Genomic DNA, 109,934 nt, shown 5'->3' with positions numbered 1-109,934 from the left:
GACGCCGAGGACTTCGTAGTAATCCCTTTTGGACATGGTGCTTCGCTCAGTCTGGTCTCAAGCAAAGGCCGAGCCGGCACCGGAGCAAGGCTCCGGCGGGGCTCGGCCGCGAAGGGTTCGCCAGAGTGACGATTACTTCTTGTCCTTCACTTCGGTGAACTCGGCATCCACCACGTCGGCGTCGTCGGCCTTACCGCCGGACGACTGGCCGCCCGCACCGGCACCGGGCTGGGCGCCGCCTTCGGCCTGGGCCTGGGCATACATCTGCTCGCCGAGCTTTTGCGCCGCCATCGCCAGGGCCTGGCTCTTGGCTTCGATGCTGTCCTTGTCACCGCTCTTGATGGCCTCTTCGGCCTCTTTCATCGCGGCTTCGATCTTGGCCTTCTCCTCGTCGGAGAGCTTGTCGCCGTACTCGGTCAGGGCCTTCTTCGTCGAGTGGATCAGCGCGTCGCACTGGTTGCGGGCGTCGACCAGCTCGTGTGCCTTCTTGTCTTCCTCGGCGTGCGCCTCGGCGTCGCGCACCATGCGCTCGACTTCCGCGTCCGACAGGCCGGAGTTGGCCTGGATCTTGATCTTGTTCTCCTTGCCGGTGGCCTTGTCCTTGGCCGACACGTGCAGGATGCCGTTGGCGTCGATGTCGAAGGTGACCTCGATCTGCGGCATGCCGCGCGGCGCCGGCGGGATGTCGGAGAGGTTGAACTGGCCCAGGCTCTTGTTGCCCGAAGCCATCTCGCGCTCGCCCTGCAGCACGTGGATGGTCACGGCCGACTGGTTGTCGTCGGCGGTCGAGAACACCTGCGAGGCCTTGGTCGGGATCGTGGTGTTCTTCTGGATCAGCTTGGTCATCACGCCGCCCAGGGTCTCGATGCCCAGTGACAGCGGGGTGACGTCGAGCAGCAGCACGTCCTTGACCTCGCCCTGCAGCACGCCGCCCTGGATGGAGGCGCCGACGGCGACGGCCTCGTCCGGGTTCACGTCACGGCGCGGCTCCTTGCCGAAGAACTCCTTCACCTTGTCGATGACCTTGGGCATGCGGGTCTGGCCGCCGACCAGGATCACGTCGTCGATGTCCGCAACCTTGACCCCGGCATCCTTCAACGCGATGCGGCAGGGCTCGATCGAGCGCTCGATCAGGTCCTCGACCAGGGCTTCGAACTTGGCGCGGGTGATCTTGATCGCCAGGTGCTTCGGGCCCGAGGCGTCAGCGGTGATGTAGGGCAGGTTGATCTCGGTCTGCTGGCCGGAGGACAGCTCGATCTTGGCCTTCTCTGCGGCTTCCTTCAGGCGCTGCAGCGCGAGCACGTCGTTCTTGAGATCGACGCCCTGTTCCTTTTTGAACTCGGTGACGATGTAGTCGATGATGCGCTGGTCGAAGTCCTCGCCGCCCAGGAAGGTGTCGCCGTTGGTGGCCAGCACTTCGAACTGGTGCTCGCCATCGAGGTCGGCGATCTCGATGATCGAGATGTCGAAGGTGCCACCGCCGAGGTCATACACGGCGATCTTGGAGTCGCCCGGCTTCTTGTCCATGCCGAAGGCGAGCGCTGCCGCGGTCGGCTCGTTGATGATGCGCTTGACTTCGAGGCCGGCGATGCGGCCGGCGTCCTTGGTGGCCTGGCGCTGGCTGTCGTTGAAGTAGGCCGGCACGGTGATCACCGCCTCGGTCACTTCCTCGCCGAGGTAGTCCTCGGCGGTCTTCTTCATCTTGCGCAGGATTTCGGCGGACACCTGCGGCGGCGCGATCTTCTTGCCGCGCACTTCGACCCAGGCGTCGCCATTGTCGGCCTTGGTGATGGTGAAGGGCATCATGGCGATGTCCTTTTGCACTTCCTTTTCTTCGAAGCGACGGCCGATCAGGCGCTTGATCGCGAACAGGGTGTTCTTGGCGTTGGTGACCGCCTGGCGCTTGGCCGGCGCGCCGACCAGGATCTCGCCGTCTTCGGCATAGGCGACCACCGACGGGGTGGTGCGCGCGCCTTCGGAGTTCTCGATGACCTTCGGCTTGCCGCCCTCCATCACGGAGACGCAGCTATTGGTGGTGCCGAGGTCGATGCCGATGATCTTGCCCATTTGAGTTCCTTTTCAGTCTGAATTCGGTGGTGGAGCGGCCTTGCCGTCCGATCTGGTTCGAATATGGGGTGAGGTGCACCGCTTTCAAGCGGCTGGGTGCAGATTTCTCACTGGCCTTTGGCCTTGGCGACCATCACCAGCGCCGGGCGGATGACGCGCTCGTTGAGGAGGTAGCCCTTCTGCAGCACGGTGACCACCGTGTTGGGTTCGGCGTCGGCTTCGATCGTGCTGATCGCCTGGTGCTTGTTGGGGTCGAACTTCTGGCCGAGTGGGTTCTCTTCTGCCAGGTGGGCGCCATCGAAGGCGGAGACGAGCTGCTTGAGGGTCAGCTCGACGCCTTCGCGCATTTTTTCGACCGACTGGTTCTCGATCGCGAGCGCCGCCTCGAGGCTGTCCTTGACCGGCAGCATCGCGCTGGCAAATTTCTCGGCGGCAAATTTGGCGGCCTTCGCGATGTCATCCTGGGCCCGGCGGCGGACGTTCTCGGTCTCGGCCTTCGCGCGCAGCCAGGCGTCGTGGTGCTCGGCGGCCTTGAGCTCGGCCTGGCGCAGCGCCTCTTCCAGGCTCGGCATGGTGTCGATCGCGGCTGCGGTGGCGGCTTCGGGTTCCGGCGTGGCCGATGGGTCGGCCGGCATCTGTTCAAGCTCGGGCGTGATGTCCGGCGTCGGCTTCTGGTCCTGCATGGGTGACTCTCCGTTTTCTTTCGACGGCTGCAGAAGTTGGGGCGAAAGAGGCCGTTTCAAGAGCGACCCCGGAACTTTTCCGGGGCACGCGGATTTCGCGACCCGGCTCGCGGGGAGGTGGCCGGCGGTGCTTGTGGGGACGCGGTGATAAGTGGTACTGTGAATGCAACTTTAAAAAGGAAGGATCTCCTCATGCTTTCACCCCGCACGATCGAACTGGTCAAGGCGACCGTCCCTGCGCTGCAGGCCCACGGCCTGACGCTCACGACGCATTTCTACAAGCGCATGTTCGAGCACGAGCCCGAGCTGAAGAACATCTTCAACCTCGGCAATCAGGCCGGTGGCAAGCAGCAGCATGCGCTCGCCGCGGCGGTGCTTGCCTACGCGCAGAACATCGACAATCCGGGGGCGCTCGCACCGGTCGCATCGCGCATCGCGCACAAGCACGCCAGCATCGGCATCCGGGCGGATCACTACCCGATCGTTGGCCGACATCTGCTGGCCTCGATCCGCGAGGTCATGGGCGAGGCCGCGACCGACGAGATCATCGACGCCTGGGCGGCGGCCTACCAGGCGCTGGCCGACATCCTGATCGCCGCCGAGGCCGAGCTGTACCGTGCGGCTGCCGCCGCAAAGGGCGGCTGGCAGGGCTGGCGGGAGTTCATCGTCGAGCGCAAGGAGGCGGAGAGCGAGCTCGTCACGTCCTTCTATCTGCGTCCGGCCGATGGCGGTCCGCTGCCACCCTTCGTCCCCGGTCAGTTCGTCAGCGTGGTGCTTTATGTGCCGGAGCTGGGGGTGGAGCAGATTCGCCAGTACAGCCTGTCCGAGGCGCCGAATCCGTCCTACTTCCGCATCTCGGTCAAGCGCGAGGGCAGGGATCCGGCGGGCATCGTCTCCAGCCGGCTGCACGACAATGTCGGGGTGGGCGACAGCGTGCGCCTGGCGCCGCCCTTTGGCGACTTCTACCTGCACGAGGACCGCGATACGCCGGTGGTGCTGGTCAGCGGCGGTGTCGGCCTGACGCCGATGGTGAGCATGCTCAACGCGCTGCAGGACACCACGCGCCGCGTCGTCTTCGTGCACGGTGCGCGCGACGGCCGTGTCCATGCACTGAAGGGGCATGTGGAAGAGCTCGCCGCCTCGCGCGCCCATGTCGACAGTATCGTGTTCTATGACGCGCCGGCGGCGGGCGACGTGCAGGGGCGCGACTACGAATTCGAGGGCATGGTCGACCTCGAGCGCATCCGCGCACGGGTCGAGCTGCCCGATGCCGACTACTACCTGTGCGGCCCCTTGCCCTTCATGCTCAAGCAGCGCGACATCCTGCTCGGCTGGGGGGTGGCGCGCGACCGCATCCACTACGAGGTCTTCGGCCCCGATCAGCAGCAGGTTGGCAGCTGAGGTGCAGCTGACGCGCTTTGCCGATCTCGGCCTGCGAATGCTGATGTATCTGGCCAGCGCGCGGCCCGAGCATGACCAGCCCGTGACGATCGCCGAGGTCGGTGAGCGCTTCGAGGTGTCGCATCACCATCTGGTGAAGGTCGCCAGTCTCCTCGCCCAGACCGGCTGGGTGAAGGCCACGCGCGGTCGCGGCGGAGGCCTGCGTCTGGTGCGCCCGCCGGAGCAGATCCGCATGGGCGAGGTCGTGCGCGTGCTGGAGGGCGAGGGCGGGCTGGTCGATTGTGACCGGCCGATGTGTTCGCTGCGCGGCGTGTGCCGCCTCCGGGGTGTGCTCGACGAGGCGCAGCAGGCCTTCTTCGCTGCGCTCGATCGTCACACCCTGGCCGACGTGGTGGCGGGCACCTCGGCCGCGGGGCTGGCGCGGCTGCATCTTCATCGTGCGGAGCCTGTGGCGCGCTGAGTCGGTGGCGGGCGTGTGAAAGGTGAGCGTGGTAACATTGCCCGTTTTTCTTACTCGCGCGGGTTCCGCCACATTCGAGCATGACTCAGTTCGCCAAGGAAACACTGCCGATCAGCCTCGAAGAGGAGATGCGCCACTCCTACCTCGACTACGCGATGAGCGTGATCGTGGGGCGCGCCCTCCCCGATGCGCGCGATGGCCTCAAGCCGGTGCATCGGCGCGTGCTGTTCGCCATGCACGAACTGTCCAACGACTGGAACCGCGCCTACAAGAAGTCGGCACGTATCGTCGGCGACGTCATCGGTAAGTACCACCCGCACGGCGACACGGCGGTGTATGACACCATTGTCCGCATGGCGCAGGACTTCTCGCTGCGCTACATGCTGGTCGATGGTCAGGGCAACTTCGGCTCGGTCGACGGCGACAACGCCGCGGCGATGCGTTACACCGAAATCCGCATGGCGCGCATCGGTCACGAGCTTCTGGCCGACATCGACAAGGAAACGGTCGACTTCGGGCCGAACTACGACGGCTCCGAGAAGGAGCCGTTGGTCATGCCGGCGCGCATCCCCAACCTGCTGATCAACGGCTCATCGGGCATTGCGGTCGGCATGGCGACCAACATCCCGCCGCACAACCTGGGCGAGATCGTCGATGCCTGCCTGAAGCTGCTCGAAGACCCCGACACCGACATCGAGGCGCTGATCGACATCGTCAAGGCGCCGGACTTTCCGACCGCCGGCCTGATCTACGGCCTGCACGGCGTGCACGAGGGCTACCGCACCGGCCGCGGCCGCGTGATCATGCGCGCGCGCACCCATTTCGAGCCGATCGGCAAGACCGACCGCCAGGCCATCATTGTCGACGAGCTGCCTTACCAGGTGAACAAGCGCACCCTGCAGGAGCGCATGGCCGAGCTGGTCAACGAGAAGAAGATCGAGGGCATCAGCGAGATTCGCGACGAGTCCGACAAGTCCGGCATGCGTCTGGTCATCGAGCTCAAGCGCGGCGAGATGCCCGAGGTGGTGCTCAACAAGCTCTTCAAGCACACCCAACTGCAGGACAGCTTCGGCATGAACATGGTGGCGCTGGTCGACGGCAAGCCGCGCCTCTTGAACCTCAAGCAGATGCTGGTTTGCTTCCTCGAGCACCGCCGCGAGGTCGTTACCCGCCGCACCATCTTCGAGCTGAGGAAGGCGCGCGACCGTGGCCACATCCTCGAAGGCCTGGCGGTGGCACTGTCCAACGTCGACGAGATCATCGCGCTCATCAAGGCGGCGCCCACGCCTGCCGACGCCAAGCGCGAGCTGATGGCGCGCGAATGGCGCTCGGCGCTGGTCGAAGAAATGCTATCGCGCGCCATGGCCGACAGCTACCGGCCGGAAGGGCTGGACCCGCAATACGGCTTGTCCGCCCAGGGCTATCGCCTGTCCGAAGCCCAGGCTCAGGCCATCCTCGAGCTGCGCCTGCAGCGCCTCACTGGCCTCGAGCAGGACAAGATCGTCGGCGAGTACCGCGAGGTGATGGACGTCATCACCGACCTGCTCGACATCCTGGCGCGCCCCGAGCGCATCACCGCGATCATCGTCGAGGAGCTCAGCGCCATCCGCAACCAGTTCGGCGACCCGCGTCGCTCCGAGCTGGTGATGAACACCGCCGAGATCAACATCGAGGACCTGATCACGCCGGAAGACATGGTCGTGACGCTGTCGCACACCGGCTACTTCAAGCGCCAGCCGCTGGCCGACTATCGCGCCCAGCGCCGTGGCGGCCGTGGCAAGCAGGCGACCTCGATGAAGGACGAGGACTTCATCGACCGCCTCTTTGTGGCCAACACCCACGACACCGTGCTGTGCTTCTCCAGCCGCGGCCGCTGCTACTGGCTGAAGGTGTACGAGGTGCCCGAAGGTACGCGCAACTCGCGCGGCAAACCGATCGTGAACCTCTTCCCGTTGGTCGAGGGCGAAAAGATCACCGCGGTGCTGCCGATCAAGGAGTTCGACGAGGAGCACTTCGTGTTCATGGCGACCTCGGAAGGCACGGTCAAGAAGACCGCGCTCACCGCCTTCTCCAACCCGCGCAAGGCCGGCATCATCGCGGTCAACCTCGACGACGGCGACCACCTGATCGGCGTCGCCATCACCGATGGCCAGTCCGACGTGATGCTGTTCTCCGACGCCGGCAAGGCGGTGCGCTTTGCCGAGACCGACGTACGCCCGATGGGCCGCGAGGCGCGCGGCGTGCGCGGCATGATGCTGGAGGACGGCCAGGCGGTGATCGCGATGCTGGTGGCGAAGGACGAGTCGCAGTCGGTGCTGACCGCCACCGAGAACGGCTACGGCAAGCGCACCCCGGTGGCCGAATACACCCGCCATGGCCGCGGCACCAAGGGCATGATCGCGATCCAGACCTCCGATCGCAACGGCAAGCTGGTGGCCGCGGTGCTGGTTGAGCCGAGCGACGAGATCATGCTGATCTCGACCGGCGGCGTGCTGATCCGCACCAGCGTTGACAGTATCCGCGAGATGGGGCGCTCGACCCAGGGCGTGACCCTGATCAGCCTCGACGAAGGTACTTTCCTCGCCAGCGTCGAGAAGGTGGCGGATTCGGGTGCCGACGAGAGCATGCGCCTCGTGGCGGAAGACGACGCTGCGGACGAAGGCCCGGTCCCGGCCGCCGATGCCGAGGGTCCGGCCACGGGCGAGGAGGGAGAAGCCTGATGAGTCGCGTGTGGAACTTCAGCGCCGGCCCCGCGGCGCTGCCCGAGGCGGTGCTGCGCCAGGCCGCCGAGGAGATGCTCGACTGGCAGGGCGCAGGCATGGGCGTGATGGAGATGAGCCATCGCGGCAAGGAGTTCACCGCCATCGCCGCCCAGGCCGAAGCCGACCTGCGCGAACTGCTCGCGGTGCCGGCCAACTACCGCATCCTCTTCATGCAGGGCGGCGCGATCGCCGAGAACGCGATCATCCCGATGAACCTGATCGGCGACAAGCGGGTGGCCGACTACGTGGTCACCGGTTCGTGGTCGCAGAAGTCGCAGAAGGAAGCGCGCAAGTACGCCGCGGTGAACATCGCTGCCACGTCCGAGGCCATCGGCTTCACCAGCGTGCCGCCGATGGCCGACTGGCAGCTGTCGGCCGATCCGGCCTATGTGTTTACCTGCACCAACGAGACCATCGATGGCGTCGAGTACCCCTTCGAGCCCGATCTGGCGCAGATCGGCCGCGGTGAGCTGCCGCTGGTGGCCGACATGTCCTCGCACATCCTGTCGCGCGCGATCGACGTGTCCAGGTACGGGCTGATTTTCGGTGGCGCGCAGAAGAACATCGGGCCGGCGGGGCTGACCATCGTCATCGTGCGCGAGGACCTGCTCGGGCGCGCGATGCCGCACTGCCCGAGCGCCTTCGACTACAAGACCGTGGCCGACAACGCGTCGATGTACAACACGCCGCCCACCTACGCGATCTACATCGCCGGCCTGGTCTTCCAGTGGCTCAAGCGCCTGGGCGGCGTGGCCGCGATCGAGGCGCAGAATGTGGCCAAGGCGAAGCTGTTGTATGACTTCCTCGACGGCAGCGATTTCTACGAGAATCGTGTCGATCCGGCCTGCCGTTCGCGCATGAACGTACCCTTCTTCCTCAAGGACGACGCACTCAATGAGGCCTTTCTGGCCGAATCGAAGGCCGCAGGCCTGGTGCAACTGAAGGGGCACAAGTCGGTCGGCGGCATGCGGGCGTCGATCTACAACGCGATGCCGCTGGCGGGCGTGCAGGCACTGGTGGATTTCATGCGCGACTTTGCAGCGCGCAGGGCTTGAGTGGACAGAGCGAGCATGAGCGACGAACTGCTGAAACTTCGCAACGAGATCGACCGCCTCGACGAGGAGATCCTGGCCCGGCTGTCCGAGCGCGCGCGCTGCGCGCAGCGGGTGGGCGAGATCAAGCGCGGCGTCATGTACTACCGCCCCGAGCGTGAGGCCCAGGTGTTGCGCCGGCTGGCCGAGCTCAACCCCGGGCCGCTGTCGGACGACGCGGTGAAGACCATCTTCCGCGAGGTGATGTCGGCCTGCCTCGGGCTGGAGCAGCCTCTGCGCGTCGCCTACCTGGGCCCGGCCGGCACGTTTTCGGAGAGTGCCAGCCGCAAGCACTTCGGCTCGGCGCCCAACTTCGTGGCGATGGCGGCCATCGAAGACGTGTTCCGCGCGGTCGAGGCCGGCAATGCCGACTACGGCGTGGTACCGGTGGAGAATTCCACCGAGGGCGCGGTCGGCGGCACGCTCGACCTGCTGCTCGCCAACCCGCTCAAGGTGTGTGGCGAGGTGCGTCTGCGCATTCACCAGCAGCTGATGTCGCGCGCCGAGGGCATCGGCGCGGCGCGGCGCATCTATTCGCACGCGCAGTCGCTCGCCCAGTGCCACGAATGGCTCAACCGCAACCTGCCCCATCTGCCGCGCATCCCGGTGGCGAGCAATGCCGAGGCCGCCCGCATGGCGTCCGAGGATCCCGAGTCCTGCGCCATCGCCGGCGAGGCGGCGGCCCAGCTCTATGGGCTCAACATCCTGGCGCCGAACATCGAGGACGACCCCAACAACACGACGCGCTTCCTCGTCATCGCCGATCATGACGCCGGGCCCTCGGGGCAGGACCGCACCTCGCTCGTGTTCTCGGCGCCCAACCGACCCGGGGCCATCCATGGCCTGCTCGAGCCCCTTGCTGCGCACGGCGTCGACATGACCAAGCTGCAGTCGCGGCCGGCGCGCTCTGGCCTGTGGGAATACGTGTTCTACGCCGACATCATCGGCCACCGTGAAGACGCAGCGGTCGCCGCCGCGCTGCACGAACTCAACCAGCGCGCAGCCTTCGTCAAGGTCATCGGTTCCTATCCGGTTGCAGCGATCTGACGCCCCGCGGGCGGCGTCATCGAACGAGGAGAAGACAATGAGCATCGCCACGCTCGCACCCGACTACATCCGTTCCATCATGGCCTACCAGCCGGGCAAGCCGATCTCCGAGCTCGCGCGCGAGATGGGCCTGCTGGAATCGAGCATCGTCAAGCTCGCCTCCAACGAGAATCCGCTCGGCATGAGTTCGCATGCGCGCGACGCCGCCCACGCGGCGATCGCCGACATGGCGCGCTACCCCGACGGCGGCGCCTTCGCGCTGAAGGCCGCGCTATGCCGCAAGTTCGGCGTGGCCGCGGACCAGCTCGTGGTCGGTAACGGTTCGAACGACATCCTCGAGCTGGTGTCGCAGGCCTTTCTCGCCCCCGGCCTGTCAGCGGTCTATTCGCAGCACGCCTTTGCCGTGTATCCGCTCGCCACCAATGCGCGCGGCGCGCGCGGCATCGAGGTGCCGGCGAAGAACTTCGGTCACGACCTCGACGCCATGGCGGCGGCGATCGAGCCGCAGACCCGCGTCGTCTTCATCGCCAATCCGAACAATCCGACCGGGACCTTCGTGAGCGGCACGGCGCTCGAAGCCTTCCTCGATGCCGTGCCCCGGCATGTGCTGGTGGTGCTCGACGAGGCCTACACCGAGTATCTCGCGCCCGAGCAGCGCTACGACTCGATCGCCTGGCTGGCCCGCTTCCCCAACCTGCTGGTGTCGCGCACCTTCTCCAAGGCCTATGGGCTGGCCGGCCTGCGGGTCGGCTATGGGGTGACCCATGCGTCGGTCGCCGATCTGATGAATCGCGTGCGACAGCCTTTCAATGTGTCCAGCGTCGGCCTGGCGGCGGCCGAGGCGGCGCTCGGCGACGACGAGTTCATCGCGCGCAGTGCCGAGGTGAACCGGCGTGGCATGGCACAGCTGACGCGGGCCTTCGCCGAGCTCGGCCTCGAGTGGATCCCTTCTGCAGGCAACTTCGTCACCTTCAAGGTCGGCGATGCGGTCGGCGTCAATCAGGCCCTGCTGAGGCAGGGCGTGATCGTGCGCCCGATCGCCGCCTACGGCATGCCGCACTGGCTGCGGGTGTCGGTCGGCCTGCCCGAAGAGAACGCCCGTTTCGTCGCGGCGCTCAAGCAGGCATTGGCCTGAGCGGGAGCCTGCGATGGCCCTGATCGGTAAATTGGTGGTGTGCGGCGTCGGGCTGATCGGCGGCTCCTTCGCCCTGGCCCTGCGGCGGGCGCAGGCCGTGGGCCGCATCGTGGGCGTCGGCCGCCGGCGCGAGCCGCTCGAGCGCGCGCGCGCGCTGGGCGTGATCGACGACATCGCCGACGACTGGGCAAGCGCGCTCGATGGCGCGGACATGGTGCTGCTGGCTGCGCCAGTAGGGCAGATGGACGCGATCATGGCGGCGATGGCGCCGCATCTTCAGCCCGGCACGATCGTCACCGACGCTGGCAGCACCAAGCGCGATGTGGTCGACGCGGTGCACCGGCACTTCGGTGCCGTGCTGCCCGACGTGGTGCCGGCGCACCCGATCGCGGGGGCGGAAAGGAGCGGCGTCGAGGCCGCCTTCGCCGAGCTCTACATGGGGCGCAAGGTGGTGCTGACGCCGCTGCCGGAGAGCCGGCCCGAGGCGGTGCAGCAGGTCCGTGCCGCCTGGGAGGCCTGCGGCGCGGTGGTGGTGGGCATGACGCCGCAGGAGCACGACCGCGTCTTTGCCGCCGTGAGCCACCTGCCGCACCTGCTCGCCTTCGGGCTCGTCGACGATCTGGCCGGGCGCAGTAACGCGCCGTTGCTGTTCTCGCACGCCGCCAGCGGTTTTCGCGACTTCACCCGCATCGCCGGCAGCCATCCCGAGATGTGGCGCGACATCTGCGTGGCCAACCGCGTGGCGCTGCTCGAGGAACTCGACGCCTACCTGGCCGAGCTCGGCCGCCTGCGCACCATGCTGGTCGAGGCCGACGGTGATGCGCTCGAGGCCGTGTTCGAGCGTGCCCGTCGTGCGCGCAACGCCTGGGCCGAGGGCCTGCCGGTGCGCACCGCCGAGTAGTCGACACAACGAGTCGGCACGAATCACCGGGCCTGCGCGACAGGCCCCTATGTCTTGAGGTCATGATGGAATTTCTCGATCTGCCCCCGATGCTGGGCGCCGCCGGCCGTGTCCGGCTCCCCGGCTCGAAGAGCATCTCCAATCGCGTCCTGTTGCTTGCCGCCCTCGCCGAGGGCGAGACCGACATCCGCGACCTGCTGATGTCGGACGACGTCGAGCGCATGCTCGAGGCCTTGCGTGCGCTCGGCGTCGATTGGCGGCGCGAGGGCGACAGCCTGAACTATCACGTGCGCGGTGTGGGCGGGCCCTTCCCCGTGAAGACCGGCGAGCTCTTCCTCGGCAACGCCGGCACTGCCTTTCGCCCGCTCACCGCGGCGCTGGCGCTGTCGGGCGGCGAGTACCGCCTGTCGGGCGTGCCGCGCATGCACGAACGCCCGATCGGTGACCTGGTCGATGCGCTGCGTCAGCTTGGTGCCGACATCAGCTGCACCGCCAACGAGGGCTATCCGCCGCTGCACCTGAAGCCGGCGACGATCCGTCCCGGCGGCGTGGTCCGGGTGCGGGGCGACGTGTCCAGCCAGTTCCTGACTGCGCTGCTGATGGCGCTGCCGCTTACCGGGGTCGAGACCACGGTCGAGGTGGTCGGCGAGCTGATCTCCAAGCCTTACATCCGCATCACGCTCGAACTGATGGCGCGCTTCGGCGTGCAGGTGCAGCAGCAGGGCTGGGAACGCTTCGTCGTGCCGGGTGGCGCGCGCTACCGCAGCCCGGGCACGGTGTTCGTCGAGGGCGATGCCTCGTCGGCGTCCTACTTCCTCGCCGCCGGGGCGATCGGCGGCGGGCCGCTGCGGGTGGAGGGCGTGGGCAGCGCCAGCATCCAGGGTGATGTGCGCTTTGCCGAGGCGCTCGAGCAACTCGGCGCCCGCATCACCATGGGCGACAACTGGATCGAGGCGGCGGCGCCGGCAGGGGGTGTGCTGAAGGCCTTCGACCTCGACCTCAACCATATCCCCGACGCGGCGATGACGCTGGCGGTGGCGGCCCTGTTCGCCGACGGTCCGTGCCGGCTGCGCAACATCGCGAGCTGGCGGGTCAAGGAAACCGACCGCATCGCGGCGATGGCAATCGAACTGCGCAAGGTCGGCGCCGAGGTCGAGGAGGGCGCCGACTATCTGGTCGTCAGCCGGCCGCCACGGCTGCGCCCGGCCGCGATCGACACCTACGACGACCACCGCATGGCGATGTGCTTCTCGCTGATCAGCCTGGGCGGCTGCCGGGTCCGCATCAACGACCCGAAGTGTGTGAACAAGACCTTTCCGGGCTATTTCGACGCTTTCGGGCAGGTCGCTCGTCCGGTGCCAGTGGTGGCGATCGACGGCCCGTCCGCCTCCGGCAAGGGCACCGTGGCCGCGCGCGTCGCCGAGGCGCTGGGCTGGCACTGCCTGGACAGCGGATCGCTCTACCGGCTGGTCGCGCTCGCCGCGATGCAGGCCGGGGTAGCGCTCGACGACGAGGCCGGCGTGGCCGCGCTGGCGGCCAGCCTTCCGGCGCGCTTCGAGGGCGGGCGGGTGCTGCTTGGCGAGCGCGACGTGAGTGACGAGATTCGGTCCGAGGCATGCTCGGTCGGCGCCTCGAAAGTGGCCGTGCTGCCGCGTGTCCGTGAGGCGCTGCTCGATCGCCAGCGCGACTACCGCGAAGCCCCCGGGCTGGTTGCCGAAGGGCGGGACATGGGCTCGGTGATCTTCCCCGACGCGGCGATCAAGGTCTTCCTGACCGCCTCGGCCGAGTCGCGTGCGCAACGGCGTCATAAGCAGTTGATCGAAAAGGGTTTGCCTGCTAGAATTCAAAGTCTTCTGAAGGACCTTCAGGAACGGGACGCGCGTGACGCGGCCCGGCCCGTCGCGCCACTTGTGAAGATGCCGGATGCGGCCTTGCTCGACACCACAGAACGCAACGTCGATGAGGCCGTCGCCTTCGTGCTCGACCTCGTCGAGGCAGGCCGCGAGGTCACCGGTCGATAGCAATCGCGCGGGAGCGTGGGCTCCAGCGCGTTTTTTCTTGAACCAACCTTGTTTGCCGTCCCACGACGGTGCCGGAATTCTTCCATCTATGTCCAACGCCACCCCCTCCTTCGAAGAAAGCTTTGCCGATCTCTTCGAGGAAAGCCTTGCCCTCCAGGAAATGCGCACCGGTGAAGTCATCACCGCAGAAGTCGTGCGCATCGACCAGAACTTCGTCGTCGTCAACGCCGGCCTGAAGTCCGAAAGTTATGTGCCCATCGAGGAGTTCCGCAACGACCGCGGCGAGCTCGAGGCCAATGTGGGCGATTTCGTCCATGTCGCCATCGATGCCCTCGAAGACGGTTACGGCGAAACCCGCCTGTCGCGTGACAAGGCCAAGCGCATCGCCGCCTGGAACGACCTCGAGAAGGCGCTCAACGAAGGCTCCCTGGTCAAGGGGGTGATCACCGGCCGCGTCAAGGGCGGTCTGACCGTCATGACCAACAGCATCCGTGCCTTCCTGCCGGGCTCGCTGGTCGACATGCGTCCGGTCAAGGACACCACGCCGTACGAAGGCAAGGAATACGAGTTCAAGGTCATCAAGCTCGACCGCAAGCGCAATAACGTCGTCGTGTCGCGCCGTGCCGTGCTCGAAGAGTCGATGGGCGAAGAGCGCGAGAAGCTGCTCGCCAACCTCAAGGAAGGCACCGTCATCAAGGGTATCGTCAAGAACATCACCGACTACGGTGCGTTCGTCGACCTGGGCGGCATCGACGGCCTGCTGCACATCACCGACCTGGCCTGGCGCCGTGTCCGTCACCCGTCCGAAGTGCTCAACGTCGGTGACGAGATCGAGGCCAAGGTGCTCAAGTTCGACCAGGAAAAGAACCGCGTCTCGCTGGGCCTCAAGCAGCTCGGCGAAGATCCGTGGGTCGGCATTTCGCGCCGTTACCCGCAGGGCACCCGCCTGTTCGGCAAGGTCACCAACATCACCGACTACGGCGCCTTCGTCGAAGTCGAGCAGGGCATCGAGGGCCTGGTGCACGTGTCCGAGATGGACTGGACCAACAAGAACATCCACCCGACCAAGGTCGTCCAGCTGGGCGACGAAGTCGAAGTGATGATCCTCGAGATCGACGAGGACCGTCGCCGTATTTCGCTGGGCATGAAGCAGTGCATGTCCAATCCGTGGGACGATTTCGCCATCAACCACAAGAAGGGCGACAAGGTCCGCGGCCAGATCAAGTCGATCACCGACTTCGGCGTGTTCATCGGCCTGGAAGGCGGCATCGATGGCCTGGTGCACCTGTCCGACCTGTCCTGGAGCGAGTCCGGCGAAGACGCCGTGCGCAAGTTCAAGAAGGGTGACGAGGTCGAGGCCGTGGTGCTGGCGATCGACGTCGAGCGCGAGCGCATCTCGCTGGGCATCAAGCAGCTCGAGGGCGACCCCTACACCAACTTCATCGCCACCCACGAGAAGAACAGCCTCGTGCGCGGCACCGTGAAGTCGGTCGAGGCCCGCGGCGCGGTGATCTCGCTGGGTGACGAGGTCGAAGGCTACCTGCGTGCTTCGGAAGCGGCACCGCATCGTGTCGACGATCTGACCTCCATGCTCAAGGAAGGCGACGAGATCGAGGCGCTGGTGATCAACGTCGATCGCAAGACGCGTTCGATCAGCCTGTCGATCCGTGCCAAGGATCAGGTCGAGCAGTCCGAAGCCATGAACAAGCTGGCCTCGGAAAGCGCCGCCTCGGCGGGCACGACCAACCTCGGTGCGCTGCTCAAGGCCAAGCTGAACGAGCAGAAGCAGTAACCTGACCGATCATGACCAAATCGGAGCTGATCGCCCAGCTGGCGGAGCGTTTTCCGCAGCTGGTCGCAAAGGACGCCGATTACGCGGTCAAGATGATTCTCGATGCGATGACCGAGGCGCTTGCGCGCGGTGATCGTATCGAGATCCGCGGGTTTGGAAGCTTTGCGCTGAACTATCGTCCGCCTCGTGTGGGGCGCAATCCGAAATCCGGTGACAAGGTGCACGTCCCGGAAAAATACGTTCCGCATTTCAAGGCGGGCAAGGAGTTGCGCGAGCGGGTGGATCTCAGCGGCATTTGACCGCGCGGCGATCGGTTTTACAGGCAATAATGGAAGGCGGCTGCGGCCGCCTTCTTTTTTGTTCATTGCTCGGGGATAATGCCGGCCATGCGCGCAATCATCTGGTTCATCCGCCTGCTGCTGTTCTTCCTGCTCTTCGGGTTCGCCATCAAGAACGATCACCTGGTGACCTTGAGCTTCTTCTTCGGCAGCCAGTGGCAGCTTCCCCTGGTCTTCGTGATCCTGCTCACCTTCGCCGCCGGCGCCCTGCTTGGCGTGACGGCGACGCTCGCCTCGCTCATCGGTCAGCGTCGGGAGATCTCCCGTTTGCGTCGCCAACTCGAGCAGGCCGAGCGGGACAAGGCCCTGGCAACGGCCACACCGGCCGCGGCTGAAGCTCAGCTGCCGATGCCCTGAGCTCCATGGAAATCGAATTCTGGTGGCTGCTGGCGCTGCCGCTGTTCTTCGCGCTCGGCTGGCTTGCCGCGCGCATCGACATCCGTCAGGTCGTACAGGAGTCACGTGCGCTGCCGCGCTCCTACCTCAGCGGGCTCAATTTTCTCCTCAACGAACAGCCTGACAAGGCGATCGACGCCTTTGTCGAGGCGGTCCGGATCGACCCCCAGACGGTCGAGCTGCACTTCGCCCTGGGCAGCCTGTTCCGCCGCCGGGGCGAGACCGACCGTGCCATTCGCATGCACCAGATGCTGGTCGACCGCGAGGACATCAGCGAGGAGCAGCGACTGCAGGCGCTGGGCGAGCTTGGTCAGGATTTCCTCAAGGCCGGCCTGCTCGACCGCGCCGAAGAGGTGTTCGTGCGCCTGCGCAGCACGCGTGCGAACGACGTCGCCCTGCGTTACCTGCTCGAGATCTATCAGCAGGAGAAGGACTGGGCGAAGGCCATCGAGGTGGCGCAGGCGCTGCCGCAGCACGAGAGCCACATGTGGCGCACCGAAGTCGCCAACTTCCACTGCGAACTGGCCGCCAGTGCGCTTGCCAATTCCCGCCCGGACGAAGCCGCACGGCATCTGGAGCAGGCTTTCGCGGTCAATCCGCGCAGTGTGCGCGCGAGCCTGCTGCTTGGCGATGTCCACCTGGCGCGCGGCAATGATGAGGCGGCACTCGAGGCGTGGAAACGTATCGAGAACCAGGATCCGGTCTATCTGGCGCTGGCGGCCGAGCGCATCATGGAAGCCTACGGTCGCCTGGGCAAGGTCGAACAGGGCCACCAGCTGTTGCGTGCCTGGCTCGCATCGCATGCCTCGCTCGACCTTCTTGACGAACTCTTCCACTGGGAGATGGAGCGCGAAGGGCCAAAGGCCGCCTATGAGCTGGTGCGCGAGGAGTTGCGCCGCAACCCGACCCTGCTCGGTCTGGACAAGCTGCTCGAGGCAGCCCTGCTTGCCGCGCCTGCCGAGCAACGCAGCGACATCGAGCTGGTCAAACAGCTGATTCATGGTCACACCCGACGCGTCGCGCGCTATCGCTGCGACGCCTGTGGCTTCAAGGCGCGCCAGTTCCACTGGCGCTGCCCGGCCTGTGGCGGCTGGGAGACCTATCCGCCGCGCCGTACCGAAGAATTCGACCTGATGCCGTGAGCGCCGCGGCGCTGCCGCGGTAATGAACCCGACCCAACGCGAACAAGCACATCCATGGAATTCAGGACGCTCGAAGATTACGTCGGCCGCACCCCGCTGGTGCGACTCAAGCGCATCACGGCCGGCCGCAACAACGTCATCCTCGCCAAGCTTGAGGGCAACAACCCGGCCGGGTCCGTCAAGGACCGTCCGGCATTGTCGATGGTGATGCATGCCGAAGCGCGCGGCGACATCAAGCCCGGCGACACGCTGATCGAGGCGACCAGCGGCAACACCGGCATCGCGCTCGCCATGGCGGCGGCGATGCGCGGCTACCGCATGATCCTGGTGATGCCGGAGAACCAGAGCGTGGAGCGGCGCCAGACCATGCGCGCCTTCGGCGCCGAACTGGTGCTGACGCCCACCTCCGGCGGCATGGAGATGGCGCGCGACATCGCCGAGCGCATGAGGGACGAGGGCAAGGGCCTCATCCTCGACCAGTTCGCCAACCCGGACAACCCGCTCGCCCACTTCGAGGGCACGGGGCCGGAGATCTGGGAGCAGACGGGCGGGAGCGTGACGCATTTCGTCAGCTCCATGGGCACCACCGGCACCATCATGGGAACCTCGCGCTTCCTCAAGGAGAAAAATCCCGCAGTGTGCATCATCGGCTGCGAACCGGAGGAGGGCTCGCAGATCCCGGGCATCCGCAAGTGGCCGGAGGCCTATCTGCCCAAGATCTTCGAGCGCCCGCGGGTCGATAGGGTGGAGCGCGTCAGTCAGGCCGAGGCTGAAGAGATGACGCGCCGCCTGGCGCGCGAGGAAGGCATTTTCGCCGGCATCTCCTCGGGTGGTTCGATGCACGTGGCGCTGCGTATCGCCGCACAGGTGGAGAATGCCGTCATCGTGTCCATCGTCTGCGATCGCGGCGACCGCTACCTGTCCACGGGTGTCTTCCCGGCCTGAGCGCGGGCTCTGCCGGGAGCGCTCCTGGGGTCGGCGGCTCCTGCCGCTGTTGCTGCTGTGCGGGGCCTGGCTGTTGCAGGTGCCCGCCCTTGCACTCGACCGTCTGACCCTAAGCCTGGGCGACGTCGCCAACCCGGCGTTTGGGCTGCAGCAGCTCACACTCGATTACCAGGCGGGACGCGGTACGGCCGTGCTCCGGATCGGTCGGCTGCGTGTCGGCAATCACGACTTGCGGGCGCTCGAGCTGCGTTGCGCACGGGCGGCGCTGGCGCGCGAGGCGGTCACCTGTCGAGATGCGCGCCTGCACCTCGCGGGCAGGGCGCTGCCGTTTGTCGCTGACCTGACGGCGAACCCGACGCGTGGCTCTGCCCATCTGAGCCTGCGCTTCGGCCACAGCAGCCAAATCGCGCTGGCGCTTGAGCCGGATGGGCGGGTGCGGATGCGGGCCGATCGGCTTGCGCTGGCCGACCTGCGACGCGCGCTCCCGAGCCTGGCTGCGGTGTTGGGCTCGCGGGGGCGCGACATCGGAGCCGTTTTCGAGCGCTTCAGCCCGACGGGGACCCTCGAAGCCACGCTGGTGTGGACGCCGGCGACGCAGGTGCCCGCCCGGCTCGCGCTGGAGGCTGCATTACGTGATGGCGGATTCGGCACCAGCGACGGATTGCAGGCGGGCGAGCAGCTGCGGCTGGCGCTGTCGCTCGATGCGCAGGCCGAAGCCCTAGGTTGGAACTGGCAGGCGCGTCTGCAGTGGCAGGGGGGCGCAGCCTATCTGCATCCGCTCTACATCGAGTCCGGACCGACCGTGGAGGCCGAAGGGCGGCTGCAGGGCGGAATCCTGAACGTCGACCGCAGTCGGGCCCGGCTCGAGGGGGTCGGCGAACTCGCCGCCAGTGCGAGTCTCGACCTCAACACCCAGCGCCTGCGCGCCCTCGCGCTGCGCGTCGCGGCGGCCGACCTCGCGCTGGTCGGCCCGCGCTGGCTGGCGCCGCTGATTGCGCCGGCGAGCGCCGAGCGCATGCGCTTCGCCGGCCATTTGAGCGCCAATGTGCTCTTCCGTGACGGCCGAGCGAGTCAGGTCGAGGCCGTACTCGAGAAGGCCGGTTTCAGTTTCGTCGGGGCTGCCGGCGGCGCGGGTGTGGCGCTGGGGCCAGTCGATGGGCGCATCGGGTGGCGCCCTGACGCCCCCAGTGTGAGCAGGCTTAGCGTCGGCGGCGGGCGATGGGAGAAGCTCGCACTGGGGGCATTTGAGCTGTCTGCCATGCTCGAGGGCGATTCGTTACGGCTGGCGCGCACACGGGTGCCGGTGCTCGACGGTGCGCTCGTCGTCGACGGCCTGGCGCTGACGCTCACGCCGGCTGGCTGGCAGGGCAGGGCCAGCGCGGTGATCGAACCGGTATCCATGCCCGAGCTGACGGCGGCACTCGAGCTGCCGCAGATGGCGGGCGTGTTGTCGGCCTCGCTGCCGGGGGTGCGTGTGAGTCCAGGTGAGGTCACGCTTGACGGCGCACTCGTCGTATCGGTCTTCGACGGCTACCTGCAGGCCACCGGGCTGCGCCTGGTCGAGCCCTTTGGCGTCGCCTCGCACCTGAGTGGGGACATCGAGGGGCGTCACCTCGACCTTGCCCAGCTTACCGATACCTTCAGTTTCGGCAGCGTCTCCGGTTTCGTGGACCTCTCGCTGCGTGGGCTTGAGCTGGCGCGCTGGAGGCCCGTTGCCTTCGATGCGCGGATCGCCAGCAGCCCCGGCCACTATCCGCGCCGCATCAGCCAGCGCGCGGTGCAGAACATCAGTGCGCTGGGTGGCGGCGGCGCGTTAGCGGCGATCCAGCGCAGCCTGCTGAGCCTCTTCGACACCTTCGGCTATCGCGAACTCGGACTGGGCTGCCGGCTGCGCGCCGGTGTATGCCTGATGAGTGGCATCGAGGATGGCACGCGTGCCGATGGGGGCTTCGTGATCGTGCGCGGCGGCGGCGTCCCGGCCCTGGATGTCATCGGCTACAATCAGCGCGTGGACTGGAACGAACTCGTGGATCGCCTGCAGCGGGTGATTGCCGAGAACGTGTCGCCCGAACTGCGCTGATTCCCCGACAACCTTCAGGAGATCCCGTGGCGCTGCCATTGCCCTGCCCGAGTTCAATGCGTTCGCGTGCGGCGGGCCGTGTGCTCGCCGCGCTGCTCGCGCTCACTGCCGCGTCCTGCGTCACCATCAACATCTACTTTCCCGCTGCTGCGGCGGAGAAGGCGGCCGATCGCATCATCGAGGAGGTGTGGCAGTTGCGCGACAACGCGCCGGCCGCAGCGCCTGCAAGCGAAGGAGAAGCGCAATGACCTTGCCGATCGCCTTTTCACGCTGGCTGCTGGCGCTGTGCGTCGGGCTGGCCTGCATCAGCGCCGCCCAGGCTCAGGGCAACCTCGAGATCGACACGCCGACCATCTCGGCGCTCAGGCAGTCGATGCAGCAGCGTCATGTGCAGCTTGCACCGCTGTATGCCTCGGGCGCGGTCGGTCTGGCAACCGATGGCAGCGTCGCCCTGCGCGATGCGGGGGCGGTGCCGCTCGCCCAGCGCGCGCAGGCCAACAGCCTGATTGCCGCCGAGAACGCCGACCGTGCCGCCCTCTACCGCGAGATCGCGCGCGCCAACGGCCATCCCGAGTGGGAGGCCGATGTGCGCCGCACCTTCGCGCAGCGCTGGATCGAGCGTGCGCAGCCGGGCTGGTGGGTGCAGCAGGGCGGGAACTGGGCGCGCAAGTAATGCCAGTCCTGGTTTTTGATATCGAGACGATTCCCGACGTGGCCGGCATCCGTCGCCTCGGCGACCTGCCCGAGCAGCTGTCGGATTTCGAGGTGGCCGAGTGGGCCTTCCAGCAGCGTCGCGCGAGTCATGGCCATGACTTCCTGCCGCACCATCTGCAACGCGTGGTGACGATCTCCTGCGCCCTGCGCGATGCTCAGCAGTTTCGTGTGTTCTCACTGTCCGAGCCGGATGCAGGGGAGGGCGAGATCATCCAGCGTTTCTTCGACGGCATCGAGCGTTACACGCCGCAGGTCGTGTCCTGGAACGGCGGCGGTTTCGATCTGCCGGTGCTGCACTACCGCGGCATGCTGCACGGCGTGGCCGCACCCCGCTACTGGGACCAGGGCGAGGGCGATTACCACGACTCGCGCGACTTCAAATGGAACAACTACATTGGCCGCTACCACAGCCGTCATCTCGACCTGATGGACCTGCTGGCCTTGTACCAGGCGCGCGCCAGCGCGCCGCTCGACGACCTCGCCAAGCTGATGGGCTACCCCGGCAAGCTCGGCATGGACGGCTCGGCCGTGTGGCAGGCGTGGCAGGATGGCCGAATTGCCGAGATCCGCGACTACTGTGAAACTGACGTGGTCAACACCTACCTTGTTTTCTTGCGCTTCGAGCGCATGCGCGGGCATCTCGATGCCAAGACCTGGGCGGAAGAGGTGCAGGTCGTACGCGATGCGCTCGGTCGCCTCGACGCGCCGCACTGGGTGCAGTTCCTTCGGGCCTGGCCGGGAAACTGAAGGCAGCCATTTTTTCTGGGAGGGGGTATGGGCATCATCGGAACAATCCTGATCGGTCTGATCGTTGGTCTCGTTGCACGCCTGCTGCATCCGGGCAAGGACGGCCTGGGCCTGATCTTCACCGCCCTGCTCGGCATCGCCGGCTCGATGCTTGCAACCTATGGCGGGCAGTTCCTCGGCATCTACCATGTGGGTGAGACGGCGGGCTTCATCGGCGCCGTGGTGGGCGCCGTGGTGATCCTGTTCGTGGTGAATCGACTGCGCAAATGAGCTGAGCGCGATTCGTCAAAAAATCTTTGACAAGAATCGCTTCTTGTCTATAATGCGGGACTTCAGCAGGCGCGTAGCTCAGTTGGTTAGAGCACCACCTTGACATGGTGGGGGTCGTTGGTTCGAATCCAATCGCGCCTACCAGGATTCAGGAGTCGATTCATGTTCCGAACTACCACTCAGGCGGGAAACTGAACAGGTCGGCTCCGCTTGTCTGCTAGGGAAAAAAGCGCGCCAAGACCGCGCTTTTTTTTCGTCCACAATTTCGGCATCGTGTCGTGTCCCGCGAGACTGCCGGGATCGAACTCAGCTCGAGGCTCAAGTCATGCCCAACATCACGCTCCCTGACGGCTCCGTACGCAGCTTCGACCATCCGGTGACGGTGGCCGAGGTGGCAGCTTCCATTGGTGCCGGGCTTGCGAAGGCTGCGCTTGCAGGCCGGATCGGCGAGCGCCTCGTCGATCTGTCCCATCGGCTGGACAGCGACACCGATCTGGCGATCGTCACCGACCGCTCGGCCGAGGGCCTGGACGTGATCCGTCACTCGACTGCGCATCTGCTCGCCCATGCGGTGAAGGAGCTCTTTCCTGAGGCACAGGTGACGATCGGGCCGGTGATCGAGAACGGTTTCTACTACGATTTTTCGTACAAGCGCCCATTCACGCCCGAGGATATCGCGGCGATCGAGGCACGCATGAACGAGATCGCCAAGCGTGATGTCCCGGTGCACCGGGAGGTCTGGCCGCGCGACAAGGCGGTGGATTTCTTCAAGGGCATCGGTGAGCACTACAAGGCCGAGATCATTGCGTCGATTCCGGCCAATGAGGACGTCTCCCTGTATCGCCAGGGCGACTTCATCGACCTGTGCCGCGGTCCGCACGTGCCCGCGACCGGCAAGCTCAAGGTCTTCAAGCTCACCAAGCTGGCCGGCGCCTATTGGCGCGGCGACTCCAAGAACGAGATGCTGCAGCGGGTCTATGGCACCGCCTGGGCCAAGAAGGACGAGCTTGACGCTTATCTGCACATGATCGAGGAGGCGGAAAAGCGCGACCACCGCAAGCTCGGCCGCCAGCTTGACCTCTTTCATCTGCAGGATGAGGCGCCGGGCATGGTGTTCTGGCATGCCAAGGGCTGGACGCTGTGGCAGCAGGTCGAGCAGTACCTGCGCAAGACGATCGGCGAGCATGGCTACCAGGAGGTCAAGACGCCGCAGATCGTCGACCGGTCGCTATGGGAAAAGTCCGGTCACTGGGGCATGTATTCCGATCTGATGTTCACCACGCAGTCCGAGAAGCGCGATTACGCGGTCAAGCCGATGAACTGCCCCTGCCACATCCAGATCTTCAACCAGGGGTTGAAGAGCTACCGCGATCTGCCCCTGCGCATGGCCGAATTCGGCTCTTGTCACCGCAATGAGCCCTCGGGCTCGCTGCACGGCATCATGCGGGTGCGCAACTTCGTGCAGGACGACGCGCATATCTTCTGCGCCGAGAACCAGGTGCAGTCCGAGTCGGCGGCGTTCATCCGCCTGCTGCAGAAGGTGTATACCGATTTCGGCTTCACCGATGTGCTGGTGAAGCTCTCCACCCGGCCGGAGAAGCGGGTCGGCACGGACGAGCAGTGGGATGCGGCCGAAGCGGCGCTCGCCGCCGCGCTCGACGCCCAGGGGCTGAAGTACGACCTGCAGCCGGGCGAGGGCGCTTTCTACGGCCCGAAGATCGAGTTCTCGCTGAAGGACAGCCTGGGTCGCGTGTGGCAGTGCGGCACGCTGCAGCTCGACTTCAACCTGCCGGTGCGGCTCGGGGCGGAGTATGTCGACGAGGACAACACCAAGAAGGTGCCGGTCATGTTGCACCGCGCCATCCTCGGCTCGCTCGAGCGTTTCATCGGCATCCTGATCGAGAACCACGCCGGGGCGATGCCCTTGTGGCTGGCGCCGGTGCAGGCGGTGGTGATGAACATCTCGGAAGGCCAGGCCGACTACACTGCCGAGGCGGTTGCAAAGTTGAAGAAGGCGGGCTTTCGCGTCGAGGCGGATTTGCGCAACGAGAAGATTAACTATAAAATTCGCGAACATAGCGTGCAGAAGCTGCCTTACCAGATCGTCATCGGCGACAAGGAAAAGGCGGCCGGCCTGGTGGCCGTACGTGCCCGGGGTGGCCAGGATCTTGGTCAAATGTCCCTCGATTCGCTGATCGAACGCTGGCATCGCGAAGTTGAAGCGAAAGCCGGTTCGGTCTGATTTTGGTTTTCGTGGAGAGTTGAACCATCGCTCAAGATAAGAAGCAGCGCGTAAATAGGGAGATCAACGCGCCCGAGGTCCGGCTGGTTGGCGAAGAAGGCGAACAGCTCGGCATCGTGTCCCTGAACACAGCCCTCAGCATGGCCGAAGAGGCCGGGCTGGACCTTGTCGAAATCGCCCCGATGGCCGCGCCGCCGGTGTGCAAGCTGATGGATTTCGGCAAGTTCAAGTATCAGGAACAGAAGAAGGCCCACGAAGCCCGACTCAAGCAGAAGCAGGTGCAGGTGAAGGAAGTCAAGCTTCGCCCAGGTACCGACGAGAACGACTACCAGATCAAGCTGCGCAACCTCAAGCGCTTTCTGGAAGATGGCGACAAGTGCAAGGTGACCCTGCGCTTTCGTGGTCGCGAAATGGCTCACCAGGAGTTCGGTTTGCGCCAGCTCGAGCGGGTGAAGGCCGACCTTGAGGAGCTGGGTCAGGTCGAGCAGATGCCCAAGATGGAAGGGCGTCAGATGATCATGGTCATCGCGCCGAAGAAGAACCGTTGATCGGTTCGTAAGATTTGCCCCCTCAAGGGCGAAAACCGTGGGGCAGGGAGACCTGTCCGGCGGAAAACAAGTGGTGCCGGGTCATGAAATGCGTCGGGGCTCATCGGCGCTACCTGGTGTCATCCAAAAACATGGAGTCTCAGCAATGCCCAAGATGAAGACCAAGAGCGGAGCCGCCAAGCGGTTCAAGGTCCGCTCCAGCGGTGGGATCAAGCGGTCCCAGGCGTTCAAGCGCCACATCCTGACCAAGAAAACGACCAAGGCGAAGCGTCAGCTGCGCGGCATGACCGAAGTTCATGCTGCCGATGAAAAGCTGATCCGCGCCATGCTTCCGTACGCTTGATAGGAGACCGCAATGCCTCGCGTTAAACGTGGTGTTACCGCCCGCGCTCGTCACAAGAAAGTCCTCGTTCAGGCCAAGGGTTATCGCGGCCGTCGCAAGAACGTCTATCGCATCGCCAAGCAGGCGGTGATGAAGGCGGGCCAGTACGCCTACCGCGACCGTCGTCAGCGCAAGCGTCAGTTCCGCACCCTGTGGATCGCTCGTATCAACGCCGCCGCGCGTGAACTGGGCCTGACCTACAGCACCTTCATGAACGGTCTCAAGAAGGCCGCGATCGAGATCGACCGCAAGGTGCTGGCCGACCTAGCCGTGTTCGACAAGCCGGCTTTTGCCGCGATTGCCGACCAAGCCCGGGCCAAACTCGCTGCGTAATCGACCGCAGCCCGAAAAAAGGAGGCCTGGCCTCCTTTTTTTTTCTGAATTCCGGACCACCTTCACCGCACTACCGCATCCGCCAGGGCAGGAACATGGAACAGCTCGATCAACTGGTACAACAGGCTGCAGGCGACTTCGCCGCCGCCACGGACAGCGCGCAACTCGAACAGGCGAAGGCGCGCTACCTGGGCAAGGCCGGCTCCCTCACCGAGCGCCTGAAGTCGCTCGGCAAGCTCGAGCCCGAGGCGCGCCGTGAGGCGGGTGCAGCGATCAACGCGGCCAAGGTCGCCATCGAAGGCGCGCTCGAGGCGCGCCGCAACGCGCTGCGCGAGGCTGCCTTGCTGGCGCAGCTTGCCGAGGAGGCGCTCGATGTCACATTGCCCGGGCGGGGCGGTGTGCAGGGCGGCCTGCATCCGGTCAGTCGCACGCTCGAGCGCGTCGAGCAACTGTTCGCCTCGATCGGCTTCGTAGTGGCCGACGGTCCCGAGATCGAGACCGACTGGCACAACTTCACCGCGCTCAATACGCCCGAGAATCACCCGGCGCGCTCGATGCATGACACCTTCTATCTGGAAGGTCACGACGACGTCCTGCTGCGCACCCACACCAGCCCGGTGCAGATCCGCGCCATGCAGGCTCATGTCGAGCGTCATCGCGACGCCGACGCTATGCCCGACCTGCGCATCATCGCGCCCGGACGTGTGTTCCGCGTCGACTCCGATGCCACCCACTCGCCGATGTTCCATCAGGTCGAGGGCCTGTGGGTCGGGGAGAAGGTGAGCTTTGCCGACCTCAAGGGCGTGATCGCCGACTTCCTGCGCCGCTTCTTCGAGACCGACGATCTGCAGGTGCGCTTCCGCCCCTCCTTCTTCCCCTTCACCGAGCCGTCGGCCGAGATCGATGTGGCTTTCATGAGCGGTGCGCTCGAGGGACGCTGGCTGGAGATCGCCGGCTGCGGCGTGGTGCACCCGAACGTGCTGCGGTTCGGTGGCATCGACCCCGAGCGCTACACCGGCTTCGCCTTCGGCATGGGCCCCGATCGGCTCACCATGCTGCGCTACGGGGTCAATGACCTGCGTCTGTTCTTCGAGGGCGACCTGCGCTTTCTGAGCCAGTTCCGCTGAGCGCGTATCGTCCAACTCCTGCCGACTCCTCGCATTCCGGGTTATCGAATCATGCAATTCTCAGAACAGTGGCTGCGGACCTTTGTCGATCCGCAACTCGACAGCACCCAACTCGGCCATCTGCTGACCATGGCAGGTCTCGAGGTGGAAGAGGCCGACCCCGCCGCACCGGCATTCAGCGGGGTGGTGGTGGCGCAGATCGTCGAGGCGGAAAGGCATCCCAACGCGGACAAGCTCAAGCTCTGCAAGGTCGATGCCGGGAGCGGCGAGCTCTTGCAGATCGTCTGCGGCGCGCCCAATGCAGCGGCCGGCATGAAAGTGCCGTGCGCGCGCGTCGGAGCGGTGCTGCCGGGCGACTTCGCGATCAAGGCGGCCAAGCTGCGCGGGGTGGAATCCTTCGGCATGCTGTGCTCGGCACGCGAACTGGGGTTGTCGGAGGATCACGCCGGCCTCTACGCGCTGCCTGAAGATGCGCCGATCGGCATGGACATTCGCGCCTACCTCGAGCTCGACGACACCCTGTTCACGATCAAGCTCACCCCCAATCGGGCCGATTGCCTGAGTCTCACCGGCGTTGCGCGCGAGGTTGCGGCGATCACCGGTGCGCCGTTGAAGCAGACCGTGGTCGCGGCTGTCGCGCCTGCTTGCGATGCCCGCCGCGCGATCGTGCTCGACGCCCCGCTGGCCTGCCCGCGGTATTGCGGGCGCGTCCTGCGTGGCGTGGATGCGCGGGCGAGTACCCCGGGCTGGATGGTCCGACGCCTTGCCCGCAGCGGCATCCGTTCGATCAGTGCGCTGGTCGACGTCACCAACTACGTGATGCTCGAGCTCGGCCAGCCGCTCCACGCTTTCGACAACACCCGCCTGCAAGGCGCGATCCACGTGCGCCTGCCGCGCCCGGGCGAGCAGGTGCTGCTGCTTAACGAGCAGACCGTCGCGCCCGCAGCGGACACCTTGCTGATTGCCGATGAAGCGCGGGCGCTCGCCCTGGCCGGGATCATGGGCGGCGAGGACAGCGGCGTCACCCTGGAGACCACCGAGGTCTTCCTCGAGAGCGCCTTCTTCGCCCCCGATGCGATCGCCGGCCGCGCGCGTCGCCATGGCTTCGGCTCCGATGCCTCGCACCGCTTCGAGCGCGGGGTGGACTTCGAACTTGCGCGCAGCGCCCTCGAGCGCGCCACGCAGCTGATCCTCGAGATCTGCGGCGGCGAAGCCGGACCGGTGGAGGAGGCGCTCGCCGCCGACGCCCTGCCGGCACGGACGCCGGTCCGCATGCGCCCGGCCCGCGCCCGCCGCGTGCTCGGCATCAGCCTCGACGACGACGCCATGCTGGCGCTGCTGCAGCGGGTTCACCTGGGCGTCGAGCGCATCGGCGAGGATTTCCTCGTCACGCCGCCGTCATGGCGCTTCGACATCGAGATCGAAGAGGATCTGATCGAGGAGCTCGCCCGCCTGCACGGCTATGACAACATTCCTGCGGTCGCGCCGCAGGGCAGCCTGATGATGTTGCCGAGCTCGGAGCACCATCGCCCGGTGTGGGCGCTGCGCCATCTGATGGCGGCGCGCGGTTATCAGGAAGTGGTCAACTTCGCCTTCGTCGAGGAGGCATGGGAGCGCGATCTCTGCGCCAACCAAGAGCCCATCCGGCTCGCTAATCCGATCGCCAGCCAGCTCAGCGTGATGCGCTCGAGCCTCATTGGCGGGCTGACCGCCAACCTGGCGACGAATCGCAAGCGCCAGCTCGATCGCGTGCGGGTGTTCGAGCTCGCGCGGGTGTTCGAACGCAAGGCCGACGGCGAGCCCGTCCCGGGCTTCCACCAGGTCATGATGCTTGCAGCGCTCGCTGCCGGTCCGGCGCTACCCGAGCAGTGGGGCGAGCGTAGCCGCAACGTCGATTTCTACGACATCAAGGGCGATCTCGAAGCAGTCTTTGCGCCGCGCGGCCTGGCGTTCGAGCCTCTGTCGCATCCGGCCCTGCATCCGGGGCGTGCGGCGAGCGTGCGTCTGGATGGACGCATCATCGGGCTTCTCGGTGAGCTGCATCCGGTGTGGGTGCAGCGCTACGAACTGGGGACGGCGCCGGTGGTCTTCGAGGTCGAACTCGATGCCGCGCTGGCAGCGCGCATGCCGGCATATACGGAGATCTCGCGCATGCCCGCGGTGACGCGCGACCTGGCGCTGGTGGTCGGCGCCGAGGTCGGCGTGGCCAAGGTCATCGACGTGCTGCAGGCGGCGGCGCCGGCGATCGTGCGGGAGATCGTGCTGTTCGACGTCTATCAGGGCAAGGGCATCGACCCGGACAAGAAGAGTCTTGCCTTCAGGGTATCGATGCAAGATACTCAGCGCACACTCGAGGACGCCGAGGTCGATGACGCGGTCTCCACGTTGGTCAGGCAGGCTGATACCGTCCTCGGTGCCCGCTTGCGTGGCGCGGGGGGCTGACATGACGCTGACCAAGGCCGAACTGGCCGATCTGCTGTTCGAGCAGGTCGGGCTCAACAAGCGTGAAGCCAAGGACATGGTCGAGGGCTTCTTCGAGGAGATCCGGATGGCGCTCGAGCGGGGCGACAGCGTCAAGCTGTCCGGCTTCGGCAACTTCCAGTTGCGCGACAAGCCTCAGCGCCCCGGGCGAAACCCCAAGACCGGCGAGGAAATTCCGATCACCGCGCGGCGGGTGGTCACCTTCCACGCCAGCCAGAAACTGAAGGCCGCGGTGGAGCAACTCAGCGATGCAAGCAAGCAGCCCTGAAATCGGCGCGGAAGCCCTGCCGCCGATCCCGGCGAAGCGATATTTCACCATTGGCGAGGTCAGCGACCTGTGCTGCGTGAAGCCGCACGTGCTGCGCTACTGGGAGCAGGAGTTCACCCAGCTCAAGCCGGTCAAGCGCGGTGGCAACCGGCGCTACTACCAGCACCACGAGGTGCTGCTGATCCGTCGCATCCGGCAACTGCTCTATCAGGAGGGATTCACCATCTCCGGCGCGCGCAACCGGCTCGGTGAGTCCGCCATCCACGAGCAGGAGAACGAGGTCGAGGTCGAGCGCTACAAGGCGCTGGTGAGCAGTATCCGCAGTGAACTCGACGAGGTGTTGAAAGGGCTGCGAGGCTGAACGGGCTGGCTGCAAAAATTCTGGCAAAGTTCAGAGCGGCTGCTATAATGGCGGCTTGTGTCGGGGCGTAGCGCAGCCTGGTAGCGCACTTGCATGGGGTGCAAGGGGTCGCGAGTTCGAATCCCGCCGCCCCGACCAATCAAATAAACCGGCCTTGGCCGGTTTTTTGTTTTCGGCCTGCCGTCGCCGGCAGCGCCAGCACGCTGTGCTAACATTTCGCTCCCGGCCGCGCTCTGCGGCAACTCGCACGGATTACAGATGCGTATCCTGGTCAGCAACGACGATGGCTATTTTGCTCCGGGGATTGCGGCGCTTGCCGAAGCCTTGAGTACGCTGGGCGACGTCACCGTGGTGGCGCCCGAGCGCGACCGCAGTGGTGCGAGCAACTCGCTCACGCTCGACCGTCCGTTGTCGCTGAAGCGTACCGCCAACGGTTTTTATCACGTCAATGGCACGCCGACCGATTGTGTTCACCTGGCAGTCACCGGCATGCTCGAGCATCTGCCCGACATGGTCGTATCCGGGGTCAATCATGGTGCGAACATGGGCGACGACACGGTCTATTCGGGCACCGTCGCGGCCGCCACCGAAGGCTACCTGCTCGGTGTGCCGTCGATTGCGGTTTCGCTGGTGAGCAAGTCGGCGACCGACTTCACCGCCGCCGCGCGGGTTGCGCGCGACCTCGCCGAGCGCTTCATGAGCAACCCGTTTCCGCATCCGGTGCTGCTCAACGTCAATGTGCCCGACGTCGGCTATGACCGTCTGCAGGGCGTGCGCGTCACGCGTCTGGGCAAGCGGCACAAGGCCGAACCCGTCGTGCGCAGCGTCACGCCGCGCGGCGACACGGTGTACTGGATCGGTGCGGCAGGCGGGGCAGCCGATGCGGGCGAAGGCACCGACTTCCACGCGGTCGCGAACGGGTTCGTCTCGGTGACCCCGCTGCAGATCGATCTCACACACACCGGTCTCATATCGCCGGTCTTCGACTGGTTGAAGCAGTGAACAGCCGGGTCATCGATGCAGGTCAGGCCGGCCGCGCACGCGCGCGCATGGTCGAGCGCCTGCGCACCCAGGGCATACGTGACGAGCGCGTGCTGGCGGCGATGCAGGCCGTGCCCCGTCATGCCTTCGTCGATGAGGGGCTGGCGTTCAGTGCCTACGACGATACCCCATTGCCCATCGGCTTCCAGCAGACGATTTCCCAGCCCTTCGTGGTCGCGCGCATGATCGAGCTCTTGCGTGCAGGGCGCGAGCTGGGGCGTACGCTCGAGGTCGGCGCCGGATGCGGCTACCAGGCTGCGGTGCTGTCGCTGCTGGCCACCGAGGTGTATGCCGTCGAGCGTATCCGTGCGCTGCTCGACCGCGCCCGCGCGAACCTGCGTCCGCTGCGGCTGCCCAACGTACGACTGAAACTTGCAGATGGCAGTCTGGGGCTTCCCGAGGCTGCGCCCTACGACAGCATCATCGTTGCGGCGGGGGCGATTGGCTTGCCGCCTGCGCTAAAGGAACAACTGGCGCCCGGTGGGCGTCTCATCGTGCCGGTGGGCGGTGGCGAGCAGCGTCTGCTCCTCGTCGAGCGCCAAGGCAACGTTTTCCGGGAAAGCTGGCACGAGGCCGTGCGCTTCGTCCCGCTTCTCGGTGGTACAGAATGAGAGACGGTATTTTCCGATGCACACACCTTTAAGATCGATTGCACTTGCGCTGGCGGTAGGCCTCGTTGCCGGCTGCGCCTCACAGGTCACCGCGCCGGTACGCGACGGCAGCGGCGTGTCGGCAGCGCCTGTGACCCAGGCGGCTGCGCCAGCGGGCATGCACACCGTACGCCCGGGCGAAACGCTGCTGGGCATCGCCCGTCAGTACGGGGTGACCCTGCCCGATCTGGTCAGCTGGAACGCGATCACCGACCCCAACCAGATTCACGTCGGCCAGACCCTCCTCGTTGCGCCTCCCGGCACGGTGCCGGGCTCGGTTGCCGTGGCCACGCCCATCGGCGGTACGGCGGTGACGTCGCCGGTGCCGCCGACCGGCACCGAAACCGGTGTCGTCCCGCTCATGCAGGAGCCGCTCGGCGGCCGCGCCCCGGCTGTCGAGCCGACGCCCACCGTGCCGGCGCCGTCCGCCGTCGAGCCGGCGCCGAGCGCCGCAAGCGGCCAGTGGCAATGGCCTGCGAGCGGCACCCTGATTGCTGGCTTCAATGAGGCTTCCAACAAGGGTGTGGACATCGGCGGCCGCGTCGGCGACCCGGTGTATGCGGCTTCGGCGGGCAAGGTCGTTTATGCGGGCAGCGGCCTGCGCGGCTACGGCAAGCTCATCGTCATCAAGCATAACCAGGAGTACAACTCCGTGTATGCTCACAACGACAAGCTGCTGGTCAAGGAAGACGACCAGGTCGCACAGGGACAGAAGATCGCCGAGCTGGGCAGCTCGGAAGCGGACAAGCCGAAGCTGCACTTCGAGATCCGCAAGCAGGGCAAGGCGGTCGACCCGATGAGATATCTGCCTGCACGTTAAAGGGGGGAGCATGGAAGAACCGGCAAGTCTTGACGACCTCGAAAGTCATGAACCGGATCTTCCGCCCGAGGTGGAAGTATTCGCCAGCAACCAGACCCCGGTCGTCGAGAGCGATTTCTTCAGCGATGTCACGCAGCTTTACCTGAACGAGATCGGTGCCAATCCCTTGCTGTCGGCCGAGGAGGAGTTGCGTTTGTCGCGACTCGTGCGCGAAGGCGACTTCGGCGCACGGCAGATGATGATCGAGCGCAATCTGCGGCTCGTCGTCAATATTGCTAAGCACTACCTCAATCGTGGCATCCCGCTGCTGGACCTCGTCGAGGAAGGCAACCTCGGCTTGATGCACGCGCTCGAGAAGTTCGATCCCGAGCGCGGCTTCCGCTTCTCCACCTACGCGACCTGGTGGATCAGGCAGAACATCGAGCGCGCGATCATGAACCAGTCGCGCACCATCCGTCTGCCTGTGCATGTGGTCAAGGAGCTCAACCAGGTCCTGCGCGCGCAGCGCAGCATCGAGGCCAGCTCGAATGGCGAGTCCTCGCTCGAGGACATCGCCAGCCGACTCGGCAAGTCGATCGAGGACGTGCGCAGCACGCTGGCCCTGAGCGAGCACACGGCGTCGCTCGACGCGCCGCTCGACATCGATCCGACGCTCTCCATTGGCGAGTCCCTCGCCGATGAGCACCAGCTGACGCCGGAGGTGCAGATTCACTGCACCGAGATCGAGGATCTCGTGCGCGAATGGATCAAGATGCTCGGCGACAAGCAGCGCATGGTCATCCGTCACCGCTATGGCATCGACGAGTGTGAGCTGCTGACGCTGGAGGAACTGGCCGGGCGGCTTGAACTGACGCGCGAACGCGTGCGCCAGATCCAGCTCGAGGCGCTCGGGCAGTTGCGGCGCATTCTCAAGCGCCACGGCATCTCGCGTGACGCCCTATTGTGACGCTCAGCTCGCGCGGTCGGCGCCGGCCACCGGGAAGGTCCTGAAGTACAGCTCCCGGCTTGCATAAGCCATCACGGGCAGCGTGAACAGCAGGAGCGGCAGCAGCAGCGCGCTCGCCATGATGACGGCAGAGAGCAGCAAGGCCCAGCACATCATCACGCCGAAGCGGCCGAATACCGCGCGCACGCTCGCCACCACACCCGATACCAGTTGGGCGCGGCGGTCGAAGATGAGCGGGATCGAGAAGGCGCAGACCGCAAACAGGATGAAGGCGAGCACGGCACCCATGATCGCGCTGTAGGCGGCGAAGTCCACCACGATGCGCTCGATGCGCAGCAGCCGGGCGAAGCCGATCGGTTCGCGCCCGACCATGAAGCCGTACAGGATGCCGGCATCGGTGATCCAGATCAGGAACAGCAACCCGCACACGAAGGACACGACCCAGCCGCCGCGCGGCATGCGCCGAAAACCATCGAGGATGTCGCCGAAATGCGGTCGGCGACCGTGGCGCAGCTTATCGGCGACCGAGAAGAAACCGGCCAGCAAGATGGGGCCGACGAGCAGGAAGCCACCGGCGAGCGACAGGCTCATCGGCGCAACCGCGGCGTGATTGAGGGCGGCGAAGAGCAGCAGCCCGATCGCCACGAACAGCGCGGCGAAGGCCATGCTGAGTACCGGAATCGCACGAAACTGGCGGACACCGACGGCCACCGACGCCACCACGTCTGACAGCGCAAGCGGGGCGGGCCGCAGGGTGGCGGCGTTCTGGGCTGGCGTGTCCGGCGTGGTGTTCATGCGTCGTGGCTCCTCAGCGTCGCTCGGCGCGCATCTGATCCACCAGCCGGCGAAGGCGCAGGGCCTCGGCAAGCTCGAAGACCGACATCGCGTAAAAACTGCTGCGATTGTAGCGCGTGATGACGTAGAAATTACGGTAGCCGAGCCAGTACTCGGTGTCGGCGCCCGGCGTCTCGAGGTCGACCAGGGTGGCGGTGGCGGCCGCGCTGCGGCCGTCGAGCGTGCTGACCCCGGCGGCGGTGAGTGCCTCGGGCTCGAGCACCGGCTCGATGCCCGCGTCGACCAGGGCGGCAGCGTCGGCTCCGGGGCCCAGTCGGGCGCGTTCGGCGACCGGCGCGCCGGGCTGCCAGCCATGCACGTGCAGATAGTTGGCCACGCTGCCGATGGCGTCGATCGCATCGGTATCGAAGTCGATGCGGCCATTGCCGTCGAAATCGACCGCGTAGGCGCGCACGCTGCTGGGCAGGAACTGCGGATAGCCGAGCGCGCCGGCAAACGAGCCGCTGTAGCTGTCCGGCGCGCGGCCCTGCTCGCGGGCGAGCAGGAACAAGGATTCGAGTTCGCGGCGGAACAGCTCGGCACGCGGTGGGTAATCGAAGGCGAGCGTGGCGAGCGCTGACAAGGTCTCGAAATTGCCGGTATGGCGGCCGTACACGGTCTCGACGCCGATGATGGCCACGATCACCTCGGCAGGCACGCCGAACTGGCGCTCGGCGCGCGCGAGTTCAGCCTCGTGCTCCTGCCAGAATGCGATGCCGCCGTTGATCCGGCTGCGGTCTAGGAAACGCGCGCGATAGTCCTGCCACGAGCGTACGCCGCGCCTGGCGGGGGGCGTGATGAGGCGTATGACGGTGGCGTCGTGGCGCGCGCGCGCCAGCGCGCGGTCGAGCTCGGCGGGATCGAAGCCATGGCGGGCGGCGACCTCGGCGACGAAGGCCTGCGCATCCTCGCGCTCGGCGTAGGAGGCGAGGCTCATGCCGGGGAGCGCGCAGGCGAGCACGGTGGCAAGGATGCGGCGCGCCCTTCGGCATGCGGTTGCGGCGGCCTTGCTTAAAGTGGGTGCGGCGGGGCTTGGGGAAAAGGCAGGGTGGGCCATGTCGCTCCGGTTCATGAGAGTTTGAGGGCGTCGATACGTTTGCGCAGGGCCTGCAGCTCGGTTGCGCTGAAGACAGGGCCATAACGCAGCCGCGCGTAGCTGGCGCTGATGGCGCGGAGTTCCGCCGCCTGCTCGGGGAGCGCCGCGGCGACTCGTTCGCCATAGGCCAGCGGCCCCTCCCAGGGCTCGCGGGCAAGGCCGAGTCTGGCCATGCGCGCGCTGAAGCGATCCCACTGCCGCTGTAGCGGGTCGCGTCGCACGCGTTGGCGGCTTGCCCACAGATAGAGCCCGCCAAACAGCAGCGCACTCGCGATCGACAGCACACCGGCCATCGTGGCCGCGTCCACCCGCTTGAGGCCGAGGCGGGCGAGAAGTTCGCGCTGGCGTTCTGGATTGTAGCCAAGAACGCGTTGATTCCAGGCATTTGAGAGCGCCTCCCACTGATGGCGCAGATCGCGCAGCCAGGCCATGTCGGCACGCAGCATCAGCGGCAGGCCTTCGAACTCCGACAGCGCTGCCGCCAGCCCGTCGTCGATGCGCTGTGGTGCGGCGAGGGCAGTGGGGTCGACACGGACCCAGCCTTTCTCCTCCAGCCACACCTCCGTCCAGGCGTGGGCGTCCGACTGGCGCACCACGATGTGGGCGTCGATCGGGTTGATCTCGCCACCCTGGTAGCCGGTCACGATCCGCGTCGGGACGCCGGCCGCCCGCATCAACACGGCAAAGGCCGATGCGAAGTGCTCGCAAAAGCCCTGCCGGGTGTCGAACAGGAACTCGTCGGCGGTGTGGCGACCCAGCAGGGGCGGACGCAGCGTGTAGCTCAGGCGTGCGTCGCGCAGATGGGCGATGACGCGGCGCAGGATCTCGGCGTGCGAATCGGTGTTCGCCGCCAGTTGTTCGGCGAGGGCGCGCGTGCGCGGATTGCTGTCGGCCGGCAGCCGCAGCGAGGCTGCCAGCACGGCGCTTGATTCGCGCTCGCCGACGGTGGCTTCCGGATGGGCCGTGAGCGCGTAGCGGCTGCGACTGCGCACCGGTTGGGCGGCGAGGGCGTGGAAGTCGCTCGCATAGCGGACCGCCGGCGCGGACGCAGCCGGGTAGTCGAGGGCCAACAGCCAGCGCCGATTGTGCGGCTCGAGCGTGAGCTGGTAATCGAGCGCGGGTCCGGCTGGCGTGTAGAAGGGCGCGGCAGCCTCGGCAAAGGGCAGGGCGCGCCAGGTGCGACCGTCGAACTGGGTCAGCACCGGGCCGCGCCAGTAGCGCTGGGCGGGCGGTGGTGGCGGACCGCTGAAGGCGGCGCGCAGCACGATCGCACTCGAGTTGCCGAGCGCGCTGATCGACCCCGGGGCCATCGTGTCCGACAGCCCAGTGCGCGCGCTGTAGGCGTCTGCCGGCAGCCCCCACAGCGGACCCTGGATGCGGGGAAAGAGCAGGAACAGCAGGAGCATGAAGGGCAGGCCCTGCGCCAGGACCAGGGCGGCGGTGCGCAGCGGCTCGCGCTGACCGCCGCGCGGGTCGGCGAGGGCGACCAGGGCGGCGAGCGCGAGCAGGGTGCCGCCTAGCGCCAGTGCGGCGATCGGCAGGGACTGGTCCTCTAGGAAGACGGCCAGTTGCAGGAAAAGACATAGCAGCACCCCGGCGCGGATGTCGCGCGCTGCGCGGGTTTCGAGCAGCTTGAGCCCAAGCAGCAGGGCGAGCAGGGCGACGCCCGGGTCCTTGCCGAAGAAGTGGCCGAACTCCAGGCGCACGCCCACACCCGCCGCGAGTGCGAGCACGAGCAGCACGAGATGGGGCGGCGGCCTGCGGCCGCGCCACAGCAGCAGTGCCCGCCAGCCCAGCAGGGCCGCACTCAGCACCGCAATCCACGCCGGCAGCCAGAGCCCATGGGGGGCGAGCGTGAGCGCCGCGGCCGCGAGCAACCATGCGCCCTGGCGGCGGTCGAGCGCCGCGCTCGCCTGCGCAGGGCGCGGCGAGGCCCTAGGCAGGCGAGGACGCATGCGCGAGAGGTGGGCGATCACGGCTGGCGTCCCCGTGGCGCAGTGGGCGATCCGAAGCGCGCCAGTGCGCTCAGGCAGCGCTGCAGATGCACCGGCCCCTGTCCGAGCTCAATCGCACTGCCTGGCAGCGCCAGCGCGTAGCGCCGTCCACCCTGTTCGGCCTGCAGTACCCAGGCGGCAAGGCGCGATAGGCGCTGTTCGTCGTCGAGGTGTGCAGGCAGCGTTGTCCAATCCAGCTGCAGGTCCTGGCCGGTCCAGTTGGCATACTGTTTGGTGAGCATCGGGCCGCCGCGGGCCAGCACCTTCCACGCGACATGGCGTGGCGAGTCGGCGCTGCGATGGGCGCGCAATCCGGCGAAATCGTCATCGCCGTCGCGCATGCGGCCGTGCCGACCCTCATTGCCCTCACCGTTTTCGGGCAGCGCAGGGGGGGCTGGCTCGGGTGCCGGATACACCAGGCAGTTCAGCTCGGGCACGAACACGCTCCAGCCCCGGATCAGGCCCAGGGGCCAGGTCGTCTCGAGGACGGTGCGCCCCAGCGGCAGCTCGCCACGGTGGTGGGTCGGGCAGGGCAGGGTCACGCTGGCCGCCTGCGCCGGCCCGATGTCGAAGTCGGTCTGCTCACCGTGGGCACGCAGGCGCAGCGCCGGGCGTCGCCCCGGGCGCGGATTGTCGATCTGCAGTACGAAGCCGGCGGTGTCGCCACAGAACACCGGCATGCAACGGGCGGGACGGATGGAGAGTCCGAGCAGGTTGCGAAAGGCGTGCACGATGCTCGCCACCGCGGCGCCGCCGAGCAGGAAGACGAGGCCGTAGCCCAGGCTCAGGTTGTAGTTGATCGAGGCCAGCAGCATGGCCAGCAGGGCGCCGGCGAAGGCGAGCCCGGCCGCCGTGGGGAGCACGTAGATGCGGCGCTGCACGAGTCGGATCGGCGCTGCTTCGGCGGGGCCGATGCGAAACAGCCAGCGATCGGCCGCAGCACGCAGCGTCGACAGCAGCCCTGTTGCCGTCACCGCCATCAGCGCACGGCGACGCCCTGCAGCAGGCGCGTGATGCTGGCCGGCGGCGCCGGGCGGCCATCGCCGGCCAGATGCAGGCGATGCGCGGCGACGTGCGGGAACAGGGTCTGCACGTCGTCGGGCAGGACGTGATCACGGCCGTCGATCAGGGCCCACGCGCGGGCCGCGGCGAGCAGGCCAAGCCCGGCACGCGGACTGAGTCCGCCGGCGAACTCGGGGCTGTTGCGCGTGGCGCCGAGCAGGGCCTGGACGTAGTCGACCAGGGCGTCGCCCACATGCACGTGCGCGGCGGCCTGCTGCAGTTCGATCAGTGCCGCGGGGTTGATGACGACGGACTGGCGCTCGAGCAGTTCGCGGCGGTCCTCGCCCATCAGCAGCGCACGCTCGGCGTCGCGATCGGGATAGCCCAGCCGGATGCGCAGCAGGAAACGGTCGAGCTGGCTCTCCGGGAGCGGGAAGGTGCCGATCTGGTGCGCCGGGTTCTGCGTGGCAATGACGAAGAAGGGCTCGGGCAGGGCGAAGGTGTCGCCGTCGGCGGTGACCTGTCTTTCCTCCATCGCCTCGAGCAGCGCGCTCTGGGTCTTCGGCGTGGCGCGGTTGATCTCGTCGGCGAGGATCAGCTGCGCGAACACGGGCCCGGGGTGGAAGCGGAAGGCGCTCGTGTCGCGATCGAACACGGAGACCCCGAGGATGTCGGCCGGCAGCAGGTCGCTGGTGAACTGGATGCGCTGGAACTGCAGGCCCATCAGTCTGGCCAGCACGTGCGCCAGCGTGGTCTTGCCCACGCCGGGCACGTCCTCGATTAGCAGATGGCCACGGGCGACGAGGCAGGCGAGGGCCAGGCGCAGCTCGCGTTCCTTGCCGAGGATGATCCGGCCTGAGGTTTCGAGCAGGCGATTTGCATGGTGCAGGGGCATTGCGGGGCGCACTGTGAAATTGGCGGGGAAGCGGTGATAATAGACGACAAAGCGCGCTGGCCCGGAAGATGTGCGTCACGATGGCCGGTGGATAAGGGTGCGTGCGACTGCCGGATCTGGCGCAGGCGGCCGCCCACGAGACTGTTCTCGAGACGAGGGAGGAGTATGACCACTACGGCATTCATAACGCACCGTGACTGCTGGCTGCACGATATGGGCTCGATGCATCCTGAATGCTCCGAGCGCCTGTCGGCGATCAACGATCGGCTGATCGCGGCGGGCCTGGACATGTACATCTCCTTCTACGACGCACCGGTTGCCGAGCGCGAGCACATCACCCGTGTCCATCCGCCGGAGTATCTCGACAGTCTCATCGACAACGTGCCCGAACACGGCATCCGCCACCTTGACCCCGACACCGCGATGAGCCCGGGCACGATGAAGGCGGCGCTGCGTTCGGCCGGGGCGGGGGTGTTTGCCACCGACCTCGTCATGCAGGGCGAGATCGAGAATGCCTTCTGCGCGGTGCGTCCCCCCGGGCACCATGCGGAGCGCTCGAAGGCGATGGGCTTTTGCTTCATGAACAACGTCGCCATCGCGGCGCGCCATGCGCTCGATGCCCACGGCCTGGAGCGAGTGGCGATCGTGGACTTCGACGTTCACCACGGCAACGGTACCGAGGACATCTTCCGCAACGACCCGCGGGTGATGATGGCGGGGATCTTCCAGCACCCCTTCTACCCCTACTGCGGCACGGACAACCCGCCGCCGCACATGTGCAACGTGCCGCTGCCGGCCGGCACGCGCGGCGACGCCTTTCGCCAGGTGTTCGGCGACATCGTCATTCCGGCCCTGCGCAGCCACAATCCGCAGATGATCTTCATCTCGGCCGGCTTCGACGCCCACTACGAAGACGACATGGGCTCGCTCGGTCTGGTCGAGGCCGATTACGTCTGGGCCACCGAGCAGATCAAGGGCGTGGCCGAGGATTGCGGCCACAAGCGCATCGTGTCCATCCTGGAAGGCGGCTATTCGCTGTCGTCCCTGGCGCGTTCGGTGGTGGCGCACATCAAGTCGCTCGCCGACCTGTGAGGCTGTAACCTGCCGACACCTATTGTGGCGGCGCGAGGGGCGGCAACGCATGCCTTGCGCTGGCCCTGCCTCGGCGATCGGTTAGAATCGCATCTTTTATCGAAAGCCCCGACCCCATGATTACCGGATCGCTTGTCGCCATCGTCACTCCCATGCAGGACGACGGGAGCCTGGATTTTCCCCGCCTGCGCAGTCTCATCGACTGGCACATTGCTGAAGGTACCGATGGCATCGTCGTCGTCGGCACCACAGGTGAGTCGCCCACCGTCGACGTCGACGAACACTGCGAACTGATTCGCGCCAGCGTCGAGCACGTGGCCGGTCGGGTGCCGGTGATTGCTGGTACGGGCGCAAACTCGACGGCGGAGGCGGTCGAGCTTGCCCGCTTTGCCAGCCAGGCGGGCGCCGCGGCCCATCTGTCGGTCGTGCCGTATTACAACCGGCCCTCGCAGGAGGGCTTGTACCGCCACTTCCGCACCATCGCCGAGTCGGTCGAGCTGCCACTGATCCTGTACAACGTGCCAGGCCGTACGGTGGCGGACTTGAGCAACGACACCACGCTGCGCCTGGCCGAGATCCCGAACATCGTTGGTCTCAAGGACGCGACCGGCAACCTCGATCGCGCCTGCGACATGATCGAGCGTGCGCCGGCCGACTTCGCGCTCTACAGCGGCGACGACATGAGCTCGGCCGCCTTCCTGATGCTCGGCGGCCACGGCGTGATCTCGGTCACCGCCAACGTGGCCCCGCGCGCGATGCGTGCGTTGTGCGCCGCCGCGGCTGCAGGCGACATGAAGGCCCTGCGCGAAACCAATGCAAGCCTGACCGGTCTGCATCGTGACCTGTTCTGCGAGGCCAATCCGATCCCGGTGAAGTGGGCGGTGGCGCGCATGGGCCTGATCGGCGACGGTATCCGCCTGCCGCTCACGGTGCTGGCGGAAGTCCATCACGAGCGCGTGCTAAAGGCCATGCGCAAGGCCGGCATTCAGGCCTGAACCGAATCTTTTGTCCGGGAATTACATGAATCGCTCCACGCGCACCTCCTTTTCCCTGATCGCGCTGTCCTTAGCGCTCGGTGGTTGCTCCGGATCGCTGCTCGAGTCCAAGCGCATCGATTACAAGAGCGCCCGTCAGATCGAGCGTCCGCTCGAGATCCCGCCCGACCTCACCGTGCCGCGCCGCGACGACCGCTTCGCCGTGCCCGATGTGGCGCCGCGCGGTGTCGCCACCTACTCGGCCTACGCCGCCGACCGCAGTGGCCAGCCCGCAGTGAGCAGCGGCTCGGCCGACGTGCTGGCCGCCTCCGACACCATGCGCATCGAGCGTGCCGGCACGCAGCGCTGGCTGGTGGTCGCGGGCACGCCGGCAGACCTGTGGCCGCAGATCAAGGATTTCTGGCTCGAGACGGGCTTCATCCTCAACATCGACAACCCCGAGATCGGCGTCATGGAGACCGACTGGGCCGAGGATCGGGCCAAGATTCCACAAGACTTCGTGCGCTCGACCATCGGCCGCGTGTTCGACGGCCTGTTCTCCACCCCCGAGCGCGACAAGTTCCGCACCCGCCTCGAGCAGGGCAAGGACCCCGGTACGGTCGAGGTCTACGTCAGCCACCGCGGCATGATGGAGATCTACCCGACCGAGGCCAAGGATTCCACCATCTGGCAGCCGCGCCCGGCAGACCCTGAGCTCGAGGCCGAGATGCTGCGTCGGCTGATGGTGCACCTGGGGGCCGAGGAAGCGCGTGCCGAGGCGGCAATTGCCACCCCGCAGGCGCCTCAGCGCGCTCAGATCGCCTCCGCCCCGGACGGGCAGGTGGTGCTGGCAATGGATGAGCCCTTCGATCGCGCCTGGCGTCGGGTTGGGTTGGCGCTCGACCGCATCGGCTTCACGGTGGAAGACCGCGATCGGGCGCAGGGTCTTTACTTCGTGCGCTATGTCGACCCCGACGCGGACAACAGCAGTCCGAACAGGGGTTTCCTGTCGCGCCTTGCCTTCTGGCGCGGCAGCGACAAACCGGCGGAGGGTGGGAGCGAGTATCGACTGCGTGTCGAGGGCCAGGGCGACGGGTCGCGGGTGAGCGTGCTCAGTCGCGAGGGCGGGGTCGACACCTCGGATACCGCGCGCCGCATGCTCGGCCTGCTGCAGGAACAACTGCGTTGAGCGCAACGCTCCGACGAAAAAAAGCCGGCATCGCCGGCTTTTTTCTTTGACGCGCCCGCAAGGGCGCACAAGGCTTACTCCTTGGCAGCGTCCTTGGCGGACTCGACCGCCGCTTCGGCGGCCGCCTTGGCTGCATCCACCGCATCGGCGGCTTCGGTCTTCGCGGCCTCGGCTGCTTCCTTGACGTCCTCGACGACCGCGGCGGCTTCTTCCTTCACGGTTTCTGCAGTGGCGTCGGCGCCGGCCTTGGCGTCGTCGGCAGCCTCTTCAGCGGCCTCGGCAGCAGCGGCGGCCTCTTCCTTCGCGGCTTCGGTCGCGGCAGCGGCGGCCTCACCAGCGGCTTCGGCGCTTTCCTTCGCCGCTTCCACGGCCTGCTCGGCGGCTTCCTTCATCTGCTCCTGGGCCGACGGGGGCGCTTGCACCGCGGGTTCTTCCTTCTTGCCGCAGGCAGCGACGGCGATGGCAACGAGGGCGGCAACGAGAAGGGGATGCTTCATGATGTGTCTTCCTTTCGGCTAGGGGATTCTTGGTCTGTAGTGGCGTCCGCGCACGGATGCACGTGTGCGAAGCCTCGCAATCTTAGCATGCTGCAACGCGATAAATGGCTCGGTGGTGCGATGCAACAAATGGCAAGAGCAAATCAAAAATATCAGTAAAACAACGGATTGAGCGACTCTCCGGGCCTGCGGCATTGTTTCAATTTGTCTATCCATCCCGAATCGGTGGCGCAGACAGACGCAGGCGGGGGGAGGCGCGGAAGGGGGCTGCACACGGTAGAATCGCCCACCCCGTCACTGCCGCCGCACCATGACCCTTGCCACCATCGAATCCCTCGACCACGAAGGCCGTGGCGTTGCCCATGTCGACGGCAAGACCGTCTTCATCGAGGGCGGGCTGCCGGGCGAGCGGGTCGAGTACCGCGTCCACCGCAGCCGGCCCAGCTATGAGCAGGCCACGGCCGAGCACATCGTGCGTGCCAGCGCGCAACGCGTGACGCCGCGCTGCCCGCACTACGGCATCTGTGGCGGCTGCTCGATGCAGCATCTCGACCCGGTCGCCCAGGCCGCGGCCAAGCAGCGCATTCTGGAAGATGCGCTGTGGCACATCGGCAAACTGCGCGCCGAACTCATCCTCCCTGCCATCCACGGTCCGGCCTGGGGCTATCGTTACCGCGCTCGATTCGGCGTGCGGCTGGTGCCGAGCAAGGGTGGCCTGCGGATCGGTTTTCACGAGCGACGCTCGAGCTACATCGTCGATATGCGCGAATGCCCGGTGCTGCCGGCCAGGGTTTCGGCGCTGCTGCCGCGCCTGCGCGAACTCATCGCCGGGCTCTCGATCCCTGATCGCGTACCCCAGGTGGAGATCGCCATCGGCGACGAGGCGACGGTGTTCGTGTTCCGCAATCTGCTGCCGTTCAGCCGCAGCGATGAACAACGCATCGCCGTCTTTGCCGCTGCCGAAGGGATCCAGGCGTGGAAGCAGCCGGGCGGGCCGGATACGGCAACGCCGCTGGATCCGGCCGATGATCCTGCGCTGCACTACACCTTGCCCGAGTTCGGGGTGCGGATGGACTTCCGGCCGACCGACTTCACCCAGGTCAATGTGCACATCAACCGCCTGCTGATCCGGCGTTCGCTGCAGTTGCTCGATCCCCAGCCCGGCGAGCGCATTGCCGATCTGTTCTGCGGGCTGGGCAACTTCAGTCTGCCGGTTGCCCGCCGCGGGGCGCGGGTGGTCGGCGTCGAGGGCAGCGATGCGCTCGTGGCGCGGGCGCTGGCCAACGCCCGGCGCAACGGCCTGGATGCGCTCACCGAGTTTCACGCCGCCAATCTCTTCGAGGCGACCGAAGACAGCGTCGCCGCGCTCGGTCCGCTCGACAAGCTGCTGATCGATCCACCGCGCGAGGGGGCGATCGCGGTGGCCAAGGCGCTCGACAGGCAGCGAGGGCCGGCGCGCATCGTGTACGTCTCCTGCAACCCGGCCACCTTGGCCCGCGATGCGGCGGTCCTGGTGCGGGAGAAGGGCTATGTGCTGCGCGCTGCCGGCATCGCGAACATGTTCCCGCAGACCTCGCACGTCGAGTCGATCGCGCTCTTCGAGCGGCCCTGACAGCGCCTGGCAGCAGGCCTGGTGGCCGCCCATGAAGACCAGGACGGCAGGCAGGCGGCAGGGGTTCACATTTGCGGCCCTCGCTGCGAAAATGCAGCGCGATGTTTTTATAATTATTAATACAAAATAATATTGTGTTTCCCTTGGACCCCGACATGGCCAGTGAACCGCGCCGCGCCCGCAGCGACGCCGAAGCGCCCAACCGCGCATGGCAGCAGCGCAGCCTGGCGAGCGTCTGGCACCCGTGCACGCAGATGCAGCGCGCGCAGAGCGTGCCGCCGTTGCCCATCGCCAGTGCGAGCGGTCCCTGGCTGCACGACTACGCGGGCGCACGGTATTTCGACGCCAACAGCTCGTGGTGGGTGAACCTCTTTGGCCATGCGGATGCGCGCATCAATGCCGCCCTGCACGCGCAGCTCGACACCCTGCCGCACGTGATGCTGGCCGGGTGCACGCACGCACCGGCCGTCGAGCTCGCCGAGCGCCTGCGCGCACTCACCGGGGGCGTGCTCGGCCACGCCTTCTATGCCAGCGATGGCGCCTCGGCGGTCGAGATCGCGCTCAAGATGAGCTTTCATGCCTGGCGCAACCTCGGTCGTGGCAACAAGCGCGAGTTCGTCTGCGTGCGCCAGGGCTATCACGGCGAGACGCTCGGCGCGCTCGCCGTCACCGATGTGGCCGTGTTCCGCGACGCCTACGATCCGCTGCTGATGCGCGCCCATCTGGTGGCGTCGCCGGATGCGCGGCGTGCCGCGCCGGGCGAATCGGCGGCCGAGCGGGCGGCACAGGCGCTGGCCGAAGTGCGCGCGCTGTTCGAGGCGCGCCATGCCCACATCGCCGCCTTCATCGTCGAGCCGCTGGTGCAGTGCGCCGCCGGCATGGCGATGCACGATCCGAGCTATCTGCGCGGCCTGCGCGCCCTGTGCGACGAGTACGAGGTCCATCTGATCGCCGACGAGATCGCGGTCGGCTGCGGCCGCACCGGCAGCTTCTTCGCCTTCGAACAGGCGGCCCGGCCGGGCGAGGCGCCGCTGTGGCCCGACTTCATCTGCCTGTCCAAGGGTATCAGCGGCGGCTACCTGCCGCTGTCGCTGGTGCTGACGCGCGATGCGATCTACGCGTGCTTTCTCGGCGACGACGTGGCGCGTGGCTTCCTGCATTCGCATTCCTACACCGGTAACGCGCTGGCCTGTCGCGCCGCACTGGCCGTGCTCGACCGCTTCGCCACCGACGACGTGCTCGCCCGCAACCGTGGGCTCGCGCCCCTGCTCAGCGCGGCGCTCGCCCCGCTTGCCGACGATGCGCGCATCGAGCACCTGCGCCAGCGCGGCATGATCTGGGCGTTCGACGTGCGCGAGGCCCATGCGGGCGAGCGCTTCGCCGAGCGCTTTCACCTCGCCGGTCGTGGCAACGGGCTGCTGATCCGCCCGATTGGCCGCACGGTGTATCTGATGCCGCCCTACGTCCTCGATGCCGAGCTGGCCAGCTGGCTCGCAGAGCGGACCCTGCGCACCCTCGACCAGACCCTGGCCGACTCGGCCCGTACCCCCATTGGCCATGCTGCTCGCACACCTGAACCACCGACTGCGTGAGCGCCGGCAGGCCGCCCTGTGGCGGCGCAGGCGCGTCGTGCGCTCGCCCTGCACGCCGACTCAGCGGCTTGCCGATGCTGCGGGCGGCGAGCGCGCGCTGCTCGGCTTCTGCAGCAACGACTACCTCGGGTTCGCGTCCCATGCCGGACTCGTCGCGGCGCTGGTCGAGGGCGCGCAGCGCTGGGGCGTGGGCAGCGGCGCATCGCATCTGGTGAGCGGCCACAGCGAGGCGCACGACACGCTCGAGGCCGCGCTTGCCGCCTTTCTGGCGCCGTGCATTCCCGATGCTGCGGCGCTCAGCTTCTGCTCGGGCTATATGGCCAATGTCGCCCTGCTGACGACGCTGGGCGAGGGCAGGGCGGCGATCTTCGCCGACCGCCTCAACCACGCTTCACTGATCGACGGCGGCCTGCTGGCGGCGGCGAAGATGCGACGCTACCCGCATGGCCGGGTCGATCGGCTCGAGGCCCTGCTGGCGGACTGCGAGGCCGACATCAAGCTCATCGTCACCGATGCGGTGTTCAGCATGGATGGCGACATCGCGCCGCTGCCCGAGCTGCTGGCGCTGGCCGAGCGTCACGACGCCTGGCTCATCGTGGACGACGCCCATGGCTTTGGCGTGCTCGGCGAGGGCGGGCGGGGCGCGCTGTCGCATTTCGGCTTGCGCAGCGAGCGCCTCATCTACATGGGCACGCTGGGCAAGGCGGCCGGCGTGAGCGGCGCCTTCGTCGCCGCCCATCCGCTGGTCATCGAGGCCCTGGTGCAGGGCGCGCGCAGCTACATCTACACCACGGCCACCCCGCCGGCGCTCGCCCACGTCCTGCACGCGAGCCTGCAGCTGCTGGGGAGCGAAGAAGGCGCGGCGCGGCGCCGCCACCTGGGCGGGCTGATCGATGCGCTGCGCACGCGGCTGACACAGATCATCGCCCTCCATCCTGGCTGCGGCTGGCGTCTGGCCCCCTCGACCACCGCCATCCAGCCCCTGATCGTCGGCGACAATGCGACCGCGCTGGCGCTGGCGGCCCGCCTCGAGCAGCTCGGGTTGTGGGTGCCGGCGATCCGCCCACCCACTGTGCCGGTCGGCAGTGCGCGCCTGCGCATCACGCTCAGCGCGGCACACAGCCTGGCCGATGTCGATCGCCTGTGCGCTGCCCTCGCGCAGCTTGCCGCTGAAGGAGTACCCGCATGAGCGCGCCACTGCATGGCATCTTCGTCACCGGCACCGACACCGAGATCGGCAAGACCCGCATCAGCGCGGCCATCGTCGCCCTGCTCGGCAAGTGCGGCCTGCGCGCGGCCGGGCTCAAGCCGATCGCGGCCGGCACCGAGCTGATCGATGGTGAACGCATCAACGAGGACGTGCACGCCCTGCGAGCGGCGAGCACGCTGGCGCTATCCGCCGCCGAGATCTGCCCCTACCAGTTCGATGCCGCCTGCGCCCCCCATGTCGCCGCCCTGCTCGAGGGACGGCAGATCGAACGCGCCACCGTACTCACCGCAGTGGCGGCCGCGGCGGCGCGGGCCGATCGCATCGTCGTCGAGGGGGTGGGGGGCTTTCGCGTGCCGCTGGGCAGGGCAGAGGCGGTGGGTGCGGCCGGGGCCGACTGGGACAGCGCCGACCTGGCCACGGATCTTGGCCTGCCGGTGCTGCTGGTGGTCGGCCTGCGCCTGGGCTGCATCAACCATGCCCTGCTCACCGCCGAGGCGATCCGCGCCCGCGGCCTGCGCCTGTGCGGCTGGGTCGCGAACACGGTCGATGCCGGCATGCCGGAGGTCGCCCACAATCTCGACGCGCTGGCCCGCGGGCTGGGCGATGCGCCCTGCCTGGGGCTGGTGCCCCGCCTGCCGGTGCCCAGCCCCGATGCCATCGCGCCCTATCTCAACGTGCCGGCGCTGCATACGATTTTCGACACACAAGACCACGTAACGGAGACCCCATGAGCACTGTCGCCACCATTTCGCCCGATTCGCTGCGTCGCAGCGCGACAACCCTGCAGCCTGCCGCGCCGGCGACCGCCCGCTGGTCGGTGGAGGCGGTCGAGGCCTTGTTCGCACTGCCCTTCATGGAGCTCGTGTTCCGCGCCCAGCAGGTGCATCGCGAGCACTTCGACCCGTGCGAGGTGCAGCTGTCGACGCTGCTGTCGATCAAGACCGGCGGCTGCGCCGAGGACTGCGGCTATTGCTCCCAATCGGCCCACTTCGACACCGAGGTCAAGGCCGAGAAGCTGATGGCGGTCGACGAGGTGATCGCCGCCGCGCGCGCGGCCAAGGCCCAGGGCGCCAGCCGCTTCTGCATGGGCGCAGCCTGGCGCTCGCCCAAGGCGCGCGACATGGAGCGTGTGACCACCATGGTGCGCGAGGTCAAGGCGCTGGGCATGGAGACCTGCATGACCCTGGGCATGCTCGACCAGGGCCAGGCGCAGTCGCTCAAGGAGGCCGGCCTCGACTACTACAACCACAACCTCGACACCGCGCCCGAGTACTACGGCAAGGTCATCGGCACGCGCACCTACCAGGACCGCCTGGACACGCTCGATAATGTGCGCTCGGCCGGCATCAACGTGTGCAGCGGCGGCATCGTCGGCATGGGCGAGACGCGCAGCCACCGCGCCGGCCTGATCGCCCAGCTGGCCAAGCTCGAGCCCTGCCCGGAGTCGGTGCCGATCAACAACCTGGTGCCCATCCCCGGCACGCCGCTGGCGGGTGTCGATCCCATCGACCCCTTCGAGTTCGTGCGCACGATCGCGGTGGCCCGCATCACCATGCCCACCAGCTACGTGCGCCTGTCCGCCGGGCGCGAGCAGATGGACGAGGCGCTGCAGGCCCTGTGCTTCATGGCCGGTGCCAACTCGATCTTCTACGGCGACCACCTGCTGACCACGCCCAACCCCCAGACCGGGCGCGACCGCAGCTTGCTCGAGCGGCTCGACATACGCATCCAGGGCCAGGACGCCTGATGCAGGCGGCCGCTTGCGCGCCCGCTCCGGTCTGGCCCGCGGGCATGATCGATGCGGCCTTCCTGCAAGACCCCTATCCGGCCTATCGCGCCTTGCGCGAGGCCGGGCCGGTGCATTGGAGCGAGGACTTCTTCCAGGGCGCGTGGCTGCTCAGCCGCCATGCAGATGTCGAGTTCGCGCTGCGCGACCCCTGTTTCTCGGCGCAGCGCACCGGCGGCTGGGTCAAGCGCATCGACGCTGCGGGCGCGGGCCGTGCGGCGAGGCGGGCCCTGGCTGGCGAGCGGCTGTTCGAGCACCTGTTCGCGCGCGCGATGGTGTTCCTCGATGCGCCCGACCATGCGCGCATCCGCCGCGTCATGGCCGCAGGCTTCCATCCGGCCACCATCCGGGCGCTGGCGCCGCAGATCGAGGCGCTCACCGCCGAGGTCCTCGACGGCCTGGCTGGGCGGGACGGCTTCGATTTCATCGAGGCGGTCGCCCGCCCGCTGCCGTCGCGGGTCATCGCCCTGCTGCTCGGCGTCGAGCGCGCGGACGAGGCTCGCTTCATCGCCTGGTCCGAGGACCTGGCGGCCTTCATCGGTGCGCCCCGGCCCTCGCCGGATGCCCTGTTGCGCGCCCAGCGCAGCCTGCTCGAGCTGGTGCGCTACTTCGAGGCCTTGCTGCCGGCGCGCCGCGCCGCGCCCGGGCAGGATCTGGTCAGCCGGCTGGTACTCGGAGAGCAGGCCGGGCTCATCCGTACCGACGCCGAGCTGCTCGCGCAGTGCGCGATGCTGCTGTTCGCCGGCCACGAAACCACGCGCAACCTGCTCGGCAACGGGCTCTACACCCTGCTGTCGCACCCGACGCAATGGGCGCAGCTGCGCGCCAGTCCGGAGCTGATGCCAGGGGCCCTGCGCGAGCTGCTGCGCTACGAGAGTCCGGTGCAATACACCGGCCGCCGTGTTGCGCGCGAGCTGCAACTGCATGGGCACACCTTGCGCCGGGGCGAACTCGTCATCGCCCTGACCGGCGCGGCCAACCGCGACCCCGCGCGCTACGCCGATCCCGATGTGTTCGACATCACCCGCCGCGACGGCAGCCACCTGTCCTTCGGCAGCGGAGCCCACGTGTGCATCGGCGCCGGGCTGTCGATGCTGGAGGCGGAGATCGTGCTACGTCAGGTCATGCAGCGCTGGCCTGCGCTGCGGCTGACGGCGGCGACGCCGCAATGGAACGGCAATGCGGCCTTGCGCGGGCTGGCGAGTCTGCCGCTGTGCGTCGATCCAGCCGGGCCTGCCGCGCTGGCGCATGATCCGTGCCCCTGCGGTTACGACACCGCGGTCGGTCAAGCGGCCGCGGCGCAATGCGCGGCAGCAGTGCTTGCGCTATAATCCGCGGCCTTGCGGAGGCGTGGCAGAGCGGTTGAATGCAACGGTCTTGAAAACCGTCAGGGGTTTGCGCCCCTCGTGAGTTCGAATCTCACCGCCTCCGCCAGCCGCTCTCGGCGGTTGTCGCCATCCTCGCCCCCAGCCTCATCTCAGCGTGTCCTCGAGATGGCGGATCAGTTCGCGCAACTCGGTCGAGGTCTGGTGCAGGCGTGATGCCGCCTCGCCGACCGACTGCACGCTGCTGGTGGTCTCCTCGACGGAGGCCGAGATCCGCTCCATGCTCGAGGCCACCTCGTTCGATGCCAGCGACTGCTGACGCAGCATTTCCGTCACTTCGGTGGAGTAGGTCGTCGCTTCGCGGCTGGCGTCCCAGATCCCCTGCAGCGCCGCGCTGCTTTCCTGGATCTCGCCGGTCGCGCGCTGCACCTCGCCGGCGGTCGCGTTCATCGTGTCGACCGCCGTCTTCGACAGGCGGATGATCTCGCTCACCGCGCGGCCGATGTCATCGGTGCTGACCCGGGTGCGTTCGGCCAGTTCGCGCACCTCGTCGGCCACGACCGCGAAGCCGCGCCCCTGCTCGCCTGCGCGGGCTGCCTCGATGGCTGCATTGAGCGCCAGCAGGTTGGTCTGCTGAGCGATGCCGTTGATCGCTTGCGAAACGCGGCTGATCAATTCGACCGAGGCGTTCACCTCCAGGATGTTCGCCTGCGAGCGCGACACCACGTCCACCAGTTGATGGCTGTGCTGGATGCCGGACTCCATCGTCTTCATGGCGCCGCTGGCGCTTTCCTCGGTCCGCCTGACCGAGTTCATGCTGCGCTCGGTATTGGCGGCGACGTCGCGGATGGCCGCGCTCATCTCTTCCATCGCGCTCGCGACCTGGACCACGTTCTCGCTCTGGACGGTGGTGGCCTGCATCAGGTTGCGCATTGCCTCGTCGAGCTCGTGCGAGCGCTGCTCCACCTCGTGTGCGTTGATCAGCACGTCGGCAAACATCGCGCGCATGTGGATGCGCATGACTTCGAGCTCGGCGAACAGCGCGCGCATGGGGCCGCTCGGCGCCTCGATCCGGCGTGCCAGCCGGCCTTCGTCGAGGTCGCGGATGCGCTGCTGCAAGTGGCTCAGGCGGCTAAGCCACTGAGTATGGAGATAGACGGCGCTGAGGGTCGCAGCGATCGCTGCCAGTGCGCCGAGCACGACGCCGGTGCGCCCGCCGGCGAGCGCACCACCGAGTGCCAGCGCGGCCACCGCGAGGGCCGCCAGCCACAGCACCAGCGCCGGATCGAGCGGCGGCTTCGCAGTGCGCGTGCGCGGGAAGCTCGCCTTCTTGTTGCGCACCGCAGCGTAGAGCGCCTCCGCCGCGGCCACCTCCTCGCGTTGCGGCGGGTTGCGGACGGACTGGTAGCCCACGCAGCGGCCGTCGACAAGAATCGGCGTGACGAAGGCTTCGACCCAGTAGTGGTCGCCATTCTTCGCCCGGTTCTTCACCAGACCACGCCAGGGCTCGCCGCGCTTGACGGTATCCCACAGGTCCTCGAAAGCCTCGGGCGGCATGTCGGGGTGGCGGACGACGTTGTGGTTCTTGCCCACCAGCTCGTCGCGGGTGAAGCCGCTGATGTCGACGAAGGACTGATTGACGTAGGTGATCGCGCCCTTCATGTCGGTCTTGGTGACGATCGGTTTGCCCGGCTGGAGGAAGACCTCGCGCTGGCTTACGGGAAGATTGACCTTCAAGGGGAACTCCTTTTGCACACAGACGACCATTACGGTTGTGCACCGCAATCCTTTAGTCCTGAATCACCCTTGTTCCATGCTTCGGAACTGTGCACGAGGGGATCGGGCGATAATCCGCCCTCCCGCACGCCTCGGACCTCATGCCATGCCCCGCCTCATCCTCCTCAACAAACCCTACGGTGTGCTGTGCCAGTTCACCGATGCGGCCGGGCGCGCGACGCTGAAGGACTACGTTCCCGTGCCTGGCGTGTATGCGGCAGGCCGTCTCGATACCGACAGTGAGGGCCTGCTGCTGCTGACCGACGATGGCGCCGTGCAGCACCGCATTGCCGATCCGCGCCACAAGCTGCCCAAGACCTACCTCGTGCAGGTCGAGGGCGAGCCGGATGAGACTGCGCTGGCGCAACTGCGGCGCGGGGTGGACCTGGGTGATTTCCAGACCCGGCCGTGCGCGGCGCGTCTTGTCGGCGAACCGGACTGGCTGTGGCCGCGCGATCCGCCGGTGCGCTTTCGCAAGCGCGTGCCCACCACCTGGGTGGAGATCGTGCTGAGCGAGGGGAAGAACCGCCAGGTGCGGCGAATGACGGCCAAGGTGGGCTTTCCGACCTTGCGCCTGATCCGGCTGGCGATCGGGCCATGGCAGCTTGCGGGCTTGGTGCCCGGCCAGTGGCGCGAGGGCTCGGTGGCCGACCTACCGGCGCGGCGCGAACCCACGTCGGGCGGCCGCCCGGCGCCGGCGGGCGGTCGGGAAGGGCTTCGCCAGGGAGGGGCTGGCATGGGTAAGATGCGCCGCCAACCGTCTCGACCGGGAGCCCGAGGATGAAGATTCGCCCCCTGACTGCCCGTACCTGGGCCATGACCGCCACCTTCGCGCTCGCCGGCGCGGCGCTGGCGCAGACCACCATGCCGCTGGCCGAACTGGGGGCCGGCATGTACCGCATCGAGGCCGAGGTCGCGCACACCTTCCAGACGCGCCAGATCGGCCTGATGAACCGCCGCGCGATGCCGGTGCACCGCGGCATGGTGTTCGTGTTTCCGGACGAGGCCAGGCACTGCATGTGGATGCGCAATACCTTCCTGCCGCTGTCGGTTGCCTTTCTCGATGCCGAGGCCAGGATCATCAACATCGAGGACATGCAGCCGCAGACCGAGACCAACCATTGCGCGGCCGCGCCGGCGCGCTATGCGCTGGAGATGAACATCGGCTGGTTCGCCGAGCGCGGGGTCAGCCCGGGCGACCGGCTGCGCGGCTTCGACGGCCTGCCTGCGCCGCGTTGAGCTGGCGTCCCTCACGGGGCGAAGAGGGCGAAGAGGGCGAAGAGGGCGAATAGCGCGGCTTTCCCCGCGTTTTTCGGCCGCCGCGTGGTGTACGCGAACGCCCATAATCGGCATACGTCGTCCCGCGTCCAGGCCCATCCGGGCGGAGCGGGCGGCGGACGGAGCCGGCCGTGGCCGAAGAGAGCGACCTCGAGAAGACAGAAGACCCCTCGCCACGACGACTGGAACAGGCGCGCGAGGAAGGCCAGGTCCCGCAGTCGCGGGAACTGTCGACCTTTCTCGTCACCGTCACCGGCGCTGCCACCTTGTGGCTGCTCGGCAACTGGATGGCGGGGCGCATGGCCGGCATCGTGCGCAACGGCTTCGCCTTCGACCGCGCCACGGTGTTCGATGACGCCCTCATGCTCGACGTCCTCAACCGCATGCTGAGCGGCGCACTGCTGACCCTGATGCCCTTGTTCTTCGCCCTGCTGATCGCCGCGGTCGCCGCGCCGGTGCTGCTCGGCGGCCTGGTGTTCGCACCCAAGGCGCTGGGACCGAACTTCGGGCGCATGAACCCGATCCAGGGCATCGGCCGCATGTTCTCGGTCCATGGCCTGGCCGAGATGGTGAAGGCGATCCTGAAGTCGCTGGTGGTGGGCGGGGTGGCGGCGCTGGTGTTGTGGCTGAACAAGGACCACCTGTTCGACCTGATGGTCGAGCCGCTCGAGAGCGGCATGGCCGACTTCTCCAATACGGTGGCCTTCGCCGCGCTGCTGATCGTGCTCAGCCTGGGCCTGCTGGCGCTGATGGACGTGCCCTTCCAGCTCTGGCAGTACCAGAAGAAGCTGCGCATGACCAAGGAGGAGGTCAAGCGCGAGAACAAGGAACAGGAGGGCGATCCGATGGTGAAGGGCCGCATCCGTGCGCTGCAGCGCGAGATGGCGCGCAAGCGGATGATGGCCGAGGTGCCCAAGGCCGATGTCGTCGTCACCAACCCGACGCATTTCTCGGTCGCGCTCAAATACGATGCCGAGCGCATGGGGGCGCCGGTCGTGGTGGCCAAGGGCCGCGGCGAGACGGCGCTGAAGATTCGCGAGATTGCAGCCTCGAGCGGCGTGCCGCTGCTCGAGGCGCCGCCGCTCGCGCGTGCCCTGTACAAGCACTGCGAGCTGGAGGCCGCGATCCCGGCCGCGCTGTACACGGCGGTGGCCGAGGTCATGGCCTACGTGTACCAGCTCGATGCCTGGATGAAGCAGGGCGGCCTGCCGCCCGTGGCGCCCACCCGCTTGCCGGTCCCTGCCGGCATGGATCCGGGCGTGCCCGATGAATGAAGCCTGACCCATGGCCATGAACGACACCCTGAACCTGCGCCACCTCCTGTCTCCCGCCAACCTGCGCCAGCTCGCCGCGCCGGTGCTCATCATCATGATCCTGTCGATGATGGTGCTGCCGCTGCCGGTGTTCCTGCTCGACGTGTTCTTCACCTTCAACATCGCGCTGTCGGTGATGGTGATGCTGGTGGCGATGTACTCGAAGCGCCCGCTCGACTTCTCGGTGTTCCCCACCGTCCTGCTCGTCACCACGCTGCTGCGGCTGGCGCTCAACGTGGCGTCGACCCGTATCGTCCTGCTGGAAGGCCACGCCGGCGGCGATGCCGCGGGCAAGGTCATCGAGGCCTTCGGCAGCTTCCTCGTCGGCGGCAATACCGCGGTCGGCCTGGTGGTGTTCGTGATCCTCACCATCATCAACTTCGTCGTCATCACCAAGGGTGCGGGCCGGATCGCCGAGGTAAGCGCGCGCTTCACCCTCGACGCGATGCCGGGCAAGCAGATGGCGATCGACGCCGACCTCAACGCCGGCCTCATCGACGAGAAGGAAGCCAAGCGTCGGCGCCGGGAGATCGGACAGGAGTCGGACTTCTACGGCGCCATGGACGGTGCGTCGAAGTTCGTGCGCGGCGACGCCATCGCCGGCATCATCATCCTCGTCATCAACATCCTCGGCGGCCTCTTCGTCGGCGTCATGCAGCACGAAATGGGAGTGGGAGAGGCGGGCCGCACCTACACCCTGCTCACCATCGGCGACGGCCTGGTGGCGCAGATCCCGGCGCTGATCATCTCGGTGGCCGCCGGCCTGGTGGTGTCGCGCGTGGGTGACGAGGGCGACATCGGCGGGGTGGTGATTTCCCAGGTCTTCTCCAATCCGGCGGTGATGTCGCTGACCGCAGCCATCATCGGCGTGCTCGGCCTCATCCCCGGCATGCCGAACCTGGTCTTCCTGCTGATCGCCGCCAGCCTCGGGGCGCTTGCCTGGATGCGGCGCAAGCGCATCGCCGCGGAGGCGGCGGCGCTGCCGCCCGAGGCCGAGGCGCCAGCGGCCGTGCCCCCCGCCGATGCGCTCGAAGCAAGCTGGAACGACGTGTCGCAGGTCGATGTCCTCGGGCTGGAAGTCGGCTATCGCCTGATCCCGATGGTCGACAAGGGCCAGGACGGCGAGCTGCTCAAGCGCATCCGCGGCCTGCGCAAGAAGTTCGCGCAGGAGGTGGGCTTCCTGTCCTCGCCGGTGCACATCCGCGACAACCTCGAGCTCAAGCCCAACGCCTACCGGATCGCCCTCAAGGGGGTGGAGATCGGCGGCGGCGAGGCCTACCCGGGCCAGTTCCTCGCCATCAATCCGGGACGCGTGGCGGGGCCGCTCGCCGGTCGCGAGACCACCGATCCGGCCTTCGGCCTGCCGGCGGTGTGGATCGACGCCAGCCAGCGCGAGCAGGCCCACGCGCTCGGCTACACCGTGGTCGATGCCAGCACGGTGGTGGCGACCCATCTCAATCACGTCATCCTCAACCATGCCGCCGAGCTCCTCGGCCGCCAGGAGACGCAGGCCTTGCTCGACCATGTCGGCAAGGAGTCGCCCAAGCTCGTCGAGGACCTCGTGCCCAAGATGCTGCCGATCGGCACGGTGCAGCGGGTGCTGCAGACGCTGCTCGAAGAGGGCGTCAACATCCGCGACATGCGCAGCATCATCGAGGTGCTCGCCGAGCATGCGCCGCGCACGCAGGACCCGGTGCAGCTCACCACCAAGGTGCGCGAGGCGCTCGGGCGCGCGATCATCCAGAGCCTGTTCCCGGGCAATGCCGAGGTCCAGGTGATGGCGCTCGAGCCAGGCCTGGAGCGCATCCTGCTGCAGGCGATGAGCGCGGGCGGCGAGGGCGGGGCGATCGAGCCCGGCCTGGCCGACACCTTGCTGCGCCAGACTGCGCAGATCGCCCAGCGCCAGGAGGACATCGGCCTGCCGCCGGTGTTGCTCGTGCCCTCGCAGCTGCGCATGCTGCTGTCGCGCTTCCTGCGCCGCGCGGTGCCGAGTTTGAAGGTGATCTCCAATTCCGAAGTGCCCGAGACGCGCACCATCCGGGTCACCGCGATGGTGGGCGCGCAGGGCTGAGGACCAGGGGAGGGGGCGCGGCGCGGGCTGTCGGTCGGTCGCAGCAGAAGGGGCGAATAGGCGGGGTAAAGGCGCGTTATTCGGCTCCAGGCAATTGACGGCCGGTGGCGATAATTCTCATCAAGCAGGGGTCGATCGTGACCGCCGGGAGAATCGCCATGAACGTCAAACGCTACTTTGCCCCCACCGCCCGCGAAGCGCTGCGTGCGCTCAAGGAGGCGCTCGGTCCCGATGCGATCGTGCTGTCGAACCGTGCGGTCGAGGGCGGGGTCGAGATCCTCGCCCTACCGGGTGAGGCGGTGGGGGCGCTGCAGGCCGCCAACCGCGCAGCCGTCAACGCGCGGGCGGCCGGCCAGGCCGTGCCGACGGCGCCGCGTCCTGAAGCCGCACGGCCGGTGTCGCAGGCCGCGGTGCCGGATGCCTTTGCCGGCGGGCCGACGAGCACCGCCGGCGACAGCGATTTCCAGGTCAGCCTGTCGGCGCTGGCGGCGAGCGCAGCACGCAACCTGGCGCGTCCGGCCGCTGCTGCCGTGCCCGGGCCGGTGGTGCGTCCCTTCAACCCGCCGCGCATCGAGACCGCCGACTATGCGATGCGCGGTCGCGACGCCGAGTTGCGCACGGCGGTGTCGGGCGCGCGCCGCGAGCCCATGGCGGCGGGCGGGCCGGCGGTGTTCTCCGGGCGCGCGAATCCGGTTGCGGCCGCCGACGAGTTCGGCAGCGCGCGCATGCGCGAGCTGCAGGAGACCAATGCCCGCCTGATGGCCGAGTTGTCGGGTATTCGCGGCATGATCGAGCGCCAGCTCGCCGGCTTCGCCTGGGGCGAGACCCGCCGCCACGCACCGGCACGGGCGGCGATGCTGGGCGAATTGCTCGAGGCCGGTTTCTCCGCACTGGTCGCGCGCAAGCTGGCCGAGGCGGTGGCCGAGGAAGCGAGCCGCACCGAGGCGCGCGAGGCGGTGGGCAGCGCCCTCGACAGCATGATGCGTGCCTGCGCCTCGGACGAGGACCTGCTCGACCGCGGTGGCGTGTACGCGCTGGTCGGGCCCACCGGGGTGGGCAAGACCACCACCACGGCCAAGCTCGCCGCGCGTTGCGTGGTGCGCCACGGGGCGGGCAAGCTGGCGCTGATCACCACCGACGGCTACCGCATCGGCGCCCAGGAACAGCTGCGCATCTATGGCCGCATCCTCGGCGTGCCGGTGTTCTCGGTGCGCGACGCCGCCGACCTGCGCCAGACCCTGGGCAGCCTGCGCAACAAGCACATGGTGCTGATCGACACCATGGGCATGAGCCAGCGCGACCGGCTGGTCGGCGAGCAGGCGGCCATGCTCGCCGGCGCCGGTGACGTGCGTCGCCTGCTGCTGCTCAATGCCACGGCGCGCGGCGACACGCTCGACGATGTGGTTCGGGCCTACGCGGGGCCGGATCTGGCCGGCTGCATCTTCACCAAGGTCGACGAGGCCGCTGCTCTGGCGCCGGCGCTCGACGTCGCCGTGCGCCATGCCCTCGACATCCGTTACCTGACCAACGGCCAGCGCGTGCCCGAGGATCTGCACCTGCCCAATCGTGCCTACTTGCTGCATCGCGCGCTGCGCGAGCACGCGGGCGAGTCGCCCTGGCACCTGAGCGGCGACGAGGCCGGCATGTTGCTGGCCGCGGCCGGCGCGGGAGCCTGACATGCTCGACGGACGCGAAGACCAGGCCGCAGGCCTGCGGCGCCTGTTCCGCCGGGCGCCGCCGCTGGTGGTGGCGCTGTATGCCTGCGGCCGTCACCGTGGTCGTAACGCCGTGCTGGCCGCCCACCGCATCGCCGGTCGCGCAGAGCGGGTGCTGATCCTCGACGAAGCCCAGGGCGACGAGGCGCTGGGCGAGGCACTGGGCGTCGGCACCGGGGTGGATCTGCTGCAGCTGCTCGACGGCCATACCACGCTTGGCAATGTGCTGCAGCCGGCGCCGGGGCTGCTCGGCCGGGTACCGGCCGCAGCCGCCGCGCTCGCCTTGCCCCTGCTCGACGATGCGCGCCGCGCCTGCCTGGTCGAGGCCTTGCGCCTCCTGCACAGGCACGCCGGTTTCGTGCTGATCCACAGCGCCTGCGAGGGCGCCGCCCAGCCCTCGCCCTTCGTCCATGCGGCGCCACGTCGGCTGGTGCTGGCCGAAGCCAGCGCGAGTGGCGCGACCGAGGCCTACCAGACGATCAAGGGACTGGCCGCGGCCGGGGCGGGCTCGGTCCATGTCGCGGTGTGCCGGGCGCGCGGGCGGGCCGACGCGCAGGCCTTCTTCGCCAGCCTGGAGGCCCTCGTGCGCCGCCATGTCGGCGTACCACTGGCCTGGCTGGGCGAGCTCGAGCGCGACGACATCGCCTCTGCCCTGCAGCAGCCACTGCGGTCCGCCGGGCGTGATGTGGGCGCCGCCTTCATGCGGCGAATCGATGCCATCGCCCGCGCGCCACGGGCGCCGCGCCCATGAGTCGTGACAGGGGCGTGAATTATCCCGCTGGTAATCCCGGCCCCGGTGCGGGAAAATCGCGCACTCCGATTCCCGGAGCCAGCGCGAGCACCGGCTCGCGTCGCCAGAAGATACAGGTCGAATGGATGTATGACGCGAACGGCACGCTCGACAAGAGCAACCTCGTTGAAGCCTACGCCCCGCTGGTCAAGCGCATCGCCTTTCAGCTCATGGCCAAGCTGCCGGCCAGTGTGGACGTGGATGACCTCATCCAGAACGGATTGATGGGCCTGCTCGATGCCCTCGGTCGGTACGAGGAGGGCCTGGGCGCGCAGTTCGAGACCTATGCGGTGCAGCGCATCCGCGGTGCGATGCTCGACGGCCTGCGCGAGAACGACTGGCTGCCACGCAGCCTGCGCCGCGACATGCGGCGCATCGAGGCGGCAATCCACGCCCTCGAGCAGCGCTTCGGCCGTCAGCCCTCGGAGACCGAACTCGCCGAGGCGCTCGGCGTGGCGCTGGGGGAGTACCAGCACATGCTGCACGAGGCGCGCGGCCACCAGCTCGTCTATCTCGAAGATTTCAACCGCGACGAGGACGACGACTATCTCGAGCGCCATCTGGTGCAGGAGGGCGCGAACCCGCTCGACCTGCTCGAGGACGCCGACATGCGCCAGCGGCTGGTGGCGGCGATCGGCTCCCTGCCCGAGCGCGAGCAGATGGTGATGGCCTTGTACTACGACGAGGAGCTCAACCTGCGCGAGATCGGCGAGGTGCTCGGCGTCACCGAGTCACGCGTGTGCCAACTGCACAGCCAGGCGGTGGCGCGCCTGCGTGCCGGCCTGTTCGAGGGCGGCACGGTGGTGCCGCCGGCGCGCCGGCGCGGACGCCCGCCCAAGAGTTCGGCACCCAACTGACATGAAGGCAAGGCCCGCGCCTGGCGCTCGTCATGGATAAGATCAGCCTCGTCGGCCTCACCCTGGGCATTGCGGCCATCGTCATCGGCCAGGTGCTCGAAGGCGGCCACATCTCCTCGCTGGTGCAGCCCACGGCCTTCCTCATCGTGGTGGGGGGCACGCTCGGGGCGGTGATGCTGCAGAGCCCGCTGCGCACCTTCGTAGACGGCATGCGCATGGCGCGCTGGGTGTTCGTGCCGCCGGCGATGAACTCCCAGGGCGTCATCGACCAGGTCGAGAACTGGAGCCATGTGGCGCGCAAGGAAGGCTTGCTCACGCTGGAGAACCAGATCGATGCGCTGCCCGACCCGTTCATGCGCAAGGGGCTGCAGCTGCTCGTCGATGGCGTCGAGCCCAACCGGCTGCGCGAGGTGCTGGAGGTGGAGATCGGCGTGTGGGAGAACCAGATGCGCCAGTCGGCGCGGATCTGGGAGGCCGCAGGCGGCTATGCGCCAACGATCGGCATCCTGGGGGCGGTGATGGGTCTCATCCATGTCATGGAGAACCTGTCCGACCCGTCGCGGCTCGGCGCCGGCATTGCAGTCGCCTTCGTCGCCACGATCTACGGCGTCGGCTTTGCCAACCTCGTCTTCCTGCCGATCGCGAAGAAGCTCGCCGCCCACATCATCACGCTGACCACGCAGCGCGAGATGTTCGTCGACGGGCTGGTGGGCATCGCCAACGGCGACAATCCGCGCATCATCGCCAGCCGCATGCAGGGCTACGTGGTCTGAGCGCAGGCCGACGCGCGAGAGACCAGCAAAGGGCAGATCATGCGGCGCAGGCGCAAGCTCGACGAGGAACACGACAACCACGAGCGCTGGCTCGTGTCCTATGCCGACTTCATCACGCTGCTGTTCGCCTTTTTCGTCGTGATGTACTCCCTGTCCTCGATCAACGAGGGCAAGTACCGCGTGCTGTCCGACTCGCTGGTGCAGGCCTTTCGCAACGTCACCATCAACGACAGTGGCGAGCAGATCGTGCTGCCGCCGGTTACGGTGGTGACGCCGCCGCGGCCGATCACCCCGCCCGCGACGCCTGCGATCGATGAAGAGGCCGAGTCGCGCCGGCGCGCGACCGCGCAGCGCATGCGCAACATGGCCGACGAGATCCGGCGCGTGCTGTCGCCGCTGACGCAGGCGGGACAGGTCAATGTCACCGAGGGCGCGTTCGGAGTCAGCGTCGAGATCAATGCCAGCCTGCTGTTCTCGCCGGGCGAGGCCAGTCTGGGCCCGCCTGCGGTGGCCGCCCTGCAGGCGGTGGCCGAGGTGCTGGCGCCGGCCGAGTTCCCGATCACGGTCGAGGGGCATACCGACGCGCTGCCGATCAGCACCTTCCGCTTCCCGTCGAACTGGGAGCTGTCCGCCGTGCGCGCGTCGACCGTGGCGCGCCTCTTCATCGACAACGGTGTGCGCGCCGATCGCCTCACGGCTGCCGGCTATGCCGACCAGCGCCCCGTGGCGGACAACGCCAGCGAGGAGGGGCGGGGGCGCAACCGGCGCGTCACCATCCTGATCGAGTCGCGCGCCGCGGACACTGCGCCCGCTGGGCCGACCTCCATCCCGGCGGACGATCCGATCCGCTCCATCCTGCCTCTTCCGCCCCCGGCTTCAGCAGAAGGTTGAGGAGGCGCGGCGTTCCCGCAGCGACCTGCAGGCGCAGCCTGCGCGCCCACGGGCGCGCGATGCGTCAGCGCATGCGCTCGGGCTTGATCCTGGGCGTGAGTGGCGCGCCCTTGCGCGCGCGGCGGTGACGCAGCGGCTCGCGCTGGGCGGGTTTGAGCTCGATCGCCACCGCCTTGCCGCCGCGGCCCGTGCCTTCCACCGTCAGCACCGCATCATCGGCGGGGACGGCGACCGCAGCGAGGCTCTCGCCTTCGTCGAGCGCCATCACGATCACGCCGCGACCGCCGCTCTGGGTCTTCATTTCCGGCCGCGGGAAGACGAGCAGGCGGCCGTTCTCGGACGCCGCGGCGATCCAGTCGCCGAATACCTTGGCCGGTGTCAGCACCTTCTCGCCCTTCTCCAGGCTCATGAAGGCCTTGCCGGCGCGCTGGCGGCTGGTGGCGTCCGCGACGCCGCACAGGAAGCCGTAGCCGCCGCTGTTGGCGAAGAAATACACGGAGTCCGGGGTGTCGGTGACGACCTGCGCGAGCTTGCCGCCGTCCTGGAACTCGACCAGGGTGGTGATCGGCGCGCCGTCACCGCGCCCGCCGGGCAGGTCGGACACCTTCACCGTGTAGGCGCGGCCGTTGCTGTCGATGACGATCAGCGGCCAGGTGGTGCGCGTCTCGATCACCGCGAAGCCGAAATCGCCGGCCTTGTAGGTGATGCCCGCGGGGTCGATGCCATGGCCCTGGCGCGAGCGCACCCAGCCGTTCTTCGACACGATCACGGTGACCGGCTCGTCCGGCACCGAGATCTCCGCCGGCGCGACTGCGGCCACGGCCTCGACCAGGGTGCGGCGGTCGTCGCCGTACTTCTTCGCGTCGTCCTGGATCTCCTTGAGGAGGAGCTTGGTCATCGCCGCGCGGCTGTCGAGAAGGTGCTGCAGGCCGGCGCGCTCGTCCTTCAGTTCGGCGAGCTCCTTCTCGATCCTGAAACCTTCCAGCCGTGCGAGCTGGCGCAGGCGGATCTCGAGGATGTCCTCGGCCTGGATCTCCGACAGCCCGAAGGCGGCGATCAGCGCCGGCTTGGGCTCGTCCGACTCGCGGATCACGCGGATCACTTCCTCGATGTGGAGGAAGGCGATCATGCGGCCCTCGAGGATGTGGATGCGGCGGTCGACCTCGTCCAGGCGGTGGCGGGTGCGGCGCTCGACCGTCACGTAGCGGAAGTCGATCCACTCGCGCAGGATCTGCACCAGGTTCTTCTGCTGCGGCCGGCCATCGCGCCCGATCATGGTCATGTTGGCCGAGGCCGAGGTCTCCAGGCTGGTGTGGGCGAGCAGCACCGCCATGAACTCGTCGCGGTTCTGACGGCTGGACTTGGGCTCCAGCACGATGCGCACCGGCGCCTTGTCGCTGGACTCGTCGCGCACGGTGTCGAGCACGCCGAGCACCAGCTGCTTGAGGTTCTTCTGCTCCTGCGAGACTTCCTTCTTGCCCGCGCGCGGCTGCGGGTTGGTCAGGGTCTCGATCTCGGACAGCACCTGCGCGGCGGAGACGCCGTGCGGCAGCTCGTCGACGATCGCGCGCCACTGGCCGCGGGCGAGCTCCTCGATCTTCCAGCGCGCGCGCAGGCGCAGGCTGCCGCGGCCCGATGCGTAGGCCTCGCGGATCGTCTCGGGCGGGGAAATGAGCTGGCCGCCGCCGGGGAAGTCGGGGCCGGGAATGATGCCGAGCACGTCCTCGAGCGTGGCCTCGGGGTGGCGGATCAGGTGGCAGGTGGCCTCGGCCACCTCGCGCAGGTTGTGCGGCGGGATCTCGGTCGCCATGCCCACCGCGATGCCCGAGGCGCCGTTCAACAGCACGAAGGGCAGGCGCGCGGGCAGCAGCTGCGGCTCCTCGAAGGCGCCGTCGTAGTTGGGGATGAAATCCACCGTGCCGCGGTCGATCTCGGCCAGCAGCAGCTCGGCGATCGGGGTCAGGCGGCACTCGGTGTAGCGCATCGCCGCGGCCGAGTCGCCGTCGCGCGAGCCGAAATTGCCCTGGCCGTCGACCAGCGGATAGCGCAGCGAGAAGTCCTGCGCCACCCGCACCATGGCGTCGTAGACGCTGGTGTCGCCATGCGGGTGGTACTTGCCGATCACGTCGCCGACCACCCGCGCCGACTTCACGTGCTTGGAGGTGGACGACAGCCGCATCTCGTTCATCGCGTACAGGATGCGGCGCTGCACCGGCTTCAGGCCGTCCTCGACCTGCGGCAGCGCGCGCGATTTCACCACGCTCATCGCGTAGGCGAGATAGGCGCGCTCGGCATAGCGGTCGAGCGCCAGCGTGCCGTCGTCCTCGGGTTCGGGCTCCGGGTCGGCGGGTGGGGCAGGGGGCGGGGGCTGGTCGGCGCCGGTGGCGGCCGCCAGCGTGTCGCCTTCGTCTGCCGGCGCCGGCGCGACACTCGTCGGCGCCGCACTTGCGGGTGAGGTGAACGCCGTTGCTGATGCGGGTACCTCGGGCGAGTCGAAGAGATCGGGAGTGTCAGTGCTCATGTTGCGGAAAGGTAAGGTGTCAGGGGTTCATGCAGCAGCGGCTCGACCCAGTTCTCGAGCGCCAGACCGCCGATGCGGGCGAACTCGCGCGTGTTGTTGGTGACCAGCGTGCATCCGAGCGCAAGTGCGTGCGCGGCGATCTGGGTATCGAGTGCTCCGATCGGCAGCCCGCTGCGTTCGAGTTCGGCGCGCAGCGAGGCGTAGCGCCACACCACCGTGTCGTCGAAGGCGGCAACGTCCAGCGGCAGCAGGAAGGTCTCGAGCGCTGCGCGATTGCGTGCCGAGTTGCTCTTCGATACGCCGTATGCAAGCTCGCAGGCAGTGATGACCGAGATGCCGATGTCCCCGATCGGATGTGCTTCGAAGCGACGGCGGACGTGGGTGGGACGATGGTTGATGAGGTAGATGCAGATGTTGGTGTCCAGCATGTACTTCATGGCGCGATCGCCTCGCGTTCCTGCTGGAGCGGCTGCTCTCGGACCAGCTCGAACCCCGGTTCGAACTGGTCGAGTGCGTCGAACAGCGTCCGCCAGCCGTGACGTGGCAACAGCACGACTGCGTCACCTACGCGCTTGATCATCACTTCATCACCCTCGAAACGAAATTCCTTGGGAAGACGCACCGCCTGGCTTCGGCCATTGATGAAGAGCTTTGCAGTGTCCATGGCATCCTCCTTTGTTTGGAATCTACCATTAGTATATATCTTTTCGAGGTGGGTTCAGGTTTCTGAAGCGCGGTCGAGTTCATCGCGCTTCCCGTACTGCCGGACTCGGGGCTCGACGCCCGCTCAGACATCCGCCTCCACGCTGTCGCCCTTCTCCTCCATCCACGCCCGCCGCCCCGAGGCCTCGCCCTTGCCCATCAGCAGGGTGAACATCTTCAGCGTGTCCTTGAGCGCGCCGCTGCGCACCTTCACCGGCAGCACGCGGCGGGTGGCGGGGTCCATGGTGGTCTCGCGCAGCTGGTCGGGGTTCATCTCGCCCAGGCCCTTGAAGCGGCCGATCTCGATCGCCTCGGGTTTGAAGCCTTCCTTCTCCAGGCGGTCGCGGATCGCCGTGAGCTCGCCCTCATCGAGCGCGTACAGGCGGCGCGGCGGGCGCTTCTTGCCCTGCGCCGGCACGTCGACGCGGTACAGCGGCGGCTGCGCCACATACACGTGGCCGCGCTCGATCAGCTTGGGGAAGTGGCGGAAGAACAGCGTCAGCAGCAGGGTCTGGATGTGGGCGCCGTCCACGTCGGCGTCGGACATGATGACGACCTTGCCGTAGCGCAGGCCGGACAGGTCCACATCGCTGTCGGCCCTGTGCGCATCCACGCCCAGCGCCACCGCGATGTCGTGGATCTCGGCGTTGGCGAACAGGCGGTCGGGGTCGATCTCCCAGGCGTTCTGCACCTTGCCGCGCAGCGGCAGGATGGCCTGGGTCTCCTTGTTGCGCGCCATCTTGGCCGAGCCGCCGGCGGAGTCGCCCTCCACCAGGAAGAGCTCGTTGTCGGCGAGGTCTTCCGATTCGCAGTCCGACAGCTTGCCCGGCAGCACGGCGACGCCGGAGGTCTTCTTCTTCTCGACCTTCTGCGCGCTCTTCTGGCGCGCCAGCGCCTGCTTGATCGACAGCTCGGCGATCGCGCGGCCGGCCTCGACGTGGTTGTTGAGCCAGATCTCGAAGGGGTCGCGCAGCTGCGAGGACACCAGCTTGACCGCCTCGCGCGAGTTGAGCTTTTCCTTCACCTGGCCCTGGAACTGCGGGTCCAGCAGGCGCGCCGACAGCACGAAGCTCATGCGCCCGCACACGTCCTCCTGCTGCAGCTTGACGCCGCGCGGCAACAGCGTGTGGTGGTCGATGAAGGACTTCATGGCCTCGAACACGCCGGCGCGCAGACCGGATTCGTGGGTGCCGCCATTCACCGTCGGGATCAGGTTGACGTAGGACTCGCTCGGCACCGCCGATTCGAACCAGGCCAGCGCCCAGGCGGCGCCTTCGCCTGTGGCGAAGGTGGGGTCGTCCTTGCCGGCGTACTTCTCGGCGGTGAAGATCGGCGCCACCGCCTCGACGTCGCCGGCGAGCTCCTTCAGGTAGCCGGCAAGGCCCTCTGGATAGGTCCAGGTCTTGGCCAGCACCGGGCCGTTCGCCTGCTCGATGTCGAGCCGCACCGCCACGCCCGACAGCAGGACTGCCTTCGAGCGCAGCAGGCGCTCGAGTTCGTTCATGGGGACGCGCGGCGAGTCGAAATACTTGCCGTCCGGCCATACCCGCACCCGGGTACCGGTCTGGCGGCCGCAGTCGCCTTCGATGCGGACCGGGCTGATCGTCTCACCACCGTCGGCAAAGTCGATGCGGTGGATCTTGCCGTCGCGCTTCACCTCCACTTCGATGCGGGTGGACAGCGCATTGGTCACCGACACGCCGACGCCGTGCAGGCCGCCCGAGAAGGCGTAGGCCGAGTTGCCCTCGCGCTTGTCGAACTTGCCGCCCGCGTGCAGCCGGGTGTAGGCCAGCACCACCACCGGCACGCCTTCTTCCGGATGCAGGCCGACCGGGATGCCGCGGCCGTCGTCGGCGACGGTGATGGAGCCGTCGAGGTGCAGGGTGACGTGGATCTTCTTCGCAAAGCCGGCGAGCGCCTCGTCGGCGGCGTTGTCGATCACTTCCTGGATGATGTGCGCCGGGCTGTCGGTGCGGGTATACATGCCGGGGCGCTCGCGCACCGGCTCGAGTCCTTTCAGGACACGGAAGGAGGATTCGTCGTACTGCTTGGGGGTGTCTTGCTTGCCAGCCATGCTGCGCGCTCGTTCGGTGTCACGAAGGGCGCAAGGATAGCAGAGCGATGGGCTGTATGTATGTTCAGCTTGATGACGGATCAGGCGCTGCCGAGCATGCGACCGCCGCCGATGGGGCGGCTGTGGCCTTCGGCGTCATACAGCGGCGGCTGGTCGGCCGCCGTGAGCAGCACCGAGAGGGCCGCCTGATTGTGCGCCATGCGCTCGACGATGAGCTTGCCATTGAGGTCGTTGTGGTCGCGCGCCTTGCCGGCGAGCTCGATGACTTCGTCCCAGCGCGCCAGGACGCGTGGCAGGTTGGCGCAGATCTCACGGATCGCCGCGTCCGAGGGCGTGCGACCAAGTCGTCCCAGCAGCAGGGCGCGGTCGTCGGACAGGCGCTGCAGGCGGCGATAACGTTCGTTCTTGTCTTGGGTCAGCGCCAGGAGGGCGTCGGTGTCGCCGGCGACCAGCAGCGACTCTTCGCGCTCGAGCAGGGCGATGAACTCCTTGAGCTGGATCGCCTCGGCCTCGATCAACAGCGCCAGCCGCTGCTGATCTGCGGGCGTGGGCACGAGCGGTGGGCGGTTCATGGCACAGCTGCGACAGTGTTCAGCGCTGGCCGGCCAGCATGTCGCGGACACTGGCGATCAGGCCGTCGGCGATGCGATTGGCGTCGACCTTGAACTCGCCGTTGGCGATCGCCTGCTTGATCTCATCGACCCGCTGCTTGTCGACCACCGGCGTCTGCGCGATGGCGGTTTCGGCCTTTTGCAGGCTGGAGGACAGGGAGGACAACTGAACCTTGTCGCTGGCGCCGGCAACCGGACCGTTGTTGTTGGCCGGGCTGCGCGGGCGCATATCGGCCGTGGCGCTGGGGGCAAGCGACTTGCCCGTGCTTTCGATTTTCATGGCGCAGTTCCAATACAGAGTGACTCTAACGGTCTTGTCGGCCCGGTCAGCCAAAACTTTAGCAATTAATTCATGAAACGGGTCACGGTCGCCGGCAATGGACGCCGGGTATTCAGAATCCGACCTCGACCGTGCCGCTGGCCTGCGCGATGCCAGTGACGACCTGGCCGTTGGACAGGCGCACGCGCACGCTGTCGCCTGGTGCCGCACTGTTCATCGCGCGGCCTTCGCTGGACACGCGAAAGCCGGGACCTGCACTCATCACCTGGACGTTCTGCCCCTGCCTGACGGCATGCGGGATGCGCAGCATGTCGCCGCGCAGCGGGCTGCCCGCGGCAATGGCGAAGCGGGTGTGGTGGCCGCTCGCCTGGGTCGGGTCGGTCAGGGTGTTGTCGGGCAGGGTGCTGAGGTCGCCGCGACGCACCGTGATGTCGGCTGGCCCGACGATCTGGCCGGCGCGCAGGGGCAGGGCGGCGACCAGATAGTCGGCCACCACCGAGACCTGCGCCTGCAGGTAGGCCGTCCAGACCACCGGCGAGTCGCAGCGCACGCCAACGCTGATGCGTCCCCACGCCCGTGTGCCGGCGGGCAGGAAGGGCTCGAGCGCGGCGCAGGCCGGCAACTGGTTGTTGGGGTCGAAGGGGCTGACGACGATGCTGACTTCGCCGGGCAGCCCCGTCGTCTGCCCGCGCAGGAAATCCTGCACCCGCGCTTCGATCGCGGCCGGGGCCTGCTGCGCCTGAACCAGCGGCGAAAGGGCGCCGATGCCAAGCGCCACAACGCTCGTGATCAGCCGCCAGGCGGGGCGCGCGTGCCTCGGCAGGCAGCATGCGGGGATCGAGGTCTGCTTCATGCGCGGATTGCACCATGGGCCAGTCATTCAGGCAACCGGCAATCCTTGCCGGCAGGCGGCGGCGAAATTGGCCGGTCTTTACCCGGCTTATCGGCGCCAGCCGACAGCGCTTGAGCGGCTAGCATGCCTGGCATGGAAACTGCGACCGGAGTGACCGATCGCCCGCACCGAGGAGCACACACGATGAAGACCACGATGAGCACCCTGTTCGACCGGTCCATCCAGTTCCACCAGACGGCGCTCAACCTGCAGGCGCATCGCCAGCAGTTGCTGGCGTCGAACATCGCCAACGCCGACACGCCCAACTACAAGGCCCGCGATGTCGATTTTCGCGCCGCGCTGCAGGGCGCATTGCAGCAGTCGCGCGGCCGTGTCGAACTCGCGGCGCCGCGGCCGGACCACATCGGCGCGGGGGGCGGGCTGGCGCTGGAGGGCCTGACCGGCTACCGCAGCGAGATCCAGTCCGCGGTCGATGGCAACACCGTGAACATGGACGTCGAACGCGCCGCCTTCGCCGAGAACGCCTTGCACTACGAGGCCAGCGTCACCTTCATCAACGGCATGCTGCGTTCGATGAACACGGCGATCACCGGCCAGTAGGGAGAATCCTCATGAGCATGCTCAATGTCTTCCAGATCGCTGGCTCGGCGCTCAACGCCCAGTCGCTGCGACTCAACACCACGGCGTCCAACCTCGCCAACGCCGACAGCGTGACCTCGGAAGATGGCCAGCCCTACCGCGCCAAGCAGGTCGTGTTCGCCGCCCGTCCGGTGGCGGGGCCGGCGGCCGTGGGTGTGCAGGTCACCGGCGTGGTCGAGAGTGCCGCACCGATGCGCATGGTGTTCGAGCCCAGCAACCCCGCGGCCAACGCCGAAGGCTATGTCGAGATGCCCAACGTCAATGTGGTGGAAGAGATGGTGAACATGATTTCGGCCTCGCGTTCCTACCAGAACAACGCCGAGGTGATGAACACGGCACGGACCTTGCTTCAGCGTACCTTGCAGATCGGCCAGTAAGGGCCGTGCAGGAGACGCTGAGATGAGCACCGTATCGAATACCCAGACGGCGCAGAACGTGCTGGCCGGCCTGACCCGCAGCGAGCCTGTGGGCAAGAAGGACGACGAGGACAGCCAGGCCCGGTTCTTGAAGCTGCTGACGACGCAGTTGCGCAACCAGGATCCGATGAACCCGCTGGAGAACGCCGAGGTCACCTCCCAGCTCGCGCAGATGAGCACGGTGGACGGCATCGAGCGCCTGAACACGATGTTCAGCGCCTTTGTCGACAGTCAGAACGCCAACGACTCGATGCAGGCTGCGGCCCTGGTCGGCCGTGGTGTGCTGGTCGAAGGCAAGCGGCTGGGCCTGACGGAATCGGGCGCGGTCGGCGGTTTCGAGCTCGACGGGCCTGCCGACAAGGTGGCGCTGTCGATCAAGGATGCGGCGGGGCTGGCAGTTGGCCAGATGGAGCTGACCGACGTCGATGCCGGCAGCCAGAACTTCGTCTGGGATGGCACGGCGAGCGACGGATCGCGCGCGGCCGACGGCATCTACACGCTGGAGCTCAACGCAAGCCTGCGCGGCGAGAAGGTCGCCGGTCGCACGCTCGAGTTCGGCCCGGTCACGAGCGTCATCCGCGGCCCGGCAGGCACCGACTTCCAGGTCGGCGCGCTCGGCATCTTCAAGTTCGACGACATCAAGCAGATTCTCTGATCCGGAGCCCCGATCATGTCTTTCCAGCAAGGTTTGAGCGGCCTCAATGTCGCCTCGAAAGCGCTCGACATCATCTCGAACAACGTCGCCAACACCAATACGGTGGGCTTCAAGAGCGGCTCGGCCGTGTTCGCCGACGTCTATGCGGCGTCCCTGACCGGCTCGGTGTCCGGCAAGCAGGTCGGTGTGGGCAGCACCCTGGGTGCCGTGCGCCAGAGTTTCACCCAGGGCAACCTGACCACGACCAACAATCCGCTCGATCTGGCGATCAATGGCGATGGCTTCTTCATCGTCGGCCGCACGGATGGGCCGGATGTCTATAGCCGCAACGGACAGTTCGAGCTCGACAAGGATGGCTTCATCATCAGCTCCACGGGGGAGAAGCTGAAAGGCTTCCAGAGCCCCGCCGGGTCTGGCCAGCTGCCGACGCCGGTTGGCGGACTGAAGGAGCTGCAGATCCCGATCATCGGCTCCTTGCCCCAGGCGACCAGTCGTGTCGACATCGGCGGCAATCTCGATGCGAACGCCTTGAGTCCGGCCGAGACCTTTCCGCAGCTGCTCGGGCCTGGTTACACCTTCCCCAGTCCGAAGACCAGCCCCGATGACGAGGCGTGGCGGGATACTCGGACCTATAACTACTCGACCTCGATCGAAGCCTTCGACAGCCTGGGCAAGTCGCATGAGCTGACCTTCTACTTCGTGAAGAAGACGCCGAGCGCCGCACCGCCGCCGGCCGCTCCCGGGACGTTGATCGACCTCAACGCCTGGCAAGTGTTCACCAGCGTGGATGGGCAGTACCCCTTGGGTGTGCGCGACGATGGTGTCGTAACAGACCCCTCGGTGATCTGGGGCCTTGAGTTCGACGAGAAAGGGGTGCTCAAGACGCCCGTTACGGGACCATCGCCGACGGCCCTGCTCAATGTGCCCACCTCATACACACCTGACGCCGAGCAGATCCGCTTCTATGTCGACTTCTCCGACATGCGCCAGATTGGCGGCCCCTATCTCGTGAGCGAACTCACCCAGAACGGCTTTACCGGAGGCGAACTCGCCGGCTTGTCGGTCGGGCGTGACGGCATCATCACCGGGCGCTACACCAATGGCGAAACCGTCGCGCTGGCCCAGCTTGCGATCCAGACCTTCCGCAATCCCAACGCGCTGAACTCGATCGGCAACAACTACTGGGAGGCGACGCTGGAATCCGGCCTCACGGCCCCCTCCAGGCCGGGCGAGGGGGTGGGGGGCGTGATCTCCGCCGGCATGGTCGAGGACGCCAACGTCGAGCTCACCCAGGAGCTGGTGCAGCTGATCATCCAGCAGCGCAACTACCAGGCTAACGCGCAGTCGATCCGGGCGCAGGACCAGATCCTGCAAACCCTGGTGAACCTGCGCTGAGCGTGAAGCACTGACACGAGAGGCCAGCGATGGACCGCCTGATCTACACCGCGATGACCGGCGCCAAGGGCACCATGGACCAGCAGGCGGCGGTCGCGCACAACCTTGCCAACGCCACCTCCACCGGCTTTCGCGCCGAGCTGCACAAGCTGCGCGCGGTCGAGGTCCAGACCGGGGCCCTGCCTACCCGCGCCTTCGTGGTCGATGCCAGCGTCGCCAACGACTTCCGTGAAGGGCCGATGCAGTTCTCCGGGCGCCCCTACGATGTCGCCCTCGCGGGCAAGGGCTGGCTGGCGGTGCAGATGCCCGACGGCAGCGAGGCCTACACCCGCAACGGCAGTCTCGAGGTCAGCGCCAACGGCATTTTGCAGACGCGCGACGGCAGGCCGGTGCTGGGCGCTGGCGGACCGATCGGGATTCCGCCCGACAACGAGATCAGCATCGGCGCCGACGGCTCGATCTCCGCCTCGCAGCCCGACCTGCCGGGCGTGGTCAATGTCGTTGCCCAGCTCAAGCTGGTGAACCCGCCCGAAGATCAGCTGCTGCGCGGCGACGACGGCCTGTTCCGCGTGCAGGGCGGGGCACCGGCGCCGGCCGACCCCAATGTGCGGGTGGCCGGGGGCTACCTCGAGGGCAGCAACGTCAACGTGGTCGATCAGATGGTGCAGATGATCTCGCTCGCCCGCCAGTTCGAGATGCAGACCCGCATGCTGAGCACGGCCGATCAGAACGACCGCGCTGCGGCCCAGGTGCTGGCAGCCCGCTGAGGCCCGCCGGCCGATTAGCATGGTTTTTGCGTTGCTTATCTCGGGATGGTCGGTGACAGCGCTCACCTAGACTGATTCCATCGAGAAAAGCCCGGCTGCACATCGCTTGCCGGCAAGAAGGTGCAGCGCGGCGGCAAATCCTGCCGCGGCGGCAACGCAAACCCGAGGATTTCATCATGATCCGCTCATTGTGGACAGCCCGTACCGGCCTCGACGCCCAGCAGACCTCGCTGGACGTGATCTCCAACAACCTGGCCAACGTCTCGACCAATGGCTTCAAGCGCCAGCGGGCGATCTTCGAGGACCTGCTGTACCAGACGATCCGCCAGCCCGGCGCGCAGTCGACCCAGCAGACCCAGATCTCCAGCGGCCTGCAGATCGGCACCGGGGTGAAGCCGGTCGCCACCGAGCGCATCTTCACCCAGGGTACGCTGCAGCAGACCGGCGGCTCGCTCGACATCGCCGTGCAGGGCAATGGCTTCTTCCAGATCGCCATGCCCGACGGCACCACGGCCTACACCCGCGACGGCGCCTTCCAGCTCGACAACCAGGGTAACGTCGTCACTGCCAGCGGCTATCCGCTCGCCGACAACATCAACGTGCCGGCCGACACCCTTACCGTCACCGTGGGCAAGGATGGCACGGTCAGCGTGCTGCAGGCGGGGCAGGTGGCGCCGGTCGAGATCGGCGCCATCCAGCTCGCCACCTTCGTCAATGCCGGCGGCCTGCAGAGTGCGGGCGAGAACCTGTTCTACGAGACCGCCTCCAGCGGCGTCGCCACCCCCAACCAGCCCGGCACCAATGGCGCGGGGGTGCTCAACCAGGGCTATGTCGAGACCTCCAACGTCAATGTCGCCGAAGAACTGGTGAGCATGATCGTCACCCAGCGTGCTTACGAGCTCAATTCGCGCGCCATCTCCACCTCCGACCAGATGCTTGGCCGGCTCACTCAGCTCTGAGAGGGCGTGATGAGACCGATGCAACTGCTCGCCGTCGCCTTGCTCGCGCTGCTGTCGGGCTGCGCCTCGATCTACTCGACGCCGCCCACCGCCGTGCATCAGCCGATGACGGCGCGTCCCGAGGCGCGCACCCAGGCCGGGCCCGCCAATGGCGCGATCTATCGGACGGCGGTGGCGCGGCCCTTGTTCGAGGACCGCCGTGCGCGCCATGTCGGCGACACCATCACCATCAATCTGGTGGAACGCACCACCGCGCAGAAGAGCGCCAATGCGACCGCGGCGCGCAATTCGAGCATCACCGGCGGCATCACCGGTATATCGCGCCTGCCACTGGGGGGGCTCGCCGGGCTCAATGTCGAGGCGGGAGCGGACACCGACTTCTCCGGCGCGGGCGCGGCGGCGGCCAACAACGTGTTCAACGGCACGATCACGGTGACCGTCATCGACGTCTATCCTAATGGCAACCTGCTGGTGTCGGGCGAGAAGATGCTGGCGATCAACCAGGGCAACGAGTTCATCCGTTTCTCCGGGGTGATCAACCCCAACAATGTCACCGCGGCCAATACGGTGCAGTCCACTCAGGTCGCTGATGCGCGCATCGAGTACCGCGGCAGCGGCTTCATCGACGAATCCAGCACCATGGGTTGGCTGCAGCGCTTCTTCGTCGCCATCATGCCCTTCTGAGGAGGCCCGCATGAACGCCCTCGATTCTCTGCTGCTGCGTGCCCTGGTCGCCTTCGTGGCGGCGGGCATCTTCTTCAGCGCTGCGGCCGACGCCGCGCCCGAGCGCATCAAGGACCTCGCGTCGATCGCCGGCGTGCGCGACAACCAACTCGTCGGCTATGGCCTGGTGGTGGGCCTCGACGGCTCGGGCGACCAGACCACGCAGACGCCCTTCACCGTGCAGAGCATCGTCAACATGCTCGGCAACATGGGCGTCACCATGCCGCCCGGCACCAACCTGCAGTTGAAGAACGTCGCCGCGGTCATGGTCACCGCCACGCTGCCGGCGTTCGCACGGCCGGGGCAGGCGATCGACGTCACCGTGTCCTCGATCGGCAACGCCAAGAGCCTGCGCGGCGGCACCCTCGTGATGACGCCGCTCAAGGGCGCTGACGGCCAGGTCTATGCGATCGCCCAGGGCAACATGGCGGTCGGCGGCGCAGGCGCGCAAGGCGGGGGCGCCTCCCAGGTCATCAATCATCTGTCCGCCGGCCGCATTCCCGGTGGGGCGACCGTGGAGCGCGCGGTACCGGCCATGCTCGGCGAGGGTGAGTCAGTGACCTTCGAGCTCAGGGACACGGATTTCGGCACCGCGCGCCGCGTGGTCGACGCCATCAATCTGTCCTATCCGGGCGCGGCGCGGGCGCTGGACGGGCGCAGCATCCAGGTGCGCGCGCCGCTGGACTCGAGCGCGCGCGTGGCCTTCCTCGGCCATCTCGAGAACCTCGAGGTGACGCCGGTGCAGCAGGCCGCCAAGGTGATCGTCAACTCGCGTACCGGCTCGGTGGTGATGAACCAGCGCGTCACGCTGCAGAACGTGGCGGTGGCCCACGGCAACCTGACCGTCACCGTCAGTACGGAGGCCCAGGTCAGCCAGCCCGCGCCTTTCTCCGGCGGGCAGACGGTCGTCACCCAGACCGGCCAGGTCGACATCGCGCAGGACGGCGGCGCGCTGTTCAACGTGCGCGGCGGCACCAATCTTGCCGATGTGGTCAGGGCGCTCAACGCGCTCGGTGCCAAGCCGATGGATCTCGTCAGCATCCTGCAGGCGATGAAGGCCGCCGGCGCGCTGCGCGCCGAACTGGAGGTCATCTGAGGACGCCGCGATGAATGCCGGATTCCAGCTCAACGCCTTTGACCCCAACGCGCTCGGCGACCTCAAGCGCCTGGCGCGCACCGACGGTCAGTCCGACCAGGCCCTGCGTGCCGCGGCCAAACAGTTCGAGGCGCTGCTCCTGCAGATGGTCATGAAGTCGATGCGCGACGCCACGCCGGCCAGCAGCCTGATGGACGGCGAGCAGACCAAGATGTACCAGAGTCTGCTCGACCAGCAGATGGCGCTGAACATGGCACAGTCGCGCGGCACCGGCCTGTCGGAGGTCATCTTCCGCCAGCTCGGCGGCACGTCCGGCCCGGCTGCCGCGATCGACGCCCTCGATGGCGGCGATGACGACAAGCCCGAAGGCTTTGACATTGCCAACGTGATCCGCCGGGCGGCAATTCCTGCCGTCTCGGCACGCGCGGCGGAAAGCGCTGCCGCCCTTGCCGCCCTGCCGCCCGCCTACGGCGTGCCGGGCATGGGCGCGGGGCTGGGTACGGGCGGTTTCGAGGGCGGCTCGATCCTCGAGAAGGCGATCCTCGAGAACAAGCTCAGGGCCGCGGTGCGCAGCGCGCGCGACGCCGGGGACGCGGTGTCGCAGCAGGCGCGGGACTTTGTCAGCGAGGTCTGGCCGCATGCGCTCGAGGCCAGCCGCAAGACGGGCATCCCGCCCCAGTTCATGGTGGCACAGGCCGCACTCGAGACCGGCTGGGGGCAGAAGCAGTTGCGCCATGCCGACGGCACGCCCAGCCACAACCTGTTCAACATCAAGGCCGGCGCGGCGTGGACCGGGCGTACGGTCGATCTTGCCGTGACCGAATACACCAACGGCCGCGCCTACAGTGAACCGTCCCGCTTCCGCGCCTACGGCTCCTACGCCGAGTCCTTCCGCGACTACGCCAACCTGATGATGCGCAGTCCGCGCTACGCCGGCGTGCTCGGCCAGACCGACCCGGCCGGCTTCGCCCGCAGCCTGCAGGACGCCGGCTACGCCACCGACCCGATGTACGCCGACAAGCTCACCCGCATCATCGGCGGCAGCACCTTGCGCGGCGCGCTCGCGCTGGCGGGCTGAAGCCGGCGGGTGTCACCTGGCATGAATCTTGCTAAATTTGCCTGACACTCGCGCACCAGGTACTCATCATGTCGTCCTTGCTCAACATCGGGCTGACCGGTCTCAACGCCTCCCAGGCCTACCTCAACACGACCAGTCACAACATCGCCAACGCGGCGACGCCGGGCTTTCACCGCCAGGGCCTGACGCAGGAGGCGCGCACCCCGACCCTCAGCGCCGGGCTTCTGTTCGGCCAGGGCACCTCGATCACCAGCGTCACGCGCTCCTACAGCCAGTTGCTGGAGAACCAGGTGATGAGCGCCGATAACCGGCGAGCCGAGTTCGCGGTGTACAACCAGTTCATCTCGCAGGTAGACAACCTGCTGGCCGATCCGGACGTGGGGCTCACCCCAGGGATGAACAACTTCTTCGCCGCCATGCAGAGCGTGTCGGCCAACCCCACCAACATCGCCGCGCGCCAGGCCCTGATCTCGTCGGCCGAATCGCTGGTTGCCCGCTTCCAGTCGATCGACGCCCGCATCACCGAGGTGGGGCAGGGGGTCGAGGAGGAGATCACCGCCAACCTCGGCACCATCAACAGCTATGCGGCGGCGATCGCCGAGCTCAACCAGCGCATCATCGTGTCGCAGGCAGCGGGCGGCGGCGCGGCCGCCAACGACCTGCTCGACCAGCGCCAGCAGGCGATTTTCGAGCTCAACACGCTGGTCAAGGTCACGGCACTGCCCCAGCGCGATGGGTCGATGTCGGTCTTCATCGGCTCCGGCCAGGCTCTGGTGATGGGCAACCGCGCCAAGGAGATGGTCAGGACGGAGGAGGTCGACGAGGACGGCCGGCAGATGATCGGCATGCGCGGGGCGGGGGGGGTGGTCACACCGCTCGCCGAGCAACTCATTACCGGCGGCAGCCTGGGCGGTCTGCTCGCCTTTCGGCGGGACGGGCTCGAGGCCGTTCAGGGCAACCTCGGCCTGATCGCCACCACGCTGGCGACGGCGTTCAACAGCCAGCACAAGCTCGGCATGGACCTGAATGGTGTGCTGGGGAAGGACTTCTTCAATCTGGCGCCCGTGTTGGTCCAACCCTCCGCAGCGGCGTCCGTAAGCATCGACGCGCAGCGGCTGGGCGAGCTGACGGGGGCAAGCTACTCGCTGCAGTACGACGCGGTCACGAATGAATACATCCTCACCGACCTTGCAACCGGGAATTCGACCCGACCCGCGCTCGAGACCCTTCCCGACGGGAGCCAGGGACTCCGACAGGACGGACTGATCATCAGTGGGCTGGGCCTGGCGGCGGGCGAACGCGCCTTCATCTACCCGACGCGGTCCGCGGCCGGCAGCATTGGCGTGAGTGCCGACATTGATCCGCGCAGGGTCGCCGCTGCCAATCCGGTTGCCGCCAGTGTCGTGTCGCCGACCGGCTCCTCGTTCGGGATCACGCTGAATCCGCTGGGCAGCACCACCGGGATGTCTGTTGCTGTTCCTCCAGCGATCACGCCCACAGGTGAGGTGAACTTCGGCGCTTCTGCGATAACCCTCACCGAGAACGCCGGCGTGTTCACGCTGGCCCCGCCAGCCGGCTACAGCCTTGCGCCTGCGACCTACACGCCCTCGACGGACAGCGGCCGTGCGGAGTTCACGCTGACCGGCCCCAACAATTTCAGCGTGACATTCAAGTTGTCCGGCGTTCCTGTCGTAGACCCCGTTGTTGGTAGTGACAGCATCCAGTTGAGCCCGAATGCGGGCGGCGTCGCCGACAATCGCAACGCCGTCCTGCTTGGCGCGCTGCAGACCGAGAAACTGCTGTACGCGGCGGGCCCGACGGGCGGCAGCATGCAGGCCACCGCGACGCTCAATAACGCCTATGCTCAACTTGTCAGCAAGGTCGGCAACAAGACGCGCGAGGCGCAGTCGGGCGAGCGCACGCAGAACTCGCTGTTCGAGCAGGCGCGGGCGGCGCGCGATTCCGTGTCGGGGGTGAACCTCGACGAGGAGGCGGCGAACCTGGTGCGCTACCAGCAGACTTACCAGGCCGCAGGGCGGGTGATGTCGGTGGCGCAGCGCTTGTTCGACGAATTGCTGTCGATCGCCCGTTGAAGCAGGAGTCCATGATGCGTGTATCGACCAGCATGATCTACGACCAGGGCGTGAGCGCCCTGCAGCGCCAGTCGGCAGCACTGCTGTACACCGGGCAGCAGATCGCTACTGGACGCAAGATTCTCACCCCGGCGGATGATCCGATCGCCTCCGCACGCGCGCTCGATGTCACCCAATCGCGCAGCGTCAACCAGCAGTTCATCACCAACCAGGGCTATGCCGAAGATGCGCTGACGCTGGTCGAAGGCCAGCTCGTCGGCGCAGGCGAGATCATCCAGTACGCGCGCGAGCGCGTGCTCGCGGCCGGCAACCCCGCGCTGTCGCAGAGCGACCGGCAGTCGATCGCCACCGACCTGCGTGCCCAGTTCGACGCCATGCTGGCGATTGCCAACACCCGTGACGCGAACGGCGACTATCTCTTTGCCGGCTTCAAGTCGAACACGTCTCCGTTTGCAAAACTGACCGCCGATCCCACCAACCCGGCCGCCTTCGACTCGGTCCGCTACGACGGTGATCAGGGCACGCGCACCATGCAGGTCTCGTCCTCGCGGCTGATGCCGGTCAGTTTTGGCGGTACGCAGGTCTTCGGTTCGGAGAATGGCGGCGTGTTCGCTGCGCTGGGCGAGTTCATCAACGCGCTCGAGCGCGGCAGCAACCTCGGCCCTGCCGTCGGCGATGCGCTCGACAAGCTCGATGCCAGCCTCGACCAGGTGCTGACGGTGCGTGCCCAGATCGGCTCGCAACTCGTCGAGGTCGAGCAGCTCGGCTTCATCGGCAGTGACCTCGACCTGCAGTACGCCACCACGCTGTCGAACCTGCAGGACCTCGATTTCAACGAGGCCATCTCGCGCCTGACCCAGCAGCAGACCTTCCTGCAGGCCGCGCAGCAATCCTTTCTGCGCATCACCGGGTTGTCGCTGTTCAACTACCTGAGCTGACCGTGATGCGCGCCACCCGAACCCTCGTGACTGCGCTGCTGGCCGCGGCGCTTGCCAGCGCTGCCGCGGGTTGCGCCAGCGGGCGCGGCGACGCCGGGCAGGCGGGCGCCGAATCGATGAGTCTGACCGGTCCGGTCGCCGGGGCGATCGGCCTCGCCCTGATGGCGAGCGAACTCGATCTGTTCGAGCCCGAATACATCGCCGGGGCGCTGGTGGCGTTTGCGATCTACGATCCGCTGGCGCCCACCTGGCGTATCGACGTCACTGACGTCGGCGGCGATCGCCTGCGTATGGATCTGCGCATGAAGGCGCTTGCCACCGGGGGCGAGGGCGAGGCGCGACAAGTGTTCCTGCGCAATGCGCGCCAGGTGGTCGAGCGCGGCGGCTTTGCCGGCTTCGATGTGCTGCGCTTCGAGGAAGGCGTCGAATCGACGCGCCCCTTTGCCCGCCGCTATGCCAGCGGCGAGATCCGCCTGGTGCGCTCGGGGATCTTCCCGGAGCTTTGACTGGGCTATTCGGCGCTCGCGGCCGGCAGCGGCGCCAGCGCATCGAGCAGCAGGCCGATGCTGTCGAAGCCGCGCTCGAAGAGGCCCTGCAACACCGGGCCGAAGTTGCTCATGATCAGCAGCACGCCGATGAAGCCCGCCGTCAGCGTGACCGGAAAGCCCACGGCAAACAGGTTGAGCTGCGGTGCGGCGCGGGTCAGCACGCCGAGCGCGATGTTGGCTACCAGCAGCACCGCGATCACCGGCATCGACAGCACCAGCCCGGCGGCAAACACCGTGACGCCGGCACGCGCGATGTAAGCCCAGCCCAGCGCGCTGACCGGCTCCAGCCCCACCGGCAGCCATTCGAAGCTGCGCACCAGCAGCTCGATCATCAGCAGATGGCCGTTGATGGCCAGAAAGAGCAGGGTGGCGAGCAGGTTCAGGAAGTCCGACAGCACCGCCGTCTGGCCGCCAGCGTCGGGGTCGAAGAAGATCGCGAAGGACAGGCCCATCTGCATGCCGATCAGCGAGCCCGCCATGTCCACCGCAGCAAACACGATGCGCATCATGAAGCCGATGGCGATGCCGATGAAGATCTGCTGCGCGAAGATCGCCAGGCCCAGCCCGGAGCCGGGCGCCACCTGAGGCATCGGCGGCATCACCGGCAGCACGGCGATGGCGACGCCGAGGCCGATCGCCAGCCGCACCCGCACCGACACGCCGCGGTTGGCGAACACCGGCGCCGACGAGAACAGGCCGAGCAGGCGTCCGAGCGGAAACATCAGCGCCGCGAGCCAGGTGTCGAGCTGGGTGGCAGTGACGTTGAGCATGGGGGCAGCGGGGCGCGCCGACCGCGCGCTAACCGATCATCGCCGGGATCGACTCGATCAGCCGGCGCATGAAGTCGGTGAGCAGGGTCAGCATCCACGGTCCGGCCAGCACCAGGGTGACGAAGATCGCCACCAGCTTCGGTACGAAGGAGAGCGTCATCTCGTTGATCTGGGTGGCGGCCTGGAAGATGCTGATGATGAGGCCAGTGGCCAGCGCGGCGATGAACAGCGGCGCCGACACCATCAGCGTGACTTCGACGGCCTGGCGGCCGAGTTCGATGACGGCGGTGGGAGTCATGCGGTTTCTCCTTGAGCGCGCCGGTCAGACCGCGAAGCTCTGCACCAGCGAGCCGACGAGCAGGGTCCAGCCGTCGACCAGCACGAACAGCATGATCTTGAACGGCAGCGACACGATCACCGGCGACATCATCATCATGCCCATGGACATCAGCACCGAGGCCACGACCATGTCGATGATGATGAAGGGGATGAAGACGATGAAGCCGATCTGGAAGGCGGTCTTCAGTTCGGAGGTGACGAAGGCTGGGATGATCACCCGCATCGGCAGCTGGTCGGCCGAGTCTACCGGCTCGACGCGTGCCAGCCCGGCAAAGAGCTCGAGGTCGGGCGCACGCACCTGCGCCAGCATGAAGGTCCTGACCGGCACCGCGGCGCGCTCGAGCGCCTCATCGAACTGGATCTCGCCCTGCGACATGGGCAGATAGGCGTCCTGATACACGCGCTCGGCGACCGGCGCCATGATGAAGAAGGTGAGGAACAGCGCCAGCCCGAGCAGCACCTGGTTGGGGGGCGCCGTCTGCGTGCCCAAGGCCTGACGTAGCAGCGAGAACACGATGATGATGCGGGTGAAGCTGGTCATCATCAGCACCATTGCCGGGATGAAGCTCAACAGCGTCATCAGCAGCAGCGTCTGGATGGTCAGGCTGTAGGTCGTGCCGCCGCCGGGCGTCTCGGTGGTGGTCAGGGCGGGCAGGGCCTGGGCCGCCGCCAGCATGGGCAGCGTGATGAGGAGTAGCGCGACGCCCTGGCGCACGACCTTGGCCGCGCCGGGGCGGGTTGTCGCTGCGCCGCCACGGCCGGGACGACAGGGGGCCTGGCGGGCATCAGCGCGCATCGCGGCGCTCCATCGCCTGCTTGAGCCAGCCGGAGAAAGCCTTGCCAGCGGGAGCCTTGCCGCCCGGCGCCGCTGCGCCCGGGTGCTCCGCAGCCAGCGGCAGCTCGCTGCGCTGCATCTCGTGCAGCTTGCTGACGCTGCCCGGTGCGACGCCCAACACCAGCACCTGTTCGCCGAGCTCGACCAGCACCACCCGCTCGCGCGGGCCGACCGCGGCCGCGCCCAGCACCTTGATCGCCGCGCCGCCGCCGCGCGGTGCGCTCAGGCGGCGGATCAGCCACAGGCAGGCGAACAGCAGGCCGATGACGACCGCCAGCCCGAACAGCATCTGCGCCACGCTGCCGCCCAGATCGGGCGCGGCCGTGGGCGCGCTCGCCGGCGCCTGGGCGACGGCGAGCGGGGCCTGGGCCAGAAGCAGCAGGAGGGCGGCGCGCAGCGAAGGCATCGGGTGGCTCAGTTGCGGATCTTTCGCATGCGCTCGGCCGGGGTGATGATGTCGGTCAGGCGGATGCCGAACTTGTCATTGACCACCACCACCTCGCCCTGCGCGATCAGGGTGCCGTTGACCAGCACGTCCATCGGCTCGCCGGCCAGGCCGTCGAGCTCGACCACCGAGCCGTGGGCGAGCTGCAGCAGGTTGCGGATCGACAGCTTCGTGCGCCCCAGCTCCACGGTGATCTGTACCGGGATGTCGAGGATCATGTCGAAGTCGTTGAGCGAGCCGGGCCTGGCGCCGGCGGCGCCGAAGTCCTCGAACAGCTGGCTCGCCGGGCGCGCCTGGTAGGGCGAGTCGCCCATCGCCGCGGCGGCGAGCTCGGCGGCGACGCGGTCGGCGTCGGCATCGCCGAGCCCGGCCTCGCTCGAGGCCTGCTCCTGCATGGCGGCGGCCCAGTCGTCGTCGGTAATCTGGTTTTCGTCAGCCATTATGGCCTCCCGGAAGCGTGGCGGATTCCGGTTCCTCCGGGCCGAGGAAGCGTTCCACCTTGATTGCGTAGTGGCCGTTCTTGGTGCCCTGGCGGCACTCGAAGACCGGCACGCCGTCGACCTCGGCCTGCAGCAACTCTGGCACCGCAAGCGGGATCACGTCGCCTACCTGCATGTCGACGATGTCGCGCAGCGTGACCCTCGCGGTGCCGAGGTTGCAGGCGAGCTCGACCTCGGCGGTCTGCAACTGGCGCGACAGCAGCTTGATCCAGCGCCGATCCGAGGTCAGATGGTCGCTCTGCATGGTCGAATACAACAGGTCGCGGATCGGCTCCAGCATCGAGTACGGGAAGCAGATGTGCATGTCGGCCTGCGCGCCGCCGAGCTCGAGCGAGAAGCTGGTGGCGACGACGATCTCGGACGGCGTGGCGATGTTGGCGAATTGCGAGTTCATCTCCGAGCGCACGTATTCGAGCTGCAGCTTGAACACCGGCGCCCAGGCCTTGGCGTATTCGGCGAACACCACCTCGAGCATGCCCTGGATGATGCGCTGCTCGGTCGGGGTGAAGTCGCGGCCCTCGACCCGGGTGTGAAAGCGCCCGTCACCGCCGAACATGTTGTCCACCACCAGGAACACGAGGTTGGGGTCGAACACCACCAGGCCGGTGCCGCGCAGGGGCTTGCCGATCACCAGGTTGAGGTTGGTCGGCACCACCAGGTTGCGCACGAACTCGGCATATTTCTGCACCTTGATCGGCCCCACCGAGACTTCGGCGTTGCGGTGCATGTAGTTGAACAGGCCGATGCGCAGGTAGCGGGCGAAGCGCTCGTTGATGAGCTCCATGGTGGGCATGCGCCCACGCACGATGCGCTCCTGGGTGGCCAGGTTGTAGGGCCGGATGCCCTCGGTGCTGGCCTCGTCAGCAATCGGTTCGTCCGACTCCCCGGTGACGCCGCGGAGCAGGGCGTCAACTTCTTCCTGGGAGAGAAAATCCGCGGCCATGGCGGCGTCCTGTCACTGGATGATGAAGGAGCTGAACAGCACGGCCTGCACCGGGCCGTTGGGGATCGGTCGGCCCGCCGCGTCGCGCAGCGGCTGGAATCCGAGCGCCTCATTGACCTGCTGCGTGATCGTGGCTGCCAAATCCTCGCGCCCTTCGGTGCTGGCGAGCTCGGAAGGCAGCTTGCTCGACAGCAACAGGTTGATGCGATGGCGGATCTCGGGCATGAAGGCCTTCAGGCTTTCTGCCATCTTGGGGTCGGCCACCCGCAGCACGGCGACGACTTGCAGATAGTGGTCACCCTCGTCGCGGCGCAGGTTGACGGTGAACGGATCGAGCGGCACGAAGGTGGGCGGCTTGGTGAGGTCCACCGCTGACTGCATCTGCATGGCTCCGCCCGGGGCGGCCGCCGCGCTGTCTTCGGCCGCCTTGTCCTTGCCGCCCTTGAGCAGCAGCAAGGCGGCGATCCCGCCACCGATCACGATCAGCACCAGGACCAGCACGATCACGATGATCAGCAGCAGCTTGCTCTTCTTCTTCGGGGCGTCCCCGCCGTCTTCCGGTCTTGCCGGCGCCTTGGCCATGCGAATCTCCTGTCTTACGGATTGAATTATCCGCGATGATCGCATGCGCCCAAGCAAGAATAAGTGGGGCAGAGCCGCCCCTATTCAGGCCCTTCAGGCGAAGGTGTCGACCATCCCGTCATGTTGTCTGATCCAGCCGCTGGCGGTGCCGCTGCCGCCGGCGATGCCGCCTTCACTGCCGGCATTGCCAACCGCATCGCTGCGGCCGCGCCCGGCCGTGCCGCCGTCCTCGCGCGCGCCCTGGTCGGAGGTGCTGACATTGGCCTCGCCCAGGCTGATCCCCGCCTGCTGCAGGATCTCGCGCAGCTGCGGCATCGCGCGCTCGAGCGCATCGCGCGCGGCCTGGCTGGAGGCGACGAACTGCGCCGTCGTCTGGTCGCCATTGAGGTTGATCGACACCTCGAGCTTGCCCAGGTTCGGCGGGGTCAGCACCAGCTCGGCCTTGCTCTCGGCGCGGCCCAGCATCCACCGCACCTGGTTGCCCACATCCTCCGCCCAGGCCTGCTGCCCGGCCGGCGTCTGCACCGGCAACTGGGGCGTCGCCGGCTGGGTGGCGGGGGCGTGGCGCAGCAGGTGCATGGGCGCGTGTGTGCTGAGGAAGGCATTCGGCTGCTGCGTCCCCGCTGCGCCGGCCTCGCCGGCCACCGCCTTGAGGGCCTGCGCCGCGGCCATGCCCTTGTCCGCGAGCACGCCGGCCGCGAGCGCCCGTCCCTGGACCAGGAAGGCCGGGCTGCGGTCCGCACCCCCGGCCGATGTCTCTGCTTTAGCCAGGAAGGCGGAATTCGGGAGGCTGCGGGCATCCTGCGGGTCCTTGCGCCCGCCGGTGGTGGCGGTCAGGGTCGGCGCCGTCTCGCCCCCCTCGGTCCCGGCCTGCTTGGTGCCTGCCATCAGTGCGGCAAGCGCTGCCGGCAGACCGGCAAGCGCTGCCGCCTCGGGCGCATCAAGGACCGTTTCTGCCGCTTGCAGGACGAGCGTCTCCGCGTCGGGCACCCCAGTGCCGACGCCGCTCGCCGAATTGCCGGCCGCTGCGGCGGCGGCTTCGCCCTGTGCCGTCGTCGCGTCCGGGCGCTGGTCCGCTGGCGAGGATGCGTCCGTCTTGTTCTCGGCGGTGCTGCCATCCGCGGCCTTTTGATCGGGCTGCGTGCTTGTCCCGGCTGGCTTGTCCGTCGCGCCATCTTGGGTGGTGCGGGCCTCGGTGCTGCGCCCGGGTTCGCGCGCTGGTTCTGCAGGCCTCTGGGCAGGCGTCTGCGAAGCGGGGGTAGGGCGGCTGGGCTCGGGTTCACGCTCGGCGGGCCTCGCCGGCGCTTGCTCGGGGGGACGGACAGGGGTGTTCATCTGCCGCTGCAAGGTCTGCGAGAAGCTGTCGGCGTGGGCGCCGAGTCCCGGGATGCCGAGCAGCGCGGACGAAGCTGAAGGCGCTGAAAGGTGCTGGCTGAAGCTGTGCGCGAGGCTGGTGGGCGATAGCGGAGCAGTCATGTTGGCTGGCCTCTCGTTGGCTGGATGCGATGGATCGCGGACGACCCGACAGTCAGCGATAAGCAAGGTGCATGCCAAACTGCTGCGAATGTCACTCTTCCGTGCCCGGCGTGCGGCGGGCAGCGTGCTCGTCGGACTGCTTCTGCTCCTGACGTGCCTGCTGGCGGTTGACTGCGGACTGGTGCCGTTGCGACAGGGTGTCGAAGGCCTTCAGCTTGGTGCGCTGGGCGAGCCAGGCCTGCTGCCCCTCGGCCGTCCTGGTGCGCGACTGCTCGACGACCTTGCGCTGCGCGCCGATGGCGTCGTCGAGCTTGCCGATGAAGGCGCTGTAGTTGCGCCAGGCGTCGGGGGTGAGGCCATCGCGCGCCGCCTGCACGAAGCGCTCGTGGTACTCGTGCCGATAGTCTTCGAGCAGCTTGAGCTTCTGCTCGAGATCGCGCTCGGCCGCCACCAGCTCACCGAGCTTGCGCGCGGCATCGTCGGTGCGTGTCTGGGCGAGATCGAGCAGGGGCTGGAGATGAAAGCGGGCGGTCATTGGAGCCGGTGGGCGCTGCCGTAACAATCGCAGTTGAATAGGGTGACGGGTGTGACGGGCCGGATTCTAGCGCGTTCGCCCGCTGTTGACCGCGGTCATTTGTCATGGTCGGTGCGCAGCTGGCGATCCGGCCCGGCGTGCCTCAGGAGAAAACCTCGGCGAGCTTGTGCAGCGCGCCTTCGTAGTTCTCGTGCTCGTTGATGCCTTGTTGCAGGAAGGCTTCGAGGCGCGGATAGAGCCGCACCGCGGTATCGAGCACAGGGTCGCCGCCGGCCTGGTAGGCACCCACCGCGATCAGGTCGCGTGAGCGCTGGTAACGCGAGAAGAACTGCTTGAACTGGCGCACCACGCTGAAGTGGTCGTCCCCCACCAGGCCGTGCATGGCACGCGAGATCGATTGCTCGATGTCGATCGCCGGGTAATGACCCTGGTCCGCGAGGTTGCGCGACAGCACGAAGTGGCCGTCGAGGATGGCGCGCGCCGCGTCGGCGATCGGGTCCTGCTGGTCGTCGCCTTCGGCGAGCACGGTGTAGAACGCCGTGATCGAGCCGCCGCCTTCGGGTCCGTTGCCGGCCCGCTCGACCAGCGCCGGCAGGCGGGCGAACACGCTCGGCGGGTAGCCGCGGGTGACCGGGGGCTCGCCGATCGCCAGCGCGATCTCGCGCTGCGCCATCGCATAGCGCGTCAGCGAGTCCATGATCAGCAGCACCTGGCGGCCCTGATCGCGGAAGTACTCGGCCACCGTGGTGGCATAGGCCGCGCCTTGCATGCGCATCAAGGGGCTGGTGTCGGCCGGTGCGGCGACCACCACCGAGCGCGCCAGACCTTCGGCGCCCAGGCTTTGCTCGATGAATTCCTTGACCTCGCGACCACGCTCGCCGATCAGGCCGACGACGATGACCTCGGCCTCGGTGTAGCGCGCCATCATGCCGATCAGCACCGACTTACCCACCCCCGAGCCGGCGAACAGGCCGAGGCGCTGGCCGCGGCCGACGGTGAGCAGGGCGTTGATCGCGCGAATGCCGACGTCGAGCGGCTGCGCAATCGGCGCCCGCGCCAGCGGGTTGATCGGCCGCCCCTGCAGCGAGCGCGTCTCCTGCGTGGTGAGTGGCCCCTGGTTGTCCAGCGGGCGGCCGGCGCCATCGACCACGCGGCCGAGCAGGGCGTCGCCCACCGGCAGGTGCTTGGCGCGGTCGGCCGCGCGCCGGCGCGGGCCGATGCGCTTGCCCGGCACCAGGCGCGGCACGCCCACCTCCATCGGTAGCACGCGCGCGCCCGGGGCGAGGCCGAAGACGTCGTCGGTCGGCATCATGTAGAGCTTGTCGCCGTTGAAACCCACCACCTCGGCCTCGACCGCACCGCCGCCCGGCACCAGGATGCGGCAGCCCGAGCCGAGCGGCAGCTTGATGCCGGCGGCCTCCATGACGAGGCCGTTGATGCGGGTGAGGCGGCCCGAGATCTCGAGCGGGCTGCTGCTCTCGACCAGGCGGCGACCGTCGGCGAGGAAGTCGCGCCACAGCGTAGCGTGCGGGTTCATGACGGCAGCGCCCCGGCTTCATCCGGCGGCGGGTTCCACTTCGCGCGATCATGGCCGATCGACTCCAGCACCCGCCGCCAGCGTGTCTCGAGCGTGGCGTCCACCTGGGCGCCGACGCCATCGATGCGACAGTCGCCGCGCTGCAGGCGGGCATCCTCCTGCAGGCGGTGGCCGGCGTGGGCGAGCTGGTCGCCGAGGTGCTCGCGCACCAGCGCGAGGTCGTCGGGATGGAGCTGGATGTGGGCGTGGCCCTGCGGCAACTGCAGCAGGGCGCTGCGCACGGTGTCCAGGATGCTCTCCGGGTGCTCCGCGAGCGTCTGTCGCACTATGCGCCGTGCCATCTCGATCGCCAGCGCCATCAGCTCCTCGGCGATCTCGCCGTCGAGCTGGCTCAGCGCCTGTTCCAGGCCGTCGGCCAGCGCGGCGAGGCGGGCAGCCTCGTCCTCGGCGCGGGCCTTGCCCTCGGCATAGCCCTGGGCACGGCCGGCCTCCAGGCCTTCGGCGTAGCCTTCGCGCCGCCCCTCTTCCAGGCCGGTAGCGCGGATCTCCTCATGCAGGCGCTCGAGTTCATCGGCGGTCGGCAGGTGGAAGTCGGCCGGCAGCGAGAGGCCGTCGGCCGCCGCCGCCACAGGGGCCGGCTCGACGGCCGGCGGCGCGGGCGGCGCCGGCGGCGGGCGCGTGCTCTTGCGCGGGCCGGCTTCGTCGTCGAAGTCGGCCGGCTCCCAGCGTCGGTAGGCGCCGACCGCCTGGTGGCGCGAAATGCTCATCGCGGGCTCCGGGCGTCAGCGGGGCGAGCAGTGGCGGGCAGGGGCCGGTCACACGAAACCATCGTCGCCGCCCTTGCCGCCGAGCATCACCTGGCCTTCCTCGGCCAGGCGGCGGACGATCTTGAGGATCTCCTTCTGCTCGGCCTCGACCTCGGACAGGCGGACCGGACCGCGCGCCTCGAGATCCTCGCGCAGCATCTCGGCGGCGCGCGTGGACATGTTCCTGAAGATCTTCTCGCGCAATTCGGGCGGCGCGCCTTTCAAGGCGATGATCAGCGAGTCGGACTGCACCTCGCGCAGGATGGTCTGGATGCCGCGGTCGTCGATGTCGAGCAGGTTCTCGAACACGAACATCTCGTCGAGGATCTTCTGCGCCAGCTCGGGATCGTATTCGCGCACGTTGTCGATCACCGCAGTCTCGTGCGTCGAGCCAACGAAGTTGAGGATCTCGGCGGCGTGGCGCACCCCGCCCATCGCCGCCTTCTTGACCGAGGACGCCCCCGACAGCATGCGGGTGAGCGCGTCGTTGAGCTCCTTCAGCGCCGTCGGCTGCACGCCGTCGAGGGTGGCGATGCGCAGCACCACGTCGTTGCGCAGGCGGTCGTTGAAGTGCTTGAGGATCTCGCCCGCCTGGTCGTATTCGAGGTGTACGAGGATGGTGGCGATGATCTGAGGGTGCTCGTTCTTGATCAGGTCGGCGGCGGTGGCGGCGTCCATCCACTTCAGGCTCTCGATGCCCGCCGTGTCCGAGCCGCTCAACATGCGCGACAGCAGATGACCGGCGCGCTCGTCGCCCAAGGCCTTGGTCAGCATCTCGCGCAACTGGTCCTCGTCGGGCTGGATCAGCGCACCCTTGCCGAAGTGTTCCATCATCTCGATCAGCACCGGCTCCACCGCGCCGCGAGCCTGCGGCGACATGGTCGCCATCTTCATGCTGAGCTTCTGCACCTCGCGCGGGCCGAGCTGCTTGAGCACGCCGGCGGCCTCGTTGGGCCCCAGGGTCAGCAGCAGCAGGGCGGCCTTCTCCAGGCCCTGGTCGGGTGTCGTCACTTGCGGGCCTCCTCATTCACGCCCATCCAGTCCTTGATCAGGCTGGCCACCATCTTCGGATCATTGCGCGCCAGGGTGCGCGCACGCTCGAGCCGCTCTTCGAAGCTTTCCGCCTCGCCGGCGCCGGACAGGGTGACGCGCACCCCTTCCTCGCCTTCTTCGCCTTCCTCGAGCGCCTCGCCCTCGGCGGGCACTTCCTTCGGCGGGAAGGCGGTGCGCAGCAACGGGCGGATCACGCCGAAGTAGGCGAACAGCACCACCAGCAGCACCAGCAGCCAGTTCAGGCCTTCCTTGCCCAGTGCGAGCGCCTCGGGATCCTTCCACAGCGGCGGCTGCGGCTCGGCGGCCTCGACCGCGAAGGCGCTGTTGGCGACGTTGATCGTGTCGCCGCGATCGGCGTTATAGCCTACCGCTTCGCGCACCAGATTGGTAATGCGCGCGATCTCGTCTTCGGTGAGCGCCTCGGTGCTGGGCGTGCCGTCGGCGCCGATGATGCTGCGGTTGTTGAGCACCACCGCCACCGACAGGCGGCGCACCTGACCGATCGCCTGCTTGACGTGCTGGATGTTGCGATCGAGCTCGTAGTTGAGCACCGCGCTGCGATTGCCGGCGAAGAGCCCGGTCTGGCCGTTGGCACCCGGCCCGCCCACCTGCGGCGTGGTGATCGGCGCGGTCGCGGGCACCGGCGGCTGGTTGGTGAGCGCGCCCGGCACGCCCTGGGCGCCGGGGGCCGGGTTGAGCACCTCGTTGGTCTGCTGGCTGCGGATCGCCTGCTCGGGCGAGGGGTTGGGCTTGTAGGTCTCGGCGGTCTGCTCGACCTGGTTGAAATCCACATCGGCCGCCACCTGGGCGCGGAAGTTGTCCTTGCCGACCAGCGGCACGAGGATGTTCTCGATGCGCTGGATGAAACCTTCCTCGAGCGCCTTCACGTAGTTGAGCTGGGTGGGGTCGAGCCCGGCGCGCAGCAGGGGGTCGGAACGCGAGGTCAGCAGTTCGCCGGTCTGGCTGACGATGCTGACGCCCGCTGCCGTCATGCGCGGCACGCTGGACGACACCAGATGCACGATGCCGGCGACCTGGTTGGCGTCGAGGATGCGCCCGGGGCGCAGGTTCACCATCACCGACGCGGTGGGGCGCTGGTCGTCGCGCAGGAAGGCGGTCTGCTTGGGCATCGCCAGATGCACGCGGGCGCTCGCCACCGCGTCGATCGCCTGCACGGTGCGCGACAGCTCGCCCTCGAGTGCGCGCTGGTAATTGACCTGCTCATTGAACTGCGAGATGCCCAGTTTCTGCCCGTCCATCAGTTCGAAGCCGGCCAGCCCGCCCTTGGGCAGACCCTCGGCCGCCAGGCGCAGGCGGGTCTCATGCACCTGCGCCTGCGGCACCAGGATCGCGCTGCCGTTGGCCGACATGCGGTAAGGCACGTTCTGCTGCTGCAGCGCAGCGATGATCTGGCCGCCATCGCGCTCGTCCAGGTTGGAGAACAGCACCGCATAGTCGGGCGCGCGGTTCCACAGCAGCACGCCGACGAGCAAGGCGATCGCCAGCGCCACGCCTGCGGCGGCGGCAATCTTCTGGCGCTGGGTGAGCGCGTTGAGGTTCTGCAGGCCCTGCTGCAGCCGCGATTCGGGGGCGGCTGCGCTGGCGCTGGCCCCGGATGCGAGTTCGGCGGTGTTGTCTGCTGCGGCCATGGTGGCGGTCCTGTTGCGTACGCTTTGACGGATGGAAGGCATTGTCGGCCCGCGTGCGCAAGCCCGATGGGATGAAAAGCGGCATTTTTTGCCGCCTGTTTGCCGGCTACCATAGCGGGGTCCGCAACTACAGTGCCTAGCGTGAAAACGGAAACCGATCCCGGCACGGCTGCCCCATCCCCGGAAAGTGCGCCCGCGCAGGCGGCGCCGCTCGACGCCGCCCAGCTTGCCGAGGCCTTCGCGCTGTTCAGTCGCGCCTCCGAGGAGCTGTCCACCGCCTACAACGCGCTGCAGGGCCAGGTCGGCCAGCTCACCGAGCGCCTGGCGGTGCTGATGGGCGCGTTGCCGGCGGGCGTGCTGGTGGTCGATCACCAGGGCCGGGTGGTGCAGGCCAACCTCGCCGCCGAGCGCCTGTTCGGTGCCGGACTGGCGGGCCGGGCCTGGGCCGAGCTGGCCGCCGTGCTGCAGGGCACCGAGACGCCGGGCGAGTTCGCGCTCGCCGTGGCCGCGGGGGAGGGCGCCGAGCAGGCGCGCCGCGTGGCGGTCTCGGAGTCCGCCCTCGAAGCCGGCGACGAGCGCATCCTGCTGGTGCACGACATCACCGACACCTACCGCATGCGCCTGACCGCCGAGCGCAACGAGCGCCTCGCGGCCATGGGCGAGATGGTGGCCGGGCTCGCCCATCAGCTGCGCACGCCGCTGGCGGCCGCGCTGCTCTACACCGGCAACCTGCGCCAGCCCGAGCTCGATCCGCTGCAGCGCGTCAGCGTGGCCGAACGCGCGCTCGAGCGCCTGCGCTACCTCGAGCGCCTGATCCGCGACATGCTGCTGTTCGCGCGTGGCGACAGCGCCGGTCGCCAGCGCTTCAGGGTGTGCGAGCTGGTGGCCGAACTCGCCCACACGCTCGAGCCCCTGGCGCGCGCCCGCCAGGTCGCCTTCGGCACCGTGTGCAGCTGCGATGCGCTCGAGCTGGTGGGCGACCGCAAGGCGCTCGGTGGCGCGCTGACCAACCTGCTCGAGAACGCCATCCAGGCCTGTGAGGCGGGCGGCCGGGTGGCGTGCGAGGTGGCGCCGCTCGCTGCGGCTGAAAGCGGCATCGGCCTTGCGGCGGTGCGCTTCGCAGTGCGCGACAGCGGCCGCGGGATCGCCCCCGACGTGCAGGCGCGCCTGTTCGAACCCTTCTTCACCACCCGCGCTGAAGGCACCGGCCTCGGTCTGGCCATTGCGCGCGGTGTGGCGCGCGCACACGGCGGCGACATCGCGCTGCGTTCGGCGCCGGGCGAGGGCGCCGAGTTCATGCTCACGCTGCCCCTGCCTGCGGCCTGCGCGCCCGCGGCCGGCGCGCTCAACGGAAACCCCAGTCCATGATCGACACGCTCAACATCCTGGTCGTCGAGGACGACGCCGCGCTGCGCGATGCGGTCTGCTTCACCCTCGAGATGGCGCACCACGGCGTCACCGGCGTCGATGGCGGCCCCGCGGCGCTGGCCGCGCTCGAGCGCCAGAGCTTCAACCTGGTCGTGACCGACCTGCGCATGCAGCCGATGGACGGCCTGCAATTGCTGCACGAGGTGCGCGCGCGCTACCCGCAGCTCCCGGTGCTGCTGATGACCGCCTACGGCGACGTCGACAAGGCCGTGGCGGCGATGCGCGGCGGCGCCTGCGACTTCCTGATGAAGCCCTTCGAGCCCGAGCTGCTGCTCGAGCACGTGCGCCGCTACGCCGCCGTGCCGCCCGCGGCCGAAGACACCATCGCCGAGGACCCGCACACCCGCAACCTGCTCGCGCTCGCCGCGCGCGTGGCCGAGACCGACGCCACCGTGATGTTGTCGGGCGAGTCGGGCACCGGCAAGGAGGTCTTTGCGCGCTACATCCACACCCATTCCGCACGCGCCAGGGGGCCGTTCATCGCCATCAACTGCGCCGCCATCCCCGAGAACCTGCTCGAGGCGACGCTGTTCGGCTATGAGAAGGGGGCCTTCACGGGCGCCCAGAGTGCCCAGCCGGGCAAGTTCGAGCAGGCCCAGGGCGGCACCATCCTGCTCGACGAGATCTCCGAGATGCCGCTCGGCCTGCAGGCCAAGCTGCTGCGCGTGCTGCAGGAGCGCGAGGTCGAGCGCGTCGGCGGCAAGAAGCCGGTGGCGCTCGACATCCGCGTGCTCGCCACCAGCAACCGCGACATGCTGCACGAGGTGGCCGCCGGCCGCTTTCGCGAGGATCTGTACTACCGCCTCAACGTCTTCCCGATCGCCATTCCCGCGCTACGCGAGCGTCCGGGCGACATCCTGCCGCTGGCGCGCCACTTCCTCGCCCGCCACGCCGCACGCCTGCAGCGCCAGGTCCGCTTCGCCCCGGAGACCGAGGCCCTGCTGCCGCGCTACACCTGGCCGGGCAATGTGCGCGAGCTGGAAAACACCATGCACCGCGTGCTGATCCTGACCCAGGGCGACACCGTCACCGCCCAGACCCTGCGCCTGTGCCTGCCGCAATGGAATCCGGAGCTGTCGCCGACCACCCTCGCGCCGCCTGCGTCCGCCCCGCCTGCGGGCAGGGCGGCGGGTAGCGTGGCGCCGCCGGGGGCGGCAATGTTTGCCGCCGAAGCGGCAGGTCTTGCCGCCTCGCCGGCGCCAGGCCGGCCCTCGCACGCCTTCGCGGCCGCCGCGCCACCGCCCGAGCAGCCTGCGCGCCCGGCCAACATGAAGGACCTCGAGCGCGAACACATCCTCGCCACGCTGCGCGAGTTCGGCGGCTCGCGCAAGAAGGCCGTTGAAAAGCTGGGCATTTCCGAGCGCACGTTGCGCTACAAGCTGCAGCAGTACCGTGACGAGGGTTACGAGGTCTGATCCGGGCCGCCGCCGTCCGCGTGCTGGGCAGGCGGTGGCATGCCGTTTGCTCTGCTACACTCACATCACCGCATACCCTGAAGCCGGGGGACAAGCATGGATACCCGTGGAATCGACCAGATGCTGAGCGAACTGCGCTCGGTGTCGCAAGCCGCCCAAGGCAAGGCCGTGTCTCCGGCTTCGCCCAGCGACGCGGCCGCGGGCGGTGTCAACTTCGCCGACGTGCTCAATAACGCCCTCAAGGACGTCAGCGCCGCACAGGGCGAGGCACGCGCGATGGCGCAGAATTTCTCCGCCGGCGACCCCAACGTCAACCTGCAGGACGTCATGGTCAACCTGCAAAAGGCCAGCCTGTCCTTCCAGCAGATGGTGCAGGTGCGCAACCGGCTGGTCACGGCGTATCAGGACATCATGAACATGCCGGTCTGATCCCGGCTCGATGCTGCAACGGTGCCCAGGGCCTCAGATCCCGCCCTTTTCCCTCGCGTTGCGCTCGCGCTCGGTGTTGAAGATGTAGCGCTGGATGCGCGCTTCGGCGTTGCCCGGCAGGTCCACGAACTGCAGGCCGAGGCGCAGCAGTTCGGTGCCGTTGCGTTGCGGCTGGGGGGTGATGTTGCGCACCTCGAGCGTCAGCGCCAGCGGGTCGGTGTCGGGCAGGCGCAGGCGGCAGTCTTCGAGCTTGTCGCCGATCACGAACGCCGCCACGCCGGGCGGCACCACGGTGGCGATGCCGCCGGCGCTGATGTCGATCACCCGGCTGTCCATCTGCACCGGCTCACGTGCGGCATCGTGCGCCTTCAGGCTGACCCCCACTTCGTGCTTGAGCGGCACCTGCAGGCGGTAGGATTCGCGCCGCTGCAGGCGCAGCAACTGCTCGGGCAAGGGCGCGCGCAGGGCAGGGCGGCCGTCCTCGCTGACCTCGGCGAGGCCGTGCAGGGAAAACTGGATGCGGATGCGCTGCAACTGGGTGATGCACAACAGGCGGTCGGCCATCAGCGCACGCCGGTTCGCGGCAGGGTCGGGGCTCACGTCGAGCAACACGGTGTCGTCGTCGAGCCTGATCAGCGCGGTGACGAAGGACTGGCCGCCGCCGCTGTGCGCGGCGATCAGGCAATGCTCGTCGATCAAGGCCTGCAGCAATTGCGCAATCTGGCGCCTGCCGTGAAGCATGTATCTTTCCAGCCCGCCGTCGCGGTCGGTATCAAGCAGCCTTGCCGTGCTCAGGTCTTCCATCGTGTGCGGGGCGTGTCGGAGTGCGTATGGGGCTCGGGGTGGTCGCGTGGCTGCGGGGCGCCGGGGCAGGGTCAGAGCTGGCCGCGTTCGCGCGCGCTGCGCTCGCGCTCGACCCTCAGGATGTAGCGCTGGATCGCGTCCTCCGCGCCGCGCGGCAGGTCGAGGAACTCGCAGCCGGCGCGCAGCATCTCGATGCCGTTGCGGGTGGTGATGCGGAACAGGTTGCGTACCACCAGGCGGGCGGACATGGGGGCGACATCGGGCAACTTCAGCGTGCAGTGGTCGAACTCGGTGCCCTGCTCGAAGCGCACGCCGGTGGGCGGCACCGCAATCGCCACCCCGCCGCCGCTGATGTCAAGAATGCGCAGCTCGGTCTCGCGCTCGCTGCCGTCGGCCTGGGGCAAGCGCACGGCGCAGCTCACGGGGTGGGTGACGGGCGTCTGCAGGCGATAGAAGTCGCGCCGCTGCAGGCGCAACAGCTCGGTCGGCAGCGGCACCCGAAAGCCGGGCATGCCGTCGTCCATGACGAAGCGCTGGCTCTGGAGCAGGAACTCGATGCGCACACGGTCGAGCTGGGTGACGCAGTCGAGCGTCTCGGCGCGTGCGATGCGCTCGTTCTGCTGCGGGTCGGCACTGCCGTCGAGCAGCAGCTCGGTGCCGGCCTCGTCCACCTCGACCAGGGTGCTGAGCACCGACTCGTTGCCCGGTACCAGGCGCGCGCTCACCAGCGCGCGGGCGGCGATGAGGTTCCTGAGGATGGCGTGGATCTCGCGCGCGTCGCGCAGCAGATACTTGGCCTCGTCTTCAGCGTGGATGAGTTCGACGCGGGTGTGTTCGTGTTCGATCGACATGCTCGGGTGCCTGATAGGGCGCTGCGGTGCAGCCCCGCGGTGCAGGCCTGCTTATATCACGAGATGACGCCGACCGTGCGCCCCTGGCCTGTGGCCGGACGGATCAGGGTGGGGGTTCGCCTTCGCCCGCCGTCTCGCCGTCGCCCGCCGGGCGCGGGCGCAGGGATTCCGGGAGCCCACTGGCCATCGGCGGCGCGCCGGCCTCGGCGCCCTGTTCGAGGCGATACAGCCAGGCCAGCAGCTCGGCCACGGCGACATAGAGCTGGGGCGGAATGCGCGCATCGAGGTCGACCTGCATCAGCAGGCTCACCAGCTCGGGTGATTCATGCACGAACACGCCGGCTTCCTGCGCACGCTCGATGATCTCGCGCGCGATCACGCCCTTGCCCTTGGCGACCACGCGCGGTGCGGTCTCGCCGGCGGTGTAGGCGAGCGCGACGGCCTCGTTGCGCAGGGCGGGGCGGGTCTCAGCCATTGGCCGTCCCCCGCGGCTCCACCACCAGGCCGGTGAGCTTGAGGTTCGCCGCCTCGAGGGCGGAGGCGAGCGCGGCGGCGCCCGTGTCGAGCCGGCCGATCGTGGCCGGGTCGTCGGCACGCAGGCGCAGCGCCACGCCGGCCGCGGTCAGGTGGAGCTGGGCCTCGACCCCCCCCAGGCGCGGCAGAGTGAGGCGCAGCGTGGTGTTCCAGCTGGGCTCGGGCTCTGCCTCGCCGCCTTCGCGCTGCGGGTCCTCGATCAGCCAGTCGAAGGGCTGGCCGGGCCAGGCCTGGCCTTGCCACAGGTAGTGCTGCGTCGCCAGCGCATCGAGCTGCTGATGCACGATCGGCATCAGGCGCTCGGGGATGGGTTGGGCGCGCGGGGCGGCGACTTCCTGCACGGCGGTCTGGTTGGCCGCGGCGGTGCGCGAGGTTTCGGCTGCCCCGCCGGCCACTGCGCCCGCTTGCGCCGTTCCGCCGGCAGTTGCCGCGGCGGCGGGGTTGGGGGGGGGCGAGACCGTCGTCGTGGCGGCTGCCGTTGCGCCCTGAGCCCCCGCTGGGGCCGGCGCACCGCCGCCCGGCGCGCGCGGCGCCACCATCTGCTGGCCCTGGGGCTCGCGCAGCAGCGCGGCAGTATCGAGCTTGCCCAGCACCCACTGCGTCTGGTGCGATTCGTAGAACAGCCCGCTCTGGCCCAGCGCCTGGCGCAGCAGCGGCACGAGCTGCGCGCCGCTGGTGGGCGGGGCGTTGAGCAAGGGCTGGTTGGCCGCGAGCGCGGCCGGCTGCGGCGTCGGCTGGCCGGTGAGCAGAAAGCTGATCAGCCGCCCGGTCTGGCTCAGCATCGGCTGCGCCGAGGCGGTGCTGGCGGCGCCGGTATCGACGCCCACCACGCGGGCGAACACCGCGCGCGGCGTCACCTGCGACACCTCCAGCTCGAGCGTGTCGCCCGACTTGGCCGCGGTGTTGAGCGACAGCGTCATCTGCTGCCCGGCAACCAGGGCGCGGAAGGTGCCGTCGGGCAGGGTGCGCTGCAGGGTGGCGAAGAAGCGCTGGCCGGGGACGAGCTCGGGCAGCTGCGCCTGGATCTCGCGCGCGCGCTGCAGGCCCGCGACCGGCGGTTCGGTGTTGAAGAAGCTGGCTTCGTTGAGCAGGCGCAGGCGGGCGGCGAGGTCGGCGGGGATCATCGCAGGTGCTCCATCGGCCCGGGACGTTCAGCCCGCGTGCCGCTTAGGGCGCCAGTGCGCCGTAGGCGTTGCGCACCGCGCGCTCCTGGCGCCCGCCGGCGAGCAGCTTGCGTACGCTGGCGAGAAAGGGGTCGGCGTGAACGCGGATCTCGGCGTCCAGCGCAAGGATGCGCTCGATGCGGCTGCGCAGCGCCTCGGCCTCATCCGGGGCGAGGGCGGTCATCCGGGCCGCGTCCTCGGGCCCGGCCGCGGCCCGAAAGGCCTCGCGCAGCCCCGCCGCCTCGCGCTCGAGGGCGCTGAGCCGCTCCCAGTCATTGGCGCGCGCCGCCTCGGCCATTGCCGTGTAGCGGTCGAGCAGGGTGTCGAGGTCGGCTACGCTGAGCATGATGCAGGCCTTCGCGGTTCAGGCCGCAGCCGGTTTCGCTTGCCCGGCAATGCCTGCCCAGGCTTCGCGCAGCGAGCCGAGCAGCCCGCTCACCTCGTCGAGCGCCGGCTGGCTGTTGTGCAGGTTGGCGTAGAGCAGGCGCTCGCTCATGTAGTCGTAGAGCGCGGCCAGGCGCTGCGCCAGCTCGCCGCCGGCGCTCATGTCGAGGCTGACCTTGAGGCCGTTGATGATGATCTCGATCGCCTTCGAAATTGCCATCCCCTTGCCCGGGATGTCCTTGTTCTGCATCGCGATGCCGGCGGTGCGCACCTGCAGCAGCGCGCCGTCGAACAGCATCAGGATCAGCTTGTGCGGGTCGGCGGTGTTGACGCCGGTTTCGACACCGACCTTGGCATAGGCAGAAGCGCGGTTCTGGAATCCACCGAACATGCTGGGGGCTCTCCCTTCGGGTTCTATCGTTTAGCTGAAGCTCGACAGGCTGGCGAGCTGCTGGGTCAGGTAGTTGCTGGTCTGCGTCATGCTGGCGATGGTCGAGTCCAGCGCGGTGAATTGCGCCATGTAGCGCTTCTGCACGCTTTCCAGCCGTGCCTCGAAGGCTTCGCGCTGCCTGCCGATCGTCTTGATCGAGGCGTTGATGCCCTCGGTGCGGCCGGCGAGCAGGCCGCCGCTGTCAATGAAGTTCTTCAAGCCGTCCGACACCGTCGCCGCCAAGCCCTTGGTGTCGCCGCTGCCGGTGAAGAAGGCTGCCACGTCGCGGCTCGGGTCCTTGAGCGCGGCGTCGAGCTTGGCGCCATCCACCGAGAGTTTGCCGTCCGCAGCAAACGTGATGCCGATGTCGGCGAGCCGGCTGGTCTCGCCCAGACCGGCCAAGGCGCCGCCCACCAGATTGCGAACCTGCGCCTGGATGCTGCGTGCCGTCGAGTCGCCGGTGAGGGTGGCGGCGGCACGCGTCTCGGCGTTGTAGTTGGTGAGGTTCTTCAGCGTGGTCTGGGTGTCGTTGTAGGCCTTGACGAAGGCGTCGATCGCGCTGCGCGCACCGCCGAAGTCCTCGGCCACGCTCAGGCTGCTGGCCGCCTCGGTGGTCTTGGTCAGCGTCAGCGTCACCCCTTCCAGCACGTCGCTGATGGTGTTGCTGCCGCGGGTGACGGTGATGCCGTCCACGTTGATGCGCGCATCCTGCGAGGCCTGCAGCACGTAGCTGGTGTTGCTGCCGGCGGGCACGGTGGGGTTCTCGGGGTCGATGGCCACGCTGGGGTCGTAGGCCAGCCCCGCAGTGCCGCCGATCTGGAAGGCCTGCTCGGCGCCGGTGTTCTTGCCGGTGACGACGAGCTGCTTTGCGGTGCCGTTGTCGATGACGCTGGCGGTGACGCCCAGGTCGCCCTTGTTGATCGCGTCGCGCAGTTCCTCGATGGTGCTGCCGGTGAAGTCGATCGACTTGGCGCCCGCCTCACCCGGAACGAAGCTGCCGCCGTCCATCTTGCCGAAGGTGATGCTGACGGTGGTGGGGGCTTCGGCCGTGCCGGCGTTGGGCACGAAGCTCGTGCTGGCGCCGGTGGCGACGCGCTGCACCTTGGCCAACTGCTCCACCTGCACCGAATAGCTGCCCGCCGCCGCACCGCTCGCGGTGCTGGCAGTAAAGCCGGCGTCGCTGCCCACGGTGGCCTTGGTGGCGGAAAATTTTGCCGCGTCGTTCAGCGCGTTGGCCGCGGTCTGCAGCGCCGACAGGCTGCCCTTGATTTGCCCGAAGGCTGACAGCTTGGCCTGGAAGCTCGCTTCCTTTCTCGCCATCGCGGTCAGCGGCTGGCGCTCGACCGCCATCAGTTGCGAGACCAGGCCGTTGATGTCGAGCCCGGAGCCCAGTCCCGATGCACTCAATGCCATGATCTGCTCCTGTTCTTATGTGTCTGTTGCGGTTGGCTCAGGCTTGCTGCTTGATCAGTAGGCCTTGCAGCTTGTCGATCGCCTTCGAGATCGCCAGCACTTCTTCCGAAGGCATCTGGCGGATCACCTCGTCGGTCTGCGAATCGACGATCTTGACGATGGTGCGGCCGGTATCGTCGTCGATGGAGAAAAGCAGGTTTTGTGCCACGGGTGCGATGGCCTTCTGCACTTCGTCGACGGCCTGCAGCAGGGTTTCACGGTCGGGCACGCCCACTTCGTTGTTGACCGGATCGGGACGGGCGGTGTTCTGCGTGCCGCCGAGTTCGTTGACGCGTGCCGTCTGCGCCTGGGTGTTGCTGCCGCTGCTGCGCTGGCTGCTGGCCGCCGACTGCTGGCTGGCCACGCGCGCCAGTTGCGCGTCCATCGCCGCGTTGGACGATGCGATGCCTTGAATGCTCATGATTCGCCTCCTTCATGGGGCAACGGCGCGGAGCTCCGTGGGAGCTCCGCGCCGAACGCTGGTTACATCAACCGAGTTTAACCGCGGAGCAGCGACAGCACGTTCTGCGGCAGACCGTTCGCCTGGGCCAGCATCGCCGTGCCAGCCTGCTGGAGGATCTGGGCGCGGGTGAGGTTGGCGGTTTCTGTGGCGAAGTCGGCATCGACGATGCGGCCGCGGGATGCGGAGAGGTTCTCGGAGGTCGTTTGCAGGTTAGCGATGGTGGAAGTAAAACGGTTCTGGATCGCGCCAAGATCTGCGCGGCCGGAGTTGATTGCCTCGAGTGCCTTGTCCATCACCGCAATGGCTTGCTGAGAACCAGCAAAATTCGAAATATCAACACCTCCCACGAAAGATGCTGCAGCGGCGGCACTATTAGTTACTGTCGCTCCCGTGAGGTCAGTGGTGAAGTCGCCGTCCTCGCCTGCAACCAGTGACGTGATCGTGACAATGCCAGTCTCTTCATTAAGCGCGGCAACGACACCTGCTTCTGCAGATTTGGCATTAATAGTGCTCACGAGCTTATTGCCAACAGCGTTTTGAGCCGTAAGCTCCGCGGTCGTAGCGTCTAGTGTGTTGTCTGCAACTGCTTCAATCGTGAAGCCCTCGAAGGTGGTGTCGCCAATGGTGAAGTCCGCGACCGTGATCGCATCGTAGCCAACCTTGGTGTCGCCAGCATCAGTGTTTTCAATCGATACGGTTGCCGCAGCAATAGCTGCCGAAGCGAACTGCGCACCACCCAAGGAGTCCGCTTGGGCGTTCGTGATGGAGTCGATAGTAATCAGCTGCCCTGCATTTGCACCTACTTGAAATGCTTGGCCAGAGAAATTTCCGTCCAACAGCTTGGTACCATTAAACTCTGTATTTTTTGCGACACGGTCGATTTCCGCAACAAGCTGGTTTACTTCTTTTTGGAGCGCTTGTCGATCGCTTGTAGAGTTAGTCGCGTTCGAAGATTGAACTGCCAATTCACGAATACGCTGCAAGTTATTCCCTACTTCAACCATCGCACCTTCCGCGGTTTGTGCGAGCGAAATGCCGTCGTTTGCATTCCGTACCGCTTGGTTGATACCGCGAATTTGACCGCTGAAACGCTCCGAAATGGCCAAGCCGGCCGCATCGTCCTTCGCACTGTTGATGCGCAGGCCAGACGACAGGCGCTGGATCGAGGTGCTCAGTGAGCTTTGCGAGGTGGTCAGGTTCCGCTGCGCATTCAGCGAGGCAACGTTGGTGTTGATCGTCTGGGCCATGATGTTTCTCCTGGTAGGTCAGGTTGGTCATACACCCGTATCTGCATCGCTTGCCTTGGCGGGTGCGGAGCGTTTGTTTGTGCTCTTGGTTGCTTTTACGACCCCGGGGTAAAACTCTTTAGCAATTTCCCGCCGGTGCCGCGCGCGTTTCCTGCGCTTGGAGGCTTTTACGGCGTGGGGTGGGGGAACTTGAGGGAAGAAGGAGGCAGGCGCCGGGGGCGCTGTCGGGGTGGGCACGAGGGCGGATGGGGTGCTGGGAGTCGCTGCGTTCTTGAGAGCGGCTGCTTTGGCGGGCGAGCCCGCTCCCACCGGTGAGACGCGCGTGCCGTGACACGACATCGCGTGAGGAAGGCTCGGGACTGCGCTTTGGACGCGCGCCTCTCCCGGCTGCGTCACCATGGCCGGCTCAGCGCTTCAAGTCGCGGTAGACGTTTTCGTGGGGACCGACAGCTTCCAGATAGACCAATCGAACGCCGTCATCGCGGGTGTAGCCCAGCAGGTACAACTGGCCGAGGCAGCGAAACGTGTAGACCCACAATTCGGAGAGATCGCCCTTCTTCTTTTCGCCGATGTCGCGCTCGCTTTCCTGGATTCGCAGCGGGAAGGCGTCCTTGGACATCCTGTTCTTCTGGTGCGTGAGGGAGTGCATCAGCTGCCCAGGTGTGCAGTTACGTCCAGGGGTTCAGCAGGCCTACGTTCGTGGCCTCGAAGTCACCGACGTTTCGCGTGACCACCGTCAGGCCGTGCACCAGGGCAGTGGCCGCGATGAGGGCGTCGCGCTCCGCACGTGGGTCTGGAACATGCAGCCTCGCGCAGCACCGTGCGACTCCGGTATCGACAGGAAGGATTCGTCCGTCAAAAGCCGGCAGCACGTGTTTGTCGAGCCATGCGCGCAGGAGGGCGGCTTGCGCGGCATCTCGCCGCTCGACGAGCAGGATGCCTAGTTCGAGCTCCAGCACGGAAATTGCCGACAGGAACATCGCGCTGGCGGACGTTGCCTCAGCCCAGGCGGCGACCCGCACGTCGGCCTTGCCCGTTCTGGCCTTGCGCAGCTCGGAAACGACGTTGGTATCGAGCAGGTACATCAGGAGAGATCTGCCGGGCGAAAGAGCGGCGCGCTCGCACGCACGGGCTCGAACTCGATGTCCTCGAGGCCGGGCATGGCGAGCAGATCGACGATGCTCGGCTGCTTGGCGATCAAGCTGCGGTAGGACTCGACCGAGAGCAACACGTGGGAAGGACGCCCGCGGTCGGTGATGAAGACGGGGCCTTCGAGCGCGGCTTTCTTGGCGCGCCCGACGTCGTGGTTGAATTCGCGACTCGACAAAGTGGTGTTCATAACAGCATGCTCCGGGCTGTAGGTATGTTTCTACATTCTACTTGGTGGGGTGCCCAACCTGAAGGTTCCATGCACGCTTGCATCACTTAGGGCGCCGGCGGGCAGCGCTCGCCTTGAAGGCCACGACCGCTGGCGGTGTCGCGCGGCGGTCGTGGTGGGGTGAGGCTCGGGCAGGTGTCAGTGATCGGCCGGCGGCGGGCCGAGGACGTCGGTGAGGCTGGCGGCGTCGAGGATGGCGTCCGCCCAGTCCGCGAGGTTTAGTTCGGTGGCTGCGTTGAGCCGGGCTTCAGCCCAGGCGGGGAGTGGGCCGGAAATCGGGGTCAGACCACGATTTCCGGTCCCCAGAAACGTGACGACCACCGGCAGGGGTGCGCGGCGGTCGTGGTGGGGTGAGGCTCGGCAGGCGTCAGTGATCGGGCGGTGGCGGGCCGAGCACATCGACGAGGCTAGCGGCGTCGAGGACGGCGTCGGTCCATTCTGCGAGCGCTTGTTCGCTGGCGGCTTGAAGGCGGGCCTCCGCCCAAGTGGGGAGGGCGCCGAAGCGGCGGGTGAGTTGGCGTGTGAGCACGCCGATCTCGCCTTCGAGACGACCTTCCACGCGGCCTTCCACGCGACCAGCGGCGAGATAGCCCTCGGCCCATTGTTCGATGCGTTGCGACAACATGATGCGTAGCTCCTGCAAGTCATCCAATTCGGGGAGGAGGATGGGGTATTTGCGGTTTTGGATCAAGGCGGCGCGGATCCAGATGGCGACGATGCGGCGCACAGCGGCGTATTCGTCGGAGCGGGTGGCGGCCTCGAGTTCGGTGACAAGGGCTTGGACTGCCTCGGGTGTTTGGGGTTGCTCGAGTTTGAAGATGGCGGCGACGAGGTTCTGCGGTAGCCGGGCCAGCGTCTCGGCGGGGATGGCACCTTCGTCGATGAGCAGGTAGCGCATCTGTGGTTGCAGTGGGGCGAGAAAGGCGGGCGGCTTGGGTAGCAGTTCTGCGAGCGAGACAGGGGCGCGCCAGCGGCGTTCGCCGTTGAACAGCACGATCGGAAGCACCGGCGGGAGCAGGCCGTGCGGGCCGAGCTGCTTGTTGCGGATGAGGTCCTGATAGAGCAGGCCGACGTACACCATCATGCGTAGCGCCATGAAGCGGTCGCTGCGGCTCTGGAACTCGATGAGCAGATAGAGGTAGAGCCACTCCTCGCCGGATTTGACGCGCCAGACGACATCATCGGCGCGGTCGCGCAGGTCTTCGCTGACGTAGTGGCCCTTGACGGGTTCAAGGGTGGTGAAGTCGAGCTTCTGCAGCCAGGGATCGTCGATGAAACCCTGGATGAGGTCGCGGACGATGAGCGGGTTGGAGAAGAGGAGTTTGTAGCCGGTGTCGTGGGATGTGGGCATGAGGGCAGATGCTGATTATGCGAATGGCGTTGTCTGTTTGAATCTTCATCTGCTTGGCATGTTCTGGCAAGGGTTCGGTGAGTGGGGTCGAGGGTCAGGTCTTTCATTTGCTCATCGCCTGCCTTGACGCCTTGGTCTCCCTGAATGTGGTGGCGCATGACCGCGCTGCCTTGATCTCGGCAAGTGCCTCAACCACACTTCGTGTCCCGACCAGCAATCCTTGCACGGAGAGGCCCATGCCGATTCTTTCGGTATTTTTCGGCATCATCGTCCGCATGTGGCACGACGACCATCCGCCGCCGCACATCCATGTCGAATACCAGGGCTTCGAGGCACTTGTTGACGTGCGGACGGGGGAGGTTCGTCAGGGGCGCTTGCCCGGTCGGGCTGCAACCATCGTCAAGGAGTGGTGTCTGCGCCATCAGGACGACTTGCTCCGTAACTGGGAGCATGCCCAGCGTTTCGAGCCAATGGAGCGGATTCGGGGAGCCGACTACGATGATTAAGATTCTTGATGTATCGGTCGCGGGTGATTTCGAGCTGCGCGTCGCTTTCTCCACGGGCGTGGAGGGGCTGTTCGATGGGCGCGCCCTGCTCGCTCGAAGCGGGCCGCTGCTGGAGCCGCTGAGGGACCATGCCTACTTCGCACGCGCCTTCTTGGATGCAGGGGGCTTGTGCTGGCCGAATGGGCTTGAGTTGTCGGCAGCGCGGGTACTCGAGCAATGTCGGGTTCTGCAGGGGGTTTGACGAGAAACAGGGGGCAGACCACGTTTTCCCTACTGTCGCGTTGACTGATGGAACGCAATCAGCCGAGGCGCGAGGGCGCCTTGATGACTCATCGCCCCCGCGGGCGACTCAGCGTCAATACCGATCGGTCGGCAGTAGGGGTTCATCGGCAGCGCGATCGAGTACGGCGAATGCGTCGGCTCTCGCTGTCGTGGCTGCGAGCGACCTGAGCTTCGTCATGTAGAGCATCTGCTCGCGGATCAACAGCCCGTCATGGATCAGTTCGGCGTAGAGGCGGTTCTCGGAGACGCCGAGCTCCTCGGCCACGCGCCGGCCACGGTCGCGCTCCCTTTCCTGGATTCGCAGAGGGAAGGAGTTCTTGGGCATCGTGTTCTCCTAGGGAATCCCTGATCAATTGATATTCTGAGCACGCTCACCCAAGCCAGCCATTCTTGCCGACTTCGATGATAGATTTCTCCGCTTTTACCGCTGCGTTTCGGGGCCTTTTTGGCCCCAAGCGCCCTTTTTCGGGCGCAGCGGGCGGATTTCGCCCATCAACTCATCAAGGCTCGCCTCGCCAGAAAAAGGTTGGTCAATCCGATCAGCGAGAACACCTGCGCGGCGTTCTTCGCGATCCCCTTGTAGCGCACCTTCGTGTAGCCGAACTGGCGCTTGATGACGCGAAACACGTGCTCGACTCGCGCGCGGATCGACGACATCCTGTGGTTGAAGCGCTTGTTTGCCCCGGTCAGCGGATGCTGTTTGCTGGCCTTGAGCGACACGCCCCAGAAGACACCGGCCTTGCGAGCCAGACCCTTGAGCTTGTTGTTCACGTAGCCCTTGTCGCCGAAGACCGCCCGGTCATCCTCACGCACAAGGTGAGGCAATTGGCTGATGTCCGATGCGTTGGCCGGCGTGACCGAAACCGTATGCACAAGTCCGGAATTGACGTCGGCACCGACGTGGACCTTCATGCCGAAGTACCACTGATTGCCTTTCTTCGTCTGATGCATCTCTGGATCGCGCTTCTTGTCCTCGTTTTTCGTCGAGGGCGGGGCGTGGATGATGGTCGCATCGACCATGGTGCCGCCCTTGAGCAGCAAGCCACGTTGTTCGAGCGTGTCGTTGATGATGTTCATCATCTGCGCGGTCAGCCCGTGCTTCTCAAGCAGGTGGCGGAACTTGAGGATCGTCGTCTCGTCGGGCATCGCGTCGTTGGTCAGATCGAGGCCGGCAAAGCGGCGCATCGACTCGATCTCGTAGAGCGCGTCTTCCATCGCCGGATCCGACAGCGCGTACCACTGCTGCATGAAGTAGATCCGCAGCATCGTCGCCAGCGGCATCGGCGGGCGGCCACGACGCCCTGTCGTCGGGTAGTGCGGTTCGATCACCGCCAGCAGCGCGGCCCAAGGCACCACCGTCTCCATCTCGGCGAGGAAGCGCTCCCGGCGAGTCTGTTTCTTCTTCCGGTCGAAGGCCAGCGAGGCGAAGGTTGTTTGCTTCATGGCAGCAGTACGGTTTATGAATTCAGTATTTTACCGGCTCTGAATAGATCAGAGCTTCCCTAGCAGGGCGTTGAAAATCTCACCGTCACCTTCGGTCCCCAGTTGCCCAGGGCAATCGCACCGACTTTGCATAGCTCAAATCAATAAATCGTTAACTTTCATAGCCTTGCGAGACCCCTGTTCACATTGTCATAAATTGTGTAGTTTCCTACCTTTTTGGGCTCCCCATGAAGGCAGGAAACGTCATGCCGCTGACGCAGGTGTTCGTCTCGATTTCCGACCCGCGCAGCGCGCGGCACAAACGCCACGACCTGTCCGAGTTGCTGACGGTGGCGGTGTGCGCGGTGCTGTCGGGTGTCGACGACTTCGTCGACATCGAGCTGTGGGCCAAGGCCAAGATCGACTGGCTGCGAGGCTTCATGAAGCTTGAGCACGGCATCCCGTCTCACGACACGATCGGACGCGTGTTCGGCCTGATCGCGCCGGACGAGTTCGAGTCCGCGTTCCGGCGCTGGGTGGGCATGGTGGTGCCGGCGCTGGCCGGGGATACGGTGGTGGCCATCGATGGGAAGACGAGCAGGCGCTCGGGCGGCAAGGGCAAGACCGACGCCAGTCCGCTGCACCTGGTCAGCGCGTTTGCGGCTGGCATGGGCGTCGTGCTGGGCCAGACGGCGACCGCCGAGAAGTCGAACGAGATCACCGCGATTCCCGAACTGCTCGCCAAGCTGGCGATCGAGGGCTGCGTGGTGACGATCGACGCAATGGGCACCCAGACGAAGATTGCCCGCACGATCCGCGAGCGCAGCGCGCATTACGTGCTGTGTGTGAAGGAGAACCATCCTAACTTGCACGATTCGATCCTGTTCGCCGACATCGATCCGCGAGGGCCGCTGACGCCGAGCTCGACCCATGAGACCACGATCAAGGACCACGGCCGCATCGAAATCCGTCGATGCCGTGCCTACGCCGCGATCGATCGCCTCTACAAGTCCGAGGACTGGCAGGACCTGGCCAGTTTCGCGGTGGTCGAGCGCATTCGCACCGTGGGCGATCACACCAGCACCGAGCGCGTCTTCTACATCAGCAGCCTGCCTGCCGACGCCGAGCGCATCGCTCGGGCCGTACGCAGTCACTGGGAGATCGAGAATCGACTTCACTGGTGTCTGGATGTGCAGTTCAACGAGGATCAGTCACGCGTACGCAGCGGCTATGCCGCCAACAACCTGGCCATCGTTCGCCACATCGTGATGAACCTGCTGCGGCTCAATACGACGCGCAAAGCGAGCATCAAGTCCAAGCGCATGCTGGCGGCGACGATCGACGAGTTTCGCGCCGAGCTACTTGGGGTTATGACATGAAGGTGCAATTGCCCTGCCCAGTTGCCTGGGAAAAAATCGACGCAGAGAAGATCCGTCCCGAGCCGCCCTGATGACGCTTCCAGCCGCTTTTCCCGCCGATTGTGCAACCGCAATTCAGCAGCGCTCCCGTCGCTGCAAAGCCAACGTATTCAACAATCCAATGCCGCAATACGAATGGCGCGCTTGCGCCATCGGATTACGGCGCCAGCAAATTACCCAGCCGCGTCAGGTTGTAGGCGGCGAAATTGAGCAGCGCATGCGCGCGAATCGTTTCCAGCCCGCGCGCCATCAGACGGCGCAGCGTGCCGATGTCCTTCGCCCAGCCGAACGCCTCTTCGATCATCTTTCGACGACGCAGGCTGACTGCATAGCCCTCCGTGGCCTTGAGCGCCACGGGGACGGCACTGCCCTTGGTCTTGGCGGCAACGTGCGCCAGTACGCCCAGCGGCGCGAGCGCAGCGACAAACTCGGCGGTGTCGTAACCCCGGTCGGCGGCCAGGGTCGGCTCGCGCGTCGCGTCGGCCGGCTTCACGGTGCGCTTGACCATCACCAGCGCGGCCTCGCGCTCGGCGGTGCCGGTGGCCTGCGTGGTATGCACATCGACGATCAGCCCGTTGCGGTTCTCCGCCAACGCATGGGTCGTGAAACTCAGGTAGGCGCCTGCGCCGCCTTTGCTGGCCAGCAAGGCCTGCGGGTCGGTGCGCGAGACGTGCGTCTTGTTCGAGCGTTTCTGGCCTCGGAAGTCCACCTCGGGGTTGCGCCCCTGGTCCGGCCCCGGCGGCTCATCGGAGCCGTCGCGCGCCATCAGGCTCTTGTGCGAGGCCCACGCCCGCAGCAGCGAGCCATCGACACTGAAATGCTCGTCCGAGACCAGATCTGCCCACTCGGCAATCGCCACCACGCCACCAAAGAATTCGCGCATCACGCTTTCCTTGAGCAGCCGTTCGCGATTGGCGCTGAACGTCGAGTGGTCCCATACCGGATCGTCCAGCGTCAGGCCGACAAACCAACGGAACATCATGTTGAAGTCGATGTGCTCGACCAGCGCGCGCTCCGAGCGAATGGAAAACAGGCATTGCAGCAACGACGCGCGCAGCAGGCGTTCCGGCGCAATCGAGGGGCGTCCGCCCTCGGCATAGAGCGCATCGAAATGCGGCGACATCGTGCGCAAAACCATATCGGCCAGCGTCTTGATCCGGCGCAACGGATGATCTGGAGCAATTCGATCTTCGATATTGACGTAGCTGAACAGGGCGTTCTGTTTGTGGTCGATGCCGCGCATGGGAATAATTCGTGTCGAAATGCAGACGTAATTATATCAGCCGTAGAGCCCGCGCAGATGCTGGAAAGTGCATTAAATCAACACCCTGCTAGTGTAGTGCTGTGCTCTTGAGGATACTTAATTGACGACTTCCGCTATCATGCTTCATGCATGCGGAGCGGAG

Annotated in this window: 112 protein-coding genes and 3 tRNA genes (1 of these 115 running past the window's edge); 69 read left to right on the top strand and 46 right to left on the bottom strand. The window is 67.3% G+C overall.

Translation table 11 applies throughout. The features are described 5' to 3' along the window. The 3 genes from dnaJ to grpE form a co-directional block, all read right to left on the bottom strand. A protein-coding gene (gene dnaJ, locus ACMV5O_RS13875; protein ID WP_416164001.1) for a molecular chaperone DnaJ crosses the window boundary here: on the bottom strand, positions 1-36 show its 5' portion. The gene continues 1,080 nt to the left of window position 1, outside the view; only the first 36 of its 1,116 coding nucleotides appear in the window; the start codon lies at positions 34-36; its stop codon lies beyond the left edge, outside the window. 96 nt (positions 37-132) lie between these two features. Continuing rightward, a complete protein-coding gene (gene dnaK / locus ACMV5O_RS13870) occupies positions 133-2,067 on the bottom strand; it encodes a molecular chaperone DnaK (protein WP_416164000.1) in 1,935 nt (644 codons plus the stop codon). Positions 2,068-2,174: 107 nt separating this feature from the next. Further along, positions 2,175-2,750, bottom strand: coding sequence for a nucleotide exchange factor GrpE (gene grpE, locus ACMV5O_RS13865; RefSeq protein WP_416163999.1), 576 nt, complete (start codon positions 2,748-2,750; stop codon positions 2,175-2,177). Positions 2,751-2,942: 192 nt separating this feature from the next. On the opposite strand from grpE, the gene hmpA reads away from it, so the two are divergent. From hmpA to rpoS, 32 genes are all read left to right on the top strand, one after another. Further along, positions 2,943-4,151: an NO-inducible flavohemoprotein gene (hmpA, locus tag ACMV5O_RS13860; RefSeq protein ID WP_416163998.1), complete on the top strand. Its 1,209-nt coding sequence runs from the start codon at positions 2,943-2,945 to the stop codon at positions 4,149-4,151. Position 4,152: 1 nt separating this feature from the next. After that, a complete protein-coding gene (locus ACMV5O_RS13855) occupies positions 4,153-4,611 on the top strand; it encodes an RrF2 family transcriptional regulator (RefSeq protein WP_416163997.1) in 459 nt (152 codons plus the stop codon). A gap of 80 nt (positions 4,612-4,691) precedes the next feature. After that, a complete protein-coding gene (gyrA, locus tag ACMV5O_RS13850) occupies positions 4,692-7,331 on the top strand; it encodes a DNA gyrase subunit A (RefSeq protein ID WP_416163996.1) in 2,640 nt (879 codons plus the stop codon). Continuing rightward, positions 7,331-8,428, top strand: a complete 1,098-nt coding sequence (gene serC, locus ACMV5O_RS13845; protein ID WP_416163995.1) for a 3-phosphoserine/phosphohydroxythreonine transaminase — start codon at positions 7,331-7,333, stop codon at positions 8,426-8,428. The genes gyrA and serC overlap by 1 nt, the downstream gene beginning before the upstream one ends. Positions 8,429-8,443: 15 nt before the next feature. Further along, positions 8,444-9,511 carry a prephenate dehydratase gene (gene pheA, locus ACMV5O_RS13840; RefSeq protein ID WP_416163994.1) on the top strand — a complete coding sequence of 356 codons (1,068 nt, stop codon included), beginning with the start codon at positions 8,444-8,446 and terminating at the stop codon, positions 9,509-9,511. 37 nt (positions 9,512-9,548) lie between these two features. Beyond that, positions 9,549-10,646, top strand: a complete 1,098-nt coding sequence (hisC, locus tag ACMV5O_RS13835) for a histidinol-phosphate transaminase (RefSeq protein ID WP_416163993.1) — start codon at positions 9,549-9,551, stop codon at positions 10,644-10,646. 13 nt (positions 10,647-10,659) lie between these two features. Next, entirely contained in the window at positions 10,660-11,547 is an 888-nt protein-coding gene (locus ACMV5O_RS13830) for a prephenate dehydrogenase (RefSeq protein ID WP_416163992.1), read from the top strand. Between the two features lie 65 nt (positions 11,548-11,612). Next, on the top strand, positions 11,613-13,568 hold the full coding sequence (locus ACMV5O_RS13825) for a bifunctional 3-phosphoshikimate 1-carboxyvinyltransferase/cytidylate kinase (RefSeq protein ID WP_416163991.1): 1,956 nt from the start codon (positions 11,613-11,615) through the stop codon (positions 13,566-13,568). Between the two features lie 88 nt (positions 13,569-13,656). Further along, positions 13,657-15,360, top strand: coding sequence for a 30S ribosomal protein S1 (gene rpsA, locus ACMV5O_RS13820; protein ID WP_416163990.1), 1,704 nt, complete (start codon positions 13,657-13,659; stop codon positions 15,358-15,360). An 11-nt stretch (positions 15,361-15,371) separates the two neighbouring features. Beyond that, complete coding sequence (locus tag ACMV5O_RS13815) at positions 15,372-15,659, top strand: integration host factor subunit beta (RefSeq protein WP_324537216.1); 288 nt, start codon at positions 15,372-15,374, stop codon at positions 15,657-15,659. An 87-nt stretch (positions 15,660-15,746) separates the two neighbouring features. Then, positions 15,747-16,055 (top strand): LapA family protein, encoded by a 309-nt coding sequence (locus tag ACMV5O_RS13810; RefSeq protein WP_416163989.1) that lies wholly within the window; start codon positions 15,747-15,749, stop codon positions 16,053-16,055. A gap of 5 nt (positions 16,056-16,060) precedes the next feature. Beyond that, positions 16,061-17,236 (top strand): lipopolysaccharide assembly protein LapB, encoded by a 1,176-nt coding sequence (lapB, locus tag ACMV5O_RS13805; RefSeq protein ID WP_324537220.1) that lies wholly within the window; start codon positions 16,061-16,063, stop codon positions 17,234-17,236. Between the two features lie 54 nt (positions 17,237-17,290). Further along, positions 17,291-18,181 (top strand): cysteine synthase CysM, encoded by an 891-nt coding sequence (gene cysM, locus ACMV5O_RS13800; protein WP_416163988.1) that lies wholly within the window; start codon positions 17,291-17,293, stop codon positions 18,179-18,181. A 79-nt stretch (positions 18,182-18,260) separates the two neighbouring features. Next, positions 18,261-20,261: a hypothetical protein gene (locus ACMV5O_RS13795; protein ID WP_416164031.1), complete on the top strand. Its 2,001-nt coding sequence runs from the start codon at positions 18,261-18,263 to the stop codon at positions 20,259-20,261. Between the two features lie 26 nt (positions 20,262-20,287). Then, positions 20,288-20,509 (top strand): hypothetical protein, encoded by a 222-nt coding sequence (locus ACMV5O_RS13790; protein ID WP_416163987.1) that lies wholly within the window; start codon positions 20,288-20,290, stop codon positions 20,507-20,509. Beyond that, positions 20,506-20,934, top strand: coding sequence for a YdbL family protein (locus ACMV5O_RS13785; RefSeq protein ID WP_416163986.1), 429 nt, complete (start codon positions 20,506-20,508; stop codon positions 20,932-20,934). The genes ACMV5O_RS13790 and ACMV5O_RS13785 overlap by 4 nt, the downstream gene beginning before the upstream one ends. Then, positions 20,934-21,722 (top strand): 3'-5' exonuclease, encoded by a 789-nt coding sequence (locus ACMV5O_RS13780; protein WP_416163985.1) that lies wholly within the window; start codon positions 20,934-20,936, stop codon positions 21,720-21,722. Before ACMV5O_RS13785 ends, ACMV5O_RS13780 begins: the two co-directional genes overlap by 1 nt. Before the next feature lie 27 nt (positions 21,723-21,749). Continuing rightward, on the top strand, positions 21,750-21,992 hold the full coding sequence (locus tag ACMV5O_RS13775; RefSeq protein WP_324537233.1) for a GlsB/YeaQ/YmgE family stress response membrane protein: 243 nt from the start codon (positions 21,750-21,752) through the stop codon (positions 21,990-21,992). Positions 21,993-22,059: 67 nt separating this feature from the next. Continuing rightward, positions 22,060-22,136, top strand: a tRNA-Val gene (locus tag ACMV5O_RS13770). Positions 22,137-22,317: 181 nt separating this feature from the next. Next, the gene (gene thrS, locus ACMV5O_RS13765) at positions 22,318-24,234 is read left to right on the top strand and encodes a threonine--tRNA ligase (protein WP_416163984.1); all 1,917 of its coding nucleotides are present in this window, start codon (positions 22,318-22,320) and stop codon (positions 24,232-24,234) included. A 26-nt stretch (positions 24,235-24,260) separates the two neighbouring features. Continuing rightward, positions 24,261-24,782: a translation initiation factor IF-3 gene (infC, locus tag ACMV5O_RS13760; protein ID WP_416164030.1), complete on the top strand. Its 522-nt coding sequence runs from the start codon at positions 24,261-24,263 to the stop codon at positions 24,780-24,782. Positions 24,783-24,927: 145 nt separating this feature from the next. Next, positions 24,928-25,125 carry a 50S ribosomal protein L35 gene (gene rpmI, locus ACMV5O_RS13755; protein ID WP_075148334.1) on the top strand — a complete coding sequence of 66 codons (198 nt, stop codon included), beginning with the start codon at positions 24,928-24,930 and terminating at the stop codon, positions 25,123-25,125. 12 nt (positions 25,126-25,137) lie between these two features. Next, positions 25,138-25,497, top strand: coding sequence for a 50S ribosomal protein L20 (rplT, locus tag ACMV5O_RS13750; RefSeq protein ID WP_324537238.1), 360 nt, complete (start codon positions 25,138-25,140; stop codon positions 25,495-25,497). A gap of 95 nt (positions 25,498-25,592) precedes the next feature. Then, positions 25,593-26,624, top strand: a complete 1,032-nt coding sequence (gene pheS / locus ACMV5O_RS13745) for a phenylalanine--tRNA ligase subunit alpha (RefSeq protein WP_416163983.1) — start codon at positions 25,593-25,595, stop codon at positions 26,622-26,624. 51 nt (positions 26,625-26,675) lie between these two features. Next, positions 26,676-29,066: a phenylalanine--tRNA ligase subunit beta gene (pheT, locus tag ACMV5O_RS13740; protein ID WP_416163982.1), complete on the top strand. Its 2,391-nt coding sequence runs from the start codon at positions 26,676-26,678 to the stop codon at positions 29,064-29,066. A gap of 1 nt (position 29,067) precedes the next feature. Next, a complete protein-coding gene (locus ACMV5O_RS13735; RefSeq protein ID WP_324537244.1) occupies positions 29,068-29,373 on the top strand; it encodes an integration host factor subunit alpha in 306 nt (101 codons plus the stop codon). Continuing rightward, a complete protein-coding gene (locus ACMV5O_RS13730; protein WP_416163981.1) occupies positions 29,354-29,734 on the top strand; it encodes a MerR family transcriptional regulator in 381 nt (126 codons plus the stop codon). Before ACMV5O_RS13735 ends, ACMV5O_RS13730 begins: the two co-directional genes overlap by 20 nt. 61 nt (positions 29,735-29,795) lie before the next feature. After that, positions 29,796-29,872 (top strand) — tRNA-Pro (locus ACMV5O_RS13725). Positions 29,873-29,992: 120 nt separating this feature from the next. Then, positions 29,993-30,736 (top strand): 5'/3'-nucleotidase SurE, encoded by a 744-nt coding sequence (gene surE / locus ACMV5O_RS13720; RefSeq protein ID WP_416163980.1) that lies wholly within the window; start codon positions 29,993-29,995, stop codon positions 30,734-30,736. Then, on the top strand, positions 30,733-31,386 hold the full coding sequence (locus tag ACMV5O_RS13715) for a protein-L-isoaspartate(D-aspartate) O-methyltransferase (protein WP_416163979.1): 654 nt from the start codon (positions 30,733-30,735) through the stop codon (positions 31,384-31,386). The genes surE and ACMV5O_RS13715 overlap by 4 nt, the downstream gene beginning before the upstream one ends. Positions 31,387-31,402: 16 nt before the next feature. Beyond that, the gene (locus ACMV5O_RS13710; protein ID WP_416163978.1) at positions 31,403-32,245 is read left to right on the top strand and encodes a peptidoglycan DD-metalloendopeptidase family protein; all 843 of its coding nucleotides are present in this window, start codon (positions 31,403-31,405) and stop codon (positions 32,243-32,245) included. Between the two features lie 10 nt (positions 32,246-32,255). Then, the gene (gene rpoS, locus ACMV5O_RS13705; protein ID WP_324537254.1) at positions 32,256-33,191 is read left to right on the top strand and encodes an RNA polymerase sigma factor RpoS; all 936 of its coding nucleotides are present in this window, start codon (positions 32,256-32,258) and stop codon (positions 33,189-33,191) included. A 3-nt stretch (positions 33,192-33,194) separates the two neighbouring features. On the opposite strand, the gene ACMV5O_RS13700 is transcribed toward rpoS, so the two are convergent. From ACMV5O_RS13700 to ACMV5O_RS13680, 5 genes are all read right to left on the bottom strand, one after another. After that, positions 33,195-33,986 (bottom strand): DUF2189 domain-containing protein, encoded by a 792-nt coding sequence (locus tag ACMV5O_RS13700; protein WP_416163977.1) that lies wholly within the window; start codon positions 33,984-33,986, stop codon positions 33,195-33,197. Between the two features lie 13 nt (positions 33,987-33,999). Beyond that, positions 34,000-34,962, bottom strand: coding sequence for a lytic murein transglycosylase B (gene mltB / locus ACMV5O_RS13695; RefSeq protein WP_416163976.1), 963 nt, complete (start codon positions 34,960-34,962; stop codon positions 34,000-34,002). Positions 34,963-35,093: 131 nt separating this feature from the next. After that, positions 35,094-37,097: a transglutaminase TgpA family protein gene (locus ACMV5O_RS13690; protein ID WP_416163975.1), complete on the bottom strand. Its 2,004-nt coding sequence runs from the start codon at positions 37,095-37,097 to the stop codon at positions 35,094-35,096. Then, entirely contained in the window at positions 37,094-38,095 is a 1,002-nt protein-coding gene (locus ACMV5O_RS13685; protein ID WP_416163974.1) for a DUF58 domain-containing protein, read from the bottom strand. Before ACMV5O_RS13685 ends, ACMV5O_RS13690 begins: the two co-directional genes overlap by 4 nt. Further along, positions 38,095-39,012, bottom strand: a complete 918-nt coding sequence (locus ACMV5O_RS13680; RefSeq protein ID WP_416163973.1) for an AAA family ATPase — start codon at positions 39,010-39,012, stop codon at positions 38,095-38,097. The genes ACMV5O_RS13685 and ACMV5O_RS13680 overlap by 1 nt, the downstream gene beginning before the upstream one ends. A 165-nt stretch (positions 39,013-39,177) precedes the next feature. Here ACMV5O_RS13680 and ACMV5O_RS13675 point away from each other — a divergent pair, with 165 nt between their 5' ends. The 3 genes from ACMV5O_RS13675 to bamC all read left to right on the top strand — a co-directional run bounded on the left by ACMV5O_RS13675 (position 39,178) and on the right by bamC (position 42,267). Next, complete coding sequence (locus ACMV5O_RS13675) at positions 39,178-40,104, top strand: histone deacetylase family protein (protein WP_324537265.1); 927 nt, start codon at positions 39,178-39,180, stop codon at positions 40,102-40,104. 116 nt (positions 40,105-40,220) lie between these two features. Beyond that, positions 40,221-41,099: a 4-hydroxy-tetrahydrodipicolinate synthase gene (gene dapA, locus ACMV5O_RS13670; protein ID WP_416163972.1), complete on the top strand. Its 879-nt coding sequence runs from the start codon at positions 40,221-40,223 to the stop codon at positions 41,097-41,099. Positions 41,100-41,124: 25 nt separating this feature from the next. After that, entirely contained in the window at positions 41,125-42,267 is a 1,143-nt protein-coding gene (bamC, locus tag ACMV5O_RS13665; RefSeq protein ID WP_416163971.1) for an outer membrane protein assembly factor BamC, read from the top strand. Positions 42,268-42,341: 74 nt separating this feature from the next. On the opposite strand, the gene ACMV5O_RS13660 is transcribed toward bamC, so the two are convergent. Next, positions 42,342-42,764, bottom strand: a complete 423-nt coding sequence (locus ACMV5O_RS13660) for a hypothetical protein (protein ID WP_416163970.1) — start codon at positions 42,762-42,764, stop codon at positions 42,342-42,344. A 310-nt stretch (positions 42,765-43,074) separates the two neighbouring features. Between ACMV5O_RS13660 and rlmD the strand changes: the two genes are divergently transcribed. The 7 genes from rlmD (at position 43,075) to ACMV5O_RS13625 (ending at position 50,398) form a co-directional block, all read left to right on the top strand. Continuing rightward, positions 43,075-44,376 carry a 23S rRNA (uracil(1939)-C(5))-methyltransferase RlmD gene (rlmD, locus tag ACMV5O_RS13655; RefSeq protein WP_416163969.1) on the top strand — a complete coding sequence of 434 codons (1,302 nt, stop codon included), beginning with the start codon at positions 43,075-43,077 and terminating at the stop codon, positions 44,374-44,376. A gap of 155 nt (positions 44,377-44,531) precedes the next feature. Further along, complete coding sequence (bioA, locus tag ACMV5O_RS13650) at positions 44,532-45,968, top strand: adenosylmethionine--8-amino-7-oxononanoate transaminase (RefSeq protein ID WP_416163968.1); 1,437 nt, start codon at positions 44,532-44,534, stop codon at positions 45,966-45,968. Further along, positions 45,934-47,157: an 8-amino-7-oxononanoate synthase gene (bioF, locus tag ACMV5O_RS13645; protein WP_416163967.1), complete on the top strand. Its 1,224-nt coding sequence runs from the start codon at positions 45,934-45,936 to the stop codon at positions 47,155-47,157. Before bioA ends, bioF begins: the two co-directional genes overlap by 35 nt. Further along, positions 47,154-47,909: a dethiobiotin synthase gene (gene bioD / locus ACMV5O_RS13640; RefSeq protein WP_416163966.1), complete on the top strand. Its 756-nt coding sequence runs from the start codon at positions 47,154-47,156 to the stop codon at positions 47,907-47,909. The genes bioF and bioD overlap by 4 nt, the downstream gene beginning before the upstream one ends. Further along, positions 47,906-48,925, top strand: coding sequence for a biotin synthase BioB (gene bioB, locus ACMV5O_RS13635; RefSeq protein ID WP_416163965.1), 1,020 nt, complete (start codon positions 47,906-47,908; stop codon positions 48,923-48,925). The genes bioD and bioB overlap by 4 nt, the downstream gene beginning before the upstream one ends. A gap of 44 nt (positions 48,926-48,969) precedes the next feature. Further along, positions 48,970-50,295, top strand: a complete 1,326-nt coding sequence (locus ACMV5O_RS13630; protein ID WP_416163964.1) for a cytochrome P450 — start codon at positions 48,970-48,972, stop codon at positions 50,293-50,295. Between the two features lie 13 nt (positions 50,296-50,308). Then, positions 50,309-50,398, top strand: a tRNA-Ser gene (locus tag ACMV5O_RS13625). A 38-nt stretch (positions 50,399-50,436) separates the two neighbouring features. Here ACMV5O_RS13625 and ACMV5O_RS13620 read toward each other — a convergent pair. After that, positions 50,437-52,026, bottom strand: a complete 1,590-nt coding sequence (locus tag ACMV5O_RS13620) for a PAS domain-containing methyl-accepting chemotaxis protein (protein WP_416163963.1) — start codon at positions 52,024-52,026, stop codon at positions 50,437-50,439. 145 nt (positions 52,027-52,171) lie between these two features. Between ACMV5O_RS13620 and ACMV5O_RS13615 the strand changes: the two genes are divergently transcribed. From ACMV5O_RS13615 to motD, 9 genes are all read left to right on the top strand, one after another. Continuing rightward, a complete protein-coding gene (locus tag ACMV5O_RS13615; protein WP_416163962.1) occupies positions 52,172-52,849 on the top strand; it encodes an rRNA large subunit pseudouridine synthase E in 678 nt (225 codons plus the stop codon). Next, entirely contained in the window at positions 52,846-53,304 is a 459-nt protein-coding gene (locus ACMV5O_RS13610) for a DUF192 domain-containing protein (RefSeq protein ID WP_416163961.1), read from the top strand. Before ACMV5O_RS13615 ends, ACMV5O_RS13610 begins: the two co-directional genes overlap by 4 nt. Before the next feature lie 170 nt (positions 53,305-53,474). Beyond that, a complete protein-coding gene (gene flhB, locus ACMV5O_RS13605) occupies positions 53,475-54,617 on the top strand; it encodes a flagellar biosynthesis protein FlhB (RefSeq protein ID WP_416163960.1) in 1,143 nt (380 codons plus the stop codon). 10 nt (positions 54,618-54,627) lie between these two features. Next, on the top strand, positions 54,628-56,727 hold the full coding sequence (gene flhA, locus ACMV5O_RS13600; RefSeq protein ID WP_416163959.1) for a flagellar biosynthesis protein FlhA: 2,100 nt from the start codon (positions 54,628-54,630) through the stop codon (positions 56,725-56,727). A gap of 158 nt (positions 56,728-56,885) precedes the next feature. After that, entirely contained in the window at positions 56,886-58,403 is a 1,518-nt protein-coding gene (flhF, locus tag ACMV5O_RS13595) for a flagellar biosynthesis protein FlhF (RefSeq protein ID WP_416163958.1), read from the top strand. Between the two features lies 1 nt (position 58,404). Then, positions 58,405-59,193, top strand: a complete 789-nt coding sequence (locus ACMV5O_RS13590; protein WP_416163957.1) for a MinD/ParA family ATP-binding protein — start codon at positions 58,405-58,407, stop codon at positions 59,191-59,193. Positions 59,194-59,318: 125 nt separating this feature from the next. After that, positions 59,319-60,089, top strand: a complete 771-nt coding sequence (locus tag ACMV5O_RS13585) for an RNA polymerase sigma factor FliA (RefSeq protein WP_416163956.1) — start codon at positions 59,319-59,321, stop codon at positions 60,087-60,089. A 32-nt stretch (positions 60,090-60,121) separates the two neighbouring features. Beyond that, complete coding sequence (locus tag ACMV5O_RS13580; protein WP_416163955.1) at positions 60,122-60,862, top strand: flagellar motor protein; 741 nt, start codon at positions 60,122-60,124, stop codon at positions 60,860-60,862. Positions 60,863-60,901: 39 nt separating this feature from the next. Continuing rightward, positions 60,902-61,753, top strand: coding sequence for a flagellar motor protein MotD (gene motD / locus ACMV5O_RS13575; protein WP_416163954.1), 852 nt, complete (start codon positions 60,902-60,904; stop codon positions 61,751-61,753). Between the two features lie 64 nt (positions 61,754-61,817). On the opposite strand, the gene parC is transcribed toward motD, so the two are convergent. The 7 genes from parC to flgA all read right to left on the bottom strand — a co-directional run bounded on the left by parC (position 61,818) and on the right by flgA (position 68,794). Beyond that, positions 61,818-64,274, bottom strand: a complete 2,457-nt coding sequence (gene parC / locus ACMV5O_RS13570; RefSeq protein WP_416163953.1) for a DNA topoisomerase IV subunit A — start codon at positions 64,272-64,274, stop codon at positions 61,818-61,820. Continuing rightward, the gene (gene vapC, locus ACMV5O_RS13565; protein ID WP_416163952.1) at positions 64,271-64,711 is read right to left on the bottom strand and encodes a type II toxin-antitoxin system tRNA(fMet)-specific endonuclease VapC; all 441 of its coding nucleotides are present in this window, start codon (positions 64,709-64,711) and stop codon (positions 64,271-64,273) included. The genes parC and vapC overlap by 4 nt, the downstream gene beginning before the upstream one ends. Beyond that, complete coding sequence (locus tag ACMV5O_RS13560) at positions 64,708-64,938, bottom strand: antitoxin (protein WP_153166904.1); 231 nt, start codon at positions 64,936-64,938, stop codon at positions 64,708-64,710. The genes vapC and ACMV5O_RS13560 overlap by 4 nt, the downstream gene beginning before the upstream one ends. 123 nt (positions 64,939-65,061) lie before the next feature. Next, positions 65,062-67,050, bottom strand: coding sequence for a DNA topoisomerase IV subunit B (locus ACMV5O_RS13555; RefSeq protein WP_416163951.1), 1,989 nt, complete (start codon positions 67,048-67,050; stop codon positions 65,062-65,064). An 80-nt stretch (positions 67,051-67,130) separates the two neighbouring features. Then, the gene (locus tag ACMV5O_RS13550) at positions 67,131-67,622 is read right to left on the bottom strand and encodes a flagella synthesis protein FlgN (RefSeq protein ID WP_416163950.1); all 492 of its coding nucleotides are present in this window, start codon (positions 67,620-67,622) and stop codon (positions 67,131-67,133) included. Positions 67,623-67,641: 19 nt separating this feature from the next. After that, entirely contained in the window at positions 67,642-67,941 is a 300-nt protein-coding gene (gene flgM / locus ACMV5O_RS13545) for a flagellar biosynthesis anti-sigma factor FlgM (RefSeq protein WP_416163949.1), read from the bottom strand. Positions 67,942-68,053: 112 nt separating this feature from the next. Then, entirely contained in the window at positions 68,054-68,794 is a 741-nt protein-coding gene (gene flgA / locus ACMV5O_RS13540; RefSeq protein ID WP_416163948.1) for a flagellar basal body P-ring formation chaperone FlgA, read from the bottom strand. Between the two features lie 195 nt (positions 68,795-68,989). Here flgA and flgB point away from each other — a divergent pair, with 195 nt between their 5' ends. From flgB to ACMV5O_RS13480, 12 genes are all read left to right on the top strand, one after another. After that, positions 68,990-69,394: a flagellar basal body rod protein FlgB gene (gene flgB / locus ACMV5O_RS13535; protein ID WP_416164029.1), complete on the top strand. Its 405-nt coding sequence runs from the start codon at positions 68,990-68,992 to the stop codon at positions 69,392-69,394. 11 nt (positions 69,395-69,405) lie between these two features. Beyond that, complete coding sequence (flgC, locus tag ACMV5O_RS13530) at positions 69,406-69,810, top strand: flagellar basal body rod protein FlgC (protein ID WP_416163947.1); 405 nt, start codon at positions 69,406-69,408, stop codon at positions 69,808-69,810. Positions 69,811-69,832: 22 nt separating this feature from the next. Further along, positions 69,833-70,504 (top strand): flagellar hook assembly protein FlgD, encoded by a 672-nt coding sequence (locus ACMV5O_RS13525; RefSeq protein WP_416163946.1) that lies wholly within the window; start codon positions 69,833-69,835, stop codon positions 70,502-70,504. 15 nt (positions 70,505-70,519) lie between these two features. After that, positions 70,520-71,899: a flagellar hook protein FlgE gene (flgE, locus tag ACMV5O_RS13520; protein ID WP_416163945.1), complete on the top strand. Its 1,380-nt coding sequence runs from the start codon at positions 70,520-70,522 to the stop codon at positions 71,897-71,899. Between the two features lie 29 nt (positions 71,900-71,928). Next, positions 71,929-72,666 (top strand): flagellar basal-body rod protein FlgF, encoded by a 738-nt coding sequence (flgF, locus tag ACMV5O_RS13515; RefSeq protein WP_416163944.1) that lies wholly within the window; start codon positions 71,929-71,931, stop codon positions 72,664-72,666. Between the two features lie 176 nt (positions 72,667-72,842). Continuing rightward, positions 72,843-73,625, top strand: a complete 783-nt coding sequence (gene flgG / locus ACMV5O_RS13510) for a flagellar basal-body rod protein FlgG (protein ID WP_416163943.1) — start codon at positions 72,843-72,845, stop codon at positions 73,623-73,625. 18 nt (positions 73,626-73,643) lie between these two features. Further along, the gene (locus tag ACMV5O_RS13505) at positions 73,644-74,309 is read left to right on the top strand and encodes a flagellar basal body L-ring protein FlgH (RefSeq protein WP_416164028.1); all 666 of its coding nucleotides are present in this window, start codon (positions 73,644-73,646) and stop codon (positions 74,307-74,309) included. A 10-nt stretch (positions 74,310-74,319) separates the two neighbouring features. Further along, complete coding sequence (locus ACMV5O_RS13500; protein WP_416163942.1) at positions 74,320-75,444, top strand: flagellar basal body P-ring protein FlgI; 1,125 nt, start codon at positions 74,320-74,322, stop codon at positions 75,442-75,444. Positions 75,445-75,454: 10 nt separating this feature from the next. Next, positions 75,455-76,522, top strand: a complete 1,068-nt coding sequence (flgJ, locus tag ACMV5O_RS13495; protein ID WP_416163941.1) for a flagellar assembly peptidoglycan hydrolase FlgJ — start codon at positions 75,455-75,457, stop codon at positions 76,520-76,522. 68 nt (positions 76,523-76,590) lie between these two features. Continuing rightward, positions 76,591-78,615 carry a flagellar hook-associated protein FlgK gene (gene flgK, locus ACMV5O_RS13490; protein WP_416163940.1) on the top strand — a complete coding sequence of 675 codons (2,025 nt, stop codon included), beginning with the start codon at positions 76,591-76,593 and terminating at the stop codon, positions 78,613-78,615. A gap of 11 nt (positions 78,616-78,626) precedes the next feature. Beyond that, the gene (gene flgL / locus ACMV5O_RS13485) at positions 78,627-79,553 is read left to right on the top strand and encodes a flagellar hook-associated protein FlgL (RefSeq protein ID WP_416163939.1); all 927 of its coding nucleotides are present in this window, start codon (positions 78,627-78,629) and stop codon (positions 79,551-79,553) included. A 5-nt stretch (positions 79,554-79,558) separates the two neighbouring features. Then, the gene (locus tag ACMV5O_RS13480; RefSeq protein WP_416163938.1) at positions 79,559-80,059 is read left to right on the top strand and encodes a hypothetical protein; all 501 of its coding nucleotides are present in this window, start codon (positions 79,559-79,561) and stop codon (positions 80,057-80,059) included. A 5-nt stretch (positions 80,060-80,064) separates the two neighbouring features. Here ACMV5O_RS13480 and fliR read toward each other — a convergent pair whose 3' ends face one another. The 13 genes from fliR to fliF all read right to left on the bottom strand — a co-directional run bounded on the left by fliR (position 80,065) and on the right by fliF (position 91,571). Further along, on the bottom strand, positions 80,065-80,871 hold the full coding sequence (fliR, locus tag ACMV5O_RS13475; protein WP_416163937.1) for a flagellar biosynthetic protein FliR: 807 nt from the start codon (positions 80,869-80,871) through the stop codon (positions 80,065-80,067). Positions 80,872-80,899: 28 nt separating this feature from the next. Continuing rightward, entirely contained in the window at positions 80,900-81,169 is a 270-nt protein-coding gene (fliQ, locus tag ACMV5O_RS13470) for a flagellar biosynthesis protein FliQ (protein WP_416163936.1), read from the bottom strand. 24 nt (positions 81,170-81,193) lie between these two features. After that, a complete protein-coding gene (gene fliP, locus ACMV5O_RS13465; RefSeq protein WP_416163935.1) occupies positions 81,194-82,006 on the bottom strand; it encodes a flagellar type III secretion system pore protein FliP in 813 nt (270 codons plus the stop codon). Then, positions 81,996-82,451: a flagellar biosynthetic protein FliO gene (gene fliO / locus ACMV5O_RS13460; protein WP_416163934.1), complete on the bottom strand. Its 456-nt coding sequence runs from the start codon at positions 82,449-82,451 to the stop codon at positions 81,996-81,998. Before fliO ends, fliP begins: the two co-directional genes overlap by 11 nt. An 8-nt stretch (positions 82,452-82,459) precedes the next feature. Further along, positions 82,460-82,930: a flagellar motor switch protein FliN gene (fliN, locus tag ACMV5O_RS13455; RefSeq protein ID WP_416163933.1), complete on the bottom strand. Its 471-nt coding sequence runs from the start codon at positions 82,928-82,930 to the stop codon at positions 82,460-82,462. Further along, positions 82,923-83,933 (bottom strand): flagellar motor switch protein FliM, encoded by a 1,011-nt coding sequence (fliM, locus tag ACMV5O_RS13450; protein WP_416163932.1) that lies wholly within the window; start codon positions 83,931-83,933, stop codon positions 82,923-82,925. The genes fliN and fliM overlap by 8 nt, the downstream gene beginning before the upstream one ends. Before the next feature lie 12 nt (positions 83,934-83,945). Next, positions 83,946-84,515: a flagellar basal body-associated FliL family protein gene (locus ACMV5O_RS13445; protein WP_416163931.1), complete on the bottom strand. Its 570-nt coding sequence runs from the start codon at positions 84,513-84,515 to the stop codon at positions 83,946-83,948. A 93-nt stretch (positions 84,516-84,608) separates the two neighbouring features. Next, entirely contained in the window at positions 84,609-85,991 is a 1,383-nt protein-coding gene (locus ACMV5O_RS13440) for a flagellar hook-length control protein FliK (RefSeq protein ID WP_416163930.1), read from the bottom strand. Between the two features lie 91 nt (positions 85,992-86,082). Continuing rightward, on the bottom strand, positions 86,083-86,526 hold the full coding sequence (gene fliJ, locus ACMV5O_RS13435) for a flagellar export protein FliJ (RefSeq protein WP_416163929.1): 444 nt from the start codon (positions 86,524-86,526) through the stop codon (positions 86,083-86,085). 142 nt (positions 86,527-86,668) lie between these two features. Next, a complete protein-coding gene (fliI, locus tag ACMV5O_RS13430) occupies positions 86,669-88,063 on the bottom strand; it encodes a flagellar protein export ATPase FliI (RefSeq protein WP_416163928.1) in 1,395 nt (464 codons plus the stop codon). Further along, positions 88,060-88,830: a flagellar assembly protein FliH gene (locus ACMV5O_RS13425; protein WP_416163927.1), complete on the bottom strand. Its 771-nt coding sequence runs from the start codon at positions 88,828-88,830 to the stop codon at positions 88,060-88,062. The genes fliI and ACMV5O_RS13425 overlap by 4 nt, the downstream gene beginning before the upstream one ends. A 48-nt stretch (positions 88,831-88,878) precedes the next feature. Beyond that, entirely contained in the window at positions 88,879-89,880 is a 1,002-nt protein-coding gene (gene fliG, locus ACMV5O_RS13420; protein WP_416163926.1) for a flagellar motor switch protein FliG, read from the bottom strand. After that, a complete protein-coding gene (fliF, locus tag ACMV5O_RS13415) occupies positions 89,877-91,571 on the bottom strand; it encodes a flagellar basal-body MS-ring/collar protein FliF (RefSeq protein WP_416163925.1) in 1,695 nt (564 codons plus the stop codon). The genes fliG and fliF overlap by 4 nt, the downstream gene beginning before the upstream one ends. Positions 91,572-91,712: 141 nt before the next feature. On the opposite strand from fliF, the gene ACMV5O_RS13410 reads away from it, so the two are divergent. The 3 genes from ACMV5O_RS13410 (at position 91,713) to fliE (ending at position 94,843) form a co-directional block, all read left to right on the top strand. Continuing rightward, entirely contained in the window at positions 91,713-92,939 is a 1,227-nt protein-coding gene (locus ACMV5O_RS13410; RefSeq protein ID WP_416163924.1) for a sensor histidine kinase, read from the top strand. Continuing rightward, on the top strand, positions 92,936-94,414 hold the full coding sequence (locus tag ACMV5O_RS13405) for a sigma-54-dependent transcriptional regulator (protein ID WP_416163923.1): 1,479 nt from the start codon (positions 92,936-92,938) through the stop codon (positions 94,412-94,414). Before ACMV5O_RS13410 ends, ACMV5O_RS13405 begins: the two co-directional genes overlap by 4 nt. 96 nt (positions 94,415-94,510) lie before the next feature. After that, the gene (gene fliE, locus ACMV5O_RS13400; protein WP_324537365.1) at positions 94,511-94,843 is read left to right on the top strand and encodes a flagellar hook-basal body complex protein FliE; all 333 of its coding nucleotides are present in this window, start codon (positions 94,511-94,513) and stop codon (positions 94,841-94,843) included. Positions 94,844-94,876: 33 nt separating this feature from the next. On the opposite strand, the gene ACMV5O_RS13395 is transcribed toward fliE, so the two are convergent. From ACMV5O_RS13395 to ACMV5O_RS13335, 13 genes are all read right to left on the bottom strand, one after another. After that, positions 94,877-95,647: a flagellar brake protein gene (locus ACMV5O_RS13395; RefSeq protein WP_416163922.1), complete on the bottom strand. Its 771-nt coding sequence runs from the start codon at positions 95,645-95,647 to the stop codon at positions 94,877-94,879. Between the two features lie 71 nt (positions 95,648-95,718). Further along, positions 95,719-96,498, bottom strand: a complete 780-nt coding sequence (locus ACMV5O_RS13390; protein ID WP_416163921.1) for a flagellar brake protein — start codon at positions 96,496-96,498, stop codon at positions 95,719-95,721. Between the two features lie 103 nt (positions 96,499-96,601). Next, positions 96,602-96,973 (bottom strand): EscU/YscU/HrcU family type III secretion system export apparatus switch protein, encoded by a 372-nt coding sequence (locus ACMV5O_RS13385; protein ID WP_416163920.1) that lies wholly within the window; start codon positions 96,971-96,973, stop codon positions 96,602-96,604. After that, positions 96,966-98,156: a flagellar hook-length control protein FliK gene (locus tag ACMV5O_RS13380; protein ID WP_416163919.1), complete on the bottom strand. Its 1,191-nt coding sequence runs from the start codon at positions 98,154-98,156 to the stop codon at positions 96,966-96,968. The genes ACMV5O_RS13385 and ACMV5O_RS13380 overlap by 8 nt, the downstream gene beginning before the upstream one ends. A 43-nt stretch (positions 98,157-98,199) precedes the next feature. After that, positions 98,200-98,541 carry a flagellar protein FliT gene (locus ACMV5O_RS13375; protein ID WP_416163918.1) on the bottom strand — a complete coding sequence of 114 codons (342 nt, stop codon included), beginning with the start codon at positions 98,539-98,541 and terminating at the stop codon, positions 98,200-98,202. Positions 98,542-98,559: 18 nt separating this feature from the next. Continuing rightward, positions 98,560-98,970, bottom strand: coding sequence for a flagellar export chaperone FliS (fliS, locus tag ACMV5O_RS13370; protein WP_416163917.1), 411 nt, complete (start codon positions 98,968-98,970; stop codon positions 98,560-98,562). Positions 98,971-99,000: 30 nt separating this feature from the next. Next, the gene (fliD, locus tag ACMV5O_RS13365; RefSeq protein WP_416163916.1) at positions 99,001-100,422 is read right to left on the bottom strand and encodes a flagellar filament capping protein FliD; all 1,422 of its coding nucleotides are present in this window, start codon (positions 100,420-100,422) and stop codon (positions 99,001-99,003) included. Between the two features lie 37 nt (positions 100,423-100,459). Further along, on the bottom strand, positions 100,460-100,882 hold the full coding sequence (locus ACMV5O_RS13360; protein ID WP_416163915.1) for a flagellar protein FlaG: 423 nt from the start codon (positions 100,880-100,882) through the stop codon (positions 100,460-100,462). Between the two features lie 77 nt (positions 100,883-100,959). Then, the gene (locus ACMV5O_RS13355) at positions 100,960-102,171 is read right to left on the bottom strand and encodes a flagellin (protein ID WP_416163914.1); all 1,212 of its coding nucleotides are present in this window, start codon (positions 102,169-102,171) and stop codon (positions 100,960-100,962) included. A 406-nt stretch (positions 102,172-102,577) separates the two neighbouring features. Further along, positions 102,578-102,790, bottom strand: coding sequence for a type II toxin-antitoxin system RelE/ParE family toxin (locus ACMV5O_RS13350; protein ID WP_416163913.1), 213 nt, complete (start codon positions 102,788-102,790; stop codon positions 102,578-102,580). Between the two features lie 49 nt (positions 102,791-102,839). Beyond that, positions 102,840-103,256, bottom strand: a complete 417-nt coding sequence (locus ACMV5O_RS13345; RefSeq protein ID WP_297313942.1) for a type II toxin-antitoxin system VapC family toxin — start codon at positions 103,254-103,256, stop codon at positions 102,840-102,842. Then, entirely contained in the window at positions 103,256-103,510 is a 255-nt protein-coding gene (locus ACMV5O_RS13340; protein WP_297313943.1) for a type II toxin-antitoxin system Phd/YefM family antitoxin, read from the bottom strand. The genes ACMV5O_RS13345 and ACMV5O_RS13340 overlap by 1 nt, the downstream gene beginning before the upstream one ends. Positions 103,511-103,916: 406 nt before the next feature. Further along, positions 103,917-104,900, bottom strand: a complete 984-nt coding sequence (locus tag ACMV5O_RS13335) for an Rpn family recombination-promoting nuclease/putative transposase (RefSeq protein WP_416163912.1) — start codon at positions 104,898-104,900, stop codon at positions 103,917-103,919. Between the two features lie 236 nt (positions 104,901-105,136). Here ACMV5O_RS13335 and ACMV5O_RS13330 point away from each other — a divergent pair, with 236 nt between their 5' ends. Continuing rightward, the gene (locus ACMV5O_RS13330) at positions 105,137-105,406 is read left to right on the top strand and encodes a DUF4160 domain-containing protein (RefSeq protein ID WP_416163911.1); all 270 of its coding nucleotides are present in this window, start codon (positions 105,137-105,139) and stop codon (positions 105,404-105,406) included. Then, entirely contained in the window at positions 105,399-105,647 is a 249-nt protein-coding gene (locus ACMV5O_RS13325) for a DUF2442 domain-containing protein (RefSeq protein ID WP_416163910.1), read from the top strand. Before ACMV5O_RS13330 ends, ACMV5O_RS13325 begins: the two co-directional genes overlap by 8 nt. 114 nt (positions 105,648-105,761) lie before the next feature. On the opposite strand, the gene ACMV5O_RS13320 is transcribed toward ACMV5O_RS13325, so the two are convergent. Continuing rightward, positions 105,762-106,013: a hypothetical protein gene (locus tag ACMV5O_RS13320; RefSeq protein ID WP_416163909.1), complete on the bottom strand. Its 252-nt coding sequence runs from the start codon at positions 106,011-106,013 to the stop codon at positions 105,762-105,764. A gap of 167 nt (positions 106,014-106,180) precedes the next feature. Beyond that, the gene (locus tag ACMV5O_RS13315; protein ID WP_416163908.1) at positions 106,181-107,131 is read right to left on the bottom strand and encodes an IS5 family transposase; all 951 of its coding nucleotides are present in this window, start codon (positions 107,129-107,131) and stop codon (positions 106,181-106,183) included. Between the two features lie 227 nt (positions 107,132-107,358). On the opposite strand from ACMV5O_RS13315, the gene ACMV5O_RS13310 reads away from it, so the two are divergent. Beyond that, positions 107,359-108,489 (top strand): ISAs1 family transposase, encoded by a 1,131-nt coding sequence (locus ACMV5O_RS13310; RefSeq protein WP_416163907.1) that lies wholly within the window; start codon positions 107,359-107,361, stop codon positions 108,487-108,489. Positions 108,490-108,685: 196 nt separating this feature from the next. Here the strand turns inward: ACMV5O_RS13310 and ACMV5O_RS13305 are convergent, their stop codons facing one another. After that, the gene (locus ACMV5O_RS13305; RefSeq protein WP_416163906.1) at positions 108,686-109,771 is read right to left on the bottom strand and encodes an IS5 family transposase; all 1,086 of its coding nucleotides are present in this window, start codon (positions 109,769-109,771) and stop codon (positions 108,686-108,688) included. Positions 109,772-109,934: the final 163 nt, after the last annotated feature.

It is taken from the genome of Thauera sp. WH-1 (genome assembly GCF_047806685.1).
Taxonomy (GTDB): Bacteria; Pseudomonadota; Gammaproteobacteria; order Burkholderiales; family Rhodocyclaceae; genus Thauera.
The sequence above is the reverse complement of the archived record's forward strand: the minus strand, read 5'-3'. Positions and strand labels throughout refer to the sequence as shown.

What these genes read in the sequence shown, in the direction of transcription:
- dnaK (WP_416164000.1), bottom strand. Translation starts at nt 2,067, where the DNA reads ATGGGCAAGATCATCGGCATCGACCTCGGCACCACCAATAGCTGCGTC.
- grpE (WP_416163999.1), bottom strand. Translation starts at nt 2,750, where the DNA reads ATGCAGGACCAGAAGCCGACGCCGGACATCACGCCCGAGCTTGAACAG.
- hmpA (WP_416163998.1), top strand. Translation starts at nt 2,943, where the DNA reads ATGCTTTCACCCCGCACGATCGAACTGGTCAAGGCGACCGTCCCTGCG.
- gyrA (WP_416163996.1), top strand. Translation starts at nt 4,692, where the DNA reads ATGACTCAGTTCGCCAAGGAAACACTGCCGATCAGCCTCGAAGAGGAG.
- serC (WP_416163995.1), top strand. Translation starts at nt 7,331, where the DNA reads ATGAGTCGCGTGTGGAACTTCAGCGCCGGCCCCGCGGCGCTGCCCGAG.
- pheA (WP_416163994.1), top strand. Translation starts at nt 8,444, where the DNA reads ATGAGCGACGAACTGCTGAAACTTCGCAACGAGATCGACCGCCTCGAC.
- hisC (WP_416163993.1), top strand. Translation starts at nt 9,549, where the DNA reads ATGAGCATCGCCACGCTCGCACCCGACTACATCCGTTCCATCATGGCC.
- ACMV5O_RS13830 (WP_416163992.1), top strand. Translation starts at nt 10,660, where the DNA reads ATGGCCCTGATCGGTAAATTGGTGGTGTGCGGCGTCGGGCTGATCGGC.
- ACMV5O_RS13825 (WP_416163991.1), top strand. Translation starts at nt 11,613, where the DNA reads ATGGAATTTCTCGATCTGCCCCCGATGCTGGGCGCCGCCGGCCGTGTC.
- rpsA (WP_416163990.1), top strand. Translation starts at nt 13,657, where the DNA reads ATGTCCAACGCCACCCCCTCCTTCGAAGAAAGCTTTGCCGATCTCTTC.
- ACMV5O_RS13815 (WP_324537216.1), top strand. Translation starts at nt 15,372, where the DNA reads ATGACCAAATCGGAGCTGATCGCCCAGCTGGCGGAGCGTTTTCCGCAG.
- ACMV5O_RS13810 (WP_416163989.1), top strand. Translation starts at nt 15,747, where the DNA reads ATGCGCGCAATCATCTGGTTCATCCGCCTGCTGCTGTTCTTCCTGCTC.
- lapB (WP_324537220.1), top strand. Translation starts at nt 16,061, where the DNA reads ATGGAAATCGAATTCTGGTGGCTGCTGGCGCTGCCGCTGTTCTTCGCG.
- cysM (WP_416163988.1), top strand. Translation starts at nt 17,291, where the DNA reads ATGGAATTCAGGACGCTCGAAGATTACGTCGGCCGCACCCCGCTGGTG.
- ACMV5O_RS13785 (WP_416163986.1), top strand. Translation starts at nt 20,506, where the DNA reads ATGACCTTGCCGATCGCCTTTTCACGCTGGCTGCTGGCGCTGTGCGTC.
- ACMV5O_RS13780 (WP_416163985.1), top strand. Translation starts at nt 20,934, where the DNA reads ATGCCAGTCCTGGTTTTTGATATCGAGACGATTCCCGACGTGGCCGGC.
- ACMV5O_RS13775 (WP_324537233.1), top strand. Translation starts at nt 21,750, where the DNA reads ATGGGCATCATCGGAACAATCCTGATCGGTCTGATCGTTGGTCTCGTT.
- thrS (WP_416163984.1), top strand. Translation starts at nt 22,318, where the DNA reads ATGCCCAACATCACGCTCCCTGACGGCTCCGTACGCAGCTTCGACCAT.
- rpmI (WP_075148334.1), top strand. Translation starts at nt 24,928, where the DNA reads ATGCCCAAGATGAAGACCAAGAGCGGAGCCGCCAAGCGGTTCAAGGTC.
- rplT (WP_324537238.1), top strand. Translation starts at nt 25,138, where the DNA reads ATGCCTCGCGTTAAACGTGGTGTTACCGCCCGCGCTCGTCACAAGAAA.
- pheS (WP_416163983.1), top strand. Translation starts at nt 25,593, where the DNA reads ATGGAACAGCTCGATCAACTGGTACAACAGGCTGCAGGCGACTTCGCC.
- pheT (WP_416163982.1), top strand. Translation starts at nt 26,676, where the DNA reads ATGCAATTCTCAGAACAGTGGCTGCGGACCTTTGTCGATCCGCAACTC.
- ACMV5O_RS13735 (WP_324537244.1), top strand. Translation starts at nt 29,068, where the DNA reads ATGACGCTGACCAAGGCCGAACTGGCCGATCTGCTGTTCGAGCAGGTC.
- ACMV5O_RS13730 (WP_416163981.1), top strand. Translation starts at nt 29,354, where the DNA reads ATGCAAGCAAGCAGCCCTGAAATCGGCGCGGAAGCCCTGCCGCCGATC.
- surE (WP_416163980.1), top strand. Translation starts at nt 29,993, where the DNA reads ATGCGTATCCTGGTCAGCAACGACGATGGCTATTTTGCTCCGGGGATT.
- ACMV5O_RS13710 (WP_416163978.1), top strand. Translation starts at nt 31,403, where the DNA reads ATGCACACACCTTTAAGATCGATTGCACTTGCGCTGGCGGTAGGCCTC.
- rpoS (WP_324537254.1), top strand. Translation starts at nt 32,256, where the DNA reads ATGGAAGAACCGGCAAGTCTTGACGACCTCGAAAGTCATGAACCGGAT.
- ACMV5O_RS13700 (WP_416163977.1), bottom strand. Translation starts at nt 33,986, where the DNA reads ATGAACACCACGCCGGACACGCCAGCCCAGAACGCCGCCACCCTGCGG.
- mltB (WP_416163976.1), bottom strand. Translation starts at nt 34,962, where the DNA reads ATGAGCCTCGCCTCCTACGCCGAGCGCGAGGATGCGCAGGCCTTCGTC.
- ACMV5O_RS13685 (WP_416163974.1), bottom strand. Translation starts at nt 38,095, where the DNA reads ATGGCGGTGACGGCAACAGGGCTGCTGTCGACGCTGCGTGCTGCGGCC.
- ACMV5O_RS13680 (WP_416163973.1), bottom strand. Translation starts at nt 39,012, where the DNA reads ATGCCCCTGCACCATGCAAATCGCCTGCTCGAAACCTCAGGCCGGATC.
- ACMV5O_RS13675 (WP_324537265.1), top strand. Translation starts at nt 39,178, where the DNA reads ATGACCACTACGGCATTCATAACGCACCGTGACTGCTGGCTGCACGAT.
- dapA (WP_416163972.1), top strand. Translation starts at nt 40,221, where the DNA reads ATGATTACCGGATCGCTTGTCGCCATCGTCACTCCCATGCAGGACGAC.
- bamC (WP_416163971.1), top strand. Translation starts at nt 41,125, where the DNA reads ATGAATCGCTCCACGCGCACCTCCTTTTCCCTGATCGCGCTGTCCTTA.
- ACMV5O_RS13660 (WP_416163970.1), bottom strand. Translation starts at nt 42,764, where the DNA reads ATGAAGCATCCCCTTCTCGTTGCCGCCCTCGTTGCCATCGCCGTCGCT.
- rlmD (WP_416163969.1), top strand. Translation starts at nt 43,075, where the DNA reads ATGACCCTTGCCACCATCGAATCCCTCGACCACGAAGGCCGTGGCGTT.
- bioA (WP_416163968.1), top strand. Translation starts at nt 44,532, where the DNA reads ATGGCCAGTGAACCGCGCCGCGCCCGCAGCGACGCCGAAGCGCCCAAC.
- bioF (WP_416163967.1), top strand. Translation starts at nt 45,934, where the DNA reads ATGCTGCTCGCACACCTGAACCACCGACTGCGTGAGCGCCGGCAGGCC.
- bioD (WP_416163966.1), top strand. Translation starts at nt 47,154, where the DNA reads ATGAGCGCGCCACTGCATGGCATCTTCGTCACCGGCACCGACACCGAG.
- bioB (WP_416163965.1), top strand. Translation starts at nt 47,906, where the DNA reads ATGAGCACTGTCGCCACCATTTCGCCCGATTCGCTGCGTCGCAGCGCG.
- ACMV5O_RS13630 (WP_416163964.1), top strand. Translation starts at nt 48,970, where the DNA reads ATGATCGATGCGGCCTTCCTGCAAGACCCCTATCCGGCCTATCGCGCC.
- ACMV5O_RS13615 (WP_416163962.1), top strand. Translation starts at nt 52,172, where the DNA reads ATGCCCCGCCTCATCCTCCTCAACAAACCCTACGGTGTGCTGTGCCAG.
- ACMV5O_RS13610 (WP_416163961.1), top strand. Translation starts at nt 52,846, where the DNA reads ATGAAGATTCGCCCCCTGACTGCCCGTACCTGGGCCATGACCGCCACC.
- flhA (WP_416163959.1), top strand. Translation starts at nt 54,628, where the DNA reads ATGGCCATGAACGACACCCTGAACCTGCGCCACCTCCTGTCTCCCGCC.
- flhF (WP_416163958.1), top strand. Translation starts at nt 56,886, where the DNA reads ATGAACGTCAAACGCTACTTTGCCCCCACCGCCCGCGAAGCGCTGCGT.
- ACMV5O_RS13590 (WP_416163957.1), top strand. Translation starts at nt 58,405, where the DNA reads ATGCTCGACGGACGCGAAGACCAGGCCGCAGGCCTGCGGCGCCTGTTC.
- ACMV5O_RS13585 (WP_416163956.1), top strand. Translation starts at nt 59,319, where the DNA reads ATGTATGACGCGAACGGCACGCTCGACAAGAGCAACCTCGTTGAAGCC.
- ACMV5O_RS13580 (WP_416163955.1), top strand. Translation starts at nt 60,122, where the DNA reads ATGGATAAGATCAGCCTCGTCGGCCTCACCCTGGGCATTGCGGCCATC.
- motD (WP_416163954.1), top strand. Translation starts at nt 60,902, where the DNA reads ATGCGGCGCAGGCGCAAGCTCGACGAGGAACACGACAACCACGAGCGC.
- parC (WP_416163953.1), bottom strand. Translation starts at nt 64,274, where the DNA reads ATGAGCACTGACACTCCCGATCTCTTCGACTCGCCCGAGGTACCCGCA.
- vapC (WP_416163952.1), bottom strand. Translation starts at nt 64,711, where the DNA reads ATGAAGTACATGCTGGACACCAACATCTGCATCTACCTCATCAACCAT.
- ACMV5O_RS13560 (WP_153166904.1), bottom strand. Translation starts at nt 64,938, where the DNA reads ATGGACACTGCAAAGCTCTTCATCAATGGCCGAAGCCAGGCGGTGCGT.
- ACMV5O_RS13555 (WP_416163951.1), bottom strand. Translation starts at nt 67,050, where the DNA reads ATGGCTGGCAAGCAAGACACCCCCAAGCAGTACGACGAATCCTCCTTC.
- ACMV5O_RS13550 (WP_416163950.1), bottom strand. Translation starts at nt 67,622, where the DNA reads ATGAACCGCCCACCGCTCGTGCCCACGCCCGCAGATCAGCAGCGGCTG.
- flgM (WP_416163949.1), bottom strand. Translation starts at nt 67,941, where the DNA reads ATGAAAATCGAAAGCACGGGCAAGTCGCTTGCCCCCAGCGCCACGGCC.
- flgA (WP_416163948.1), bottom strand. Translation starts at nt 68,794, where the DNA reads ATGAAGCAGACCTCGATCCCCGCATGCTGCCTGCCGAGGCACGCGCGC.
- flgB (WP_416164029.1), top strand. Translation starts at nt 68,990, where the DNA reads ATGAGCACCCTGTTCGACCGGTCCATCCAGTTCCACCAGACGGCGCTC.
- flgC (WP_416163947.1), top strand. Translation starts at nt 69,406, where the DNA reads ATGAGCATGCTCAATGTCTTCCAGATCGCTGGCTCGGCGCTCAACGCC.
- ACMV5O_RS13525 (WP_416163946.1), top strand. Translation starts at nt 69,833, where the DNA reads ATGAGCACCGTATCGAATACCCAGACGGCGCAGAACGTGCTGGCCGGC.
- flgE (WP_416163945.1), top strand. Translation starts at nt 70,520, where the DNA reads ATGTCTTTCCAGCAAGGTTTGAGCGGCCTCAATGTCGCCTCGAAAGCG.
- flgF (WP_416163944.1), top strand. Translation starts at nt 71,929, where the DNA reads ATGGACCGCCTGATCTACACCGCGATGACCGGCGCCAAGGGCACCATG.
- flgG (WP_416163943.1), top strand. Translation starts at nt 72,843, where the DNA reads ATGATCCGCTCATTGTGGACAGCCCGTACCGGCCTCGACGCCCAGCAG.
- ACMV5O_RS13505 (WP_416164028.1), top strand. Translation starts at nt 73,644, where the DNA reads ATGCAACTGCTCGCCGTCGCCTTGCTCGCGCTGCTGTCGGGCTGCGCC.
- ACMV5O_RS13500 (WP_416163942.1), top strand. Translation starts at nt 74,320, where the DNA reads ATGAACGCCCTCGATTCTCTGCTGCTGCGTGCCCTGGTCGCCTTCGTG.
- flgJ (WP_416163941.1), top strand. Translation starts at nt 75,455, where the DNA reads ATGAATGCCGGATTCCAGCTCAACGCCTTTGACCCCAACGCGCTCGGC.
- flgK (WP_416163940.1), top strand. Translation starts at nt 76,591, where the DNA reads ATGTCGTCCTTGCTCAACATCGGGCTGACCGGTCTCAACGCCTCCCAG.
- flgL (WP_416163939.1), top strand. Translation starts at nt 78,627, where the DNA reads ATGATGCGTGTATCGACCAGCATGATCTACGACCAGGGCGTGAGCGCC.
- ACMV5O_RS13480 (WP_416163938.1), top strand. Translation starts at nt 79,559, where the DNA reads ATGCGCGCCACCCGAACCCTCGTGACTGCGCTGCTGGCCGCGGCGCTT.
- fliR (WP_416163937.1), bottom strand. Translation starts at nt 80,871, where the DNA reads ATGCTCAACGTCACTGCCACCCAGCTCGACACCTGGCTCGCGGCGCTG.
- fliQ (WP_416163936.1), bottom strand. Translation starts at nt 81,169, where the DNA reads ATGACTCCCACCGCCGTCATCGAACTCGGCCGCCAGGCCGTCGAAGTC.
- fliP (WP_416163935.1), bottom strand. Translation starts at nt 82,006, where the DNA reads ATGCGCGCTGATGCCCGCCAGGCCCCCTGTCGTCCCGGCCGTGGCGGC.
- fliO (WP_416163934.1), bottom strand. Translation starts at nt 82,451, where the DNA reads ATGCCTTCGCTGCGCGCCGCCCTCCTGCTGCTTCTGGCCCAGGCCCCG.
- fliN (WP_416163933.1), bottom strand. Translation starts at nt 82,930, where the DNA reads ATGGCTGACGAAAACCAGATTACCGACGACGACTGGGCCGCCGCCATG.
- fliM (WP_416163932.1), bottom strand. Translation starts at nt 83,933, where the DNA reads ATGGCCGCGGATTTTCTCTCCCAGGAAGAAGTTGACGCCCTGCTCCGC.
- ACMV5O_RS13445 (WP_416163931.1), bottom strand. Translation starts at nt 84,515, where the DNA reads ATGGCCAAGGCGCCGGCAAGACCGGAAGACGGCGGGGACGCCCCGAAG.
- ACMV5O_RS13440 (WP_416163930.1), bottom strand. Translation starts at nt 85,991, where the DNA reads ATGACTGCTCCGCTATCGCCCACCAGCCTCGCGCACAGCTTCAGCCAG.
- fliJ (WP_416163929.1), bottom strand. Translation starts at nt 86,526, where the DNA reads ATGACCGCCCGCTTTCATCTCCAGCCCCTGCTCGATCTCGCCCAGACA.
- fliI (WP_416163928.1), bottom strand. Translation starts at nt 88,063, where the DNA reads ATGAACCCGCACGCTACGCTGTGGCGCGACTTCCTCGCCGACGGTCGC.
- ACMV5O_RS13425 (WP_416163927.1), bottom strand. Translation starts at nt 88,830, where the DNA reads ATGAGCATTTCGCGCCACCAGGCGGTCGGCGCCTACCGACGCTGGGAG.
- fliF (WP_416163925.1), bottom strand. Translation starts at nt 91,571, where the DNA reads ATGGCCGCAGCAGACAACACCGCCGAACTCGCATCCGGGGCCAGCGCC.
- ACMV5O_RS13405 (WP_416163923.1), top strand. Translation starts at nt 92,936, where the DNA reads ATGATCGACACGCTCAACATCCTGGTCGTCGAGGACGACGCCGCGCTG.
- fliE (WP_324537365.1), top strand. Translation starts at nt 94,511, where the DNA reads ATGGATACCCGTGGAATCGACCAGATGCTGAGCGAACTGCGCTCGGTG.
- ACMV5O_RS13395 (WP_416163922.1), bottom strand. Translation starts at nt 95,647, where the DNA reads ATGGAAGACCTGAGCACGGCAAGGCTGCTTGATACCGACCGCGACGGC.
- ACMV5O_RS13390 (WP_416163921.1), bottom strand. Translation starts at nt 96,498, where the DNA reads ATGTCGATCGAACACGAACACACCCGCGTCGAACTCATCCACGCTGAA.
- ACMV5O_RS13385 (WP_416163920.1), bottom strand. Translation starts at nt 96,973, where the DNA reads ATGGCTGAGACCCGCCCCGCCCTGCGCAACGAGGCCGTCGCGCTCGCC.
- ACMV5O_RS13380 (WP_416163919.1), bottom strand. Translation starts at nt 98,156, where the DNA reads ATGATCCCCGCCGACCTCGCCGCCCGCCTGCGCCTGCTCAACGAAGCC.
- ACMV5O_RS13375 (WP_416163918.1), bottom strand. Translation starts at nt 98,541, where the DNA reads ATGCTCAGCGTAGCCGACCTCGACACCCTGCTCGACCGCTACACGGCA.
- fliS (WP_416163917.1), bottom strand. Translation starts at nt 98,970, where the DNA reads ATGTTCGGTGGATTCCAGAACCGCGCTTCTGCCTATGCCAAGGTCGGT.
- fliD (WP_416163916.1), bottom strand. Translation starts at nt 100,422, where the DNA reads ATGGCATTGAGTGCATCGGGACTGGGCTCCGGGCTCGACATCAACGGC.
- ACMV5O_RS13360 (WP_416163915.1), bottom strand. Translation starts at nt 100,882, where the DNA reads ATGAGCATTCAAGGCATCGCATCGTCCAACGCGGCGATGGACGCGCAA.
- ACMV5O_RS13355 (WP_416163914.1), bottom strand. Translation starts at nt 102,171, where the DNA reads ATGGCCCAGACGATCAACACCAACGTTGCCTCGCTGAATGCGCAGCGG.
- ACMV5O_RS13350 (WP_416163913.1), bottom strand. Translation starts at nt 102,790, where the DNA reads ATGTCCAAGGACGCCTTCCCGCTGCGAATCCAGGAAAGCGAGCGCGAC.
- ACMV5O_RS13345 (WP_297313942.1), bottom strand. Translation starts at nt 103,256, where the DNA reads ATGTACCTGCTCGATACCAACGTCGTTTCCGAGCTGCGCAAGGCCAGA.
- ACMV5O_RS13340 (WP_297313943.1), bottom strand. Translation starts at nt 103,510, where the DNA reads ATGAACACCACTTTGTCGAGTCGCGAATTCAACCACGACGTCGGGCGC.
- ACMV5O_RS13335 (WP_416163912.1), bottom strand. Translation starts at nt 104,900, where the DNA reads ATGCCCACATCCCACGACACCGGCTACAAACTCCTCTTCTCCAACCCG.
- ACMV5O_RS13330 (WP_416163911.1), top strand. Translation starts at nt 105,137, where the DNA reads ATGCCGATTCTTTCGGTATTTTTCGGCATCATCGTCCGCATGTGGCAC.
- ACMV5O_RS13325 (WP_416163910.1), top strand. Translation starts at nt 105,399, where the DNA reads ATGATTAAGATTCTTGATGTATCGGTCGCGGGTGATTTCGAGCTGCGC.
- ACMV5O_RS13320 (WP_416163909.1), bottom strand. Translation starts at nt 106,013, where the DNA reads ATGCCCAAGAACTCCTTCCCTCTGCGAATCCAGGAAAGGGAGCGCGAC.
- ACMV5O_RS13315 (WP_416163908.1), bottom strand. Translation starts at nt 107,131, where the DNA reads ATGAAGCAAACAACCTTCGCCTCGCTGGCCTTCGACCGGAAGAAGAAA.
- ACMV5O_RS13310 (WP_416163907.1), top strand. Translation starts at nt 107,359, where the DNA reads ATGAAGGCAGGAAACGTCATGCCGCTGACGCAGGTGTTCGTCTCGATT.
- ACMV5O_RS13305 (WP_416163906.1), bottom strand. Translation starts at nt 109,771, where the DNA reads ATGCGCGGCATCGACCACAAACAGAACGCCCTGTTCAGCTACGTCAAT.